This window comes from Haladaptatus halobius, from assembly GCF_020618475.1.
GTDB lineage: Archaea > Halobacteriota > Halobacteria > Halobacteriales > Haladaptataceae > Haladaptatus > Haladaptatus halobius.
Genome location: NZ_CP085335.1, coordinates 1 through 113,606 on the forward strand (window position 1 = coordinate 1; position 113,606 = coordinate 113,606).

The 113,606-nt window shown below is 59.4% G+C and carries 108 protein-coding genes, 1 other RNA gene and 2 pseudogenes (1 of these 111 running past the window's edge); 61 read left to right on the forward strand and 50 right to left on the reverse strand.

Going from position 1 to position 113,606, the window contains the following annotated elements; all coding sequences use genetic code 11:
- Positions 1–460: 460 nt before the first annotated feature.
- Together LIW51_RS00005 and LIW51_RS00010 are read right to left on the reverse strand one after the other, a co-directional pair.
- The gene (locus LIW51_RS00005; protein WP_227375216.1) at positions 461–2,794 is read right to left on the reverse strand and encodes an ATP-dependent DNA helicase; all 2,334 of its coding nucleotides are present in this window, start codon (positions 2,792–2,794) and stop codon (positions 461–463) included.
- A 175-nt stretch (positions 2,795–2,969) separates the two neighbouring features.
- Complete coding sequence (locus LIW51_RS00010; protein WP_227375217.1) at positions 2,970–3,131, reverse strand: hypothetical protein; 162 nt, start codon at positions 3,129–3,131, stop codon at positions 2,970–2,972.
- Positions 3,132–3,548: 417 nt separating this feature from the next.
- Here LIW51_RS00010 and LIW51_RS00015 point away from each other — a divergent pair, with 417 nt between their 5' ends.
- From LIW51_RS00015 to LIW51_RS00025, 3 genes are all read left to right on the forward strand, one after another.
- The gene (locus tag LIW51_RS00015; protein WP_227375218.1) at positions 3,549–4,130 is read left to right on the forward strand and encodes a DUF1684 domain-containing protein; all 582 of its coding nucleotides are present in this window, start codon (positions 3,549–3,551) and stop codon (positions 4,128–4,130) included.
- Between the two features lie 238 nt (positions 4,131–4,368).
- Positions 4,369–4,518 (forward strand): DUF7563 family protein, encoded by a 150-nt coding sequence (locus tag LIW51_RS00020; protein ID WP_438267374.1) that lies wholly within the window; start codon positions 4,369–4,371, stop codon positions 4,516–4,518.
- A gap of 62 nt (positions 4,519–4,580) precedes the next feature.
- Positions 4,581–4,859 (forward strand): GIY-YIG nuclease family protein, encoded by a 279-nt coding sequence (locus tag LIW51_RS00025; protein WP_227375219.1) that lies wholly within the window; start codon positions 4,581–4,583, stop codon positions 4,857–4,859.
- A 10-nt stretch (positions 4,860–4,869) separates the two neighbouring features.
- On the opposite strand, the gene LIW51_RS00030 is transcribed toward LIW51_RS00025, so the two are convergent.
- Entirely contained in the window at positions 4,870–5,451 is a 582-nt protein-coding gene (locus LIW51_RS00030; protein ID WP_227375220.1) for an NADPH-dependent FMN reductase, read from the reverse strand.
- 129 nt (positions 5,452–5,580) lie between these two features.
- On the opposite strand from LIW51_RS00030, the gene LIW51_RS00035 reads away from it, so the two are divergent.
- On the forward strand, positions 5,581–6,963 hold the full coding sequence (locus LIW51_RS00035) for a phosphoglucomutase/phosphomannomutase family protein (protein WP_227375221.1): 1,383 nt from the start codon (positions 5,581–5,583) through the stop codon (positions 6,961–6,963).
- A gap of 160 nt (positions 6,964–7,123) precedes the next feature.
- A complete protein-coding gene (locus LIW51_RS00040) occupies positions 7,124–8,326 on the forward strand; it encodes an MFS transporter (protein WP_227375222.1) in 1,203 nt (400 codons plus the stop codon).
- A gap of 24 nt (positions 8,327–8,350) precedes the next feature.
- Here LIW51_RS00040 and LIW51_RS00045 read toward each other — a convergent pair whose 3' ends face one another.
- From LIW51_RS00045 to LIW51_RS00060, 4 genes are all read right to left on the reverse strand, one after another.
- Entirely contained in the window at positions 8,351–8,542 is a 192-nt protein-coding gene (locus LIW51_RS00045; protein WP_227375223.1) for a hypothetical protein, read from the reverse strand.
- A gap of 26 nt (positions 8,543–8,568) precedes the next feature.
- Positions 8,569–8,952, reverse strand: coding sequence for a GNAT family N-acetyltransferase (locus tag LIW51_RS00050; protein ID WP_227375224.1), 384 nt, complete (start codon positions 8,950–8,952; stop codon positions 8,569–8,571).
- A complete protein-coding gene (samp2, locus tag LIW51_RS00055; protein WP_227375225.1) occupies positions 8,949–9,146 on the reverse strand; it encodes a ubiquitin-like small modifier protein SAMP2 in 198 nt (65 codons plus the stop codon). Before samp2 ends, LIW51_RS00050 begins: the two co-directional genes overlap by 4 nt.
- A gap of 63 nt (positions 9,147–9,209) precedes the next feature.
- Positions 9,210–10,292 (reverse strand): DUF8173 domain-containing protein, encoded by a 1,083-nt coding sequence (locus tag LIW51_RS00060; protein WP_227375226.1) that lies wholly within the window; start codon positions 10,290–10,292, stop codon positions 9,210–9,212.
- Between the two features lie 164 nt (positions 10,293–10,456).
- On the opposite strand from LIW51_RS00060, the gene LIW51_RS00065 reads away from it, so the two are divergent.
- The 3 genes from LIW51_RS00065 (at position 10,457) to LIW51_RS00075 (ending at position 12,163) form a co-directional block, all read left to right on the forward strand.
- Positions 10,457–11,437: a replication factor C small subunit gene (locus LIW51_RS00065; RefSeq protein ID WP_227375227.1), complete on the forward strand. Its 981-nt coding sequence runs from the start codon at positions 10,457–10,459 to the stop codon at positions 11,435–11,437.
- A gap of 115 nt (positions 11,438–11,552) precedes the next feature.
- Positions 11,553–11,861: a hypothetical protein gene (locus tag LIW51_RS00070; protein ID WP_227375228.1), complete on the forward strand. Its 309-nt coding sequence runs from the start codon at positions 11,553–11,555 to the stop codon at positions 11,859–11,861.
- Complete coding sequence (locus tag LIW51_RS00075) at positions 11,852–12,163, forward strand: GNAT family N-acetyltransferase (protein ID WP_227375229.1); 312 nt, start codon at positions 11,852–11,854, stop codon at positions 12,161–12,163. Before LIW51_RS00070 ends, LIW51_RS00075 begins: the two co-directional genes overlap by 10 nt.
- Before the next feature lie 15 nt (positions 12,164–12,178).
- On the opposite strand, the gene LIW51_RS38350 is transcribed toward LIW51_RS00075, so the two are convergent.
- Positions 12,179–12,313 carry a hypothetical protein gene (locus tag LIW51_RS38350; protein WP_255766826.1) on the reverse strand — a complete coding sequence of 45 codons (135 nt, stop codon included), beginning with the start codon at positions 12,311–12,313 and terminating at the stop codon, positions 12,179–12,181.
- Positions 12,314–12,410: 97 nt separating this feature from the next.
- Here LIW51_RS38350 and LIW51_RS00080 point away from each other — a divergent pair, with 97 nt between their 5' ends.
- From LIW51_RS00080 to LIW51_RS00110, 7 genes are all read left to right on the forward strand, one after another.
- Positions 12,411–13,154 carry an ABC transporter ATP-binding protein gene (locus tag LIW51_RS00080; protein WP_227375230.1) on the forward strand — a complete coding sequence of 248 codons (744 nt, stop codon included), beginning with the start codon at positions 12,411–12,413 and terminating at the stop codon, positions 13,152–13,154.
- Entirely contained in the window at positions 13,151–14,827 is a 1,677-nt protein-coding gene (locus tag LIW51_RS00085; RefSeq protein ID WP_227375231.1) for a hypothetical protein, read from the forward strand. Before LIW51_RS00080 ends, LIW51_RS00085 begins: the two co-directional genes overlap by 4 nt.
- 50 nt (positions 14,828–14,877) lie before the next feature.
- Positions 14,878–17,649 carry an alanine--tRNA ligase gene (gene alaS, locus LIW51_RS00090; RefSeq protein ID WP_227375232.1) on the forward strand — a complete coding sequence of 924 codons (2,772 nt, stop codon included), beginning with the start codon at positions 14,878–14,880 and terminating at the stop codon, positions 17,647–17,649.
- Between the two features lie 655 nt (positions 17,650–18,304).
- Entirely contained in the window at positions 18,305–19,315 is a 1,011-nt protein-coding gene (locus LIW51_RS00095; RefSeq protein WP_227375233.1) for a S66 family peptidase, read from the forward strand.
- 460 nt (positions 19,316–19,775) lie between these two features.
- A complete protein-coding gene (gene lipP1, locus LIW51_RS00100) occupies positions 19,776–20,759 on the forward strand; it encodes a LipP1 family hormone-sensitive lipase (protein WP_227375234.1) in 984 nt (327 codons plus the stop codon).
- A 5-nt stretch (positions 20,760–20,764) separates the two neighbouring features.
- Positions 20,765–21,226, forward strand: coding sequence for an alpha/beta hydrolase family protein (locus LIW51_RS00105; protein WP_227375235.1), 462 nt, complete (start codon positions 20,765–20,767; stop codon positions 21,224–21,226).
- Positions 21,223–22,026 (forward strand): HpcH/HpaI aldolase family protein, encoded by an 804-nt coding sequence (locus tag LIW51_RS00110; RefSeq protein WP_227375236.1) that lies wholly within the window; start codon positions 21,223–21,225, stop codon positions 22,024–22,026. The genes LIW51_RS00105 and LIW51_RS00110 overlap by 4 nt, the downstream gene beginning before the upstream one ends.
- Before the next feature lie 77 nt (positions 22,027–22,103).
- On the opposite strand, the gene LIW51_RS00115 is transcribed toward LIW51_RS00110, so the two are convergent.
- The gene (locus LIW51_RS00115; RefSeq protein ID WP_227375237.1) at positions 22,104–22,364 is read right to left on the reverse strand and encodes a DsrE family protein; all 261 of its coding nucleotides are present in this window, start codon (positions 22,362–22,364) and stop codon (positions 22,104–22,106) included.
- A gap of 325 nt (positions 22,365–22,689) precedes the next feature.
- Between LIW51_RS00115 and LIW51_RS00120 the strand changes: the two genes are divergently transcribed.
- A complete protein-coding gene (locus tag LIW51_RS00120) occupies positions 22,690–23,889 on the forward strand; it encodes an ABC transporter substrate-binding protein (RefSeq protein ID WP_227375238.1) in 1,200 nt (399 codons plus the stop codon).
- Between the two features lie 91 nt (positions 23,890–23,980).
- Here LIW51_RS00120 and LIW51_RS00125 read toward each other — a convergent pair whose 3' ends face one another.
- A complete protein-coding gene (locus LIW51_RS00125) occupies positions 23,981–24,148 on the reverse strand; it encodes a DUF8028 family protein (protein ID WP_227375239.1) in 168 nt (55 codons plus the stop codon).
- Between the two features lie 305 nt (positions 24,149–24,453).
- Here LIW51_RS00125 and LIW51_RS00130 point away from each other — a divergent pair, with 305 nt between their 5' ends.
- From LIW51_RS00130 to LIW51_RS00140, 3 genes are read left to right on the forward strand one after another with little or no spacing between them, the layout of a single operon-like run.
- Positions 24,454–25,860, forward strand: a complete 1,407-nt coding sequence (locus LIW51_RS00130) for an extracellular solute-binding protein (protein ID WP_227375240.1) — start codon at positions 24,454–24,456, stop codon at positions 25,858–25,860.
- Between the two features lie 4 nt (positions 25,861–25,864).
- Positions 25,865–26,821 carry a carbohydrate ABC transporter permease gene (locus LIW51_RS00135; protein ID WP_227375241.1) on the forward strand — a complete coding sequence of 319 codons (957 nt, stop codon included), beginning with the start codon at positions 25,865–25,867 and terminating at the stop codon, positions 26,819–26,821.
- 4 nt (positions 26,822–26,825) lie between these two features.
- A complete protein-coding gene (locus tag LIW51_RS00140; protein ID WP_227375242.1) occupies positions 26,826–27,737 on the forward strand; it encodes a carbohydrate ABC transporter permease in 912 nt (303 codons plus the stop codon).
- Here LIW51_RS00140 and LIW51_RS00145 read toward each other — a convergent pair.
- Entirely contained in the window at positions 27,727–28,899 is a 1,173-nt protein-coding gene (locus tag LIW51_RS00145) for an HD domain-containing protein (protein WP_227375243.1), read from the reverse strand. The two genes, LIW51_RS00140 and LIW51_RS00145, sit on opposite strands and share 11 nt — an antisense overlap.
- Before the next feature lie 135 nt (positions 28,900–29,034).
- Between LIW51_RS00145 and LIW51_RS00150 the strand changes: the two genes are divergently transcribed.
- On the forward strand, positions 29,035–30,168 hold the full coding sequence (locus tag LIW51_RS00150) for an SPFH domain-containing protein (RefSeq protein WP_227375244.1): 1,134 nt from the start codon (positions 29,035–29,037) through the stop codon (positions 30,166–30,168).
- 5 nt (positions 30,169–30,173) lie between these two features.
- On the opposite strand, the gene uvrB is transcribed toward LIW51_RS00150, so the two are convergent.
- Positions 30,174–32,240, reverse strand: coding sequence for an excinuclease ABC subunit UvrB (gene uvrB / locus LIW51_RS00155; protein ID WP_227375245.1), 2,067 nt, complete (start codon positions 32,238–32,240; stop codon positions 30,174–30,176).
- A gap of 201 nt (positions 32,241–32,441) precedes the next feature.
- Positions 32,442–32,885, reverse strand: coding sequence for an ester cyclase (locus tag LIW51_RS00160; protein ID WP_227375246.1), 444 nt, complete (start codon positions 32,883–32,885; stop codon positions 32,442–32,444).
- A 140-nt stretch (positions 32,886–33,025) separates the two neighbouring features.
- Here LIW51_RS00160 and LIW51_RS00165 point away from each other — a divergent pair, with 140 nt between their 5' ends.
- Positions 33,026–33,661, forward strand: a complete 636-nt coding sequence (locus LIW51_RS00165) for a helix-turn-helix domain-containing protein (RefSeq protein ID WP_227375247.1) — start codon at positions 33,026–33,028, stop codon at positions 33,659–33,661.
- A gap of 135 nt (positions 33,662–33,796) precedes the next feature.
- On the opposite strand, the gene LIW51_RS00170 is transcribed toward LIW51_RS00165, so the two are convergent.
- The 7 genes and pseudogenes from LIW51_RS00170 to LIW51_RS00200 form a co-directional block, all read right to left on the reverse strand.
- Complete coding sequence (locus LIW51_RS00170; protein ID WP_227375248.1) at positions 33,797–34,927, reverse strand: ORC1-type DNA replication protein; 1,131 nt, start codon at positions 34,925–34,927, stop codon at positions 33,797–33,799.
- A 75-nt stretch (positions 34,928–35,002) separates the two neighbouring features.
- Positions 35,003–35,161, reverse strand: a complete 159-nt coding sequence (locus LIW51_RS00175) for a DUF1059 domain-containing protein (RefSeq protein WP_227375249.1) — start codon at positions 35,159–35,161, stop codon at positions 35,003–35,005.
- Between the two features lie 89 nt (positions 35,162–35,250).
- Entirely contained in the window at positions 35,251–35,421 is a 171-nt protein-coding gene (locus LIW51_RS00180) for a glycosyltransferase family protein (RefSeq protein WP_227375250.1), read from the reverse strand.
- A gap of 678 nt (positions 35,422–36,099) precedes the next feature.
- Complete coding sequence (locus LIW51_RS00185; RefSeq protein WP_227375251.1) at positions 36,100–36,240, reverse strand: hypothetical protein; 141 nt, start codon at positions 36,238–36,240, stop codon at positions 36,100–36,102.
- Between the two features lie 54 nt (positions 36,241–36,294).
- Entirely contained in the window at positions 36,295–36,438 is a 144-nt protein-coding gene (locus tag LIW51_RS00190) for a hypothetical protein (RefSeq protein WP_227376833.1), read from the reverse strand.
- A gap of 31 nt (positions 36,439–36,469) precedes the next feature.
- Positions 36,470–36,709 (reverse strand): annotated as a pseudogene (locus LIW51_RS00195) (MBL fold metallo-hydrolase); the annotation flags it as partial.
- A gap of 1,365 nt (positions 36,710–38,074) precedes the next feature.
- Positions 38,075–38,305, reverse strand: coding sequence for a hypothetical protein (locus LIW51_RS00200; RefSeq protein WP_227375252.1), 231 nt, complete (start codon positions 38,303–38,305; stop codon positions 38,075–38,077).
- A 338-nt stretch (positions 38,306–38,643) separates the two neighbouring features.
- Between LIW51_RS00200 and LIW51_RS00205 the strand changes: the two genes are divergently transcribed.
- A complete protein-coding gene (locus LIW51_RS00205) occupies positions 38,644–39,315 on the forward strand; it encodes a hypothetical protein (protein WP_227375253.1) in 672 nt (223 codons plus the stop codon).
- Positions 39,316–40,366: 1,051 nt separating this feature from the next.
- On the opposite strand, the gene LIW51_RS00210 is transcribed toward LIW51_RS00205, so the two are convergent.
- Together LIW51_RS00210 and LIW51_RS00215 are read right to left on the reverse strand one after the other, a co-directional pair.
- Entirely contained in the window at positions 40,367–40,660 is a 294-nt protein-coding gene (locus LIW51_RS00210; protein ID WP_227375254.1) for a hypothetical protein, read from the reverse strand.
- 6 nt (positions 40,661–40,666) lie between these two features.
- On the reverse strand, positions 40,667–40,822 hold the full coding sequence (locus tag LIW51_RS00215; protein ID WP_227375255.1) for a hypothetical protein: 156 nt from the start codon (positions 40,820–40,822) through the stop codon (positions 40,667–40,669).
- Between the two features lie 190 nt (positions 40,823–41,012).
- Between LIW51_RS00215 and LIW51_RS00220 the strand changes: the two genes are divergently transcribed.
- Positions 41,013–41,915 (forward strand): transcription initiation factor IIB family protein, encoded by a 903-nt coding sequence (locus LIW51_RS00220; protein WP_227375256.1) that lies wholly within the window; start codon positions 41,013–41,015, stop codon positions 41,913–41,915.
- Between the two features lie 146 nt (positions 41,916–42,061).
- On the opposite strand, the gene LIW51_RS00225 is transcribed toward LIW51_RS00220, so the two are convergent.
- Complete coding sequence (locus LIW51_RS00225; protein WP_227375257.1) at positions 42,062–45,901, reverse strand: ATP-binding protein; 3,840 nt, start codon at positions 45,899–45,901, stop codon at positions 42,062–42,064.
- Between the two features lie 322 nt (positions 45,902–46,223).
- On the opposite strand from LIW51_RS00225, the gene LIW51_RS00230 reads away from it, so the two are divergent.
- Together LIW51_RS00230 and LIW51_RS00235 are read left to right on the forward strand one after the other, a co-directional pair.
- On the forward strand, positions 46,224–46,538 hold the full coding sequence (locus tag LIW51_RS00230) for a hypothetical protein (protein WP_227375258.1): 315 nt from the start codon (positions 46,224–46,226) through the stop codon (positions 46,536–46,538).
- Between the two features lie 429 nt (positions 46,539–46,967).
- Positions 46,968–48,437: a sugar transferase gene (locus LIW51_RS00235; RefSeq protein WP_227375259.1), complete on the forward strand. Its 1,470-nt coding sequence runs from the start codon at positions 46,968–46,970 to the stop codon at positions 48,435–48,437.
- Positions 48,438–48,915: 478 nt separating this feature from the next.
- Here LIW51_RS00235 and LIW51_RS00240 read toward each other — a convergent pair whose 3' ends face one another.
- From LIW51_RS00240 to LIW51_RS00250, 3 genes are all read right to left on the reverse strand, one after another.
- Positions 48,916–50,103: a glycosyltransferase gene (locus LIW51_RS00240; RefSeq protein ID WP_227375260.1), complete on the reverse strand. Its 1,188-nt coding sequence runs from the start codon at positions 50,101–50,103 to the stop codon at positions 48,916–48,918.
- A 32-nt stretch (positions 50,104–50,135) separates the two neighbouring features.
- Entirely contained in the window at positions 50,136–51,314 is a 1,179-nt protein-coding gene (locus LIW51_RS00245; RefSeq protein ID WP_227375261.1) for a glycosyltransferase family 4 protein, read from the reverse strand.
- Positions 51,315–51,405: 91 nt separating this feature from the next.
- Positions 51,406–52,542, reverse strand: a complete 1,137-nt coding sequence (locus LIW51_RS00250; protein WP_227375262.1) for a glycosyltransferase family 4 protein — start codon at positions 52,540–52,542, stop codon at positions 51,406–51,408.
- 255 nt (positions 52,543–52,797) lie between these two features.
- Here LIW51_RS00250 and LIW51_RS00255 point away from each other — a divergent pair, with 255 nt between their 5' ends.
- On the forward strand, positions 52,798–54,336 hold the full coding sequence (locus tag LIW51_RS00255; RefSeq protein WP_227375263.1) for a flippase: 1,539 nt from the start codon (positions 52,798–52,800) through the stop codon (positions 54,334–54,336).
- Positions 54,337–54,830: 494 nt separating this feature from the next.
- On the opposite strand, the gene LIW51_RS00260 is transcribed toward LIW51_RS00255, so the two are convergent.
- Both LIW51_RS00260 and LIW51_RS00265 read right to left on the reverse strand, forming a co-directional pair.
- Entirely contained in the window at positions 54,831–55,982 is a 1,152-nt protein-coding gene (locus LIW51_RS00260) for a glycosyltransferase (RefSeq protein WP_227375264.1), read from the reverse strand.
- A gap of 5 nt (positions 55,983–55,987) precedes the next feature.
- Positions 55,988–57,076, reverse strand: coding sequence for a glycosyltransferase family 4 protein (locus LIW51_RS00265; protein ID WP_227375265.1), 1,089 nt, complete (start codon positions 57,074–57,076; stop codon positions 55,988–55,990).
- Positions 57,077–57,446: 370 nt separating this feature from the next.
- Between LIW51_RS00265 and LIW51_RS00270 the strand changes: the two genes are divergently transcribed.
- Positions 57,447–58,754 (forward strand): sulfatase-like hydrolase/transferase, encoded by a 1,308-nt coding sequence (locus tag LIW51_RS00270; RefSeq protein ID WP_227375266.1) that lies wholly within the window; start codon positions 57,447–57,449, stop codon positions 58,752–58,754.
- 22 nt (positions 58,755–58,776) lie between these two features.
- Here LIW51_RS00270 and LIW51_RS00275 read toward each other — a convergent pair whose 3' ends face one another.
- On the reverse strand, positions 58,777–59,724 hold the full coding sequence (locus LIW51_RS00275; RefSeq protein ID WP_227375267.1) for a hypothetical protein: 948 nt from the start codon (positions 59,722–59,724) through the stop codon (positions 58,777–58,779).
- A 242-nt stretch (positions 59,725–59,966) separates the two neighbouring features.
- Here LIW51_RS00275 and LIW51_RS00280 point away from each other — a divergent pair, with 242 nt between their 5' ends.
- Together LIW51_RS00280 and LIW51_RS00285 are read left to right on the forward strand one after the other, a co-directional pair.
- Positions 59,967–61,499, forward strand: a complete 1,533-nt coding sequence (locus LIW51_RS00280) for a flippase (protein ID WP_227375268.1) — start codon at positions 59,967–59,969, stop codon at positions 61,497–61,499.
- A gap of 932 nt (positions 61,500–62,431) precedes the next feature.
- Positions 62,432–63,685: an oligosaccharide repeat unit polymerase gene (locus LIW51_RS00285; protein ID WP_227375269.1), complete on the forward strand. Its 1,254-nt coding sequence runs from the start codon at positions 62,432–62,434 to the stop codon at positions 63,683–63,685.
- A 339-nt stretch (positions 63,686–64,024) separates the two neighbouring features.
- Here LIW51_RS00285 and LIW51_RS00290 read toward each other — a convergent pair whose 3' ends face one another.
- Together LIW51_RS00290 and LIW51_RS00295 are read right to left on the reverse strand one after the other, a co-directional pair.
- Complete coding sequence (locus tag LIW51_RS00290; protein ID WP_227375270.1) at positions 64,025–65,152, reverse strand: glycosyltransferase family 4 protein; 1,128 nt, start codon at positions 65,150–65,152, stop codon at positions 64,025–64,027.
- Positions 65,153–65,424: 272 nt separating this feature from the next.
- A complete protein-coding gene (locus LIW51_RS00295; protein ID WP_227375271.1) occupies positions 65,425–65,799 on the reverse strand; it encodes a hypothetical protein in 375 nt (124 codons plus the stop codon).
- An 80-nt stretch (positions 65,800–65,879) separates the two neighbouring features.
- On the opposite strand from LIW51_RS00295, the gene LIW51_RS00300 reads away from it, so the two are divergent.
- The 3 genes and pseudogenes from LIW51_RS00300 to LIW51_RS00310 all read left to right on the forward strand — a co-directional run bounded on the left by LIW51_RS00300 (position 65,880) and on the right by LIW51_RS00310 (position 67,158).
- Positions 65,880–66,131, forward strand: coding sequence for a hypothetical protein (locus LIW51_RS00300; protein WP_227375272.1), 252 nt, complete (start codon positions 65,880–65,882; stop codon positions 66,129–66,131).
- Positions 66,132–66,727: 596 nt separating this feature from the next.
- A pseudogene (locus LIW51_RS00305) lies at positions 66,728–66,941 on the forward strand (IS5/IS1182 family transposase); the annotation flags it as partial.
- Positions 66,942–66,969: 28 nt separating this feature from the next.
- A complete protein-coding gene (locus LIW51_RS00310; protein ID WP_227375273.1) occupies positions 66,970–67,158 on the forward strand; it encodes a hypothetical protein in 189 nt (62 codons plus the stop codon).
- 23 nt (positions 67,159–67,181) lie between these two features.
- On the opposite strand, the gene LIW51_RS00315 is transcribed toward LIW51_RS00310, so the two are convergent.
- Both LIW51_RS00315 and LIW51_RS00320 read right to left on the reverse strand, forming a co-directional pair.
- Entirely contained in the window at positions 67,182–68,501 is a 1,320-nt protein-coding gene (locus LIW51_RS00315; protein WP_227375274.1) for an O-antigen ligase family protein, read from the reverse strand.
- Positions 68,502–68,549: 48 nt separating this feature from the next.
- Positions 68,550–68,879, reverse strand: a complete 330-nt coding sequence (locus LIW51_RS00320) for a hypothetical protein (protein WP_227375275.1) — start codon at positions 68,877–68,879, stop codon at positions 68,550–68,552.
- A gap of 132 nt (positions 68,880–69,011) precedes the next feature.
- Between LIW51_RS00320 and LIW51_RS00325 the strand changes: the two genes are divergently transcribed.
- The gene (locus LIW51_RS00325; RefSeq protein WP_227375276.1) at positions 69,012–69,164 is read left to right on the forward strand and encodes a hypothetical protein; all 153 of its coding nucleotides are present in this window, start codon (positions 69,012–69,014) and stop codon (positions 69,162–69,164) included.
- Between the two features lie 812 nt (positions 69,165–69,976).
- A complete protein-coding gene (locus LIW51_RS00330; protein ID WP_227375277.1) occupies positions 69,977–71,383 on the forward strand; it encodes a sulfatase-like hydrolase/transferase in 1,407 nt (468 codons plus the stop codon).
- A gap of 315 nt (positions 71,384–71,698) precedes the next feature.
- On the opposite strand, the gene LIW51_RS00335 is transcribed toward LIW51_RS00330, so the two are convergent.
- A complete protein-coding gene (locus tag LIW51_RS00335) occupies positions 71,699–73,141 on the reverse strand; it encodes an O-antigen ligase family protein (protein ID WP_227375278.1) in 1,443 nt (480 codons plus the stop codon).
- A 490-nt stretch (positions 73,142–73,631) separates the two neighbouring features.
- Between LIW51_RS00335 and LIW51_RS00340 the strand changes: the two genes are divergently transcribed.
- The gene (locus LIW51_RS00340; protein WP_227375279.1) at positions 73,632–75,104 is read left to right on the forward strand and encodes an aldehyde dehydrogenase family protein; all 1,473 of its coding nucleotides are present in this window, start codon (positions 73,632–73,634) and stop codon (positions 75,102–75,104) included.
- Between the two features lie 68 nt (positions 75,105–75,172).
- Positions 75,173–75,583 carry an RDD family protein gene (locus tag LIW51_RS00345; protein ID WP_227375280.1) on the forward strand — a complete coding sequence of 137 codons (411 nt, stop codon included), beginning with the start codon at positions 75,173–75,175 and terminating at the stop codon, positions 75,581–75,583.
- A 26-nt stretch (positions 75,584–75,609) separates the two neighbouring features.
- On the opposite strand, the gene LIW51_RS00350 is transcribed toward LIW51_RS00345, so the two are convergent.
- Positions 75,610–76,947, reverse strand: coding sequence for a metallophosphoesterase (locus LIW51_RS00350; protein ID WP_227375281.1), 1,338 nt, complete (start codon positions 76,945–76,947; stop codon positions 75,610–75,612).
- 104 nt (positions 76,948–77,051) lie between these two features.
- On the opposite strand from LIW51_RS00350, the gene LIW51_RS00355 reads away from it, so the two are divergent.
- The 4 genes from LIW51_RS00355 to LIW51_RS00370 all read left to right on the forward strand — a co-directional run bounded on the left by LIW51_RS00355 (position 77,052) and on the right by LIW51_RS00370 (position 78,689).
- Positions 77,052–77,459 (forward strand): 30S ribosomal protein S6e, encoded by a 408-nt coding sequence (locus LIW51_RS00355; RefSeq protein WP_227375282.1) that lies wholly within the window; start codon positions 77,052–77,054, stop codon positions 77,457–77,459.
- A 39-nt stretch (positions 77,460–77,498) separates the two neighbouring features.
- Entirely contained in the window at positions 77,499–77,936 is a 438-nt protein-coding gene (locus tag LIW51_RS00360; protein WP_227375283.1) for a DUF7112 family protein, read from the forward strand.
- On the forward strand, positions 77,933–78,346 hold the full coding sequence (locus tag LIW51_RS00365) for a DUF5807 family protein (RefSeq protein WP_227375284.1): 414 nt from the start codon (positions 77,933–77,935) through the stop codon (positions 78,344–78,346). The genes LIW51_RS00360 and LIW51_RS00365 overlap by 4 nt, the downstream gene beginning before the upstream one ends.
- Positions 78,347–78,425: 79 nt before the next feature.
- Positions 78,426–78,689 (forward strand): ELL-associated factor, encoded by a 264-nt coding sequence (locus tag LIW51_RS00370; RefSeq protein WP_227375285.1) that lies wholly within the window; start codon positions 78,426–78,428, stop codon positions 78,687–78,689.
- 187 nt (positions 78,690–78,876) lie between these two features.
- Here the strand turns inward: LIW51_RS00370 and LIW51_RS00375 are convergent, their stop codons facing one another.
- From LIW51_RS00375 to LIW51_RS00390, 4 genes are read right to left on the reverse strand one after another with little or no spacing between them, the layout of a single operon-like run.
- On the reverse strand, positions 78,877–79,668 hold the full coding sequence (locus LIW51_RS00375) for a BtpA/SgcQ family protein (protein ID WP_227375286.1): 792 nt from the start codon (positions 79,666–79,668) through the stop codon (positions 78,877–78,879).
- Complete coding sequence (locus LIW51_RS00380) at positions 79,665–80,762, reverse strand: DHH family phosphoesterase (protein ID WP_227375287.1); 1,098 nt, start codon at positions 80,760–80,762, stop codon at positions 79,665–79,667. The genes LIW51_RS00375 and LIW51_RS00380 overlap by 4 nt, the downstream gene beginning before the upstream one ends.
- A gap of 36 nt (positions 80,763–80,798) precedes the next feature.
- Positions 80,799–81,764 carry an ATP-binding cassette domain-containing protein gene (locus tag LIW51_RS00385; protein WP_227375288.1) on the reverse strand — a complete coding sequence of 322 codons (966 nt, stop codon included), beginning with the start codon at positions 81,762–81,764 and terminating at the stop codon, positions 80,799–80,801.
- Between the two features lie 35 nt (positions 81,765–81,799).
- Positions 81,800–82,234, reverse strand: coding sequence for a universal stress protein (locus LIW51_RS00390; protein WP_227375289.1), 435 nt, complete (start codon positions 82,232–82,234; stop codon positions 81,800–81,802).
- 275 nt (positions 82,235–82,509) lie between these two features.
- On the opposite strand from LIW51_RS00390, the gene LIW51_RS00395 reads away from it, so the two are divergent.
- On the forward strand, positions 82,510–82,965 hold the full coding sequence (locus tag LIW51_RS00395; protein ID WP_227375290.1) for a universal stress protein: 456 nt from the start codon (positions 82,510–82,512) through the stop codon (positions 82,963–82,965).
- Positions 82,966–83,029: 64 nt separating this feature from the next.
- On the opposite strand, the gene LIW51_RS40370 is transcribed toward LIW51_RS00395, so the two are convergent.
- Positions 83,030–83,191, reverse strand: a complete 162-nt coding sequence (locus LIW51_RS40370) for a DUF8102 family protein (protein WP_497007382.1) — start codon at positions 83,189–83,191, stop codon at positions 83,030–83,032.
- Between LIW51_RS40370 and LIW51_RS00400 the strand changes: the two genes are divergently transcribed.
- Complete coding sequence (locus LIW51_RS00400) at positions 83,153–83,854, forward strand: beta clamp domain-containing protein (RefSeq protein WP_227375291.1); 702 nt, start codon at positions 83,153–83,155, stop codon at positions 83,852–83,854. The two genes, LIW51_RS40370 and LIW51_RS00400, sit on opposite strands and share 39 nt — an antisense overlap.
- Before the next feature lie 95 nt (positions 83,855–83,949).
- Positions 83,950–84,480, forward strand: coding sequence for a DUF7529 family protein (locus LIW51_RS00405; protein WP_227375292.1), 531 nt, complete (start codon positions 83,950–83,952; stop codon positions 84,478–84,480).
- On the opposite strand, the gene LIW51_RS00410 is transcribed toward LIW51_RS00405, so the two are convergent.
- Positions 84,481–85,290, reverse strand: coding sequence for a DUF5806 family protein (locus LIW51_RS00410; protein WP_227375293.1), 810 nt, complete (start codon positions 85,288–85,290; stop codon positions 84,481–84,483). It abuts the gene before it with no gap.
- A 76-nt stretch (positions 85,291–85,366) separates the two neighbouring features.
- Here LIW51_RS00410 and LIW51_RS00415 point away from each other — a divergent pair, with 76 nt between their 5' ends.
- The 9 genes from LIW51_RS00415 (at position 85,367) to LIW51_RS00455 (ending at position 93,873) form a co-directional block, all read left to right on the forward strand.
- Positions 85,367–85,735 (forward strand): universal stress protein, encoded by a 369-nt coding sequence (locus LIW51_RS00415; protein WP_227375294.1) that lies wholly within the window; start codon positions 85,367–85,369, stop codon positions 85,733–85,735.
- The gene (locus LIW51_RS00420; RefSeq protein WP_227375295.1) at positions 85,732–86,253 is read left to right on the forward strand and encodes a GNAT family N-acetyltransferase; all 522 of its coding nucleotides are present in this window, start codon (positions 85,732–85,734) and stop codon (positions 86,251–86,253) included. The genes LIW51_RS00415 and LIW51_RS00420 overlap by 4 nt, the downstream gene beginning before the upstream one ends.
- Positions 86,254–86,333: 80 nt before the next feature.
- Positions 86,334–88,961: an ABC transporter ATP-binding protein gene (locus tag LIW51_RS00425; protein WP_227375296.1), complete on the forward strand. Its 2,628-nt coding sequence runs from the start codon at positions 86,334–86,336 to the stop codon at positions 88,959–88,961.
- 414 nt (positions 88,962–89,375) lie between these two features.
- A complete protein-coding gene (locus tag LIW51_RS00430; RefSeq protein ID WP_227375297.1) occupies positions 89,376–91,043 on the forward strand; it encodes an ABC transporter substrate-binding protein in 1,668 nt (555 codons plus the stop codon).
- Between the two features lie 57 nt (positions 91,044–91,100).
- The gene (locus tag LIW51_RS00435) at positions 91,101–92,114 is read left to right on the forward strand and encodes an ABC transporter permease (RefSeq protein ID WP_227375298.1); all 1,014 of its coding nucleotides are present in this window, start codon (positions 91,101–91,103) and stop codon (positions 92,112–92,114) included.
- Positions 92,111–93,040, forward strand: a complete 930-nt coding sequence (locus LIW51_RS00440) for an ABC transporter permease (protein WP_227375299.1) — start codon at positions 92,111–92,113, stop codon at positions 93,038–93,040. The genes LIW51_RS00435 and LIW51_RS00440 overlap by 4 nt, the downstream gene beginning before the upstream one ends.
- Positions 93,040–93,396, forward strand: coding sequence for a DUF7268 family protein (locus LIW51_RS00445; RefSeq protein ID WP_227375300.1), 357 nt, complete (start codon positions 93,040–93,042; stop codon positions 93,394–93,396). The genes LIW51_RS00440 and LIW51_RS00445 overlap by 1 nt, the downstream gene beginning before the upstream one ends.
- A gap of 40 nt (positions 93,397–93,436) precedes the next feature.
- Positions 93,437–93,655, forward strand: a complete 219-nt coding sequence (locus LIW51_RS00450) for a DUF6199 family natural product biosynthesis protein (protein WP_227375301.1) — start codon at positions 93,437–93,439, stop codon at positions 93,653–93,655.
- Between the two features lie 41 nt (positions 93,656–93,696).
- Positions 93,697–93,873 carry a hypothetical protein gene (locus LIW51_RS00455; protein WP_227375302.1) on the forward strand — a complete coding sequence of 59 codons (177 nt, stop codon included), beginning with the start codon at positions 93,697–93,699 and terminating at the stop codon, positions 93,871–93,873.
- Here LIW51_RS00455 and LIW51_RS00460 read toward each other — a convergent pair.
- From LIW51_RS00460 to LIW51_RS00475, 4 genes are all read right to left on the reverse strand, one after another.
- The gene (locus tag LIW51_RS00460; protein WP_227375303.1) at positions 93,862–94,497 is read right to left on the reverse strand and encodes a dienelactone hydrolase family protein; all 636 of its coding nucleotides are present in this window, start codon (positions 94,495–94,497) and stop codon (positions 93,862–93,864) included. The genes LIW51_RS00455 and LIW51_RS00460 overlap by 12 nt on opposite strands.
- A 60-nt stretch (positions 94,498–94,557) precedes the next feature.
- Complete coding sequence (locus tag LIW51_RS00465; protein ID WP_227375304.1) at positions 94,558–95,268, reverse strand: sugar phosphate nucleotidyltransferase; 711 nt, start codon at positions 95,266–95,268, stop codon at positions 94,558–94,560.
- Between the two features lie 184 nt (positions 95,269–95,452).
- Positions 95,453–96,724 carry a dihydroorotase gene (locus LIW51_RS00470; RefSeq protein WP_227375305.1) on the reverse strand — a complete coding sequence of 424 codons (1,272 nt, stop codon included), beginning with the start codon at positions 96,722–96,724 and terminating at the stop codon, positions 95,453–95,455.
- Positions 96,725–96,749: 25 nt separating this feature from the next.
- A complete protein-coding gene (locus LIW51_RS00475) occupies positions 96,750–97,493 on the reverse strand; it encodes a lipoate--protein ligase family protein (protein WP_227375306.1) in 744 nt (247 codons plus the stop codon).
- A 53-nt stretch (positions 97,494–97,546) separates the two neighbouring features.
- Between LIW51_RS00475 and LIW51_RS00480 the strand changes: the two genes are divergently transcribed.
- Entirely contained in the window at positions 97,547–98,509 is a 963-nt protein-coding gene (locus LIW51_RS00480; protein ID WP_227375307.1) for a DUF8155 domain-containing protein, read from the forward strand.
- Between the two features lie 117 nt (positions 98,510–98,626).
- Here the strand turns inward: LIW51_RS00480 and LIW51_RS00485 are convergent, their stop codons facing one another.
- Positions 98,627–99,199 carry a cysteine hydrolase family protein gene (locus tag LIW51_RS00485; protein ID WP_227375308.1) on the reverse strand — a complete coding sequence of 191 codons (573 nt, stop codon included), beginning with the start codon at positions 99,197–99,199 and terminating at the stop codon, positions 98,627–98,629.
- A gap of 126 nt (positions 99,200–99,325) precedes the next feature.
- Between LIW51_RS00485 and LIW51_RS00490 the strand changes: the two genes are divergently transcribed.
- Together LIW51_RS00490 and LIW51_RS00495 are read left to right on the forward strand one after the other, a co-directional pair.
- On the forward strand, positions 99,326–100,831 hold the full coding sequence (locus tag LIW51_RS00490) for an Hvo_1808 family surface protein (RefSeq protein WP_227375309.1): 1,506 nt from the start codon (positions 99,326–99,328) through the stop codon (positions 100,829–100,831).
- 99 nt (positions 100,832–100,930) lie between these two features.
- Positions 100,931–102,076: a nicotinate phosphoribosyltransferase gene (locus tag LIW51_RS00495; protein WP_227375310.1), complete on the forward strand. Its 1,146-nt coding sequence runs from the start codon at positions 100,931–100,933 to the stop codon at positions 102,074–102,076.
- Here LIW51_RS00495 and LIW51_RS00500 read toward each other — a convergent pair.
- Positions 102,073–102,675, reverse strand: a complete 603-nt coding sequence (locus LIW51_RS00500; protein WP_227375311.1) for a TIGR00296 family protein — start codon at positions 102,673–102,675, stop codon at positions 102,073–102,075. The two genes, LIW51_RS00495 and LIW51_RS00500, sit on opposite strands and share 4 nt — an antisense overlap.
- Before the next feature lie 118 nt (positions 102,676–102,793).
- On the opposite strand from LIW51_RS00500, the gene rnpB reads away from it, so the two are divergent.
- From rnpB to LIW51_RS00525, 5 genes are all read left to right on the forward strand, one after another.
- An RNA gene (gene rnpB / locus LIW51_RS00505) (RNase P RNA component) lies at positions 102,794–103,146 on the forward strand.
- A 360-nt stretch (positions 103,147–103,506) separates the two neighbouring features.
- Positions 103,507–105,987, forward strand: a complete 2,481-nt coding sequence (locus LIW51_RS00510) for a heavy metal translocating P-type ATPase (RefSeq protein ID WP_227375312.1) — start codon at positions 103,507–103,509, stop codon at positions 105,985–105,987.
- A 93-nt stretch (positions 105,988–106,080) separates the two neighbouring features.
- A complete protein-coding gene (locus tag LIW51_RS00515) occupies positions 106,081–106,650 on the forward strand; it encodes a hypothetical protein (RefSeq protein WP_227375313.1) in 570 nt (189 codons plus the stop codon).
- A gap of 118 nt (positions 106,651–106,768) precedes the next feature.
- Positions 106,769–107,686, forward strand: a complete 918-nt coding sequence (locus LIW51_RS00520; protein ID WP_227375314.1) for a cation diffusion facilitator family transporter — start codon at positions 106,769–106,771, stop codon at positions 107,684–107,686.
- Positions 107,687–107,711: 25 nt separating this feature from the next.
- Positions 107,712–108,746, forward strand: a complete 1,035-nt coding sequence (locus LIW51_RS00525; RefSeq protein WP_227375315.1) for a matrixin family metalloprotease — start codon at positions 107,712–107,714, stop codon at positions 108,744–108,746.
- 57 nt (positions 108,747–108,803) lie between these two features.
- Here LIW51_RS00525 and LIW51_RS00530 read toward each other — a convergent pair whose 3' ends face one another.
- From LIW51_RS00530 to LIW51_RS00540, 3 genes are all read right to left on the reverse strand, one after another.
- Entirely contained in the window at positions 108,804–109,886 is a 1,083-nt protein-coding gene (locus LIW51_RS00530) for an aminopeptidase (protein WP_227375316.1), read from the reverse strand.
- A 38-nt stretch (positions 109,887–109,924) separates the two neighbouring features.
- Positions 109,925–110,341 carry a CBS domain-containing protein gene (locus LIW51_RS00535; protein WP_227375317.1) on the reverse strand — a complete coding sequence of 139 codons (417 nt, stop codon included), beginning with the start codon at positions 110,339–110,341 and terminating at the stop codon, positions 109,925–109,927.
- Positions 110,342–110,423: 82 nt separating this feature from the next.
- Complete coding sequence (locus LIW51_RS00540) at positions 110,424–113,042, reverse strand: valine--tRNA ligase (protein ID WP_227375318.1); 2,619 nt, start codon at positions 113,040–113,042, stop codon at positions 110,424–110,426.
- A gap of 99 nt (positions 113,043–113,141) precedes the next feature.
- On the opposite strand from LIW51_RS00540, the gene LIW51_RS00545 reads away from it, so the two are divergent.
- Positions 113,142–113,606, forward strand: partial view of a CAP domain-containing protein gene (locus LIW51_RS00545; RefSeq protein ID WP_227375319.1) — the 5' portion only. It continues 219 nt past the right edge of the window; only the first 465 of its 684 coding nucleotides appear in the window; it begins with the start codon at positions 113,142–113,144; its stop codon lies off the right edge, out of view.

The window sequence follows — 113,606 nt, forward strand, 5'->3', positions numbered from 1 at the left end:
ATCCACCAGAATCGATTTTCTGCCAGTCGTGGGTGAAGTTGTTCACCGAATCCTCGAGAAGAATATCACCCATTTTTGACGCAAGCGTTGCCGTACCCAAAACATAGGAGAGGGAGCTAGCCTCGACAGCACTCAACGATAGTGCGGTCGTTGCAGCTCCGAAGGTTCCTTCCAGGAGATTATCCGGAACCGATACATCCCACGAACACGTTCGTCGCTCGAGTCGAACACGGCAGTGTAGTTGGGATTATTCTCCCTGACGAACACACCTTGCTTCCACATCACGGCATTTGCAAGTCCTCCTTCGTCTTTTTCTATGTAACCGTCTTCGACGACGTGGATATTGTTATCTTCTGACTATATATTAACACCGGGGAGAATCTATTAGAAGCAGCGCATTCGAAAAGAGGTTAGCGCACGATACGTGTGTAAACCCGAATACTACGTCGAAGAGGATGACTCAATCAACATTTCCCCAAAATCGTTCCAACCCGAGCGAGAGCATGTCCGGGCTGACCGGTTGGAACTCCTCACGCTCCGTCTCGGGGAAAAACTCCCTGACGCTGTCCCACGAATCGCGGGCGTAGCGGCTATCGACGAGCACGCGGACGCCCCGCTCGTCGGAACCGCGGATGACGCGTCCGAGCGCCTGCCGTGCCTTTCTGACCGCCGGGACTGTGAGCGCATACGTGAAACCGTCGCCGAACTTTCGTTCGTAGGCGGTTCGCACCGCACGGGTTCGGGGGCTCGCGGTGTTGATGATGGGGACTCCGCAGACGACGGCGGCGCGGAGTCGGTCGCCTCGGTAATCGACGCCCTCGGTGAGCGTTCCCCGGAGGCTCGTGACCAGCACCTTCGCCTCGCCGTCGAAGAACTCGTCTTTCAGTTCCTCCGTGGTGTCGTCCGCGCTGCTCTCGTCCAGCAGCACTCGCTTGTCTACCACCTCGCGGAGGTGTTCCGCGGTCCACTTCGCTTCCGCGTAGTTCGGCATCCCGACGAGGACGTTGCCGGGCGATCGGGCCACGTCGCGGATAGCGTCGGCGTACACCTGTCGTTCGGGCGTCTCCTCGCCCGGCGCACCCCTGTTGTCGTAGGTGAACTTCGGAGCGTCCACCGCGAAGCTCTCGCGGTTCGGCTCGGGGAAATTCAGGCCGTACGTACGTTCGACGACGGGCCTCCCGTCGTTTTCGATGTGAATCAGACCCGACACTTTTTCGAAAATTTCGAGGGGTTCGAGCGTCGCACTCATCAGGATGCCGCCGCCGAACTCCCCGAGTTGTTCGCCGATGGCGTCGCTCGGGACGCAGTTCTGCATGGCGAGTTTCGCGTTGTAGGCCCGTCGCCACGAATCGTCGGGTTCGCGGTCGTTCCATGTCCGTTCGAGAACGATCTCGCGGAAGTACGTCTCGTGATCGTTGCGATACCACTCGCCGATGACGTGGCCCGCCGGGAGGGAAGCGCGCTCCCTATCTTTTTCGTCGGCTTCGTTGAGGATGCGAGCGACGACCGCTCCGACCGCCTCCGCGCGCGCCCACGTGCCGCCGTCGTACCCCGCGTTCTCGGCCCATTTCGATATCTCGTCGGGTTGTGGGACGGTCGGGTCTCGGAGTGGAATCTCGGCGTCCGGGAGGTCAGTGAGGTTCGCCTTCCAGCCCCGATGTTCGCGTTCGAGGTGCGCGGTGACTCGTCGGTCGAGTTCCTCGCGGAGGTCGCGGACGAAGTCGCGGGTCTCCTCCAGTTCGCGGAGGGTGACGTTCGCGTCTTCGAGTTCGGCGCGGATGAGAGCGGCGTCGGCGGTGGTGTGTTTCGAATCCCGGTCGTCGAACTTCACCGGTTGGATGACGCGCGTGAGTTCGGATTCGGCGTCCCGGAGCGTCGCGTCGCCGACCGACTGGCTTACGAGATCGCGGACGCGCGGTTCGAGCATGTGCGCCTCGTCACAGACGAGGAAGGTGGAGTCGTCCACGAGTGCGCCCGTGAACCCCGCGGTCGTCACCGGGTCAAAGGCGTGGTAGTAGTTTCCGACGACCACTTCGACGTGGCCGAGTAGCGCGCCCATCATCGAGTGCGGGCAGGTGCCCCACTGCACCGAATGGGCAACGAGGTCGTCGGGTTCGATGAGACCCATGCCCTCGAAATTGAACGGAACGGCCTCGACGGGGTCACCGTCCTCCGGCAGGTCGTCCAAGAACTGGGCGTAGAACGGGCAGTACTCCACGTCGCTGTACTCCGGCATCTCCGGCGAGTACGGGGTTGGTTCGCCCGCGGTTTCGAGATACGTCGCGGCGCTCCTCTGACTGCCCGAGTCGGCCAGTCCGGTCTGCTGGCTTCTGGCCTGGGAGGCGAGGTTCTGGGCGGTCGTGGAGCCACCTTCGCCGGTCAGGTCGCGGGTACGCTCGCGCAGGCCCTCGCAGCGCTCGTAGACGTTGCCGTCGTCGATTCCCCCCGCGTTCTCGCGGTTGTAGGGACAGACGTCGGCCTTCCCGACGAGCGTGAGCGCGGAGACGGGGTTCCAGTCGTCGGGGAGGTTCGCGTTGATCGTTCGCAGGTCGGTCTCGAACTGGCGGAGCTGTTGTTTGACGCTCGTGAGGACGAACACTCGCTCGTACCGGCTGTCGGGGTCGCGCACGAGGTGGAGACCGGCCGTCAGCGCCAGCATCGTCTTGCCAGTCCCGCAGGCCCCCTCGATGACCGAGAAGCCATCGTCGCGGGCGGTCTCGATGGCCGTCTCGATGCCATCTATCTGCTCGTCGTAGGGTTCGTCGTGTCCGAATATCGTCCGCCAATCCGCCATCATCATTGCTCAGTCAGCCTCGTGCTTAGGGCTGTTGAACTGGATTGGTTCCGTCTTGGTATTTAAACCTCAGCACAGAGTGAACATGGTGGGGGTGCGGAGATATTTCAAAAATTTCGGTAAGTGCGTGAGAGGCCTCTTTTCAGGTGCTATCCGATGCCCAATTCTGTGAGGATCATCCCCGGAGGAGAGCGACAAAACTAATTCCGTGACTGAGAAGAACCGCCCAGTATTCGAGGGAATCGTCCGGATAGCGCCCCTGGGTCGAAGCGACCATAACGAAGCCTCCAGCCAGGATTACAGCGATTCCAAAGAGTTGAACGTTCGTTTCGTCCATGCAAACACGATCGAGATGGCAGAAAAAAGCGTTCAATAGTATCCCCGAAAGTCCACCCGGAGCGGCAAGGACGGGTTAGCACGCTTCCAGTGATTGAGAGGTGTATACGCTCGGCGGCTGGCCGACCAACCGCCACCGCCAGATCCCGTGCGGGGACGACTAAACGAACGGAGTGAGCGAAGGAGTCGGTTGGGGAGGCGTGTGGGCGGTTGCGGTGCTGTCTGGAATGGACTGAAAGGGGCCGAACGCTTCGCTCCCGCCCGGAGGCTTTCGAGGACTGCGTCACCACGGGAATTCGGTCAGCTCAACCGAAGAGTTCGAGAACTTTCGCAGACGACTCCGCCGCAATACCGCGTCTCTCGAAGCGAACGTCTCGACGACGCAGTGTTTACCCGCCGCGAACTTCTACATCCCGTCATGACCGATGCGGACGAGCCTACGAATCCGACCGAACTCTCGGACGACGATTGGCGCGACGAACTGCTGTCCTTGCGCGACGAGAAAGACGAGTTCCTCGGCGACCATCCGCAGTCGCCGATTCCGCCCGACAGGCGCGACGAGTTCGACGGCATCTCGTACTTCGAGCCGGATTCGGAGTATCGCGTGACCGCCACGGTCGAGACGCACGACGAGCCGGAACCGCTCGAACTCGAAACGACCGCCGGGCCGCCGCAGCGGTATCTCCGGACGACGACGTTCCACTTCGAGGTCGGTGGCGAGAACTGCTCGCTCTCGGCGTACCAGCAGGAGGGCCAAGAATCCCTGTTCGTTCCCTTCCGCGATAAGACAACGGGTCAGCAGAGCTACGAGGACGGGCGGTATCTCGACCTCCATCCCGACGGAGCACTGAACGATGGCGACGAGGTCACGCTGGATTTCAATCTCGCCTATTCGCCGTTCTGCGCCTACAGCGAGACGTTCTCGTGCCCTCTTCCGCCCGAGGAGAACTGGCTGAACGTGGCGATTCGGGCCGGCGAGCGGGCGTGGGACGGCCACTGAGACCGTCCGACGCGGTGGCGATGTCCATCTCCACCGGAAAAGCAGGGGTTGCGACCGAGTTTTCGGAATCGAAACCCGAGTTTTCGATTCGCCACCGAACGGTTCCTTCCGAACAGTTGTTTCGGGGTTACGAAAACAATTCTTTGATATTCGGGAATTTGGGTGAGACTTTGGAAAGGATTTTTAGGTGCTCGCCACCAAGAACTGGATGCCGACGACGCCGTTGTCGGCTGAAAGCATGCCAAACTGCGACCACTGTAGCGCGCACGTCTCCGAACGATTCGCGCGCGTCTTCGCTGACGAACACGGTCACATCCGCGCTTGCCCCGCTTGCTCGGCGAACGCCGGAATCGCCGAGGTAGCGCGACAGCGCGCGCAAAAAGCATAGCCCGACGAGGCGAAAGGGCGGAATCGACAGGAACAAGACGAACCACGCGAAGCCTGTTAGGTGTGACCACCCACTGGGTCTACGTCGTCGAATGCAGTGACGGCACTTTTTACACCGGATACACGACCGACGTAGCTCGCCGCGTCGCGGAACACGTCGCCGGCGACGGTGCGAAATACATCCGTGGGAGGACGCCTATCGAACTCGTCCACACCGAACGATTCGAGTCGAAGTCCGCGGCCATGTCCCGCGAGTACGAGATAAAACAACTCGGCCGCGCCGAAAAGGAGCGACTGGTGGAAGAATGTCCGGTGGAAAATATCCCACAGAAGAATCGGTGAGCGACGGCTATCAGTCGTCCGCCGCCGCCTCGTCCGCCGCCTCGGTCGAGGTCACGTCGGGCGTGATGAAGGCGTATTCTACCGCCTGTCGTCCGAGTTTTCGGGTGCGCTCTTCCAGGTCCTCGTCGACGAACTCGCCGTCTTCGAACTGGTCGTACGCCCGCCGGATGCCGACCTGATGCGGGAGCACCCAGCCGTGGACGCCGCGAACGGTGATTCGCATGTGGTCGAGCGTGCTGGCGTAGGAACCGCCGCCGGCGACCACGAGTAGGCCGACCGTGGTATCTTCGAACTCGTCGAAGCCACAGTAGTCGTGGACGTTCCGGAACGCCGAACTGTACGATCCGTGGTAGACGGGACTACCGAGAATGACCGAATCGGCCCCCCGAATCTTCCGTTTTATCTCCACCGCGTCCTCCGGTTCGTCTTCGTCCGGGTCGAACACCGGAAGGTCGTAGTCGCGCACGTCGAGCAACTCCGTCTCGGCTCCTGCTTTCTCCGCGGCGTCCAGTACATGCGTCAAAGCGGTTCGCGTGTGGCTCCCGTCGCGCATGCTTCCGCACAGCGCGACGACCCTCGGTACTGCTGTCATTGTTCGTCTCTCAGTGCCGAGAACGTTTAATCCACTCGGCTCGAAATCACCCCAGTATCTCGGTTTTGTCACGACCGTGTTCTCCATACACACGGTGGTTTTTTCGACCACGACGACGACGGACGAAGTATGGACACGCCGATTTCGTTCGGAACCGACGGCTGGCGGGCAACGCTGGACGAATTCACGTCGCCGCGCGTGCGGATCGTCGGACAAGCTATCGCCGACTACCTCCGCGAGGTCGAAGACCGAGCGGGCGAGACGGTCGCGGTGAGCTACGACGCCCGCGAAACGTCGCGCGGGTTCGCGGAAGACCTCTGTCGCGTCCTCGCGGCGAACGGTTTCGACGTGCTCATCCCCGAGCGGGACACGCCGACGCCCGTCCTCGCGTGGACCATCGCCGACCGCGACCTCGCGGGCGGCCTGATGATAACTGCCTCGCACAACCCGCCGGAGTACAACGGCGTGAAGTTCATCCCGACGGACGGAGCGCCCGCCCTCCCCGAGGTGACCGACGAGATCGAATCCCGACTCGCCGACCCCGACCCCCGCCCGGAGGACGAACACGGCGTCGTCCGCGAACAGGATTTCGTCGCGCCCTACGCCGACCACGTATTCGACCTCGTGGAGAGCGACTTCACCGACCTCTCGGTCGTCTACGACGCCATGCACGGAAGCGGGCGCGGTGTCACCGACCGCCTGCTCGAAGAGACGGGCGCGAGCGTCGAGCGACTCCACTGCGAGCGAGATCCCGAGTTCGGCGGCACGCCGCCGGAACCCGACGCCGACCACCTTCAGGAGTTGGTCACGGCGGTTCGAGAGAACGACGCGGATATCGGCATCGCCAACGACGGCGACGCCGACCGAATCGCCATCGTGACGCCCGACCGTGGCTTTCTGGACGAGAACCTCTTTTTCGCCGCGTTGTACGACTACCTGCTCGAAGCCGACTCCGGCCCCGCGGTTCGAACCGTCTCGACCACCTTCCTCATCGACCGAATCGCCGAGGCGCACGGCGAGGAGGTTCACGAGACCCCCGTCGGGTTCAAATGGGTCGCGCAGGCGATGGCCGAGTACGACGCCCTCGTCGGCGGCGAGGAGAGCGGCGGGTTCGCCATACGCGGTCACGTCCGCGAGAAAGACGGGGTTCTGATGGCCTTGCTCGCCGCCGCGGTCGCCGCGGAACGCCCCTTCGACGAGCGGGTGGACGACCTGCTGGACGAGTTCGGCGAGATCCATCAGAACAAGATAAGCCTCGCGTGCCCCGACGACGAGAAAGAGCGCGTCCTCGCCGACCTCGAAGCCGAACTTCCCGAGGAAGTCGCGGGCAGGGACGTGGAGGACGTGGTGACGAAAGACGGTTTCAAAATCCTGCTCGAGGACGGGTCGTGGCTGCTCGTCCGACCGAGCGGAACCGAACCCAAGATGCGCGTCTACGCCGAAGCCGAGAGCGACGAGCGCGTCAACGACCTGCTCGTCGCGGGCGAGGAGCTGGTCGAACCGCTGATTTAGTTCCCGAACCGACGTCATCAGCGCCGATTTTCGCTCGCCCCGTCAAACGGTCGTCTGTCTTCTCGCGCCGATGCGCCAGGTACCCGAATCTTATGTGAAATCAATCATATAATAAATCGATTCAGCGAACTTTCTTCCCGAAACTCGACAATCGCTCGATGTGCGACTCCCCGACTCTCCACCCCCGCTCGTTCTGAAATACTATCTCTATCAAGCGACGGTGACGTTCGGTTTCTTCTGGCCCGTATTCACCGTCTTTCTCCTCCACCGCGGCCTCTCCTACACGCAGATCGGTCTTTTAGGAACTATCTCCGCGGCGTTCGTCGTCCTCGGCGAACTCCCGACAGGGTACGTCGGCGACCGTATCGGGCGTCGAAACGGCCTCCTCGTCGGTTTCGTGCTTCTCTCCCTCTCGCTCCTTGGATTCGTCGTCGCCCGCGGATTCGCCGGTTTCGTCGTTCTATACGTCCTCTGGGCGCTCGGGCTGGTGTTCCACTCCGGAAGCGACGACGCGTGGCTCTACGACGCGCTCGAATCCCGTCTCCGCGAGGACGAGTACACCCGTATCCGCGGACGCGGCGGTTCGGTCAACCAGTGGGTGAGCGCGGGAACGATGCTCGCCGCCGGTGGACTGTACGGCGTTCGTCCGTGGCTCCCGTTTCTCGCCGGGGGGCTCCTCGTCGCCTGTTCCATCCCCGTCCTCATCTCGATGCCTCGTTCGAAGCACACCGACGAAGAGGACGGACTGACCGTCGTCGAAACGTTCCCCTTGATCCGTCAGCGGTTGACCGAGCCACCGCTTCGCCTGTTCGTCCTGTACGTGGCGCTGTTCTACGGCATCGTCAACGCCGCCGACACGTTCATCCAGCCGATCGCCACTTGGACGCTCGGTCTTCCGATGGCGGGCTTGGGGCCGCTCTACACCGGATTCACCGTCGTCGCCGCGGTCGCCAGTTACCACGCGGGAACGATAGAGGAACTGCTGTCCACCCGGTGGGCCGTGCTACTCATCCCCGGGCTGGTGGCCACGTTCTTCGTCGTACCGCTGCTCGCGCCGCTCGCAGCGCTCCCGCTCTTCTTCACGATGAAGAGCGCCCGAGTGGTGATGGCCCCGATTACGAGCGGGTATCTCAACGACTGCGTCGAGTCGGTCGGCCGCGCCACGCTCCTGAGCGCGGCGTCGATGGTGTACGCGCTCGTCCGCCTCCCCCTCAAACCGCTGGCCGGGGTCGTGGCGGACGCGACCGCTCCGCTCGTCGCGGTGGCTGCCCTCGGCGGCTTCTTCGTTCTGGCCTCCGTCGTCGTCTGCGCGGTCGAGACGCCAGTTGCCGATGCCAAGACGGAACGGCAGACCGCTGACTGAACACGCCCGCCATCGAAAAAATTCTCATTCGAACGACAGCACGTCGCCCGGATTTAGATAGTAGAGCGCCGCGAGTCCCACGCCGAGCGCCACGGTGACCAGTCCGAGCAGGTCGTTCGCCGACGCGTCGACCCCGTCCCGAAGCACGTAGAACGCCATCACCCCTGCGAACGCGACCCAGATGATCGCGAGACGGCGGCGTTTCGTCTCGTCCATGCGCCGTCGTTGGCAAACGCGGAGTATCAGTCTTCGCTTTCGAGCAATCCCCACAATCTCCGCTCCTCCGTCGATTCGATGTCGAACTCCAGCGACTCGTAGAAGGCCCGAACGCTCGGGTCGAACTCCGCGGTCAGCGTTCCGTGTCGTTCGCGGGCCGCTTCGACCAACGCCGTTCCGATTCCTTGCCCGCGCCGCGCTCGCCGAACCGCGATGGAGTCGATGTAACCGCCTGAATCGCGGGACTCCATCACTGCAGCGCCGAGGATCCGCCCGCCGTCTTCTGCGACCAGTACGTCACCCGCGTCGATTCGCCCCCGAACCTCGCTTGCGTCGGTTTCGAGCATCGCGGCGTCCAGAATCCGCATGACGGTGAGGTGGTCGTCGGGCAGAGCGGGGCGGACGGTCATCCGCCTTTTATCAGCCGCAGCACCTTCACGTGCTCCGCTTCGACCGGTTGGTCTTCCGGCACGGGTCGACCGTCGACCATCACCGACACCTCGTGCGGACTCAAGCCTACCTCCGACAGCAGGTCGGCGTAGGTCGCGCCCTCCACGTCGAACTCGTGGATGTCCTCGCCGACCACCTCGACGGTCACGTTCATGGCCTCTCTTACCGGTCTCGTGCCTTCAGCGTGTCGGGGTCGGTGTCGCGGAGGAGGTCGCGCTCAGGCGGGCGACTCCTCGTCGGTTCCCCGTCCAGCACGCTCCGCGTACGTCGGCGTTGTGCGCCGCCCGCGGTAGCGCGCCCGGAGCGCCATCGCCAGCGCCCCGAGTCCGAGCAGGAGGACGATGAACTGGACGAGACCACCGAAGATCGGTATCTGACTGAGGAGCGTGACGACGAGCAGCCCCACCGCCAGCGCCAGCCAGCGATTCGTCTCGTCGACCAACGACAACAGCCAGATGCCGACCGCGAATGACCCGTACACCGCCGCGGTCCAGAGCAGGATGACGAACAACAGCGCCCCCAACAGCGAGATGGGTATCCCGATGATGGTCACGGCGAAGACGACCAGCAGAATCGGCACGAGAACGAGCAGGAGGAGGCCGACGCCGGCGGAGAGCACGGGGTCGTCGCGCGTTCGTTCGGCGACGTGTCCGGAGAACGTCGGGAAGACCGCCAGCAGCACCGCGCCCAACAGGAGGTTCACGAGGAAGCCGTACAGCGCGCCGACCCAGTTGGGCACTCGCAACGCGGGTGCCGGCCCGACGTTGGCGAGCGTCTCGTCCTGCCGAACCGTCCCGCCGATGCTCGCCCCTGGCGCGCGCTCGAACGTTTCGGCGTCGTAGACGAGGTCGCCGCCGATGCGGGTCGTCTCAGCGACTCGCAGCGTCTCGCTCGTGACTTCGGCGTCTCCCCTTACGGTTCCCGCCAACAGGGTATATCCCGCGGCTCCTTCGAGCGACCCGCCGACCGTGCCGGTTCGGGCGACGACGAGATTACCGCCGCCCGCTTCGACGTCTCCCGTAACGTCGCCTCCTATCCGGACGTTTCCGGCGAACGCCGACACGTCTCCTCTGACGGTACCGGTCTGCGCGACGAGGACGTTCCCGGCGAACGCGCTCAGGTCGCCGTTCACCGTCCCGTGGACGACGACGGTTCCGGCGGTGGCCGTGAGGCTGCCGTCCACCGTCTCTCCCTCCTGAACGACGACCGTGCCGCCCGTTCGCGTCTGTTGTGCCGTCGCCGTCGCCGTCGCCCCGGCGAGGAGCAGGACGAGTACCAGAAAGACCGCGCGCGTTCGCATGCCCCGACGGTCGGCATCCGGGCGAATAGTAATTGAGTCGTTGTCCGCGAGAATCGTGGATTGTGCACGAGGAAGCGGCGGACTAATTGGGCGTGAAAAATCGGCAGACCGACCGGGAGCGGCGTCTCGGGGCCTTTAAGAACGGCAGGTGCCTTTGCTGGGACATGAGCGAGGCCGAATCGGAAACCGTCCCCGGGCGCGGAACCATCTGGGTCGAGAAGTACCGACCCCAGACCTTGGACGAGGTGGCGGGTCACGAGGACATCACGGCGCGACTGAAGAGCTACATCGAGAAGAATGACCTGCCGAACCTGCTCTTTTCCGGTCCGGCGGGCATCGGAAAGACGACCAGCGCGGTCGCCATCGCCAAGGAGCTGTACGGCGATAGCTGGCAGTCGCACTTCCTCGAACTGAACGCCTCCGACGAGCGCGGCATCGACGTGGTGCGCGATCAGATAAAGAACTTCGCCCGCCACGACCCCGGCGCGGTGGATTTCCAGATAATCTTCCTCGACGAGGCGGACTCCCTGACGAGCGACGCGCAGGCCGCCCTCCGCCGGACGATGGAACAGTTCTCCGACAAGACGCGCTTCATCATGTCGTGTAACTACTCCTCGAAGATCATCGACCCCATCCAGTCGCGGTGCGCGGTGTTCCGGTTCGCCCCGATTCCCGACGAGGCCGTCGTGGAGCGAATCCGTTACATCGCCGACGAGGAAGGCATCGAGACGACCGAGGGCGGCGTCGACGCCCTCGTCTACGCCGCGGATGGCGACATGCGAAAGGCCATCAACGCCCTGCAAGCGGCCGCAGTCATGGGCGAGCAGGTGGATGAGGAGGGCGTCTTCGTAATCACCAGCACGGCCCGCCCGGAGGATATCAAGGAAATGGTGCAGGACGCGCTGATAGGGGACTTCACCCGCGCGCGCTCCAAACTGGACGAACTGCTTACCGAGCGCGGCATGGCGGGCGGCGACATCATCGACCAACTCCACCGCTCCGTCTGGGAGTTCGACCTGGACGACGAGGAGGCCGTGCGCATCCTCGAACGAGTCGGGGAAGCTGACTACCGCATCACGGAAGGCGCGAACGAGCGCGTGCAACTCGAAGCGATGCTAGCTTCGCTGGCGCTCGACCGAGAATAACCGCCGAAAGAGACAGAGTCTCGGTCGGAATGACGATTTAAAACTCCTTTTATCTTGCGGTATACATGTCTTCTATCAAAACGGTTTGTAGGGTACTCGCCCTCTCGGAGGACGCATGGCCGAACCCCTCTTCCCCGAGCGAATCAAGACCGACCGCCTCGTCCTTGGACGAATCTCCTCGAAGACCATCGATATCTTCGAACTGTACGTCCTCTGTTCGACCGAATCGTGGCAGACCGACGTGACCGAGCACATGCCGTGGTTTCGCTTTCGGACGCTCTCCGACGTGGCCGAGTTCGTCGAGCACACCGAATCGGAGTGGCGCGACCGCGAGACGGCCAGATACACCGTCCGCCCGAAACCCGGCGAGGACGGCACGGACGAACTCGCCGGACTCACCGCATTCGGCCCGGAGTGGGACTAACGACGGGCCGGGTCGGGCATCGTCCTCGCAAAGCGATTCTGGGGTCGGGCTACGGTACGGAGCGAGCGAACGCGATGGTCGAACTGACGTTCGAGCGATTCGATCTGGACGCCTACTACACCACGGTGGCGGACGGAAACGAGCGTTCACGTCGGATGATAGAGTCGTACGTCGAGGCGTTCGGCGGCCGCCACGAGGGGCTACTCCGGCAGTACAAACCGCGACCGAACGGCGACGTGACCGACCAGCATCGGTACTCCATCACGCGAGAGGAGTACGAATCTGCGACCGACTCGAAGTAACCTGTCGGGATGATGTCACGAGATGTCGTACGTACGGTCGGAACGGTCGGGGAACGCCGTCGCCTGTGAGTGTCGCCATCGCGCACCGATTACGGTCGAATGACGCTCTCCCGTAGCACGGTCGAGAACCGACGAACAGTTCAGTCGCATTTTTCACACCTCGAGACAGTCACTGAAGCATGGTTCTAACCGTTCCCGACGCTGCTGCAATTCGCCGTATCGCCCTCCTCGGTTCGGAGGTACTCCGATGACGCCCGCAATCGAAACCGACGGACTGACGAAACGATTCGACGACACCGCGGTCGTTTCGGATTTGAACCTCACGGTCCCCGCCGAGTCCGTTTACGGTTTCCTCGGCCCGAACGGTGCGGGTAAGACGACGACGATGCGAATGCTGACGACGCTGACCCGTCCGACGAGCGGCACCGCGCGAATCGCCGGGCAGTCCATCGACGACCGGGACGCCGTCGTCTCGCGCATCGGCTTCCTGCCGGAAGAACCGCCGTTGTACGACGAACTCACCGGCCGCGAGCAATTGCAGTACGTCGCTGGACTGCGCGACTTGGACGCCGACGACCGCATCGACGCCCTACTCGACCGCCTCGACCTCGCCGACGACGCCGACGAGCGCGTGAGCACCTACTCGAAAGGGATGAAACAGAAGGTGGCGACGATTCAGGCCATCCTCCACGAACCGGAAGTCGTCTTTCTGGACGAACCCACTTCAGGACTCGATCCCCGCGCCGCCCGCACCGTGCGTGACCTCATCTCGGAACTCACCGACGACGGCATGACCGTCTTTCTCTCGACACACATCCTCCCCGTGGTCGAAGAACTCGCGGACACGGTCGGCGTGCTGTCCGACGGGTCGCTTGTCGCGGAGGACTCGCCCACCCGACTCACCCACCGCGCGGAGAAAGAGCAGACGCTCGAAGAGGTGTTCCTCGACGTGACGAGCAGCGACGAGACGGCGCGGCCGGTGGAGCAATGAACTGGCCAACGCCCCGGAAGAGCGTTCGAATCGCCCGCGTGGAGTTCGTTCGAAGCTTCCGCGCCGTCACGAAGAACCCGGTTCAATTGCTGGGGATGGGCGTCTTCGTCCTGCTGTTCGTCGGCGGCGCGACTGTCGGCGGGAGCTACGCGATCTACCGTTTCGGTGACAAGATTGCCGAACTACCGTTCCTACTCGATGCGGCCCGCGGCGCGACGGCGGTCGCGTGGATCGCCGTCGCCGTGATGGTCGCCGCACGGGCTGTCGGGAAGACCGCCCGCATCGACCACGAACACGGGATTTTGACGACGGTTCCCGCCCGCGATGTGGTTGGCGGCCTGCTACTCGCGGAGTTCGCCCGCGTGTTGTCGGTCGTCGCGGTTCCGCTGCTCGTCCTAAGCGCGATGTGGGCGGTCGTTCTCGGCTCGCCCGTCCCCTTCGTCGCTATCGTCTCCACGGTCACCGCGCTACTCGTCATCGCGCTGCTCGTCGGCCACCTGTTCGGCGTCCTGTTCAAGATCGCGTTCGCGCGCTCGAAACTGCTCGCACGCTACAAGACGCTCGTCTTCGCCGCCATCTTCGTCGCGTACTTCGCTGCTATCATGACGAACGCGCTCGGTTCGGTGATGGTCGCGCTAGGACGCCACCTGCAGGACGCTCCGACGGCGTGGTTCGGCGACGTGCTCGTCGTCGGCTTTCCGGCCGCCAACTCCTCGCCTTTGCGGATGCTCGGCGCGCTCGCTCTCTTCTTGGTCGCCGTCCCCGTCCTGCTCTCGCTCGACGTGCGGGCGGCGACTCGACTCTGGTACGGCGACGCGGTGAAGCCCGGAAGCGGAAAGCGACCGAAGGGGGGGACGTCGAAGGAACGCTCAGACGCGGGGTTCCTCTCGGAGGACGGGCCCATCGCGGGCGTCGTCTCACGACCGACCCGCGCTGTGACGGCGAACGTCTGGCGGCGGACGAAGCGCGCCCCGATTCGGCTCATCTACGCCGTCTACCCCGTGTTCTTCTTCACCGGCTTCCTCCAGCAGGTCGTCTCGTCGGGCGAGATTCCGTCGGAGTTTCCCGTCATCGTCGCGCTCTACGGTGCCTGGGTCGTCGGCGCGACGGTGCTCAACCCGCTCGGCGACGAGGGTTCGATGCTTCCGGTGACGCTCACCTCGACGCTCCGCGGCGAGCAATTCGTTCGGGGGCACGTCCTCGCGGCCACGCTCGTCACTCTCCCCGTGGTGGTCGGTGCGACCGCCCTCACGGGCGCGCTGAGTCCCCTCGCTCCGGACGTTTGGCTGTCGCTCACCGCCGCGAGCGCCCTGCTCGGGGTGGCCGGTGCGGTCGTCGCCGTCGGCGTCGGCACCGTATTTCCCCGGTTCGGCGAGGTGCGAGTCACGCGAAGTCGACACGTCGTCGTCCCGAGTAAGACCGCGTTTGCTGTCTACTCGGTCGCGCTGCTCGCCGGATTCGTCGGCGCGGCCGTCGCGGCGGTGCCGGAGGGCGCGTCGCTGGTCTCGAACGCGATAGCGGTCTGGTCGGCCTTGCTCTGGCGACAGGTCGAAATTCCGGCCGTGGCGCTCCGCGTCGTCGGCGGTGCGGTGGCGGTTCTGCTCGGTGCGGTCGCGCCGCCAGTCGCGTACCGGTACGCCGCTCGTCGGTTCGACTCGTACGTCCTCGGCTGAGCGGCCTTGCGGAACTGTTTTACGCACCGATGGGCGTAGAACTACCAAGAATGAGCGAACTCGAGGAGGAGTACCGCCTCGATTATTTCGAGGAAAACGATTTCGTGCGAAAGGAATGCTCCGAGTGCGGAGCCCACTTCTGGACGCGCGACCACGACCGAACGACGTGCGGGGAACCCCCGTGCGAGGAGTACGGGTTTATCGACAACCCGAGCCTCGACGAAGAGTACTCGCTCTCGGAGATGCGAGAGGCGTTCCTCTCGTTCTTCGAGGAACACGGCCACGAGCGAATCGACCCCTATCCCGTGGCGGCGAATCGCTGGCGCGACGACGTGCTGTTGACCCAAGCGTCGATCTACGACTTCCAGCCGCTGATTACGTCGGGTCAGACCCCGCCTCCGGCGAACCCGCTGACCATCAGCCAGCCCTGCATCCGGATGCAGGATATCGACAACGTGGGGAAGACGGGTCGACACACGATGGCGTTCGAGATGATGGCCCACCACGCCTTCAACGTCCGCGAGGACGCCGAGGAGGAGTACGCCTACGAGGGCGAGGTGTACTGGAAAGACCAGACCGTCGCGTACTGCGACGAGTTCTTCGAGTCGATGGGCGCGGATCCCGAGGAGATAATCTACATCGAAGACCCGTGGGTCGGCGGCGGCAACGCGGGCCCCGCGATCGAAGTCATATATCGGGGCGTCGAACTCGCCACGCTCGTCTTCATGTCGATGGAGCAAGACCCCGAGGGCGAGTACGAGATGAAAGACGGGAACCGGTACTCGAAGATGGATACGTACGTCGTGGACACCGGGTACGGACTCGAACGCTGGACGTGGGTGTCCCAAGGGACACCGACCGTCTACGAAGCGGTCTATCCGGACATGATCGATTTCCTCAAGGAGAACGCCGGAATCGAACACTCCGAGGAGGAAGACGAACTCGTACACCGCGCAGCGAAGCTCGCGGGACACTTGGATATCGACGAGGCCGAGGATATGGAGGCCGCTCGCGACAATATCGCCGACAAGCTCGACGTCTCCGCGACGCGCCTTGAAGAGCTGATGGTACCGCTGGAGACCATCTACGCCATCGCCGACCACAGCAGAACGATGGCCTACATGTTCGGCGATGGTATCGTCCCGAGCAACGTCTCCACCGGCTACCTCGCCCGGATGGTGCTCCGACGCACCAAGCGCCTCTGCGACACCGTCGGCGTCGATGCACCGCTGGACGAACTCGTGGACATGCAGGCCGAGCGTCTCGGCTACGAGAACCGCGACACCATCCGCGACATCGTTCGAACCGAGGTCGAGAAGTACCGCGAGACGCTGGAGCAGGGCGGTCGCCGGGTGCGCCGCATCGCCCGCGACCACGCCGAGCAGGGCAAACCGATTCCGACCGATACGCTGGTCGAACTGTACGATTCCCACGGTCTCCAGCCCGACATGGTCGAGGAGATCGCCGACGAGTTCGGCGTCTCGGTGAACGTTCCGGACGACTTCTACAGCCTCGTCGCGGAACGCCACGACAGCGGGCAGGCCTTCGAGGAAGAGGAGGCCGAAGACGACCGCCTCGGAGACCTCCCGAAGACCGAGCGACTCTACTACGAAGACCAGCACCGAACCGACTTCGAGGCCGTCGTCCTCGACGTGTTCGATCGCGAGGGTGGCTACGACGTGGTACTCGACCAGACGATGTTCTACCCGGAAGGTGGCGGACAACCGGGCGACCACGGAACGCTCTCGACCGACGAGCGGACGGTGCATGTCACCGACACCCAGATTCAGAACGGCGCCATCCTCCACCGCACCAACGAATCGGTGGACAAAGGCGGCATCGTCCGCGGGAAGATAGACGCCCAGCGCCGCCGCAGGTTGATGCGCCACCACACGGCGACGCACATCGTCGTCCACGCGGCCCGCCAGATTCTCGGCGACCACATCCGACAGGCCGGCGCGCAGAAGGGCACCGACAGTTCGCGCATCGACGTTCGTCACTACGAGCGCATCGACCGCGAGACGGCCAAGCGGATCGAGCTGCTGGCGAACGAGATCGTGATGGAGAACACGACGGTACAACAGGAGTGGCCCAACCGCCACGAGGCCGAAGAGGAGTTCGGCTTTGACCTCTACCAGGGAGGGATTCCCGCTGGGACGAACATCCGCCTCATCCACGTCGCGGAAGACGTGCAGGCCTGCGGCGGCACGCACGTTCGCCGAACCGGCGACGTCGGCTGCATCAAACTCCTGAACACCGAGCGCGTGCAGGACGGCGTCGAACGACTCACGTTCGCCGCGGGCAACGCCGCCATCGAAGCCACCCAACAGACCGACGACTCCCTCCGGGCCGCCGCGGACATCCTCGATGTCGCCCCCTCGGAGGTGCCGGACACCGCCGAGCGCTTCTTCGAGGAATGGAAAGAGCGCGGCAAGCAGATCGAGGCCCTGAATGAACAGCTCGCCGAAGCCCGCGCCAGCGGCGGAGGCGGCGGCGAGGAGATAGAAATCGGCGATACGACAGCGGTTATCCAGCGAATCGACGCCGACATGGACGAACTCCGCGCGACCGCGAACGCCCTCGGGGACGAGGGGAAGATCGCAGTTCTCGGCAGTGGCGCTGAGGGCGCGCAGTTCGTCGTCGCAGTCCCTGACGGCGTCTCGCTGAACGCCGGCGAAGTCGTCGGCGAACTCGCCTCCCGCGTCGGCGGCGGCGGTGGCGGTCCGCCGGACTTCGCGCAGGGCGGCGGCCCCGACGCCGATAAATTGGACGAGGCGCTCGAAGACGCGCCGGACGTGCTGAAGCAAATTCAGAACGCCTGATTCCGTTACTCGTCCCTTCTTCGTTCTCCCGCTATTTGAGTACCTACTGCTTCGGGTCTCGGAGCGGTTATCGCCGATTTCGGAACGTGATCAGTGCTCTCCGGACTCGAATCGGAGTTTGCGAGCAACGAGCAGTCCAAGGGCGACACCGAAACCGAAGACGGCGAATCGAGGCGGGCCTTGCTGCCCGGGACGGCCGTGATTCGCGTTCGGTTCCGTTCGATCGCAGTCCGTACCACGGAATCTGGATTCAATCGGGCATGACTTTGATGTCATCGACTACACAGAAGGGCCATCATTCCCTCAAAATTCGCTCGAACATGTTCTGCTCGCCGCGATGGGCGTCACTCACCTCTATCGTTCCATTCCTCTATCGTTCCATTCTCTGCGACCTGATTGAACCGCCCATCGTGAGTGGCAATGCTGGCGGAGAAGTCGAATTCCAGCCCGCTTTCCGACGAACCGTAGACGGTCGCCAATGAGGTGGCCCATTTCGGCTCTATTCGCCACTAATCGATCCGAGTCTGAACAGTAGAGGCCAAATTACGCCGTCCCCCGAGACTCGAGTAACCGCTCTAACCCCGATTTAATATAGCGATATCAGATTCATCGCGGGCCGTAATACGTAACTCGTCGCCCGGTTTTCGTTCACGCGATGCCCGACTGTGAGTACCCGCCGCCGGTCACCGCGGGCGATACGGTCGCCGTCGTCGCCCCCTCGCACGCCCCGCCGGACGGTTTCGAACAGGGACTGCGCCGCCTCCGATCGTTCGGCGTCCGACCGAAGGTGTTCGAGACGGCGACGCGGAGCACCGACTGGCTCCGCGACAACCCGGCAGCGCGGGCGGCGGACGTGATGGACGCGTTTCGGGACGAGGAGGTGGACGCCATCGTCGCCGCGATGGGTGGTAACCGCGAACTCCAGATTCTCGACCAGTTGGACGAAGCGGTCGTCCGCCGGAACCCGAAGCGGTTCTTCGGGTCGAGCGATAACACCCACCTCCACCTGTTTTTGAATCGCGCCGGACTCGTCTCGTTCTACGGCGGACAGCTCTTTCCCGATCTCACGGCCGACCCCGCGATACACCCGTACACGCGCGCCAACGTCTCGCGCGCTCTCTCGGCGACCCCGTTCGGCGCCGCTCGTCCGGCGTCTCACTGGACGGACGAATACTACGATTTCGACGAACCAACGATGCGAACGTGGTTTCCGGCCGACGACTGGCACTGGCACGGTGCTGACGAACGAGTCGTCGCCCCAGTCGCCGGTGGCTGTCTCTCGATGCTCCGGACGCAGTTACTGGCGGGGCCGTCCCGTTTCGGCGTCGATGCACTTTCGGACTCCGTGCTGGCGGTCGAAACCTCCGGAGAAACGCCTGGAGCGAGCGAGGTCGAACGCTTCTTCATGGCGCTCGGAGAGCGCGGCGTCCTCGCCGACCTCGAAGGCGTCCTCGTCGGAAAACCCGAGACGCCCGGCGGAACACGCACCGATCGGGAGCAGTACCGCCGCGAACAGCGAGACGCGATAGTGGGTACCGTCGACGAGTACGCCGACGTACCGTGCGTCTTCGACCTCGATTTCGGCCACCCGGCCCCCGTGTTACCGCTCCCTATCGGTGCCGAGGTCGAGATCGACGGCTCGAACCGAACGATTCGATTCCGCTGAGCGACGGTCGCACGTATAAACGTGGGCTTCGATGAATCCTATACCGCGATACGAAATCTCTCATTTCTACGCCAGTGAATCGGTGGGTCGCCACACATCGTAGCAGACGAGCTGTGAACGCGAGCAAAAAATGGAATGCGGTACTCCTTCGGGATGCCTTTGGGATGAACCCGTCTGTTCTCGACTTCTACTCGCTCTCCATTTCCGACGGTAGTCGACTCGCACCAGCCGATAGGTGCGAACTTCGGACAATATCTCGGGAGTATCGACCGGACGGCTAGTTCTAGGACGCGCAATATCTTGCGCAGACCCTACTGAGTGCGGTCGTTTAATCGGAAACTCTCCGTAACGGTGCTTTCACGCGAATTAGCATCCGGGGGTCGTATTTCAACGAGTCAGCCCTCCGCAATTATAACACTATACACACATGTTTATGCCGTGTACTGGCATATCACGGGTGATGAGTACTCCGACAGACGAGCGACGCGCTCCGGAACCCGATTCGGACGCACAGGCACTTCTGGAAAAGCTGGTCGAAGAAGCGCCTGACCTCAGCCACCTCTCGCCCGAGCAGGCCCGCGCACTGCTCGGCGGTCTGTTCACTCCGGACGTCGAACCCGAACCAGTCGCCGAGGTGGACGAGCGCAAGATTCCGGCGTACGCGCGGGATATCCGCGTACGAGTCTACGATCCAGATCCGAGCGAGACGCTCCCCGCGGTCGTCTACTTCCACGGTGGAGGTTGGGTCGTCGGCAACCTCGATACCCACGACGGGGTGGCGCGGTCGCTGGCGAACGAGGGCAACTGCGTCGTCGTCTCCGTCGACTACCGGAAGGGGCCCGAACATCCCTTCCCAGCCGCCGTGGAGGACGCCTACCTTGCAACGAAGTGGGTCACCGACAACGCCGACGAAATCGGGGTTGGTGAAGGATTGGCAGTCGCCGGCGAGAGTGCGGGGGGTAATCTCGCCACCGTCGTAACACAGATGGCCGTCAAAAAGGAGGTCGACGCGCCGGAGATCGACCATCAGGTACTACTCTACCCGGTGACCGACCACTCGTTCGACACTCCCTCCTACGAAGAGAACGCGGACGGCTACTTCCTTACCACCCGAGGGATGGTGTGGTTCTGGAACCACTACCTTCGTGACGATATCGACGGGGTGAATCTGCGAGCCTCGCCGCTTCGCGCTCCCGAACGAATCCTCGCCGAACTACCGCCGGCGACCCTGTTCACCTGCGGATACGATCCGCTCCGCGACGAACAGTTCGCGTACGCCGAGGCGCTCGACGACGCTGGCGTCCCCGTCGAGCACACTCACTACGACGGCATGATCCACGACTTCGCCAACATGCGTCGGCTTTCGGAACCGTTTCCGAATGTAGACGCGGCCGAGGACGTGCGTAGACGCGCCGGCAAGGCACTTGAGGAAGTTTTCGGGTGAGTGCCATGGCTCAAAAAGAAGCGGTTCGACGCGAGTCCATGGACTTCGAGAGCGAGGGGACACGATGTGCGGCCTGGCTCTACCGCCCCGACGAGTCAGCGAGCGCCGCCACCGGAGATCCGCCGGTCGTGGTGATGGCTCACGGATTCGGGTTGCCGCGTTGGTTCGAACTCCCCGCCTTCGCCGAGCGCGGGCTGGCCGTGCTGATGTTCGACTACCAGTCGCTCGGTGATAGCGGTGACGAGCCCCGCAACGTCGGCTGTCCGGCGTTAGTCGTGGAAGGAGCCGGCGATCAGATCGCCCCGAAAGGCACCATCGACGGGACAGTTTCGAAGCTCCCCGACGTGAACTGGGTATCCTACGACACCGACTATTTCGGGGCGTTCTTCGGCGATCTGTTCGAGGAGGTCGTCGACAGAGAAGGCGCGTTCTTCGAACGCCATCTGCTCGATGGAGACGAACCATGACACGGTCATCACGAGCGACCGGTTTGCGGGAACGGCTCGAGAACGGCGACACTGCGCTCGGCGTTGCCGACGACACGTACTCTCCCGCACTCGTCGAACTGTACGGCGAACTCGGGCTCGATTTCGTCTGGATCGATTTCGTCTGGATCGATTTCGAACACGCGGGGCCGAGTCCGTGGGACGCGAATACGATGGAAGGGTTACTCCGTGCGAGTGAACTGACGGACACGGAGCTGCTGGTTCGGCTTCCGGTCACGGAGCCGGCGCTCGTTCGCAAAACGCTCGATGCCGGCGTCAGAAACGTGTTCCTCTCGCACGTCGATACGGTGGACGAAGTGCGCCGTATCGTTCGAGCGGCTCACTTCCGCTACGACGGCGAGGCTGGCGACCGTGGCCTTGCGATTCCGAGGGCGAGCCGATGGGGACTCGAGGACGACTACGTAACAAGCGAAGACGACGAGATCGTTATCGGGGTGACGATCGAGTCTCCACGGGCGGTCGAGAACATCGAGTCGATCCTCGATGTTTCGAACCTCGGCTTCGTCTTCATCGGGCCGTTCGACCTTCCGGTTGCGCTCGGCCACCCGGGTGAACTCGACCATCCCGAGGTGCAGGAGACTATCGAAACGATTCGTTCAGCCAGCGTCGATCGCGGTGTTCCCGTGGGAGGGCTCGGCTTCGATATGGACGACGTGAACGAGAAAGCCCGGAACGGGTATCAACTTCTGAACATCGGAACCACGACGGTAGCGATTCAAACCATCATCCGAGAGTGTCTGGACGAGTACGACGATGGATGAGCACGTCGAGATAGTTTCCCCTCGGAACCGGGCATCCCGCGCCAAACGAACGACGCAAACCCCGTTTCGAGGACGACCTACGGCGTTTTGAAGTACCCGTATCCGCCGTCCTGCAGTCGAGCCAGTGCCCCCGAGCCGGCCGGGACACCCTCGACGCCCGGAAGCAGGTCGTCGTCGGTCGCCTCGACGAACACCCGGACGCCAGCGCCGTTTGCGACCACCGCAACGTCGTCACCGAGTGAGGAGCCGCTCCCGTCGGTGAGTAGGTTCAGGGTGTTCACCATCGCGTGCTGGTGGTCGTGCAGATTCGGACTCGACACGTGAATCACGGTTTTCATGGAGAGAACGACGGCATCCAACGGCGTAGCCGTAGACCCTAAACGTCGCGATAAACTGCGCCTTTTTTGCTGACCGAAGGCGTACTCGTTCGGCGGAGAGACGACCGTGAGCGATTCGGTTTCGCTGAGGGCTGTCGTATATATGAGTGACAGATAACAAACTAGACGCTGCGATAGAAACCGTCGTTCGTTCTTCCGTCATCCTCCGAGGTTGCCAGACGAACAGCGAGCCGAATCGGGTCGCGGACGACTCGATAGATGTCGGATGGCTGCTTTTAGGCGAATCAAAACCTCTAAGTCGGTGTTTAGGCAAGCCTAAAAACATATGTCTGGAACACCTGCGGAGATTCCGACCCGCCGCGAGTACGTCAAGGGCAGCGGTGCCCTCGTCGGCGGTGGTCTACTGGCGGGCTGTACAAGCGACGGTTCGAACGCGAGCGCCGGAGAGTTCAAAAACGGAACGACTGCGGACGCCGACTCTTATTCGGTGACGATGGCGCCAATGGGGACGGTCGAGTTCGAGGACGTCCCGAAGAGCGTTTTCACGATATTCCCGCAGTACGCGGACATGGCGGTCGCACTCGGTCACGGTGATGCGGTGAACTCCGTTTACGTCCCCGAAATGTCCGGCAAGACGATGAACACCTACTACGATCGTCTGGAGGGCGTCTCCTTCGAGTGGAAGGGTCTTCCCGACCCGCTGAAGAATGGGCTGAACAGGGAACTGTTTTACAAACTCGATAGCGACGTTCACCTCGTCGACCCCGCGTACATTAGCACCCAAAACGGCTGGTCACAGTCCGACATCGAGGATATCCAAAACAACATCGGCCCGTGGTTCGGCAACTTCTACAGCGGTACTCACGATAAACCGCCGGAAGGCTACCGTGACGGATATCGGTACTACGGTCTATGGGAGATGTTCGAGAAGATCGCGGAGATCTTTCAGGAACAGGAACGCGCTCGGGCACTTACGGAGATTCACGCGAACGTTCTCTCGACGATAGAAGAGAATCTTCCGCCGAAAAACGAGCGACCGACGGCCGTGCGCGTCACATACAACGATGGCTCGTTTTACACGTACCACCTCAACAAACCCGGCTACTGGCTGGCGGATACTCGTCCGTTGGACGCGACCGATGCGTTTGCGGAGCAAGACTGGGCGAACCTCTGGGGAACGGTCGATTTCGAGACGATGCTCGACGCAGACCCGGACGTCATCCTCCACCTCTGGGGAATCTCGCCGGGATACCATCTCGATGAGATTCGAAAGAAAATCGAGAGTCAGCCCGCTGGACGACAGCTCTCCGCTATTCAGAACAACCGGTTTTACGCGGCGGGGATGCGATATCAGGGTCCTATCATGAATCTGTTCCAGTTGGAGATGACGGCCAAGCAGCTGTATCCCGAGCAGTTCGGCGAGTGGCCGGGCTACGTGACCGGCGAATCGTATCCGGAAATCCCCGCCGATGAACGACTGTTCGACCGACGGAAACTCGCGGACGTTATCGGCGGAACGTTCTGACGGGACTTTCGTACCGCTGGACGTTGGTCGACGCCTTCACTACCGGATTACATCCTTCGTCTCACAGTTTTCGATCCTGCTACGTTCGTTTCTACGCACGTTCGACTTTCGTTGACGGCGGCTTTTCTTCCCGTCCGTACCCGTGACCCACTACCGACGAAACGAGGTGAACCATCAGCAATACGACGAAGATGCTCGCGTCGGGCCTGAGTTCGGTGAACAGAAGCGGAATGTAGAGCAAGAGGAGAGACACGGACACCTAGAAGCTGACGAACTGTAACGGGACGACGATGACCTGTGCGACGAGCGCGGTGACGAGTTCCACCGCGGACATATTTGAATCCACGACGAGTTTAGTGAATAATATTCGTCACATAATCCATCTTACCAACCGTATAAGTGAGACGCATCGCGAATGATCTCGGACGAGGAATCGGTTCCCTCGGCGTCTCGAAATCGATTCAACCAACGTCTGGTAATCGTACGATTATGACACGAACTGTGTCTACTGATGAGTAATGCCTTTGAGGTCACCCATGGTATCCGGGCGGTGGTGGGGAACACATGACACAATCGACGCGACGACGGTTCGTGCGAACGGTAGGCGCAGCCGGGGCGCTCTCCGGGCTAACCGGACTCGCCGCATCGACGAGACAGGGACAGACGACGGTTCAATGGGCGGGTAATCAAGTCGATAAGCAGAACGCGGGGAACATCAACCAGGCGCTCCAACGGGCGGGTCTTTCGAACGACATTCAAGTCGAAGTCATCGCCACTTCAGAAGTGTCGGAAGACGTACAGCAACAGTACCGCCAGTGGCTTTCCGCGGGTCGGAGTCAGCCGGACATCCTCCGGATGGACAGCGGGTGGACGATACCGTTCATCGCTCGGAATCAAATACTCAACCTAAACCAAGCTATGTCACAGGATGCGGTAAACCGCATCAAACAGGATAACTTCACGGCCAGCGTCAACACCGCGTCGGCACCAAACGGCGATCTCTACGCGGTGCCGTACTTCACCGACCTTCCGACGATCCAGTATCGTAAGGACTGGGTGACCGACGCCGGTTTCGATCCCGAGGGCGAGAACTGGGCGACGGAACCGATGTCGTGGCAGAAGTTCTCGAGAGTGATCGCGCAGACGAAGCAACAGGCGAACACGCAGTACGGCTACGCGTGGCAAGGTGCGAACTACGAGGGGCTCTCGTGCTGTACGTTCAACGAACTCATGACGACGTGGGGCGGCGCATATTTCGGCGGCCGGGACAACCTCTTCGGCCCTGTCGGCGATCGTCCCGTCACGGTCGACGAACAACCCGTCATTCAAGCGATTCGGATGGGGAGGACATTTATCCACGGTCAGGGCGATCAGTCCTCACTACAAGGCTACCAGCAAATCTCACCGCAGGCAACGCTCCAGTGGACGGAAGGACCGACGCAGTCGGCGTTCATGAACGGCAATGCCGTGGCGATGCGCTGGTGGCCTTCCGGCCTCTACGGAGCGGCTCAGAAGTACGGCAATCGACTCGGCGTCATGCCGATCCCGTACGGCGTCCAGCCGAACGAAGCGCAATATGAGGGAACCGGCGGGACAGCGGCGGCGCTCGGCGGTTGGCATCTCGCGGTCAATCCGAATTCGCAGAACCAACAGGCGGCCGTACAAGTGGTCGAAGCGGTCTCTCAACCGGAGTTCCGTAACTTCGAGTTTAACACCCTCGGCTATCTGCCGTCGGACGCTTCGTACTTACGAACCAACCGAGCCCAGCAAGTGGACATCTGGGGCAACTACATCGACACGCTTCGTATCGCCGGTGATTCGGCGATTCCGCGCCCTGTTACCGTCGTCTGGCCCGACGAATCGGCGGCCATCGCCGAGAGCGTGAATGGGGCGCTCGCACAACAGCAAGCGCCCGACCAGGCGATGTCGTCGCTCAAGAGCACGCTGCAGGACATCGAGGAGAGCATCTAACCCGATGAGTACGGTGCGGCGATCCGTGCGGACGTTGGTCAAACGGCCCGCCAGCTGGACTGAGCGCCTGGACGAAGAACAGTTCGCGTACCTCCTCATTCTCCCGGCGTTTCTGTTGGTGGGTGCGATGGCGTTCTGGCCTCTCGTTAGGACGTTTCAACTGTCACTCCACGAGGACAACCTCTTCGGCGGCGGATACGTGGGCGAGTTCGTCGGCTTCGAAAACTACGCCGCGCTCCTGTCAGGCGAACTCGACAGCATCCTCGGCAGCCCGTTCATCAACTTCGGTCAACCGTTCGAGAGCGCCGTCATCGTGACCCTGATTTTCACGTTCGTTTCGGTGCTCATCGAAACGCTCGTCGGGTTCGGGCAGGCGCTCGTGCTCGACCAGGACTTCCGCGGTCGGCGCTGGGTTCGGGTCGCCATCATCATCCCGTGGGCGGTTCCCATCGCCATCCAGGGAATGATCTTCTATCTCATCTTCCAGCCCGGAATCGGCTTCGGGGCCAGTTTGATGCAAGACCTCGGCATCTTCACGCCGACGCCGCTCATCAACAACGTCGATTCCCTCATCATCATCATCGTCGCCGACGTGTGGAAGACTTCGGCGTTCATGGCGCTGCTCATCCTCGCAGGGCTCCAGAGCATCGACCGGTCGCTGTACAAGGTCGGCCGAGTCTCGGGCGCGTCGCGGTGGCAACAGTTCAAGTACATCACGCTCCCGCTCGTCCTACCGACGCTGCTCGTCGCCATGCTGTTCCGGACGATCCAAGCGATGCGCGTGTTCGGCATCGTGGAGACCGTCTCGGACTGTTCCACGATTCCGACGCTGTCGTGTCTCGTCGTTACCACGTTCACTGCGGGACGGTACGGCACGTCGGCGGCGGTGGCGTTCATCACGGCGGGAATCGTGGGGGCGGTGGCGCTCGTGTACATCGTTCGCTACGCGGACATCGGATGAAACCATGGCTCAGGAAACTAACGACGGTCCGTACACGCGCTGGGTGCAAGGGGCGATTCGAAACCCGAGACGGGCGTACCGCGCGATGTTCTACGTCGCGGCCATCTTCTTCATCGTCACGACGCTGTTTCCGTTCTACTGGTTGCTCGTGCTCGCGCTGACGCCGCTCGACCAAATCGTCAATATGGGCCTCGTGCCGAAGGGGTTCAACCCCGGCGCGTTCGTCGAGATGTTCCAGTTCATCCCGTTCCACCGGTACATGTTCAACAGCATCGCCATCGCGCTCGTGACGACGTTCATCGTCCTGCTCGTCGGCAGTTTTGCAGGGTACGCCTTCGGCCGCTTGGACTTCCGGGGGAAAGGTATCCTGCTGGTCACCCTGCTCGCCATCTCCTACTTTCCGCCGGCGGCGTTCATCCTTCCCCTCTTCAACTTCTTCACCGGCAACGTCTCGGTGTTGGGCGTGTCGAGTCCGAACTGGTTCAACACGCCGGGGGCGCTCGTGACGCCTTTCTCCGGGCTCTTTCTCCCCCTGACCATCTTCATTCTGACAACGTTTTATGGGCAGATACCGGACGGTTTAGAGGACGCAGCACGCATCGAAGGTGCGACCCGCATCGGCGCGCTCTTTCGCGTCATAATCCCGCTGTCCGCGCCCGGCGTGGCGACCGCGGGCGTCCTCACGTTCATCGCCGTCTACAACGAGTTCTTCTTCTCGTTCCTGATGACCGACGGACAGCCCCAACACTGGGCCCCCATCGTCTGGGGTATCCTCAACTATCAGGGCCAGTTTCAGGCGTTCTACAACCTGATGGCGGCGGCGAGTATCGTCGGCGTTCTCCCCGTGGCTATCCTCGTCGTCGTGGCGCAGGAGCGAATCGTGAGCGGCCTAACGGCGGGCGCGCTCAAGGAGTGAGGTCGCGGAGGCCCAACACCGTTCTCGCCGCGTTCGCCACCTCGTCGGTCTGCTCGTCGGGGGCGTACACGCCAAACCGCCACTGGGTTCGCTGGGAGGCTTGGAGTCCTTGGACGAGCGGCGATTTGTCGCCCAACCGCCGGACTTCGCCGTTGACGACGACGCGCGTCGAGGATTCCGGCATGCTCGGTTCGCCGGGATTGTCAAGCAGGACGGCTTCCGGCGGCACTCCCGCCGTGGTTGCGATTTCGCGCTCGAACTCGCGCGCTTCCTCGTGGTTCGCCGCGACGATTTCCGCGGGTACCGCCTCCCACTCGGCCCAGACCGCGCGCTTGAACAGATCTCGCCTGGCGATTCGGTCGGCCATCTCGGTCGTCGCGTCGCAGTTCCGCAGCGTTGCGAGCAGTTCCGCGTCGGTGAACCGCCGGAACTCCTCGGGGCTGCAGTCGGTCGAGTCGAGCAGTCGCTCGCTCGTCCGCTCCAGCATCGCCCCTGCGATTCGGGAGACGTGGTGGCGATAGACGGTCGCGTTCATCAGCGCGCGGGCGACGAGCAGGCTCTCGGCGGTCTGGACGTTGCCCTCCGCGAGCACGAGTTCCCCGTCAACGAATCGGAGCGCCCCGAGCAGGCGGCCGTAATCGACCGTCCCGTAAGGCACGCCGGTGTGGTGGGCGTCGCGGACGAGGTAGTCCATCCTGTCCACGTCGAGTTCGCCCGCGACGAGTTGGCCGAGTTCGCCGTCGCCCGCGACGAGCGCGGCGACCTCGTCGGGGTTCAGGTCGTGGCGTTCGAGCACGTCCGCGAGGTCGCCGTCCGCGAGCAGATCGCCGACTTCGTCGTGGTGTTGCCCCAATCGGCGCTCGATGATACCCTCGGTCTGGTGGCCGTAGGGACCGTGGCCCACGTCGTGGAGGAGCGCGGCGGCCTGCACCGCCTTCGCCTGCTGGCTTTCGATATCGAGTCGGTCGAGCGCCCGCCCGGCGAGGTGGGCGACCCCGACGCTGTGCTCGAATCGCGTGTGGTTCGCGGAGGGGTAGACGAGCCGGACGGTGCTCAACTGCTTGATGTGTCGGAGTCGCTGGACGGGGCCGGTGTCCAGCAACGCCTCGGCGACCGGCGGGAGTTCCACGTAGTCGTGGACGCTGTCCTTGATGGCCTGCATAGGGTGGTGGCGTCGTTGGGAAGCGGGGTAAAGCGTCCGATTTACCGACACCGAGGTGAAACATCTTCTCCAACTGTATTCCTGACACTCACCGCAACAGAACTGTTAAACGATTGGTGCGTATAGTTTCGATGTATGGTACACCCCTTCTACTACCTCGGTAAACTCTCACGAGGGGTAAACGCAGGGAAGGCCCTCCTCGCCGCCGCTATCGTCCTGTTCGTTCTCTTCGCCCTCCCGTCGCTGAACCCGGTGACGGTCGCGGGACTCCTTCTGCTCGTCCTCGCGGCGGTCACGGTGAACAGCGCGGTGGAGATCGTCGGCCCGTACGAGAAGCGCGCGCTGACGGTGTTCGGTGAGTACCGCGGACTGCTCGGCCCCGGCCTCCACTTCGTCCCGCCGTTCGTGAGCGCCACCCACCGCTTCGACGTGCGGACGCGAGTGCTCGATGTGCCGCGACAGGAGGCCATCACCGAGGATAACTCGCCCGTCACCGCCGACGCCGTGCTCTACGTTCGCGTGATGGACGCGGAGCGCGCGTACCTCGAAGTCGACGACTACGAGAAGGCCGTCAGGTATCTCGGCCAGACGACGCTTCGAGCGGTCATCGGCGATATGCAACTCGACGACACGCTCAGTCGTCGGGACGAGATCAACGCCCGCCTCCAACAGGAGATCGACGCGCCGACCGACGAGTGGGGGATCCGCGTCGAGAGCGTCGAGGTGAAGGAAGTGCTCCCCAGCCCGCCCGTGGTGCAGGCGATGGAGCGCCAGACCAGCGCCGAGCGTCACCGCCGTGCGATGATCCTCGAAGCGCAGGGTGAACGCCGGAGCGCCATCGAGACGGCGGAAGGTGACAAGCAGTCCAACATCATCCGCGCGCAGGGTGAGAAACAGAGCCAGATCCTGGAAGCGCAGGGTGACGCGGTCTCGACCGTCCTCCGCGCGAAGTCCGCCGAATCGATGGGCGAGCGCGCCATCGTGGAGCGAGGGTTGGAGTCACTGCAACGTATCGGCGCGAGCGACTCGACGACGTTCGTCCTGCCGCAGGAACTTACCTCGCTCTTCGGGCGTTTCGGGAAACATCTCACAGGGAGCGATGTTCGCGGCGACGGAGCGACTCTCGAACCGAACGAGTTCGACCCCGAGACGAAGGCACTGCTCGGACTCGACAACATCGAGGAGACGCTCGCGGAGATGGATGACGCGGTCGACGTGACCGAAATCGACGACGAGCGCGAACGCGAGTCGGTTGAGAAATCGCGGTGAGTCGGTCAGAACTCGTCCAGTTCGGGTTCGACGCCTCCCTCCGGTTCGACGCCCATGTCAACCTCGAACTCCGCGCGAACGTCTTGGATTCTGTCGCGGATGTCGGCAGCGAGTTCAAATTCGAGGTTGCCCGCGGCTTCCTGCATCCTATCTTCGAGTTCGGCGATGTACCGGGCGGCCTCCTCATCCGTCTCGGGGTCGGTTCCGGTCACGCCGCTGGTGTCGGTCTTGCTCCCCGGTAGATTGGCTTTTGAGACCTCCTTGTCGATGGTCCGAGGTTCGAAGCCGTGCTCCTCGTTGAACTCCCGCTGAATCTGCCGCCTGCGCTGGGTCTCGTCGATGGCGGCGTCCATCGCGTCGGTCACCTCGTCGGCGTAGAGGACGACCTCGCCGTTGACGTTCCGGGCCGCGCGACCCATCGTCTGCACGAGCGAGGTCTCCGAGCGCAGGAACCCCTGCTGGTCGGCGTCGAGGATGGCGACCAGCGACACCTCGGGGATGTCGAGTCCCTCGCGGAGCAGGTTGATGCCGACCAGCACGTCGAACTCGCCCAATCGAAGCCCCCGGACGAGTTCGTGGCGTTCGAGCGTGTCCGTCTCGTCGTGCATGTACTCCACGGCGACGCCCGCCTCTTCGAGGTATTCGGTGAGGTCTTCGGCCATGCGCTTGGTCAGGGTCGTCACCAGCACGCGCTCGTCGTTCTCAACTCGCGCGTCGATGCGGGCCATCAGGTCGTCTATCTGTCCGGAGGCGTCGCTGACTTTGACCTTGGGGTCGACGAGGTGGGTCGGGCGAACGATCTGTTCGACAACCTGCTCGCTCGCTTCCTGTTCGTAGTCGGCGGGCGTCGCGGAGACGTAGAGCGTCTTCGCGGTCTTCTCTTCGAACTCCTCGAAGGTGAGCGGGCGGTTGTCGTAGGCCGTGGGCAGGCGGAAGCCGTTCTCCACGAGCGAATCCTTGCGCGACTTATCGCCCGCGAACTGGCCTTTGATCTGCGGAACCGTCTGGTGAGATTCGTCGATGACGCAGAGGAAGTCGTCGGGGAAGTAATCCAGCAGGGTGTAGGGGGCGTCCCCCACGTCGCGGTTCGAGAGGTAGACCGAGTAGTTCTCGATGCCCGAGCAGTAGCCCGCCTCCTTCATCATCTCCAAGTCGAAGGTGGTGCGCTCCTCGATTCGCTGGGCGGCCACGAGGTCACCGTTGCGCTCGAAGTAGCGAATTCGGTTCTCCAAGTCCTCCTCGATCTCCGCGATGGCCTCTTCCATCGTCTGCTCCGGAATCGAGTAGTGCTCTGCCGGGTGGACGAGCACGGCGGGTTCCTGTGATTTCACTTCCCCTTCGAGAGGGTCGATCTTCACCATCCGATCGATCTCGTCGCCCCACAGTTCGACGCGCACCGCGTACCGGCCGTACATCGGGAATATCTCGACGGTGTCGCCCCGGACGCGGAAGGTGCCCTGCGTGAAGTCCATGTCGTTTCGCTCGTAGTTCAAATCTACGAGGCGGGCGAGCAGTTCGTCGCGCTTGATCTCCTGCCCGACTTCGAGGCGGAGGCTCATCTCCTCGTAGTTACGCGGGTCACCCAAGCCGTAGATCGCGGAGACGGAGGCGACCACGATGACGTCGTTTCGCGTCAGCAGCGAGCGCGTCGCGGAGTGGCGCAGGCGGTCGATCTCGTCGTTGATGGAGGCGTCTTTGTCGATGTATGTGTCGGTCTGCTCGACGTAAGCTTCGGGCTGGTAGTAGTCGTAGTACGAGACGAAGTACTCCACCGCGTTGTTCGGAAAGAGGTTGCGGAACTCCTCGTACAACTGCGCCGCCAGCGTCTTGTTGTGCGCGATGACCAGCGTGGGTTTCTGTATCTCCTCGACCACCCACGAGACGGTGTTGGTCTTTCCCGACCCCGTGACGCCGAGGAGAGTCTGTTTGTCCATTCTCTCGTCGTACCCCGCCGCCAACTGCTCGATGGCTTCCGGTTGGTCCCCCGCCGGGTCGAAGGGGGCGTCCACCCGGAAGTCGGTCTCCGCGTTCGGGTCATCCGGCCTGAGTGGCCCCGACTGCGTGTCGCTCATGGTATCTTCCGTAAGGATTCGAGCTACTTGAGGCGGTCGTTTCCCGGCCCGGTGCACTCCTATCGACCGGCGACGTATCGGGCGTCTTCCGCGTACGGCCGTCATCGCCGGCACGGACTTCAACTCGACTGGAATCACCCGATGTCGTCCCGTATCTCCAGCGAACTCGTTCGTAGTGCGTTCTCAGCGCCTAAAACGGCGTTATTCGACGGGGAGTTCGACGACACCGATCTGTTGGAGTAGTCCGAGATTATCCGGGAGGAGCCAGCGTTCGGTGATTCTCCCGTCCTCGATGCGGACGAAGGCCGTTTGCTGCACCTCGATCTTCTTCCTGGTTGCTTCGATTCCCACGAACTCACCTTCGTGCGTCCCTCGGCTCGTGATTCGCATGGCGACCGTGTCGTTTTCGGCGACGACGTCCTCGACGGTCTGCGAGATGTCGGGAAACGCGGCGAGAAAGCCTTCGAAGGACTCTCGGATCGCCGCTCGACCCCGTTGGTCTCCGAAGGGAGTGTGCTCGACGGCATCCTCGGCGTACAGTTCGTCGAGCAGGTCGAGGTCGCCCTCCGCGAAGACGCCCTCTGGGATACGTCGGGCGAGTTTCTCGTTCCGTTCCTGTTGGGGAGTCGTTGATGCGTCCGTCATGGATATAGTTTCTCTTCGGTACGAATGTCGGTCTGCGGATTCATTGCAACCACGGGAGGTAGTAGGCGGACGACCGCCGTGAGTTCGAGCGGGAACAAGTTCCCGTCTTTAAGCTATTCCGTAGCCGACTCTAGGACGATATGCCTCGAATCCAGTTGAAACTCGACGGGACGGCGGTGGACGGTTGGATGGCCGATATCTCCACCGAGTTCCCCGACGCCGAATTCAGGCTGCTGGCGAGCCAACTACGGGACGAGGGCGCGCTCGTGATTCTCGAAGTAAAGACGCCAAAGGGGGATGCGCTCGTTCGCCGATTCGAGAGCACGCCCGAAGTGCGCTCGCTCGAGGTTATCCACTCCGATGAACGGACGGTGTTGATTCAGTTCACGACCTCGGCAACGAACTCTTACGATCCGCTCTTCAGGTCGAAGAACATCTCCATCTATCCCACCATCCTTCGGGACGGATGGTTTTCCGTGACGCTGGCGGCCTCGCACGAACGGCTGTCGAAGTACACGGACGAATTAGCAGCGACCGGCATTCCGTATCGTGTTCTGTCGCTGACCCAATCGTACGATTCGAGCGAGCTTCTCACGGATCGCCAATGGCAAGTCATCACCCAGGCAGTCGAGCGCGGCTACTACGATACTCCCCGAGGCTGTACCGTCGCCGAGTTGGCCGAGTCGCTCGACGTCCACAAATCGGCGGCGAGCAGGTTGCTCCATCGGGCCGAGAGTCGAATCGTCAAGGAGTTCGTCGCGGAGGCGGCGTCGTAGTCGAGACGGAGATTCGGAGCGACGATACGACTCCCCGACGGTCGGAACCTCGGTGGAGGAACACCGGTCGATGGTTCGTATTTTGTCCTCGACTTTGCGGCGACCGTCACCTACGAGAACAGTGGGCGACTCGCCTCAGTCGTTCAGCCTCGCCAACACCGAGTCCGGGTCGTACCGCAGCGACAACGACCGCGACCGCCCGCGCCCCTCGACGTTGGTGTAGGTCGCGTCGATGATGCCGAGTTGATCGAGCTTGTTGATGATCTCCGAGTAGCGCGTGTAGCCCAAATCGGTCTCGTCGTGGAAGGCTTCGTACACGTCGCCCGCCTGCTCGCCGTCGTTTTCGGCGATGACGCGGACGAGCGCGACTTCGTTGTCGCTCAGCGCGTGGAGGCTGTGGCTGAGGTGAACGAACTTCGATTTCTCGTAGGCGTCCTCCACGTCTTGGAGGCTGACGGTTCTGCTGGCGCGCATCTCGGCGTTCAGTCCGGCCCGGCGGAGCAGGTCGATGCCGACCCGGAGGTCGCCGCTCTCGGCGGTGAGTTCGGCCACGCGGTCGAGCACGTTCGGCCCGATGACGCCCTCGTGAAAGCCGCGCTTGACACGCTCGCCGAGGATATCCACTATCTCGTTGCGGTCGTACACCGGGAAGTAGGCGTCTTCGGGGCGGAAGACACTCTGGACGCGCGTGTCGAGTTCCTCGATAACGTCGAGATTGAGGTCGGAGGAGACGACGATGACGCCGATCTTCGCCCCGCTGTGGGCTTCGTGGGCGCGGAGGAGCGAGTAGAGCGTGTCCGAGGCCTCGCCCTCGTAGAACAGGTAGTTCACGTCGTCCAGCGCGACCACGAGCACCTCGTCATCCTCGACCAGTTTATCCGTAATCTGGCGGAACAGCTTCTTGAACGAGATACCGCTGGACGGCGGTTCGTACTCGAAGATGCCCTCGAAGATGCGGGAGAAGATAGCGTAGCGCGTCGAATCGACCTGGCAATTGACGCGCACGGTTCGAACGTCGGTCTGGGCCGAGAGTTCGTCGAACAACTTCTGCACGGCGGTGGTCTTGCCAGTTCCGGGCGGACCGCGTGCCATGACGTTGAGGGGACGCGACCCGCGAACTGCCGGGCGGAGCGCGTACTGCAAGCTCTGCATCTGGGACGCGCGGTGTTCGAAGGTCTCCGGCACGTAGTCGATTTCGAAGACGTGCTCCTCGCGGAACACCGACTCGTCCCACGACAACATCCCCTCGTCGGGGTCGTCTGCCATCACTTTCACCACGCTTCCCGAGGTACTTAATCCTTCGCCAGAGACAATAGCGTCGGCAAAAAGGCGACTGGTAGGTTATCGCTGCTGTATCGCGCCTTGGATATCGTTTCTATCCATCGACATGCCGTGTTTCTCCCGCGCGTGCTCCTGTACCATGTCGATGACTTCGTTCTCGTCGTTCGCCCGTACCATGAAGTCACAGTCCTGCTGCGTGCATTCGAACTGGTGTGCCATGTTATCTCTCCTCCCCTCGCCGGGGTGGAAACGGTGACGAGACGCGCGTAAGTAATGTTTCCGGCTCCGCGAGCGATACTGCTCCCGCTCTATTCGAGCACGTCGTTCACCCGTCCGAGCAGTTCGGGTCGAATCTCCTCCCACGTGTACCGCTCCTCTATGCGCGCCCGCGCCCGCCGATCGATTCGTTCGCGTTTCGCCCCGTCGTCCAGCAGCTCGACCACTTCCCGCGCGAGTTCGTCCGGTGTCTCCCGATGCAAAGGTGGTCGTCGTCCTCGGCGTCGATGCCCTGCTGGCCGAGTTACTCGTCGTCTGCGGTGGTTGGGCGCTCATTTCCATTGGGTTCGATGTTGATGTCATTGGAGATTGTATTCGGGGGTGTGGTTACTCTATGATCTGTATGAATCAGATCAGTTGCTTGCCAGCGTTCGTGAGGTACAGCCGATTGCTGACGACACATGGAGTCTGCCAGTAATCGGTCTGTAGATGCGATTCCCGCCAGCGTTCGATACCGTCATCGAGAGCGAATGTGCCAACTAGCCCGTCGACTGTCCTGTTAACGGGTTCGAGCCAGCTGTGTAGCAGTCGCCGCTCTTAAACTGGTTATCGAAGCGGACACTGTCTCCTGCGCTATCGCGTGTGTACGTGATGCCAGCATCGTACTCGTCGAGTCGAACCGCCCACCGTTGACGCCTGGTGCAGGTATTGACCCCAGAGTCTCGGATTTGGCCATCCGGAACGACGAGCGTTCCGTCCGATACTGCTACGCTATGAACGATCTGGGATTCGACCGAGGTCTACTACTGTACTTTGCTCACCGTCGCATCAAGCGCATAGACTGTACTTTCTGCAATGAAGTTCCACGTTTCGTTCTCGAACGTCAGAGCGTGTCCGATTGGCTTGTCTGCGACGAATCGCCAGCACAGACAGACTGCCGTCTAGTCGACCGCGTAGATGGAGCAATAATTCGTGACGTAGGCGATGTCGTCCGTGACTGTGGGTACCTTCGCTTCAGGGAGAACCGCTCGTCGCGGTTCGCCCGTGGGATTGATCGAGTACTGCCATACCACGTCGCCCATCGATGGGTCAAGCGCGTTGAAGTATCCAGCACTACAATCCCAATCGAGAGGCTGTTATGCCGTCACTAAGAGGATATCGTCGTACAGCGTCAGCAGTGGGGTCCCAAGTACGTTTTCGAAGTTGATTTTCCATCGGTGTATATCTATCGTCGCGTCAAGTGCAGTTACGACGTTCGTCCCGGCAATATACACGCGCATACCGTCCGTTACGGGAGCCTGGTCGAAGTATTGATATCCGTATCTGTGAATCACTGCATGAACCCAGAAATGCGAACAGTCCATCGCGGGCGGCGTGCACCGAGAAATCGTAGAATTCGGCCTGTGCACTGACTGGCATTACTCGACCGTCGATCTCCGCGTGACTATTGTCCAGCAGTTCGTGTCCGGATGTCCCGTTGACCTGATTTCCTGTCATCGAGATCTTGTTCATCGGGTTCGTCCAGATCTCTGGAATATAGGTCATGGCTGGGTCGGCTACTTTGTCTAATTGTCCAGACTGACTCTGTTTAGACGACGTTTCTCGCCACACCGAGTTTTACGCTATGAGAGACGTTTTCTGGTGTTCTTGAATACACGAATCGCTCCGCTTATTTCCACACTCGGCGTTTTCGACCGCAATAGTACGTAATACAGTGGTTTGACTCTATTCGTGGAGTGGTGTACGATGATGGTACTCCCAAAAGATGGCTTGATGAAATGGCGATAGCCATCATCTCAGAGCGTGTTCCGGCAGTTTACTGCGATGGTTAGAAGCCGAGTACCAGCTCACCTGCGTCTCATCTCACCGGTGCTCTCTCTTCACACATCGGCGCAACCATGCGGTTTCCCTTTGTCACGGCATCCAATGGCTTGTCATGGGGACTACGCTAAGAGATAATGTGCTTTGATTCACTAACAGAGCCTCGATACACGCCCTCTCCACGCCGTTTCCACACTGGCTTACTGGCGATACCTCCATCCACTGGTCGGTTCACACATGCACTCAAATCACCTGTTTAACCCTCTCTTGCGGTGTGAAACTCCAAGTGTGAGGATTCGATGACCCACGTTGCACCCATTAATGGGGCGCTCGCCACACGAGACGAACCGATACCGTGTGAAGTTCTCATATCTTCGGACGAAGTTTCCAAGTTCTTCTGAGACTCTCACTGCGGTGTCCTTTTATGAACTCATAGCGGTGTGGTTTAGAACATCCTCTAATAGAAACAGATGCAGATGAATTTATAGCCAGTACAGAGCGTGAAGCTTCACCCTTGAGGCCGGGGCATTCACATAGCAAACAGGTGAGCGTCTCGAAAATCGTTCAAACGACCTCCAGTCATTCATGATGACGAGATGAGACACTGGAGATGTCTCGAACGACTTGGCGTGGGTTTCGAGCGCAAGCCTCGCTGTTCACGGCACGGAGGTCAACCAAAGGCAGGTCACGATTCGTGGCTCTTATTCCGGGAAGTTTGCCATGGAGTGACATAGCTACCAGAAAAGATCCAAATAGAGAACTCCTGTATCGGCTTCAGCACTTCGTTCACGTATCGAAAGTCAGATATTTTTGATCACAGATAATATTCCTGTCCGAAACACTGGTATTATCGCACACTATGAACGAGATAATGGCTACTGCCCCCGACGAGACGATCTTCGCGCGTGCGCTTTCTGAATCACCGACGTGGGTTGGGACGAACCCAGACGATGCCTCGCCAGTCACCCTCACTGACGATGACCTCCTACAGACCTGTTATATCGAGGGCACCATTCCTGACCAACAGACAGCACTCTGTCACCGTCTCTGTGTCCAGTGGGCACACGCAGACCGGGGCTTTTGTTACATCAGTCCTCATTGTGGCCCACCGCTCGATTTGCTGTATGCACTCCCGACCGCCTTGAGGATGTCGTCTGGATCGATATTTCGCGTCCCGACCTCTGTGCACGCCTCGACGTGCCGGAAGCCGAGCACGTCTGCGTTAACCCCTTCGACGGGTCCGAGGACGCCATCGATCACACGGCGCTTACACGAGATCCGATCACCGGTCGTATCGCAGACTTGCTGGACGTGTTCAGCGAACACGAGACGTTCGACTGGAACGTCGCTACTGTCTGGAGTTTGCTCTTGCCCGGCGTTCTCAGCGACGAGCGATCGGTGTATGGAGAAAATGGCATTCTCTCGTGTTTTGAGGCTGCGGATCTTGAGAAAGATATCGACCCACTACTTGAGCTCATCCCTGGCGTAGATCGCCCGACCGTCCGCACACACCTTCAGCGAGCGTTCGAACACGACCCACGCGTGTTTCAGACGGCACGGACGTTATTGGGGTTCCAACTGATGGGCTCCAATACTACAATCCTCTCACTCATGACACGACGTACTCGTTCGCTGAGGGTGTCACAGAGAACGCGATCATCCTCGTGTCGGGTGACGCTCCCGATGCGGACAACGGCCTTGGTACGGATATCGCTCGGAGTGCAACCCACCTCCTCACCATGACCATCGTGCGTCGACTCTGGGAAACGCTTCAAACGATGTCCGATTCCAGTGCAGATTCAGACGAAAATCAAACTCACAAACCAGGAAACGAGGATTCGTACTACTATCCACTTGTTCTTGATGGTATCTCTCATCTGCTGCCAGGTGCCGGCACGCTTTTTCGAGAGGTACTTTCAAACTGTTCGCGGACACCGCTCGCTTTTGTAGTGAGTGGGCCGTCCCCGTCGCAGTTTTCCGATACGGTGGCGATTGCCATCCGCGACCATGCTCGGACGATGATCACGTTCGAGGAGGACGCAACTGATGCCATCACGCGCTCGCTTCTGTCACCCGGCACTGCTCCGATCGAACGGTCGCTTTCGACCGAACAGGAGAGTGCGATTGGCGAGGCGCCCGTCTGTTGGGTAGAGACGAATAGGAGTGGGACACTCGTAGGCTACCCACCGCAGTCGTCGAAGGAGCCAGCACTTCCATTTGGGCCAGTAGCACGCCATCGGCGTGATTCCGAGATCGAAGCCGCACTCACGCGAGGTCTCGAACGGTATGGCGTGGATCTTTCGTGGCCAGATGAGAGTGCGGATGGCGATAGTTGAGCGTGAGATGGCGTCGGTGACTACGGTTTCGAAAGCTCCAGTCGCTCGCGGTCGCTCAGGCGACATATCGGTGCACTTCATTCGTGAGACATGCACGCTGATAGTGCTGCGTCAGCCACAAACGCGTTATCACCCGGCCTTTTCGGTTCCACATCGCGGAGTGTGAGTTGCTATACCAGGTGTTTGCCTGCTGGTCGACACACGCCGTGGAGATAATCCCGCAACCCTCCTTTTTGCCGTCACCGAGTGCATCGCCACCGAAGAATTAGGGACATCGGTTGGTATCGAAGATAGTTTTGGGACGCTGCCGATGCTACGTGACTTCCATCTACATCGCTGATACCGGCCCGTTTATCGCGATGAGCCCCGTTCCAATTTTCAGTAGTAAACCGTAGCCTTCTATACGAAATAACTTCATATGAATTCCAAATATTTTGATTTGCGAGCGACCGATTCACTTTCGAAGACTGCTGTTTACTGCCGTTTTTGTAGTAGTTTCACAATCCTCGAATCGTCGGTATCTATTCGTTCGAACGGATACCTGAACCGAATCACGATCACTGCCGATCGTCTCATATAGCTCAACCGAGGTGCTACACCTCGTCACCGAAGAGGTAGATCCTTTGAGAGTTGTCGGATAGAGACGTTGATGTCGGGATTATCGCTTAAGAAATTGAGGATATGCGTCGTCGCACCATGCCTGAAGAATTCCGGATCTCGACCGGATACTGCAAGTTCGATAGACACCCCTCTTAGGTCGGAGTCATCGGTTAGTTCTTCTTCCGAACTACTATTCCGCATACGGCATATTAGCACACTATCATATTTTTACTTTAGATAGTCTCCCTCAGATCGGTCGAACCACACGTTTGTGCTCTACCCTACTCGCCAGCCAGTTTCCAGTCGACTCTCAAATCGCGTTCCGTGAGCAGTGCGTCAGCCCACCGGCCGACAGCAGGGGCGATTGCACTAGCGAAGGCCATCGAGGTCATCCTTACTTGGTGGTTACTTAATTATCAATAAATAGTCGCTAAACACCTTGTACGATCCATTACGGAGTATGATTTGGGATGTCGAGACGCTCGAAAGCCCCTGGCATCTCGACTCCCGGGACTCGCTGTGCTCCGCACTCCGTTGCGGTGCTTGCGTCGTCCGGGTTCCCCGAGACGCCGGCCCCTTTCAGTCCCACCCCGTGGACAAGTTGGTCTGCCTCGTGCCATGTACGTGCGATGTGTGCTCCGAACGCCCGCTCGCCGTCCTGTTCGGTCGGGCCATCGTTCGCACCCTCCCGGAACGCCAGCGGGTTAGTCGGTCGGTTCCTGCGCGCCGTGGGTGCTCGGAACACGCCAGACTAACTCCGCTGGCCACTCGCCCCGACCGGGACGGCGCGCGTGCTCGTTTGATTAACTTCCGATAGCGCGCGCTCGCTTCGCGCCCAGGGGGCGCTCGCTCGCGCCTTCGCGAGCGCGCGCAGGAGATGGACGGTCGTATTAGAGATGGATCTCACGTGAGGGTGAGAGCTGCAGAAGACGCGGTGAGGCGCGCCTTCGGAACTGAGATGAGTTCCAATGAGTACTAGCAACAGCTTCGGTAAAGAAGGTTCGTACCGACAATCGAATGACCAGACAAGCAGGTGCCCAGAGTGTGGCCAGCGGCTGATCACGGCCGGGATCGAGACGTTTTGTGAGGTGTGTGGCTTGGTCGTCAGCACGGATGCAGTGAAACAGACGGTGTCGCCGAGCGTGCATGGGCCAGTGCGGCGAAGTGGCCCCCAGGAGTGGGCGATCGAGCCGACGACCGCCTTCAGAGTCAACCACGGCCTCGGGTCGCGATTCGAACTCGGGCGCGATGAACGTGGACGACCACTCTCGGCCGAACAAAAGCGGCGATTTGGGCGGCTACGGCGGTTGGACAAGCGCATGGACGCCCGTGACCGACGGCTGAACGAGAGTCTGCGCGATGTGCAGAGCATCGGTGAGAACGTCGGGCTTCCCAGGTATGTCTGCGAGGACGTGTGCCTGCTCATGCGGCAGGCGGCTGAACGACGATTGCCGGGTGGCCGGATGGCCTGGGAGTCACTGGCGGCCGGGGGAGTACTGTTGGCGGCGAGGCGAGCGGGCGTGCCACGAGAGACGGACACAATTACGATATATGCAAAGTCGACGCACGAACGAGCATGTGCAGCAGCGCGGAAGATCCGGATCGAGTGTGACCTGGTTGAGGCGTTTCCCCCAGTGCAGACGAGAGCGGTGGATGCGGTGTTGGTAGAATTGGACGACAAGCTGGATGCGCGGACTGTGTTAGAGTTCGTACGGCTGGGGAGGCATCTCCTGGAGGTAGCCGACATGGCACCAGTAGGTTCAGGGACGTCACGAATCGCCGTTGCGGGCGCGGCCGTCTACGCGGCAGACCGGTTGACGGACGGGAAGAACATGACCCAGGCGCAGATGGCCGAGGCAGTAAGCCACGTGTGTCCAACGTCGAAAAGCGTGATCGCGCGCTACTCCCGAGAGTTGTACGACGCCTACGAAGAGAGGCACGGACAGGCCGAGCCGAAGCTCGTGTCCGATACGGAGCGTGAGGTGGTCAGCGTCAGATAGCGAAACGGGCGGTTCATTCTTTTTTCGATACCAGCCACCCACCGCTGCCGGCCTTCGGCCAGCAGCCACAACCTCGTCACGGTGGGTTGGTGGCAGAAGATGACCGTCTCAAACGTATCCTCCAGGTTCGATTTCCAGTAAGTGCTCTATAAGGAGCGTATTGGGATTGTATCGTCCAACTCCCGCTGAATATACGTTATCGGATAGATGGCAGTCACCCCAGGTGCATTGAGTCGGAACTGCTGTGGTGGCGTGTTCCGACTATACGTTTTCTCCACTCGAGGTGTACCACGTCGCGGCTCATACAACGTCTCGAGGACATCGTGTGCATCCTGTCGAGTCAACACGAACCAGATCGCTTCCTGTGGGTCACACGACGCCATCTTATCGAAGTCATCGAGAATCGCCTCGGAGCGGTCGTTGTTGATGCGTTCGGCTTCGACCGTCACAACGACGTTTCCCTCACTATCCAATCCTGCACAGTCGAGGCGGTGGCCATTATCCAACTCGTAGTAGGGATGAACCTCAATTACGTCCGATTCAGGGTTTTCCTCATACTCCTGTATCAGATAGCGTCGTGCAGCCTCGTTCAGACACACGTGCTGTGCAGATTCTTCTAAGTCCCCTACGCCATGCCCGTAGTCAACGCCCTCCCGGTAGGCTTCACCGATCACAGGCCGACCCTCGGGTGTCACCGAGTACAATCGATGGGGGTGGTCACCGTCACGTCGCAAGACATCTGCGTCGATGAGCCCTTGAATCTCCTCGGGTTCGATACCGACATACTCCTGCAGACACAGCATGCTATCCTCGATGATGTCGTACTCTAATGGATCGTAGCGCAACTGCTGGGCGTTATACACTGCCTGCACGAACAACAACTGTGAAATCGACCAGTCGGACTCAGCGATTTCCGTTGGTGAGAGCTTAAGATTGAACTCACAGATGGGAATGTTGTCGCGGTTCACGTCGTCCATCGAATGACAGCATTCGATGGCACGGCACATTCCCTTGATCGATGGGTCGTAGCGATTCTGACATCGTCCACACCGAAGGGCGTGACTCTGTTCGTCGTACCTGATGAACTTGGGGAGTCGCTTCGTGTGCGCCAAGAGCGTATCTACTCGGGCACTCGGTCGTTCAATCGTTTCACCGGACGTTTCATCGCCGTCTGTATCTTCTGCGCTTGCCTCTGTTTCCGTCTCCGTCTCTCCACTCTTTGTCCCGGTTTGTTGGACGCGGGCGATCCCGGCATCTAGGTACGTCCGTGATTTCGCTTTCTCAAATGCTGCCTGGAACAGCATCTCATCTGTCCCTGCGAGTGGATCGTCGCTTGCAGGATGTCCGCGTGGTGCTGGCAGTGATTCTGCGAGGAAGGGCTGTGGTGTTGGCTCGTCGAATCCTGAACCGGGTCTCACTAACCATTTGCCACTCCGGAGCGCACTCAACCGACGTGCCACTTCTTGGGGAGGCATCTCTCCGGTGGCCAGTGCTTCGGTGAGGTCGTCTCTGACCGAGACGTTCCCAACGACGAATGTGGCTGTTTCGTTGAGTGCTTCGAGGTACGTCTCGTCACTGGGATCGGGTGAGTCGAGTTGGCGAGCAAACTGTACGCCGAGCGTCAGCGACACGTCGAACGACCGTCCCTGTGAAAGCAGCGTATCGACGAGTGTTGTGTCTGCAACGCCCGCAGCCTCTTCGAGGTAGACGTTCACCAGTGGTGCTGACTCTGGGGTATTGGAATCTTCTTTCCGCGCTTTGAGTGCACTCCAGAGATTCGACAATAACACGAGCGTGAGCGTTCGCTTGACGTGGTCTTCCATCCCACCAAAGTCGAAGATAATCACGGTATCCTCGTTTATCTCGTCCGCAAAATCGAATCGTGGCGAACGACCGTTTTCTTGGTCGTCTGTCGCTACGAATTCGAAGAGCGGTGCAAGTCGGCCATTCGTGGCGATTTCATCAACCCGGCCGATCGCACCGCTGAGCACTTTCTTGAAGACATCGCGGTCGCGCGTAACTAGATTTTCGAAGTACTCCGTATAGCGGTTATCGGACACGGGTGGTGTCGTCTGTTGTTCCTGTGTCCGTCGCAACGCCTCGTAGAGATCTGTATGCGAGAATGCATTCTGGCCGTGAATCGGATCGAATAATGCCTTAATGTGATTCCGGATGGCTTTCGGTGAATCCACTGCGCGACCGAAGCGTTCGGCTCCCATTACACCCTTCAAAATCTCCTCGTAATGGCCGGCTTTCCGCGAGCGCGCTTCCTCGCGGGGGATGCCCGCTGCCAGCAGTGACTCGATGTCGAAGAAGGTGAGTGCTGGCAAGATTTCCGTGAAATCGAAGTACATGACGTCATCGAGGTTTCCGAAGGTGGCGTAGTACGCTCGAAGGAATTCTTCTGCGGTGCCACCACCTTTCGTATCGAAGATGATTTCTGGGCCGTTCGTCGCGATGACGTTCGTGAGAATTGCGCCACACAGAAGCACCGTCTTACCTGCGCCAGTGTCGCCGACGAGGAGGAGGTGACGACTTTGGTGGACGGGTTTGATCGCGAGCGGCTGGCCGTAGGGTTGGCGGTCGTGGGTGAGCGGCATACAAAGGGTCATCCCGGGCGGTTGGTACCGAAGTAGCTGCTGTGGTGGTGGGAGCGGGATGCCGGTACGTTCGACAGGGCGTGTTGCCAGCGCACGCTGCCCATTCGGCGTAAGTCCCCCACCGCCAAGCAAACAGAATCCCGGTAGTTCCTCCGGTGCGACGATGACCCCCGTGCTTTCGTGTGGAATCCATGGCAAGTAGTTCCGTTGGGTTTCGTACGTGACCGCCCCAACCGTGCGTTCACAGAGGTCGTCGAAAATCTGGCTGCCCGGCGGTTTCTTCGACCCCGGATGGAGTTCATCATCAGTTCGAACCTCACCCCGTATCTCGTGGTTTTCGCCACTCACATGCGCGAATGCACTCGTCAGACGGCGGGCGACCCTATCAGCATCTTCAGGTGTTTCTCGCGTAAGTGCGACTGCGCGTGCAGAAACACAGAACGTGCGGCGCAGTGTCCGCTCTTGTATGCCGTCGATTCGAGTCTTGTCTGTGCCCGTTGGCTTGTATGTGCGCCGACTCTCTTCGGGCTCGGGATAGATCATCTCCCAAAATCTCGCACTCAGTGATCCTTGTCCGCGTTCGAGGTGATACAGATAGTCGTCAGCCGCAGGTGTCCAGTCACCGCCCGGGGCACAGACTGCTTGATAGATGACTGGAACGGTGGCATCCCGGATCGTTTCGATAAGCGAGGCTAGCGGGATTCGTCTAGACTCATTGTTTGTGGACTGGTATGAGGTGTCCTTGCTTTTGGTCGTCTTGCTCGCTGTGAATTCGCCGAATGGTGTGAGCGGGGTCTGCCAATCGAAGCGTCGCTCGGCACGGCCTTTGTATTCGACACCTGCAATGTAAGGACTCGATGGCGAGATTGCTGGATGATGTTGCCCGGTTTGTTCAGAGGGGTCTGTTGGTTGCGTCCCAATGATTTTCAGCGGCAGATGTTCTTCGACGTGTTGTGGATGCCATTCGACGTGGGTGAGTTCATACGTATTCGGCACGCAAGTTCGCAATATATTCTCAAGTTCAGAGAGGAGGTCGGGCTGTGACGTGCCGACGAGATAACGAATCGTCGTGTCTTCCCGACCATCGGAGATGAGGCACCATTCGACGAGAGGGGCCTGTGTCGACCGGGTGAGGAAGTGACGAAGTCCGGTCTTCGTCTCCCGATCGAGCATCGAATAGAGAAGATCCATCGCACGCACGACTGTCCGTGCGTCGAGGGGTGTTTCGGAGGGTCGAATCTCGATATATGGACGAGGTTTGACAGAGTCCGGAATCGGTGGGCGGTCTGCGTGTGTGCCCTCGACCGTGAATTCGGGGCGGACGATGTCTGGACGTGACGGCTGATCGGCTGTCTCGGTGTCGCTGTTGTTATTCGGCGTCGACATCTGGGCTAGCAATCCTCCTCGAACAGCGGAAGATGTCCTAACAATCCATTCAATGATAATTAATTCCTTTTCTTTAAAATTGAAGACTCAAAGCCTGTGAACAGTCATTTCCAGAGTGTTGTTTCTTTCACTGTCTATTACCGTGGCACGCAGATAGGGATTCGACGTGATGTTTTTTCCATCGGGGGAGCCCATGGAGTTGGAGCGCATTCGGTGGAACATCTGTAACTGTTGCCGTTTTATTTCTGACGGTAACATTCTGAGTACCAACGTACACAAGCGTCACATTGAGCGTGATTGTTCGCTGGGCGTGTGGTTCAAATTGAACCGCGAGAAACGTGAGTTCGGCGCGGTCGCCCTCGAAGGCCGAGGCGGGCCGCCAGCGCGGGAGCTCTCGGAGGATATCCTCGAGTTCGCAGCGGTAGTAACCCGCCGCGGCAACGGCGGTTCCAGCGTGCAAGAACAGCGAGAATCGCAGTGCAACCTCCGGCGCGGTTCCGACGGCAGTGAAAAAGAGGGTGATGTTCCCTTCACTGGTAATGGGAAGTTACTCGAAAATACCTTGGATGATTCCGGCGAAGAGCGCGATGAGGAGCGAGCGGTCGGCCATGGCAAAATGTGGCGCGAAAGAAAATGATTCAGTTTTGATGTCATACTGTTAAACAACCGTCATATGGGTGTGATCCTGAGTAACTCTGCCATGATCATAATTAGATGGCTACCAATGAGAAGGGTCGCGTTCGTGTCGTCACTTTCGAGGAAACGCACACCCCTGAACGCTGCTTCGCGGAATCCTTACTCTTCCAAGTGGGGTTGATATCAGATTTTTGTATATTTCAATACATCGTTTTAATCTGTTGAAACGAGACGTCTGATGGTTTGTGTCGAAATTCGTTCTGCGGAATTGGCATTCATCGTGTTCTCAACCTCAATGTGATGAATAATCAGGCTGAAACAGGGTGTTTTAGTACTATAGAACATTAGACATTTAGGAAGTAGTTTCATCTTAATTATTAAAATCAACGGTGTACAGCATTTATGAAGTCCCCCTGCGCTTATTTACCTAATGGTCTCTGGTCTCCGATATCGACTGGCGAGTATCGGTGGCGCTATCTCACTCACAACGCTCGCCGTCGTGCTCGCAAACCTCCCTGCGACCCAGCAGCCGGTTACGACTCTCGTTCCAGTGGTTAATCAGCTCGTGCCACAGGTACTCACTGAGGAGAAACTCACGATAACGATACTGACCACCGCGACGGTGGTAACTGTCAGTCTCGTTCCCATGTTCAAGCCTCGTCCGCGCCGCATCTTGGACATTTTCTTCATCACCGAAAAGCGGGTGTTGATCGCATGTTGCGAACTCGCAACCATCGGGTACTTCGATTACAGCTATCGGTTGCCACGCTCGACACTTATCATCGTCACGGCATTACTGGGTCTTTTCTTACCGCTCTGGTTCATCATGATTCGCCGTCCTCCTGTAGGCGAGAATGCGCGCGCTATCATCGTCGGCGACGACATTGAGCACATCAAATCCGTCTTCGAAACTACCAGCATGTCCGTATGTGGATACGTCTCACCACCCAATTGGATCAAGGACGAGGATACAACGGGGAGACGTATCGTGGCCGATGGTTGGGGTGAACAACCGCTATCGGGAATCAACCGACTCGGGGGTCTTTCGCGGCTGGAAGAGGTGCTGATCGAAAACGACATCAACACCGCAATACTTGCGTTTTCGACCTCCGACCGGGCTGAGTTCTTCGGTACGCTCGACACTTGTTATAAACATGGCGTGACCGCGAAGGCCCACCGCGAACATATGGATAGCGTGCTTACGAGAACGGAATCCACCGGCAGCGACGAACTCGTCGACATCGCGCTCGAACCGTGGGACTGGCTGGATTACCTGTTCAAGCGCATCTTCGACGTGACGTTCGCGGCCGTGAGCCTCGCGGTGTTTGGGCCCGTTCTCATCGTCATCGCACTCGCCGTCAAACTCGACAGTCCGGGGCCGGTCTTCTACAGTCAGGAACGAACGGCAGAACTCGGTGATACCTTCCCGGTATACAAATTCCGGACGATGTTGCCCGACAGTGAATCGGCTGAACCTGAAGAGGACGACGGCAACGACCGGATCACCAGAGTTGGTCGAATTCTTCGGAAGACTCACCTTGACGAGCTTCCCCAGCTCTGGACGATTCTCACGGGGAAGATGAGCGTCGTCGGCCCGCGCGCCGTCTGGACGGACGAAGAACCGCTTTTGGAGGCGGAGACGAAGACGTGGCGAAAGCGGTGGTTCGTCAAACCCGGACTCACTGGACTAGCTCAGATCCACGATGCTAAGAGCACAACCCCGACGGCGAAGCTTCGATACGATTTGGAGTACATTCGACGACAGTCGTTCTGGTTTGACCTGAAAATCGTTGCGCGCCAGATTTGGCAGGTCGTAGAGGATGTGGTTTTGATTATGAGAAGCGACGAATCGGATACACAGGAGCCTACCGAAGAATCCAACAACGAGTCACATCCGTAATGTCCAATCAAGTTGAAGAGAGCGTCTGAGGCTTTCAAAGATATTAAAAGTCTTGTAGGCGCCCTGAGAAAGGATAGAGTCACTGGTTGATGACTGCATTAAAAACCTCTTCTATGAAATACGCTTCATTCAAACCCATTGGAATCGCAGAATATACCCCATTCCTCCCCCGTATTTCTCGAATCTTGTCCGAAGCTCTGGTTCTATTGCCTCTACAATTCGTCCGAGTACTTGAACGAAGTACCAGTCGAGATACAGTCTATCAGCGGAACCGCCACAACGAGCCATCCGAGCAATTCCATCATAATTCTGACAGCAATAAACCGTTTTCGGACACTATCGGAGGATAGCGTCTCTCCTCATTTTCACGTCTCTTCATATCGTTTTATCTCCTCTATTTGAAGGATCGGTGTTTGACTGTGCATACACGACACAGTAACCAGTGAAACTGTCCCCAGACGACGGGATTCACAAGGGTCTATTTAAGTACGTCATTCACCAACCTTAGTAGTTCGAGTCGAATCTCCTCCCACGTGTACCGTTCTTCGATGCGTGCCCGTGCCTGCCGACCGATTCGCTCGCGCCGCGTCTCGTCGTTCAGCAACTTGACAACCTCTCGTGCAAATTCGTCCGACGTCTCCCCGATGCAGAGGTGGTTATCGTCTTCAGCGTCTATACCCTGTTGGCCGAGGGGCGTCGTGACGACAGGTTTCCCAAGTCCCATGGCTTCGAGGATTTTGTTCTGGAGGCCCCCCCCGTGTCGCATCGGAGCGACGACGATGTGGGCATCCTCGAGGTAACCAGTAGAGTCTTCAACGAATCCCGTCACGGTGATTCCGGGGAGAGCGTCGAGTTTCCTCACCGTTTCGGTCGGACTCGCACCAACAACTAGGAACTCCGTGCCCGGGTAGTTTTCTCGGACTCGGGGGAAAATCGACTTGGCGAAGAAGGTCGCAGCGTCCTCGTTTGGGGAGTAATCCATCTTCCCGAGGAAGACAAGTCGTGGATCGTCGTCGGTGGGTTCCGTGGAATTCCGTCCTCGTTCGAGTATCTCGTTGTTGACGCCGTTGGGAAGTACGGTCAGTGATTCATATTGGTTCAATCCCTCGATGTACCGTTTGTCCTCCTCGGTGGTGATAAACGAATGGTCGAACTCGTTAACAATCATCCGTTCGTAGCGAAGCAAGCGACGCGCTTCTATCGGGTATATCGCTTTCCAGAGGCCATTCGCATGTTCACCCGAGGCTTCGTAGTTCCGTGAAATCGCATCAACGAAATCGACAACTTTCGGCAGGTCATATTCACAGATATACTCTGTCGTTCGAACATGATTGCAGAACGCCAGGTCGTACTTCCTGACGTTGCTATCCAACCACTGCTCGACTGCGGAAAACGAATAATAGAACGTCTGGAGGGGCCGCCGTGAGACAAGTCCGGGAACCGTGTTCAGGTGGAAGCGATATTCCGGATAGGAGAACACTGTAACGTCGTTGAATACGTCTTCGAGTGCTGTGACGGCCGACTCGTCAACTGGCGATTCATCGACAATAAGGAGGTCGACGGTGTGGTCGTCCGTGAGCAATCGTGCCGTGTTGAACAGGCGGACTTTCGCACCGCCGACGAGTGGGTGGGGGATGCGCGAACAGAGGACGAGTATGCGTGCCATGTGTAGTTGGATAGGTGTCGAGTTGGTTCGAATTATATCGTAACGGAGGTGTGTCGGTTGTGGTCGCTAGACCCGACTGACTCGAGAACCGCCGCGATCTCCAAGGCCGTCCGCGACCACGAAAATCGGCACGCTTGCTGTCGCCCGCGTCGCCGATACCGTTCGTAAACGTCCGGATCGAACCAGAGGTGTCGGATCGCGTCCGCGAGAGTACTCGGGTTTTGCGGGTTCGCGGTGAGCGCGGCGTCACCGACAATCTCGGGGAGCGACGACCGGTCGGAGGTGACAACCGGCGTCCCGGACTGGAGTGCCTCTAGGACGGGTAAGCCAAATCCCTCGTACAGCGACGGGTAGACGAATACAGAGGCTAGGTCGTACAACAGCGGGAGATCCTCTTCGGCCACGTAGCCGGTGAAGGTTATACGGTCGGTGAACGGACACCGCTGGTACTCCGCCGCGAACTCCTCGTCCGTGAGGTGTTCTTGCCCGACGACGACGAGTGGGGGTCGTTCGTCGTCCTCGAATGTCCACAGCGCCCGCAGCAGCGCGACGAGGTTCTTTCTGGGTTCAAGGTTGCCGACGTAGAGGAGAAACTCCGACGGCAGGTCATACTTCTTCTGCAACCGGTTTATGGTCTCTCCTGACAGCTCTCGCGGTCGGTACGTCTCGTTCGCCGCACCATAGGCGACAGTCAGCTGCGACTCCGGAACGTCGTGATACGATTTAACATCCCGTTTGGTGTTTTCGGACACCGTGATGACGTGGTTTGCGCGCCACAACGACCCGGTGAGGAACGTCCTGAGATACCAGTGGTAGACCATCGGATGCGTCTCGGGATACCGGCGGTGAACCATGTCGTGGACGACGACGACGCTGGGGCCGCCGAACGTGAACGGCTGGACGAAGTTCGGGCCGAAGAAGCAATCTACGTCGTCGGCTCGGAGCGCGTTGGCGAGACTGACGTTCACCCACCAGACGGGTGCGGCCGAGCCGAGAACGTCAGTGATTCTGGTTGGCAGACAGAGGGCACGCCATTTCAGCGTCGTCTCGTCCGGCACCTCGATATCGATGGGTGATTCGCCTTCGGAGCCGTCGTAGTAGGCGGAGACGGTGTGTCCGTCGAAGGCACCCGCCTCGATGACGTTCTTCAGGTAGTTACCCACGCCGGAGATGTTGCCAGTCACCGTCCGCGCGTCGAGTCCGACATACATCGTCTTAGTGTGTCAGCGTAGATGCTACATAATCTATTTCATAGTCATCCTTAATGGTGGAATAGATTGAAAAAATCATTTCCATGTTAATTTACTCGGAACCGTCTATCGAATCACGTACGATATCCCTGATCTGCGTCCGGAATCGGTCGCGTCCGAATCGGTCGCTCGCGCCGGTGAGGTTGGATCGAATCTCGGTTTCGAGCGAGGAATTCGAGAGTACTGCGTCGATCTTCTCGACGGCTTCTTCGACGGAGTCGTAGCAGAGTTCGGCGCGCTCGTCCACGATCTCGCGCTGGCCACCACTGTTCGGGACGAACGGAATCGTCTCTCCGGCGAGCATCTCCGCGACGACCATCCCGAAGTGTTCGTTCTCCTTCCCGTGCAGACCGTACTGGTGGGTATCCACCATCCGCGTCAACTCGTCTCGGGGCAGTTCCTCCTCGATGTAGACGAAATCGTATCGGGCCGCCCGCTCCCGCACTGTCTCCTCGTAGTCAGATAGATGTGATGGTCCGACGAGGTGGAGGTGGACGTCGTGGCCGCGCTCCTGAACCCGGGCAATGATTTCGATGTTCCGAAGGGTGTTCTTATCGGGTGCTAACCGCCCGATGGAGATAAACCCGTGTTCCTGTTCGTCCAGAGGAAGAGGGGCGAACTCCGTCGTATCAATTGGGGGGTAGAGGTGTCGTGCGTCGGCATCATACACTTGGTCGACCAGTGCGGCCATCCAGCGTGAGTTAGCAAGCACAGTGCTCTCTCGGAGGTGGTCGTCGGTCACGCCTGCAATGGCGGCACAGAATCGCTCGTACACTCGACGCACGCTTGTTTGCTCGCGCGCATCGAGCGACTCCGTCGGTTGGCGATATACAGGATGGTGGACGTATAGCACACAGGAGCTATCGACCGTGAGTTCGTTGTATGTTCCGACGACGAGGTCGAAGGCGTCCGTTTTTGACCTAATTGCGCGATTGCAGAGCGCGTATTTCAGCAGACCGAATCGCGCCCCCATGAGTTGTCGCGCCACGACGTTGATCCCCGGTACGACCACCGATACGTCACCGACGTCGGTGTTGTAGTAGGCGTTCAGCGCGCCGAAATTCGGGTTCACCGTAGTAAAGAGAGTCACGTCATGGTCGATTTGGAGAGCTTCGAGAACGTTCATGGAGACGGCTTCTGCACCGCCCCTGACCGAGAAGTCGGGGTGGACGACGGCGATCGTAGCCATATCGAGTGCAAATATTTTTGTAAGTATAAGTAACTCCCCGGTTCGTCCGCACTAAGTATTATGATTCTACCCCATTTACTCACAATAGAACTCAACTCTTCACCAATATTGTAGAAAATATGACTAATAAAAATGGACAATAGTTCTAGATAACTGATAGACAAAACCAACAACTTCACCGGACGAGAACTGTTGGAGAGGGACTACATATAGTTCAACGAAAGCGAGAGACGGTTGTCCATCTTGGTTCTACAAATGACAAATAAGAATAATGAATTCTCGAAGATAATTGCATCGTCGGGTGTAATCCTGTTCGGCGGGATGATACTCCAGCTCGGAATCAACTTCGGTTCGAAACTCCTCATCGCTCGAACACTTGGTAAGGTCGATTACGGAGGTGTCTCACTTGGCATCACGATGATGACGATGCTGTCAGTACTCACACTCGTCGGTACCGACACGGGCATCGGTCGATATCTCCCCCGATTCGAAAATCAAGAGCAGCGACGTGGTATCCTCCTGTCCGCGTTTCAAATTGTCATTCCCTTCGCCCTTGCCGTCGGCGTCGGTATCGCCTTCTTCGCTGGCACCATCGCCTCGGTGGTATTCGGGGATCCGTCGCTTTCGACTATTATCCGTATCTTCGGCATCGCGGTGCCGTTCATGTCGATTGTCAAGCTCACGATAGGCAGTATACGAGGGATGGAAGATTCGTTTCCGAAGGTGTATCTCCAGAATGTCGCCGTTCCTGTTTCCCGGTTCACGCTGATCGGCGGGGCTCTCGTGCTTGGTTTCGGGACAACTGGTGTCGCGTGGGCTTACGCTGGCTCCTACGGTATCGCCACTCTTCTCGGGATTTATTATCTCGCACGCCACACGCCCCTTCTAGAGCACGTCAAACCGGAACGAATGCACGGCGAATTGCTAGTCTTCTCTGCACCCATCATGATAACCGCGACGATGAATATGATATTGGCGAATATCGACATCTTCATGCTCGGTGTCTTCTCCGACGGAACTGGCGGAATCGGCATCTACAACTCGGTGTATCCGATCGCAGCAATGTTGACGGTCGTGCTCACGTCCTTCGGCTTCACCTTCATGCCCGTCATCTCAAAGCTCCACTCGAACGATGAGTTTAGCGAGATGCGTCGGATGTACCAACTCGTCTCCAAATGGGTGTTCTTGACGACGGTTCCCATCTTCCTCGTCGTCGTACTTTACCCTGGTATCGTGATTCGAAATACATTTGGCGCAGAGTACTCTGCGGGGGCGTTTACCCTCTCGCTTCTCGCGATCGGATTCCTCGCACATGTGGTCGCCGGACCAGCCGGAAACACGCTGACTTCGGTCGGCAAGACAAAGCTCATCATGTACGACAACGTCACCGTCGCAACGGTGAATGTCGTGATAAACCTCGTTTTGATTCCTCGCTACTCGTATCTTGGGGCCGCTGTCGCAACCACTGTCGGCTATCTGCTGATGAACACCCTGTATCTCGCACAACTCTATTGCATCGTTGGAATTCATCCGTTCAGAGGGTCGTTACTTCGAACGGCGGTCGCTGCCGTTGTCGCTGCTGGAGTTGTTTATGGTGGCGCGTCGTTCCTGCTCGACATTTCTCTCGTTTCGCTCGTCGGCGCATTCGCGCTATTCTGTGTTGTCTACGTTGTAATGATTCTCGTATTCGGCGGTATCGAAGAGGAAGAACTTGCCCTAGTAGAGAGCTTCGAAACTCGATTCGATATCGATCTCGAAGGGGCGAAACGAATCGCACGTCGCGTTGCGCGGTAACGATCCAACTCTTGACCGTCGTTACTGCCGATATCCGTTGATGAGATAACCGAAGACCAGTGCGTAGATGATCAAGGTAATGGCAATGCTGAACATCGAGTACGTTCGAATAGTCCTCCCGAATCCTGAAGCAACGCTCGTCAAATCCACATTTTCAGGAGGTCGAACACTTTGCAAAGCGTGAGTAGGTTCGGCAGATGATTCTCGGTCAGAGTGATCTGTAGTGATGCCAAGCATTTCGAGAAGCAGATCGAATATTCTTCAGGTAGAACTTCTTGAAATGACTGTAAAGACGAAGTAGTGATACTAGCGCCCAATTAGCGAATCCGCTGCAATCCGCGCGGTATGTTTTATCAGAATTTACTCATTATAAAATAACAAACCGCTTATATTCGAGTATAGTAGAATTTCATTGGTAGCTATATCCAGTATTCAGTTTCAACTCCTTGATTTTCGACTCATTCGGACGCAGCCGAGTGAATCACATAATGAGACTAACTACTTAAAACTTCACGATAAACTTCGTTAGTTCGAGACAGCATCGTAGCTTCAGTGAACTCGTTCTCAACGCGTTTGCGCGCCTTTTCGCCGTATGTGTTCAGTAGATCATCATCAGAAATCAGATCATTGATCGCGCGTGCAAGCGCTTGGGCGTTACGCGGCGGAACAGTTTGTCCGGTCACGCTGTCTCTACTCACCCACGGAACGCCGGTTCGAAGATCTGTGTTCACGACTGGGGTCTCGTACGCCATCGCCTCAAGTTGGACGATACCGAATGCTTCACTCGGTTCAACCGACGGTAACACGAAGAGGTCAGCAGCCTCGTAACAGTGATGGAGATGCTTATTCGGAACGTAGCCGAGGAAGTGAACCTTGTCAGCTACGCTACGTTCTTTAGCACGCGTCTGTAGCTTTTCTCGAAGTTCCCCATCACCAGCGATGAGCAGCGTCGCGTCCACGTCGCACATCGCGTCGACGAGGTACTCGACACCTTTGTAGTAAATCAATCGGCCAACGAAGAGGATCGTGGGACGATCTGGATCGACTGGTAACTCGGGGGGCACCCCCTGTGGTCGTTCATACTCGTCGAGATCGATGGAGAGCGGAACAACTCTGCATTTTCCTCTGTAAGGCGAAAGGTGTTCTGAGGACTCAAGTAAATTCGGTGATGTTACGATAATGCGATCGGCTTGGTCGAGAAATCGATGCAGGAATGGTCGATATGCTTTGAGCGCGGTTGCCTGTCGAACGATATCGCTATGGTATGTAACGACGGTTTTCGCCTCAGTGGTGGGTGAGAGGAAATACGATGCTACGCTAAGGGGATTCGGTAAGTGATAATGGACGATATCCGCTCCACGTTGCATACGTGTGAGGTGGATCGGAAACGTCGGCGCCGCAGGCATCGATAACGGCGTTCCTAGGCTACTCGTTCGAACGATGGGAACTCCGTTGACTGAGTCGCGTTCTCCGCGTCCTTTCGGTGTCGCGGCAAGAATCCGAATGTTATGCCTATCCGACATTCCCTCAGCGAGTTGTTGGACAACGCGTTCGACGCCACCAACGTCGGGGTAATAGAACTTACTCACCTGCAATACGTTCCTGCGCTTGGAGAGGGGGAACCCCTCCTTAGTGGATCGAGTCATGACGTTTAAATGACCTCACGATATACTGCAACCGTTTCACGTGCCGTTCGTTCCCATGTAAACTCGTCAACGCGTTTGTGCCCTTTGGAGCGAAGTCGCTTTCTGAGTGTATCGTCGGTGACGACCTGTTCAATACCGTCGGCAATCTCTACCGGATCTGTCGGATTAACTAGGTAAGAAGCGTCATCCGCGACTTCGGCCATTGCACCACGATTGGAGGTAACGATCGGTGTTCCAGCATGCATTGCTTCGACAATCGGCAGGCCAAATCCTTCGTACAGCGAGGGATAAACCAGTGCTGCCGCGTTGCGATAGAGCCAACCGAGTTCGTCGTCGTCAACGAACCCAAGCGTACGCACACCGTCAACTGGAGGCACGTCGGCAGCTGCGAACACCTCGCGATCCGGGCCGGCGAGCACGAGTTCGACTGGATCGTCTACACGTTGCCGATAGCTCCGGTAGGCGCACACTAATCCATCGAGGTTTTTTCGAGGATTGGTCGCACCAACGGAGAGGAGATACGCCCCCTTCGACAGACCAGCAACCGGTTCGTTTCCGGCTGCTGGTTCCGTGACACCATTATATGCGGCGACGGTTTTTCCTGCAGCGTGGGGATAGTGGTCAAGAATTTCATCACGAGCGAATTGCGAGACCGTCAGTATCCGGTCTGATGTTCGAACCGCCAATGGGGTTAGGAGACGATAGAACGTGCTATATTTCCAGGAGAACCACTCAGGATGTGTAATCGGCGATATATCGTGAATCGTCGTGATGAGTGGTGTTCGTGCCACCATCGGTGGCTGCCCGGCAGGTGTATGGAATGCATCGAGATCGTATTGGCGAATTACACGCGGGAGCGTAGTCTGTTCCCAGCGATGGGCCTGTACCCCGCTGTGTGTTGGACTTGGGACAGCGGCATTTTTGATGCTTGCATACTCATCGAACGGTTCGGGGAGTGAGTCGACCCCAAATAGAAGATACTCGATGTCATTGTCTTGTCTGGCGAGCGCTTCGAGTAGTTTTCGTGTATATCGGCTGACGCCAGTCGGATCTGGTTTAGTCAGCGTACGGGCATTGATACCGATTTTGATCATTGTCAGGACCGTATCACAGTTATGATTTTTGCGGATAGTTTCTTTGAACTGTTCGCGACCGAACCGATCGACAGTTGTCAAGAAATTTTCCGAGGTCAGCCGCAAGCGCCGGATCTGGAAGTACTGTATCGACGCTTTCCATGCACATATTCTCAGTGCTGCTTTTCATTCCTAGACCAGCACGGATAATAGTTACATTGAACATATGAGAAAATCATCTCAGTTTGTTGCCAAATGTCTTATTTACTTGGGTTACTCATCGTAGTACAGTATGGAAGTACAATCGTCACAAAATAAGACTTTGGGCCAATACCCTATACCCGCTGTCGATTTGCTTCAGAAGTAATTAAAAACACCCAATCAATAAATAATGACTAATATCGCAGTAGTCGTCCTCGACACCCTTCGAAAAGATACCTTTGATGAACATTTCGGATGGCTTCCGGGACGTCGATTCGAACGAGCATACTCCACGGCGAATTGGACTGTTCCAGCTCACGCTTCCCTATTCACTGGTCGGTACGCAAGTGAGGTAGGCGTCCATGCTAAGAATAATTATCTTGATTGCAGCGAACCAACGCTTGCTGAACGCCTACGTGATAGTGGCTACAAAACACGAGCGTTTAGCGCAAATACAAACGTCACCGGCCATTTCGACTTCGACCGGGGGTTCACGGACTTCCGTGTCCCAGAGAAATTCGAATACATGAATGACAAGACTGTTTTCGACTGGCGAGAGTTCAGTCGGAATACCTCAACATCCGGTGTTGAAAAGTATCTTCGTGGAGTGTATGAATGTTTTATTAGTGACTGTGCAACTCTACCTTCATTGAAAGCCGGACTCCAGTTGAAGCGTGACCGGAATGACGCGGTTGAGTATGGCGGAGCACTCGAAGCGCAAACTGAAATCGAAGAAATAGATTTCGGCGGCCGCGAATTCCTTTTTCTCAATTTAATGGAAGCCCATGAACCATATCGGGCACCAGCTAAATACATGACTGTAGAAGAACCGTCAATGACAAACGCAGTCGGTGATAGGCAATTCGGTGATGGTGTTGACGCAGAGCAAACAACACAAGCATACAAAGATTGCATTCGATATTTATCCGATATTTATCAAGAAATTTTCCATTTACTGGATGAGCACTTCGATTACATTATCACGCTTTCGGATCATGGTGAAATGCTGGGCGAGCATGGAGCGTGGGGACACGAACATGGGGTCTTTAACGAGTTAACCAATGTCCCACTTTGTATCTCCGGAAGTGAACTGTCCGGAACGTGTACCGAGACGGTAAATCTTCACGATGTCCATCAGACGGTGTTGGATCTTGCAGGAGTCGATGGCAGTTCCCGCGGGGAATCGCTGCTTGAGAATGTCGAGGGTCGTGAAATTCTGACTGAATATATGGGGCTTACCTCGTGGAGCGAACGACGGTTTGACGCTGACCGCGAATTCGAAAAATACGACCGAACGTTGCATGGTTACGCAGCGACAGTGGACTATTATGGATGCGAAACTCTTGACGGATTCCAGGAATACGGTTCCGAACGCGTAAACAACCCCCAAAAACGAATAGAACAATTACTCTCAGAACTTGATGTTCGAGATGTTAACTCCGACAATGAGATCCCGGACGAGGTAAAACAGCAACTCGAAGACCTGGGATATGCGTAATATTAAATAAATTATGTTAAAATCAAGCGTACCCTAAATGTTTGAGACGATCCTCAACTGTTTCGTCTGAGACCGAGGCCGCTTCTTCTGGCGGATCGCTGCATACTTCTCGCCGTTCATTGAATGGCGGCTCGTGCCACGGCACTTCAATCAGTTCCGGGAAGCGAAGGCCTGGTGGATGACCGTATTTCTGCAGTGGGATTGGCCACAGTCGTCTCCCAAAGAGGTTACCATGATCTGAGGTGACGACCGTTTTGCCATCAAGTTCCTTGATAAGCGCCTCTACATGTTCTTCGACAAGTTTGAAGTTCTCGACGTAGGCATCCCAGACGGTTTGACGGTCAACGGAACAGGTGCCTGAATCAAGCTGTGACCAGATAGATGAGCTATTCTCGTCTGTATTCCCTACCGCTCGCGTCGTATGTCCGGTCACTCCACCGCTCTCGATTTGTTGTCCGAGCGAACCGATAAACGGGTAGTGTGGTTGCATGAAGTGACTGATAAGTCGTTTATTCGGATACTTTTTATGCGCCTTTGTGGTCGCACTGACGACCGATTCTGGACGAACTGTGAGAATCTCCTCATCCCATGAGTCGTCGAATAGATCGATAATAGCGTGAAAAACTCCACTTTCAATCTTTGTTGTAAATGGATTCGATGTAATGTAAACTGTGTCGTGGTATTCATCGGCGAAGTTGTATTCCATAAATTCTCGGCTTTGACTGCCAGCTGACCTTACCTTTTGTAATGATCCTGGGAGAGTACTATGATCTCTGAACAGGTCGTATCGGCAAGCATCGAGGATGATAAGATTATCCCACTCTTCATCCATCACCGCGACGGGGTCACCTGATGCGTAATATGAACCAAACTGCCGGTGGAATTTGACGCCTACTTGAAGCAGTTCACCACGGATCGAGTTCGGGTTCGACAGCACGCGTCTTACGCTCTTCTCGTAAGGAATTGCCATATGAGTGATCACACCTTCTGTAAGTGGTTTTTGAAACATCCTAAGCCCAATAGTAGAACTGTTTCGGTATGCATCGCCGTCATCGAACGTGTTTGTTAGAACGCCGTCAGTATGTGAGTGATAACGCCTATTACCGATGGATTCATTGTCACAGCTAGTAGTATGACGGCTCCCTGCTTGTACGATTATCGCTGGAGAGCGGTACGACTAACGTCGCGAGCGAAACTTTGTATCCCCCAACTATGAGTTCAAATTCCAGTTCGGTATTTAAAACGATAGCGACTTCTGGCGGAATCCTCTTTATCGGACTCGTTTGCCGCCTCGGCTTAGGCTTCCTTGGACGTCTGGTTATCGCTCGAGAACTTGGAAAAGTCGATTATGGATCTGTCACGATTGGTGCGACGTTATTAATGACTGCTTCAATTATCGTAGTGGTCGGCACCGATACCGGCGTTGGTCGATACCTCCCTCGGTTCGACGACCAAGAGCGGCAACGGGGTGTATTGGTATCGGCGTATCAACTTGTATTGCCTTTCGCTATCGCCGTTGCCGTTATTATCGCATTGTTTGCCAACTTCCTCGCGACATCCATATTTCACGACGCGGATCTAGCACCAGTACTTAGAATTTTCGCGCTAACCATTCCGCTTGCCGCGTTTGTTCGGTTGACAGTAGGAAGCATTCGCGGAATGCAAGACGCATTTCCCCGTGTCTACATTCAGAACCTCGCCGTACCTGTCACGCGCTTCATGCTCATCGGCGCTGTGATATTAGTCGGTTTGGATTCAATAGGTATCGCGTGGGCCTACACAGGATCGTACATTATCGCATCGCTTCTCTCGATCTACTACCTTGTGCGCAAAACCTCGTTATTTAGTTCAACCAATTGGATACCGATGCGCAAGGAATTGTTATTTTTCTCCGCGCCTCTTATGATCACTGCTACAATGAATATGATATTCTCTAATTTAGATATTTTTATGATTGGAGCATTTTCATCAACGGGTGATGTGGGAGTTTATAATGCTACATATCCCCTAGCAATGCTGCTTAGCATTGCTTTAAGTGCCTGCGCTTTCATTTTCATGCCGGTAATTTCTGAACTTCACTCAAACAATGAATGGAATGAAATGGCGAGGACATACGAGGTCGTCTCGAAGTGGATTTTCCTCGGTACGCTCCCCCTCTTTCTTGTCCTCGTCTCGTACCCACAGCTAGTCATTCGAAATACATTCGGTGCCGAATATGTTACAGGTAGCCTGACGTTATCAATTCTCTCGATTGGCTTCTTCGGGCATGCTGTTGCTGGACCAAGCGGCGATATGTTAACCGCAATTGGACGCCAGAAGTTAGTAATGTATGACAATGTGCTGGTCGCTGCGCTAAACATTGTCCTGAACTTGCTGTTGATTCCCCAGTACTCATATCTCGGAGCTGCGGTTGCCACGACTGCGAGTTACTTACTGATGAATACGATTTATCTCGGATTTCTCTACCGTGAAGTGGGGATTCATCCGTTTCGGGGATCGTTGCTCAAACCTGCACTTGCTGCTGGAGTGCTCTGGGTTATGTTCTACTGGGGAATTGAGATGCTCATCACACTCACCCTTCCGTCATTTGTACTCGTTCAAGCGCTTTACTTACTAATCTATCTCGTTATTATTCTCCGCTTTGGTGGCGTCGAAAGAGAAGAGATTTCGCTCCTCAATGCGTTCGAAAAGCGCATGAAACTAAATCTCGATCCGTTGCGTGCGCTTGCTCGGTACTTTACGTAATAAGGCGGTAAAGGAGATTTCATCGTTATTTTGAATATGGCGATGATATATTGTGATTTCACGCGCTGCAAGGAGAAATGGTTGGAGCAGGCGATAAAAGATTTTCATGATGAAATAATTGTATAATTTTAGGAAAGTAACCGCTTCTTCTTTATAATACAGGTAACATCCACCAAGGAGAATACCCTCAAGTATATTATCGGAACTGATAAATGAATTGTTAAAAGGCCACTATGGATGGCTCCTCTGAGCAGCGAACGTAATGATACCAAAATTGAGGTAGAACTTTCCACTATTGTTGATGAGGGCGTAATCATTTATCGACCATTTCTGCATTAAAATTGATATCAAACCAATCGAGATGAAGCTGATTATCGCAGTCTCGAAGACGCGTCTAAAAATAAAGTCTGTGGTATCGAATTTATCTTCGGCAACGAACGTGTATTGTCCCTTGTCAATGAATTTGATTCATTCCAGTCAAATGCACTGACTGATTGAGAACGCGGTGATCTCCAGGAAAGAAGATGAAACGGATGTTTTTACTGAATTCTACTATGTAGCGTAAATACTATCCCTGGAGTTGTGGCAGTTATTACTGATAGTTATATCCAAAATTTAAAACAATTAGCGTCGATCATAGGTATTCCCTCTTGCGGGTCACTGCACGAACTCGTTTCACGCCTGGGTGAGAAAACTTATTTACTCAAAGTCCCTCGAAGACACTATGATATCACAGAAGGAGTACCGGCCCGTCATTACCGAAGAAAGCTTCCGCCGGTTGGACATTTATCGTGCACAGAATAGGTTTCGAAATACTGAGGAAGCGACTGCCGACTTACTCATTAACGTAGGAGACGAGTAAGTAAATGAGTCTCACCGCTCTCCTCACTTTGTTTGCTACCCTCACACTCCTGTGCCTCTTTCTCGGAGTTATGGCAGTCACCACCAGAAAATTTCTCTTCGAGAGCCTCATTCACCCTGTTGTTCTCATGAACGGCATTGTCGGATATTTTGTGGTGTTTCCAGCAATTTATATTGTGGCAACAGGACGATTCCGCTTTGAGTATGAGAGTCCTTTTGTCGCATTGGCCATCTCACTTGCCATTTTATTCGGTGTATATCTCGTCGCCCTCTTCGCATTCCATCAAAGTGATTTCACCCGTTACCTGTCTGCTGGTCCTCGGTTCGACCGACGAGTCGCTAATCCGTATTTACTCTTTTGGGTTGGCCTTGGTGGCTTTGTTGTGGGTTTACTCTTCTATCTGTATTATGTGAATCTAAATGGGGGATTTGGCCGCCTATTAACCGTGACACCCCGTACGGCATTTCAGCAGATTCCGAACACAGGGCGCTATCGGCTCTTCGGTCTCCTTGGCGTGTTTGGTGGATTCATCACGATCCTCTCTGCATTATATCCCGCCATCGCCAGTCCCAGTCGTGAGAAATCACCTCTTTTGTGGGCAGTTGTTGGCGGCGCGAGTGTCATCACCATCGCCATTGCGGTTTCCTTCCGCGCACGCATGTTGATCCTCATCCCAGCAGCATATCTGTTGGTCTACCTGTATACGACTGATGTAATCACCGATCGACACTTCGTCGTGCTCGGGAGTATCACGGTGTTCTTTGGCATCGCGTTCACCTTCATAGAGCATCTGCTAATTAGTTCGGCAGGCATTTGGATGCTCTTTGAGGCAGCAATTCACACCGCCCGCCTCCAAGTGTTTATGGTCTTGGTTGACCGCGTCCCTAGTCAGTACCCCTATCAATGGGGTGAAACCTTCTTGCGGGCAATCTTGATTGGCGTTGACGGTGGTCCACTCCGGTATGGTGAGCATCTAGATATCATCGCCACAGGAAAGAATCGACCAGGAGTCACCCTGTCTGCGATGTTGACCGGCGAGTTCTATCTCAACTTTGGTGTGATTGGGGCGCTTATGAGCGGAGTGCTCTATGGTCTTTGTCTGAAGTTCGCTTATCAATTACGAACGCTTGAGATGGGGTATCTAGTTAATGCACTTTATCCCGTGCTGTTGGTTGGTGCTGTGCTCCTGTTCCCAACGAATATCACCTTTGGTGTGAAAGCGATTGGCTTGCGCTTACTCCCACCACTCTTCTTGAGTGTATTGGTCGTGTTTCTCTATCAGCACCACTTCAAACAGTGGATACAAACGGAGGCCAAGAACTGATTTAATATCCAAGATGATATATTCGGCACCGTCTAGTTAAGCCGATTCAGTCGAATTGATCAGTGGGAGCAACTAGAAAGAGAGTGACATCAGCAGTGGCCTCGCTTTGCTCATCTTCGCACTTTGGGGTGACTCCCAATTCATTCTAGAACGTGTAGACGTTCCATCGGAGTGAGAGACGCTCAGCGTCCTAGTTTTTCGCTTCGACGGTTATCTAGTCAGTGCTGTATATTCGTTATCATGTATTTTTTGAAACTCATAAAATAATTTACTGTTGTAGTATCATACGACAATTAGATTTGGCTTTTTAAACTTTTTGCGTTACTTCAGGTTTAGTCATTAGGATGAAATTCTATCGGTTATTATATCACGGATTTCATTTTTAAAACGATCACGATTGAATCGCTGCGAGGTCGATGATAACTCATCCCGAAGCTTCATTATTCGCACTGAATCTCCAAGAACTGCGTCGATTTTATTGATCGCATCTGCAGGAGAAGCGTACAGAAGATCCGCATTTTCATTCAGAATCTCACGTTGACCACCACTGTCTGGGGCGAATGGAATCATCCCCCCTGCGGCCATCTCAGCTACTACGATTCCAAAGTGTTCGTATGGACGGCCATGGAGGCCATATCGATGCTTCGTTATCAAATCAGTGAGTATTTCATACTCGACTGCTCCCTCGAAGTGAATGAAGTCAAGTTTGGTGGAGCGGCGTTTCACACGTTCGCAGTACTCTCCATCTGTAGTTGGTCCGATAATGTGGAGATGAACATTGTGCCCTCTCTCTCGAAGCTGTGTAATTATATCGATATTCTTGAGAATTCGTTTACTTGGTCCAATTCGTCCGATTGTTAGAAACCCTGGTTCACGTTCCTCCCATGGTAATGGTGTAAATCTGGCAGTGTGAACTGGAGGATATACTGTATTGGGTCGAATTCCGTAAGCCTCGTAGAACGCGTTCGCCGTCCAGTCTGAATTGGCGAGAAGCATGTTCGACATAAGTTTAGTCTGGTTTACATTTGCGAGACGTCGACATAGAGTATCGTATGCCCGTCTCCGTAGTGATCCATCGGTAAGTCCAGGGTCATCGACAGCATATTGCGGATGGTGAATATACTCGACTGAATCTGTGTCGAGTGCGAGTTCGTTTTTTGTGCTTATCATAAGATCGAAATCGTTCCTGTTTCGTTTCGCAAACTGGGCGAGGAGGCCTGCCTGGAACTTCACTGCTCGATTTCCAACCCATTGACTAAATTCAATGATTGGATATGGTGGAAGAGACACAGAAAGATCTCGTACGTTCGTATCAAAGTAGTGATTCAATTCAGCAATGTTCGGCGGTATAAGTGTGAAAAGTGTCACGTTGTGAGATACTTGAAGGGCCTCGATGACTTGCATACAGACATCCTCTGCCCCTCCCTTCATTTGTAAATCTGGATGAACGACTGCGATCCTACTCATGTTGACAACCTATTTCGATTGCAACGCCAAATGTATTATTATCTCCCAACTTCCAGATATTTAATCCTCCACTAAACATCAGTAAATAAATACCCTGATCTGAAAAAGAAAACCCGGAAAATACTCTACTTTCAATTAAATATCAAGAAATCAAAATACCACTTGTAGCTCTCGATACGCTGTGAAAGGATTCGTTTAATGAGCCATTCGGCTAACTGAATGCTTTGTAAACGTGCTCGACTTAGCAACTCTTTCCTACGCTCGCTGAGCAGTCAGCGAGAAGTAGGTAGTGACATCGAACAGCGGCTCCCGATGTAGCCCTGAGTCCGGGTACTGTGCTCGGTCTTACTCGTCTTCCGCCGTGGATTGCGTAAGTGTTTGCGAGGTTCGAACCAGTCTTCTCCGACAGCCGCAACGTCGATTCCTTTACCACGCTCGTGAGCGCAGTGATTCTGGCCGAAGCGCAGTGGACGATCAGCGAACTCACCCGCGGGATTTCGCGTCCGCGTCGGGACGCGAAATCCGACAGAACCTATCGCTACTTTCTCGGTGGGGCTGACTGGTCGGCCACCGGTCTCGCTCAGCACCAGGCCGCGTTCGTCTTCGAACAACTCGATGTCGGTGGCGGTGACGACGTACTCCTCCACATCGACGATACGTTTGTCGGGAAAACTGGCGACCTACCGATGGCGTCGCAAAGTTGTACAACCCGGCAATGGGCGACCTGGTGCAGGGAAATAAGTTCGTCACCTCGTACATCCAAGTCGGCGACGTGTACGTTTCCTACCTCGTACGGATGTTCATCTCGGAGCATCTCACGCCGAATTTCGAGCAGCCGTTCAAGAAGAAAACCGAGATCGCTGGCGAAGAAATCATCACGCCGCTCCAGCTGGCGGCTGGAGCGACTCTCACCGTTGTCTTCGATTCAGCGTACTACGGGGGGCAAGAGAGTCGCGACAATCCAAAAGCAGGGCTATGACGACGTCTGTCGCTACAAATTGAGCCATCACGTTTCACCACTGGTATCGTGTGATCCCAACGCATCGATGCCTTCGCATCGACGCTCGAGTACGAATCCACCACAATCACCGTTCGTGGACGAGAAAAGACCTACTGCGTTGTAAGTGAGATCATCGAAATCGAGGGCGTTGGCATAGTCAAGATCATGGTGAGCAAGACCGACGACGGCACCACTCGCTACTACTCAGCACGGATCTCGGCCGGTTAGTGGCCAAAATCCTCGAACTCGTCGACCATCGATAGAACATCGAGACGATTCATCAAGAATCGGATGAGAAGTTCGGGTTCAAGCAGTACGAGGTCGAGCCCAAGCAGGTTATCGAACGATACATCCAGCCTATCTTCAAAACATATGCTCTATTGGGTGAACGGTGTGGTTTCTATATCGCCTTGGTTCGAGAGCTATCCCGATAAAATGAACACACCCTCTCTAGCCGGATTAGCTCCAGTTCGCTGCTCAACCGATCTTGCCAAGTCGAGTTGTCCGGATTATCATCCCTGATGTATGACCTCTCGAAGTCTGACCTTCTTTAATTCGTTGAACGCGCCGTCGAGTTGGCTCGACAGGCGGTAGCACGATACTCCTCGAAATATTCGAAGACGCGGTACATCCTCCGCCAGCACGTCATTCTGCTCTATCTAAAGGTGAGGATGACCACTACGTACCGGGACTTAGCAGACAAAACTTATCGAAACGCCGTACATCCGCGACGCCCTCGATCTTGATTCAATATCTACTCCACCGACACTTTGCAAAGCGTTCGACCGCTCATCAAGCACCGATAGTTTACTATCTATTGATAGAATTAGAGGGTGAAGGGATCACCGCCGATGGAGCGGCGTATCTGCCGCTCACGACGACGAAATACGTCGAAGCGCAGGGCAAGACCGGATCGAACTTGGCTTCGAGGATGCCGACGACGCACATCGGGCGCTTCAAACGGCGCCACGCGCGGCGAGTGAAGGTGGATGCGAGACTGGGCTGAAGCGGCTCTGACTACTGCCGACTTCACCGCCCACTCGAAGCCGGAACTTTGTAGACGGTCGCCGCGGTGAGTCCAAACAGCGCGTACAGCACGAGCGACGAGTACAACACATTGGACGGTGCGAGTGCGGCGAGCGAGAACGCGACCATGCTCCCGAACAACCCGAGCGATAACGGGTCGGCGGTCGTGACGAATTGTGCGCCGACGTCGTAAATCAACCGCCCATAGGCAAGGACGAACAACCCAGTACCAACGACGCCGAACGAACCGACCAAGGCGATCACCCAGCTGTGAGGCGCATAGCTGCCGGCTGTCTCGATCGAACTCGACCGCACGGCGACGGCGAAGTTCCGGACGCCAGTGCCGAGCCCGTTCGACTGGACAAGTGCTTCGGCGGCGACCTGGGCGAGTTGCCACCGCCCCCCGAGACCGCTACCTGGTGGGAACAAGGCTGGAACGAGCGCCGGCAGCGCCACCGTCGTGAGCGTACCGAGCGCGATGACGACGGTGACGACCCACGCATCGACTCGAGAGGGCGTCCGAGCGGCGAGCCGCGGCCGAACTGCTCGCAGCGCGATGATCGCCACTGCACCGACTAACAACGCTCCAACGCCAGCCCGTGCGCGATCGTTTAGCACGAATAAAAACGCGGTGAGCCAACCGAGCGCTGCCAGCGCGCGCAGCGAGCGGCGAGTATCTCGCGCTGCGATCACAGCGACGAGTGGCGTCGCGCCGATCACGAGAAAGAACGCATACCCGTTTATATTGTAAAACCACGCGCTCGAAGAGCGCGAGCCGAACAGTGAGGGGTGATTCGCCCAGAACACCTGCGAATGCGGTTGCAACAATCGTACATCGCTTAGGTGCGACCCAGTGACGATCTCCCAAACCGAGACGACCTCCGCACAGGCTACCAGGCCGACGAGTACGGCGAGATAGAGGAGCACGGTTTGCTTTCGCTTCGTCGTCCAGTAGATTGCCCCGGCGATGAGCAGCCCCGGGAGTATCCGAGCGAGGCCCGAGATTGCCATCCCCGTATCCGTAGCCCACGCCGCCGAAACCGTCACATACCCCCCGAAGCCGAGCAATGCAGCGACGGGCCATGGGATCGGCGTAAGGGCGTCTCGGTGCGTGAAGAGATACGCGGCCAAAAGAAGCGCATAGAGCGGGAAATAGAGCCTGAAATACGTGAGTTGCACACCGTGAAAGCCGAACCCGGTGCGGGAATTCCCGTAGATCGCGGCGACGAGTAACACTGCGGTCGCGGCGATCGTAGCTCGATGGAGGGGGTCATCGCCAGTGAAAGCGCTCACTTCGAGGCGACGCGATAGTGAGGTGACCATACTGCTCGGTTATGGGGATTAGTATTAAAAGTCATCCTTCATCGGTACTTAACCTACTCCCTGTTCCTGATGACGCGGCCGCTCGCGGGCCGCCGAGGGATCCATCGCCCCCCTGATTTGATCGGCCAACCGCGCACCTGAGTAGGCCGTTCGTCCCCGAACGCGCGCTGAACCCTTCTCGCCGAACCCAGTAGCCGCCGGTAGCGGCAGTGCTCCCCAAATCATGATGCTCCCCGACTGCTCGATCCCGACGATTGGCGACTTGCTTACGAGGAGACCTTCGAGAACGGTCGCCTTCTCGCGAGTCTCAGCCCGGGGTATTGCTGGGGCCGCGACTCGAACAACCACGACAGCGTGGTGAAGGACTCGAACATTCACGTCAGCGACGGCAAACTTGTCGTGCGTTTGTAAAATCGGTTCAACCGCTTCAAAACTACCTCGAGGATGTAGTCGAGATTTTCCTCCAACTGCTCCTGCCGACACTTTTCCTTCAAATCGAACCTACTGTGCTTGTCCCGACTCACTGAATACGGATCTGGGCCGGTCAGCGGCCGAGATCTCGAACTCGTCGAGCAGAGATGGAACCTCAAGACGGTTCACGAGGAATCGAACGTGAAGTTCGGGTTCAAGCAGTACGAATTAGAGCAAAAACAGGCGATTTAGCGCTATATCCAGCTAGTGTTTCTCGCGTGGACGCTGGTCACGTTCGCCTGTTCAGCGAACGTGGCCTTTTGGGAAGACCGAGGGTGACTCAGCGTCCGCCTCGATCACGCCAAAGAAACGTATCTTTTCAAGCCGCTCCTCGAAATCACCGAGGTGATCGATCCGTCGCTCCCGCAAGCGGAGCAACGGGAGATCCTGCGTGAACGCGTGAGCTTCTTCTGGTGAATCCTATCGCGGATTTATTTGTTACTGTCTTCAAAATATATGATCTATTAGGTGAATGATGTGGTTTCTATATCGCCTTGGTTCGAGAGAGCTATCCCGATAAAATGAACACAGTATCTCTGGTCAGATTAGCTCCAGTTCGCTGCTCAAACGATCTTGCCAAGTCGAGAAACATGTCTGATGATTCGTAATAGTGACTTCGGAGACCTAGCAGACTCCGCAAGTACCTTCTGTATGGTAAAAGAGATCTTTCGAATGAAAATGTATGCAAACGAGTTTCAGAAGCTGGGGATCCATCCAACGGAGGGGAACGCTCCTACGAGAGTTAAGAGCATACCGAGTGTCGATAATATCTCTTTCGCCTACTAAAATTGGATTTGAAGTCAAATTCATAAGGCATGAGCCATATTGTATGGAGGATCGGTTGCGTCAAGATATCTGTATCAATTTCCGCAATTTTAGATGCCTTATAACAAAGGATAGGGGATGGATAGCTTTTTATCGATGGGAAAACAGGCCACCCATACTGACGAGGATAGCTCTCAACAGGGCTGCCTATTACCACCAAACAACTCTCAAGAGACTCTATGAGCGATTCAAAATATAAACCAAACATCGTTGTACTCTCCGTCGATTCACTCCAGTACGGCTATTTTTCCGAGGCACTCTCGGAAATTGCCTCAACCATTGGTGCCGTTGAGTTCACGAATGCAATGGCGACAGCGAATCAGACCAGCTCAGCGATGCCAGGATTAGCTGCTGGGGTCTTCGACGATCGACTCTCAACGCAAGGTCTACCGACATCAGGTGAACCGGCACCACTTGCGGAAGTGCTAGCCGAGAACGGATACGGATGTGGTCTTTGGTCGGACAATTTCCTCTTTGGCTCAGAATATAATTACGACCGTGGATTTGCTGCTGGCAACCAGGGTGAACCAACGAGAAAAAAGCGCCTCGCTACTCGCATTAAAAAAAGCCCACTTCAGCCTGCATTCGGAATGTTTGAGTGGCTCTACTTTAACGTCGCACAGCGAGTAGAAGATTTTGTCTCTGGAGATAGCTCATTTTACCTGTCGGCTGACCAATTGCACAAAAGTGCTCTCGATTGGTTTGAGAAGTCCCAAGGGCCCAATTTTTGTTGGATCCATTATATGGATACCCATCATCCCTATGAACCACCTCGCGAGTACTTAGCGGATGTCTCACTAACTACCGAGAAGACTCCGTCCGAACTAGGAAAACTTTCTCGAGATGTCATCAAGTCGAATGGTGAAGGATACTCATCTGATGATATCCGTGATGTTGAGGCAACATACCGAGCATGCTGTGCCTATATTCGTGATGCTATATCTGAGTTTATCGAAGATCTCATTTCGATGAATCATTTTGACCCTGACCACGACGTTCTCGTCTTGACTGCTGACCACGGAGAACGACTCAATCCCACTGACTATCCCAGTCTTGGTCACTTTCCGACCTCATTTTGGGAAGAATGTATTCACGTACCATTAGCAATCTGTCACCCTCGCTGGAATGCTCAGACAATACACAAACAGGTCAGCCTCATCGATGTAATGCCGACTATTCTCGATGCAGCGAATCTATCCACCCTCAGCGACACTGATGGAACAGCAGCTAGTACACCGGAAAAATTAGCATCCGAATACGCGATCTCGATTTCTCAGCCACCAAATACGGGACGTACCTATCGGTCAATTCGTCACGAATCTGGATGGAAATTGTTTGGATTAGAATTGGAGTCCACCAATAAAATCGTCCTTACTCAGTTCGATCCTGCCGACGCACTCACTGAAGAAGTCGTACAAGAATCGGACGTTGCTGGTGATTCAGTTGGAGGTGAACACGCCGATCTTTGGAACGAACTGTGGAATGAATTAGAATTACGGGGCCAGGGATTACCGGTTGAGGATAGCCAGAATGTTGACACACAGGTTCCTGAAGAACATCTTAAAAACCTAGGTTACATCGAATAGATTTGTATCTTGGCTATTAATAACTAATTCATAAAACAAAAAATATATTCGCATTTATATAATATAGAAAAAATTCCGAATATCTTGCTAGACGAATCAAAGAAGGAACTTATAACTCGCCGAAACACACTGTAAAAACCCTCGAAAAACGATCTTACACCACCAACAGAAGTCGAGATTAGCGGCTACTCCAAACGTACTAGTAACAAAAGAAAGTCACATGAGCACACGAGAACCCGATCCGGTGCCGATATCGAAGGGGCGAAACGAATCGTGCGTCGCGTTGCGCGGTGACGATCCAATTCTCGACCGTCGTTACTGCCGATATCCGTTGATGAGATAACCGAAGACCAGCGCGGAGATGATCGTTGCAATAGCGATATTGAACATCGTATATTTTTCGAACATATGGTGAACCGAGAAGCCAAACGCGAACGCAAGCATCGGAACGTCGACGGTTTCGTATCTAAACAACCCTTCGGTAATGCTTCCAAGCGTCAATACTAGGTACGCGAGCCCACCGACAATTCCGACGTTGATGAATATCTCCACGTAGGAGTTATGGGGCGAATACCCACGGAATTGTGGATCTGGCACGAACGGCGCGATGACCTTGTCTTCAGAGACAACGCCGTAACCGAGTGACCCCGGTGCGTTTAGTATAGCTCGAAGACCGCCCTCCCAGAGCGCGAACCGACCGTGTGAGTCGATCGGGACGATCGAGAGGGACATTCCTACGAAAAAGAATCCCGTCAGTACGCCCAGTGCGACGGTAGTGTAGGCGGCGGCTCGTCGACCCAAAACGACATAGGTAACGTACACCGCTGCCGCGAGTGCTAAAGCGAGCCAACTCGCCCGAGAATAACTCGCGTACACGCCAATACTGTTCAGCACGAACATCGCGCCTGCGACCGGAACGAGCAGGAACGACCGCCGCCGTAGGGCTTCGCCCGTGAGTACAAGTGCCGCAAACGCACCTGCGAATGCGAGTCCACCAAGGGTGTTCGGGTTCCCGAAGATAGATTGCAAAAAGTGGAGTTTGGTGCCGAGCAGAGGGGGACTGAACTCGGCCCCGAACAGTTGTATTTGGAACCACAATATCTGATACTCCCCGAGTACGTAGGCCAGGAGTCCAAGTCCGACCGCGAATGATGAAGCGAGACTCACTGCCCACAGGAAGACGTCGCGGGAGACGTGTCGCGGAATGAAAAACAGATTCATCCCGAAGAGCAGCCCGACGAAGACGACGAAACTTGCTCTTCCCGATCCGGCAGCCATCCCGTTGACGTGGAAGAAGTACACGCCGAGTACCGTCGCGTACGCCGCAATGTAGACTGCTCGTTCCCAAAGGAAATCAATGAGGTCGTATCCGAGCAGTGGGTAAGCTAGATAATAGAGGTAGAGAATGGCGACGTGGATGGTGCGACCTTCGTCGGCAGGTGGAATGTACGTGTACTTCTGTCGCAACAGGGCGAACGTCAGCAGTATCAGTATCGCGAGTTGTGCGACATGAAGCCAGAGATTTCGATCCCTTCGGTAATAGGCGTGGACGAATAGAAGGATTGGAGCGAAGAAAACATAGAGGAGATTAAGGTGAAATGAGGATAACCATTCAGGACTGTTCGTCGCTCGAAGTAATACCTCAGCGAAGAGGAGGGGGAGCAAGAAGAGCTGTACGAGCACGAGGGGAAGGAGTTCGCGTTGAAATGGGTTTACTGGGAGTGTCGTCGTAGATGTCCGTTGGTTTTTCAGTTTCATTTTATCTTGACCCTCATACGAGAGTGTATTAGACTAGGCCATTATAGAACATTTCAACAAAAATTTGAAGATTACATATATATTACCGAAATTTACAGACTCTAATTTGTTCTGCTGATCGTCCCTCTGCTTGAGCAGTACTCACGTATCATGGGCTTCTTTCCCATTACTAGGAAACGGTCACGGTGAGAAGCGACCCTGTTCGTCTCGCCTTCGCAAACGAGCAGCCTCATACATGTCCGATAAACCACATTGGTTGCACATATAAAAACTGATATGAGTAGAAAAGACAAAACCAAAATTATGTCTTTAAAATTATTATTTTAACGATAGAATTGACGCGAGCGGTAGACAGTTTTTCACCATCGATGGAGAGAGGAGTTCTTCTCATCGTTGAGGCATCAAATCCCTTTCCGAAGGAATACTTTGTAAGACACGGAAACTACTGCGCCCTGCTCTTTATCCGCACGAAGACAATACTTGGAAGTGAATGTCAAACAATGCCTTCACCACCGACGGAGAGTGGAACGCCCTCTACATCGACGGCGAATGGGTCGATGGGGGCGACCGCGACGAAATCGAGGTGACGAACCCGGCGACGCGTGACCAGATCACGTCGGTGCCCGCCGCGACTGAGGACGACGTGAACCGCGCCTACGAGGCGGCCGCAGCGGCGCAGTCGGAGTGGGCCGACCGACCGCCGCACAAACGGGTGTCGGTTATCGAATCGGCGCTTGACCTGCTGGACGAGCACCGCGACGCCATCCTCCGCTCGCTCGCCATCGAGGCGGGAGGCGCGAACGCAAAATCGTTCGCGGAGTTCCAGACCGCCCGCGGAATCACTCAACAGGCGGCGGACTTCCCCTTCCGCGTCGGCGGCGACATAAAGGACTCGACGATTCCGGGCAAGGAGAATCAGGTGAAACGCGTCCCGATGGGCGTCGTCGGCGTCATCTCGCCGTGGAACTTCCCGTTTCACCTCTCGATGCGGGCCGTCGCTCCGGCGTTGGCGCTCGGGAACGCGGTCGTGTTAAAGCCCGCCTCGCCGACGCCGGTCGTCGGCGGACTCCTCCTCGCCCGCATCTTCGAGGAAGCCGGTCTACCCGAAGGGGTGCTCAACGTCGTTCCCGGCCACGGGTCGGACATCGGCGACCGGATGGCGTCCCACCCCGAGGCCGACGTTATCGCGTTCACCGGTTCGACGCAGGTCGGCCAGCGAGTCGCGGGGCAGGCCGCCGAGAACCTCGCGCTCCCAGCGATGGAACTCGGCGGGAACAACCCCCACGTCGTCACCGAGGACGCCGACGTCGAGGCTGCCGTCGACAGCGCGGTCTTCGGGTCGTTCCTCCACCAGGGACAGGTATGTATCTCCATCAACCGCCACATCGTCCATGAGAGCCTCTACGACGAGTACGTCTCCCGCCTGACCGAGCGTGCCGAGGAACTCCCCGTCGGCGACCCGACCGATTCCGAGACGGTCATCGGTCCCATCATCAACGAAGACCAGCGCGACCAGATGCTGGAGTACGTCCGGGAGTCGGTCGATGCCGGGGCGACGCTCGAAACCGGCGGACACGACGAAGGACTGTTCGTCAAGCCGACCGTGCTCTCCGGCGCGACGAACGACATGGCCGCCGCCTGCAACGAGCACTTCGGCCCCATCGCGCCCGTCATCCCCGCCGAAAGCGACGAAGAGGCCGTCGAACTCGCCAACGACACCGAATACGGGCTGGCCGCGTCGGTGCACGCGGGCGATCTCGGGCGCGCACAGGACATCGCCGACGCCATCGACGCCGGGATGGTTCACATCGGCGACCAGCCCATCAACGACGAACCGCACGTCCCCTTCGGCGGGGTGAAGGCGTCGGGCATGGGAAGGTACAACGGCGACGCGATTCTCGGCGAACTCACGCAGGAGAAGTGGATTTCCGTGCAGCGCGAGCGCCGCCAGTATCCGTTCTAACTCGACGCCTCGGTCGACTTTTCCCGGCGAACAGAAGACTTATTCTCACGATGGGTAACCGAGGTTCCATGGCAGAACCAGTTATGGACACGGAGCAGGACGTGATCCTCAGTCGCGTCGGCGCGTTCGTCATCGACCACATCATCTCGTTCATCGCTGCGCTCGTCGTCGGCTTCGCGCTCGCGTTGGCGCTCGGCAGAGCGGGCATCTGGCTCGGCGTCTTCTCGGGTATGTTCGGCTACTTCATCGTCCTCGAAGGGTTGTTCGGCCAGACGCTCGGCAAGCGTCTGCTCGGCATCGTCGTCGTCAAACGCTCGGGCGACCCGTGTACGATGGGTGCCTCGCTCGTCCGCAATCTGCTTCGGTTCGTCGACGGAATCCTGAGTTACGCCGTCGCGCTCGTCGTCATGCTCGTCAACGACGACCGCCAGCGAATCGGCGACATGGCCGCGAACACCGTGGTCGTCCGGGCGCGGTAGCTCGCGCGCCTCGGAAATCCCGCTCGCTACTCTCCCCCGTCCGTTTGCGTCGGCGACTCGACCGTCTCTTTCTGCGGCGATTCGATGACGGTTCGTTCCGGTATTCCCGGGTCGGGTTTCGGACGTCTACTCACCAGTCGTTCGAGTAGCGAGAGTTCCCTCGGTGCGTCCTTCTCGATGGTCTCGTACTCGACGACGACGTTCCCCGCCTCCTCGCTGATTCGGAAGTAGTTCAGCCGAAAGGAGGGGTAGTACACCGGCGGGAGGACGCCGATCCACGTCGGCGTCCGGTGGAGTCGCTTGAGCCACGTCCCGGTGTTGATGATGACGCGCTTCCCGACCCTCGATAGCGACACTCGATGGGTGTGTCCGTAGATGAACGCCGCGACATCCGGGTTAGCTTCGAACACGCCGAGTGCGGCTTCGACGTAGGGTGCGTCGGGGTCTTCGGTGTCCGTTTTCGGCCGAACGAGGTCGAACCGTTCGAGCGTCTTCCGCACGTCGCGGGCGAAGAAGTACAGCGGAATCGAGATGACGAACAGGAGGGAGACGATGACGAAGTTGACGACGAAGACGAATTCGATGAGGCTACCGACCAGTCCCAACTGTCGAAGCAGCGCGCCGGTGAGCCTCGTCGCGGCTCTCGCTCCGAACAGGCCGCTATCCCCGACGAGCAGGACGGCCAGATAGACGATACTCACCTGAAAAAGCAGGAGGAACGGAAGCGCGGCGTACCGGAGAAACGGACTCATCTCGCGGTAGAAGTAGTTCGACGCGATCCACTGCGGTATTTCTTCGAGCGGCGTCACCGACTGGATGTCCTTGAGCCAGTTGTACTTCCCGTGTCCGGACAGTTGTCCGGCCTTTCCCGTGATGTGGCGGTTCACGAAGTAGCCGAGGGGGTTCGCGTACGGGTTCCCGAACTCGGGCATCCGGTTGTTCGCGTCCCGTTGCATCCCGTGTTCGATCCAAATTGTCTGCCCGGCGACCGGTCTGGCCAGCGAGAGCGTGGGGTCGAGTTCGACGTTGTACTCCCGAAGGCGTTCAACGTACGCTGAGTAGCCCGCGAGTTCGGCGTCGTGGTTGCCTGGAATGAGCGTGATGGTGACGTTCTCGCCGGTCGCGCGAAGTTGGTCGAACAGTTTTGGATGGTGTTCGACGAGTTCCTTGAACTTCGCCATCCCGTCCGTCTCGGTGAACTCCCAGAGGCCGAACGCGTCGCCGAGGATTATCAGTTCCGCGTCCTCGTCGGCTCCGTCGAGTTTCCGGAGGAACTCGACGAACTCATCTTCGAACTCGCACTCCTGTAGCTGTTCGTCACCCCCGACGTGAAGGTCGCTGACGAAGTAGTAGACATCGGACATTCCCCTTCCCCGAAGCAATAGACGACCGCGCGGGCGAAAGGGGTTTCGTCCGGAAGACGGTCGGTTTCGATGTCCTTTTAGGGAGCGCCCGATATTTCTCCCGTATGGCAAACTTTCAGGTCGTCGTCGCGGATCCCGACTCCGGGGCGGCGTATCAGCGCGACATCGACGGACAGGACGCGAACCGATTCCTCGGCAAATCCATCGGCGAAGACGTAGACGGTGGCGCCGTCGGCCTCGACGGCTACACGGTCGAGATAACGGGTGGCTCCGACAACGCCGGTCGCCCGATGCGCGGCGACGTCGCCGGGCCGAACCTCAAGGACGTGCTCCTCAAAGGCGGTACGGGCTACAACCCCGAGCGGGACGGCGAGCGCCGCCGAATCTCGGTTCGCGGCAAGGAGGTCAGCGAGGAAGTGGCCCAACTGAACGTCAAGATCGCCGAGCGCGGCGACCAGTCGGTCGACGAACTGTACGGCGAAGGCGGCGACGAAGACGAAAGCGACGAGTAACGCGGCGAAACAGACACCACTCTCCACGAGCTTTTCACCATGACCCAGCGGGTTTCCAGCGATACCACAGACACGATCCGTGCGACGCTCGCGCAGGCGGGCGCGACGAACCGTCCGCGCATCGAGATTTCGGCGGACGACGCGGACGCTTTTCCGGCGGACGAACTCGTCCGACTCGTCATCGACGACACGGAGTACCGCGCTCGAATCGAACGTCCGCTGACCGGCGACGGTCGGCTCATCCGCGGCGCGTACGACACGCCGCGACTCGCCCGCAATCCGAGCGACGGTGACAACCGCCTCGTCGAGTGGTTCGCCGGGAGCGACCGCGAACTCGGCCAGTCCGTGCTCGTCGACGTGGTCGAGGAAGGATTCCAATACGGACTTCGGAACCCCGGCGAACGGGCGGTGTACGCGGCGACGGAGAAACCGAACGACAGCCTCGCCGACATCGCGCGACAGGTGGAAGACCGATGAGTAGACGAGACGAGTTCCTCGCCGGCGAGCGCACGGACGATATCGCCCTCTTCCTCGCCGATTCGTTCGTCTCGGGCGACTCGTTGGCCGAGTACGGCGAGTCGGTTCCCGGCGGGACGCTCCTCGTCGTCTCCGGCGAGACGGGTCGAAGCGTCTTCGAGAAGGCGACCGGGATGGACGCGATGGACTTCGCCAAACGAGCGATGGGAACCGACGGCGAAATCGCACCGAACCTCGCGGGCGGCGACTGCCCGGAGGACGACCACGACGTGGAGTTCGTCTTCGCGTTCGCGGAAGCGCAGAACGAGGAGGTTGGCGGCCTCTACGCCGAGGGTGACGTTATCCACGCGTACGCCTACTGCGAGTGCGGAACCGCCTATTCGCAGAAGTGGATCGCCGGCGAACGCTAACCGATTCGACCGCGCCGATCGGCGGTCTGCAACCGTTTCGACCGTCACCGCTTTGCTCGCTCCCGGCGATGGATTCCGTATGGTAGAACGTGTACCGCTCTCCGATTGGGACGCGGTCGAGTCGCATCTCCGCCGGTTCGCCGGGGAGGTCGACGCGTCCGACGCGAAACTCGTCTCCCGGATGGGAGTGGCCCGATTCGCCGTCACGCGCGACGGCCGGGTGACCGCCGGGATGCCCCTGCACGATTTCGACGGACGCGCCGACTCGCTCGTCTTCGACCACGACAGAGGGGCGATTCGCATCGAACGGGCAGGCTCGACCTACGTTTTCCGTAGGCCGTAGCTCTCATCGACGGATGATCGGAGAGCGGTGACGGCCGAGGCCGCCGGATGACGAAATGGGTGCCTTCTCCGACTGATAGCCCCTTCGGTCACCGCCGCACCCGCTGGTGCATCAACAGAAAATCAATAATAAATGATATAATTTTCTAAATATTGCGTAAAGAACACGGCGAACTCGATACTCGGATTCACCGGCGGCGTGAGACCAGTTCCGTCACCCGCGCTTCGTCCACCGGATTCGTCGTCTCATTGCCCGCTTTCAGTGCGGTTCCGACTATCGCGCCGTCCGCCACGTCGAGCAGCCCGGAGACGTTCTCGGGGGTCGTACCGCTCCCGACCAGTACGGGCGTCTCGACGCCCAGTTCGTCCCGGCGGGCGACGACCGATTCCAGCGAATTGGCGTCCACCGGCCGGCCGGTTCCCGGCCCGCTGACGACGAGACCGTCCGCCCGCCCGCGTTCGACCGCCTCGGCGACCAGTTCGGCGGTAGGCCGCTCCGCGAGCGGGGCGGAGTGTTTCACGTCCACGTCGGCGAAGAGCGCCACGTCGGAATCGAGTTCGTCGCGGAGGCGGAGCGTCTCGTGCGCTCGCCCTTCGGCGATGCCCTGATCCGTCAGCCGCGTGCCAGTGTGGACGTTCACGCGGACGAACTCAGCTTCGGCGGCGGTCGCAACCGAGAGGGCCGCTTCGGCGTCGTTCCGGAGAACGTTCACGCCGAGCGGGAGGTCGACCGCCCGCCGGAGTTCCGTCGCGACGCGGGTCATCGACGCCACGATGTGTTTCGGCACGTCGTCGGGGTAGAACGGAGTATCCCCGAAATTTTCGACCATTATCGCGTCCACCCCGCCCGCTTCGAGTGCGCGGGCGTCGGCGAGCGCGCGGGTGCGGACGGCGTCGAAGTTTCCGTCGTATCCGGGCGCGCCGGGCAGGGCTGACAGGTGAACCATGCCGACGATGGTGTCGTCCGGTAGCACGCTCATTCTTCGTTCGCTTCCTCGGAGTCGTCGTTCTCGGGTTCTAGATTTCGGAACCCGTCCAGAATCACCTGCTTCGCCACCGCGCCCTGCGTCGTCCAGTGGTGGGCGTAGTCGAGCATGTCGTCGTAGATGTCGGGTTTGCATCCCGCGGCTTTCGGGTGGCCGCCGCCGTTGACCTGCCGGGCGACCTCGTGGCACCGCTGGAACTCGTCGGTGCCGCGGATGCTCGCACTCCCGGCGGGTTTGACGACGACCGAGGCGTCCGCACCCCGTTCGCGCATCGCTTCGGCAACCTCGTTCTGCGAACAGCGACCGTAGGTGACGCCGACTGTCCAGTCGCCGATCTCCTTCACGTCGGCGCGCTCCACCGCTCGTTCGACGAGCGCGTCCTTCTCGACACGCTGTTCGGCGAGGAACTGCCGTACTTCCTCGGGGAGGTCCGCGCCGTGTTCCTGGATGACCGCCATGTACTCCTCGGGTTCCGACCAGTAGGAGTAGTCCGCGAGGTCGTCGCTGCGCGGGTCTTCGCGAAGCCAGAGGTCGTGGTCGCGCGTGACGGCGGCAAGTTCGACGAGGTAGTCCGGGAAGTCGTAATCGAGTGACCGAGCCACCACGTCGGCGGTACACTCCTCGTCCGACTCGCCGACAACGAGTTCGACGCCGGCGTCGCGCACCGCGTCGGCCACGGTGTCGTCCCACTGGTGGTGATCGAACCAGTACACCTCGTTCGCTTCGGCGACGAGCACCGTCAACTCCTCCGCGATGGGTTCGTAGGCGTCCGGGCAGAGGTCGCAGACGAACACCGTCGCGTCGGGTTCGCTGTAGGCGACCACGCGCTCCAGCGCGTCGTCCAAGTCGTGCGGTCCGGCGTCGATGAGCGCACCTTCGCCGTAGGCTTCGCGGACGAGCGCCGTCGCGGCCAGTCCGTCGGCGTCCGGGTCGGCGACGACCGCCACGTCCGCACCGGACAGCGCCTCCTGCGCTTCTTGTTCTTCCTTCTGTTCCTCGAGCGAGTCGGGCACGAAAAAGCCCTCGCCCGGCAATAGCGATTTTCGTTCGAGCGAGAGGTTCTCGTCGTCGATAACCCAGTCTTCCATACGCCCTCTCCGACGCCCGGCGCAAAGAGTTCCCGGTTACAGGTCGACCGTGCGGAACCGTCGGTAGCCGAGCGCCACCGGCACCACGGCCCAGCAGACGAGGACGACGAGGGCGAACCACCTGGTGTAGTAGAAGGCGTCTCCCGGCGGCATCCACATCCCGCCCGTCTTCATCAAGGCGTCAGTGGCGGTCTGGTACGCCTCCACGGGATTGAGCCTATCGAGGAAGACGGCCCACTCGGGTTGCGGCCCTCGCGGCGTCGAGAAACCGTTCAGGACGTATCGGAGTACGTTCGAGATGGCCGTCCAGCCTATCAGCGTTAGGAGGAAGAAGACGACGCTCCCGACCAGCGCGCGATTCTTCGTCTTCACCGCGGCCGAGATGCTGACCCCCGTCCCCGTGTAGGTCGCCCCGAGGTGGAGACCGAGCGCGAGGAAGACGGCGAGGTCGTCCGGCGGAATCGACCCGCCGAAGGCGAGGAAGACGACCGCGTACGCGAGGACGCCGGTCAGCATCGCCAGCGCCCCGTTCGGATCGAGACCGGTCGTCGGCTCGTCCAGCACGAGCAGGTCGGGGTCGCCGACGAGCGCCATCCCGAGGACGAATCGCTGGCGCATCCCCTTCGAAAATCCCTCGACTCGGCGATCTGCGGCGTCGAGGATGCCGACGCGGTGGAGGAGTTCGTCGGGGTCGTCGTCCGCGCCGCGGGACTCGACGACGAACGCGACGTGCTGGCGGGCGGTCAGGTGATCGTAGGCGTGGTAGGCGTCGGGGAGGACGCCGACTCGTTCGTGGACCGCGCGAGTCTCGCGCTGGGCGTCGCGTCCGAAGACGCGGGCGGTGCCGGTCGTCGGACGAACGTAGTCGAGCAGGATATCGATGGTCGTCGATTTCCCGGCGCCGTTTGGGCCGAGGAAACCGAACACCTCGCCTTCTTCGACGCGGAGGGCGACGACGTTCCCGAAACGCTTGGTCACGCCGTCCAATTCGATGGCGGGCATGCCGGAAAATAGTAGCGCGCTGACATATGCTTTCTTCACGCCTCGCCAGAGCCGAGTTGTCGAACCGTCAGCACGGGCGTCGGGCAGGTACGGACGACGCGCTCCGCGACGCTGCCGATGAGGAATCGGTTCTCGCCGTGGCGACCTCGGGTTCCGGTGGCGACGACGTCGGCGTCGTGTTCGCGGGCGTACTCCCGGATTTCGACGGCGGGGTCGCCCTCGCGGACGGTGGTGACCACGTCGCGGTCGGCGTGGTCGCGTACCGATTCCAGCGCCTCCTCTCCCTCCGATTCGAGGGCGGCGTGGAGTTCCCCGCGGAGCTTCTCGGGCGAGGATTCGACTTCGCCGGCGTCCACAACGTAGAGGGCGTGTACTTCGGCGTCGAACCGGCGCGTAAGGTCGAGCGCGATTCTGACCGCGCGAACGACGCTCTCGGAGCCATCGGTGGCGATGACGACGGTGTCTAGCATCGTTCGTCTTTCTCGTCCCATCGCTCTTAAACTCTCAGGAGCGGACGTCTCCCTCTGGTCGCCGGAGCGACTCCCGTTCGTTGCGAGCGGTGCTTCGTGATCTAATCTTTCGGCTCAGGGGCTAAATTGCGTCTATCCAAATGGCTAAGTTCTTGTGTCGTGTGCTATCAAGACGCCCGACGGGGCAAGGTTGCACCCAGACCGCAATCTCTCCGATTGCGGTTTGTCGGAGCGGCAGGAGAAGGTTTTTGGCTCATCTGCGCACACTCACAGGTATGACCGAGCCGCCAGTCGAAGTGAACACGGTGCTCGTTCCGGTGGACGGGAGCGACGAGTCGGTGCGAGCGATCGAGTACGCGGTCGGCATCGCCGAACAGTACGAGGCCGACGTCCACGCGCTGTACGTCCTCGGCGAGGAGATGTCCCGGGCGATAGAGACGGGCACCGTCGAGGAGGACGACGTTATCGACGAAACCGAGTCGTTCATCGAGAGCGCCCGCGCCGTCGCGGACGACGCGGGCGTCGCCCTGGGTAACTCCATCGCCTACGGCTTCTCGACCCAGCGAAAGCTCCAGCACCCCGGCAGCGCCGTTCTCGACTGCGCGGAGGAGATCGACGCCGACTTCCTCGTCATCCCGCGGGAACCGCTATCCGGCGAACCCGGAGAGGTGCTGGAAAAGGCGGCGGAGTACGTGCTGCTGTACGCGAGTCAACCCGTCCTTTCGGTCTGAGATCGTCTAGTTCCGTCGAGACGAGCTCAGAAATTGGTCACCTTCGATTGAATCCGTCCGTCGTCTATCTCCGAGGCTGCCCCTCGACGTCCCTGAAATACTGCGCTAGCTCGTCCGCCCGCACCTCGTCGCTTTCGTGGAGATACGCTATCTCGGTTAGCGACAGCGATTCGCCCGATTCCAACTTGTGGCGCAACTGCTTCGCGGTGAGCGACTGGAAGGTCACGTCCAGTCGAATGGTCGCGGCCCGGTCGCCCTACGCCTTGGCCATGTTGATCCCCTCGTGCAGCACCGTTTCGAACTCCAAGTCGGTGTATTCGACCGCTCGATACAGGAAGGAAACGGCGGACACGAGGGCGTCGAACGCCTCGGTGATATCGTGGGGATGGCTGACCGCGACCAACTCGTCTACTTCACGCTCGATGCGGAGACGCGCAAACTCGAGATTCGCATCTGCGAACTCACGTACACCCTCGCATTTCTAGATCCGGAGACGGTTCGCTCGCCGCCCGATCAGACGAACTTCAAGTTCGAGTTCGCGGGGGGAATCGTCACCGACGCTGAAGATATCGGTCGCGCGGTAAAAGCGGCGGATATGGTTTCGGATCACGTCACGTTCGGCATCGACGAAGAGCGAGCAGCCTTCTACGTCGAAGCGGCGGGTGACACGGACGACGTGTCGCTCGCGTTACCGGCCGACGAACTCGTCGAGTTCACGCCCGGGGACGCACGCTCGCTGTTCTCCATCGATTATCTGAAAGCGATCGAGCGGGCGATGCCCCGCGATCTCGAACTCGACCTCCAGCTCGGAACGAACGTACCCTCTCGGTTCGCTACGCGTTCGCCGAGGGTGCGAGCTCCGTCGAGTATCTGGTCTCTCCCCGGATAGCCGCGAACTGAGAACTTCGATGGGATGCGCGTCTCGCGTCCGCAGCGGCCCGTGATGACACAACCCTTTTACCCGCAAAGGCCGCCCATCGCTGTATGGACGGGACGACGCCGAATTTCACGGCACATCAGCGGGCGATGCCGTTTTGGGAGAACGTTCTCTCCGACATGGATGCGACGGCGGCGGAGTACGAGGAATCGGGCTGGGAGACCCTGCAACTCCATCCGGGCGACGTGACGCCCCTCTGGACGGAACGGGACGACGAGTTCGGGCTGGACGTGCTCGTGCCGGACAACGAGTTCGAAACGTTGGAGACGCTGTTGGACGGTGTCGAGTTCGACGCGTTCGAAGCCTTCCGGGCGCTCGGAGACGGCCTCGTCTTCCTCGTCGTCGTCATGGAAGACTACGACGCCGAGACGGCGGTCTGCTATCCGGCGTACTACGACGTGCAGGGCGACGAGAAGATGCTGGTGGACGCGATGGCTGCGGGGGAGATGCACACCTTCGTCCGGACGCTGAGCGACGACCGCATCCGGTTCACCCACGACGACCCGGACGTGTTCCGACCGCCGGAGTCGGAAGACGTGGACGAAACGGACGCGTCCGACGAGACGACCGAAGAGTAGCTACTTATCGCCGATGTCACGCCCGCAGTGCGGACACTCCATCTCGTCGTGGCGCAACTGCTCGCTCGACGCGCGCACCTCGCGCATGACGCTCGAAATCCGGTCTTCTGCGGCGAGTTCCTCGTCCACCGAGAGGTCGACGCCCTCGACTTCGAGCAGGAATTTCGCCACCTCGGTCACCTCGTACATCACGTCGTCTAGGTCCTCGGCGGTGAAGAATCCGGACATCGCGCCGTAGAGGAAGGTCGCGCCCGCTTTCCGAACTTTCTCCTCGAACGCCGACCGCGCCTGATTGACCGCCTGCGGGGTGTACGTGTCGGTCATGAACGGGACGAGGTGCGGGAGATTGTTCCCGATCTTCGTCATCTCGACGCCCGTCTCGGTTCGGAAGTCGGCACAGAGTCGGGCGATGGCCCACTCGCGGGCCGTGATGTAGGTTCGGTCGCGCAGGAACTCGTTGACGCGCTCGTACTGCGCGCCGTCCATCTTCTTGAACCGCGCGTACTTCTGCACGTCCGGCGGGAGTTCGGGCGCGGCGTCAGGCCCGCCCGGCGCAGGGTCGGACGCGTCTGAAGCGGTGTCCGAATCGCCCGGCGTTGTGTCAGGGCCGTCCCGCGTCGGGTCGGCGTCGTTGGACGCGGTGGTCGGTGAGTCAGACTCCGGCGGTGTCTCGTCGGACGCCGGAGGTGCGTCGTCGGATTCTCGTGACGTCTCGTCGGATTTTCGCGGCGCGTCGTCGAGCGTCTCTCTCGGTGCATCATCTCGGTCGTCCTCCGTCTCGGGTTCCGGTGGGGAGGGGTCGTTCGACATACGCCGTCGTTACCGAGCGGAACGCAAAAGCGTATCGCACCCAACTGTTTTGACACCCGACGGGAATGGGAGATGTATGAAGGTGCTACTGGGAATCGGCGGAAGTGACGACTCCTTCACCGCGCTTGAACAGACGGTCTCGCGCGCGATGGCGGCGGGCGACGATCTGACCGTCGCCGTCCTCGACAACCCGGAGAGCGACCGGGCGAAAGACGAGATCGGCGAGAAGGTCGAGGCGGTGCTGGCTGACGCCGACTTCGACGCCGCCATTCGGGACGTGTCGGGCGACCCCGGGAGCCGACTGCTCGACATCGCGGAGAGCGAGGGCTACGACCAGATCGTCCTCGGCGGGGGCCAGCGGAGTCCGATGGGGAAGATTCGACTCGGCCACATCGCCGAGTTCGTCCTGTTGAACTCGCACGTCACGGTGAAGCTGGTACGATGAGCGAACCTCGTCGCTTTCCGGACGAACCCGCGGGTCCGTTTTCGGAGCCGCCGCTCTCGTTCAACGACCGCGAGGGGCGCGAGATAGAGATTCGGCCCTACGAGGAGAACGACGAGGAAGCCCTCGTCTCGATGTACGTCGATTTCGACCCCGCCGACCGCGCGCAGGGGATTCCGCCGGCCACGGAACCGCGAGTGCGCGATTGGGTGAATACCTTGGCCGAGGGGTTGAACGTCGTCGCGTGGCACAGCGACCGCATCGCGGGCCACGCGACGCTCGTCCCCGGCGGCAACGACGCGTACGAACTCGCCATCTTCGTCCATCAGGAGTACCAGCGCGCCGGTATCGGGTCGCACCTCATCCGCACCTTGCTGGGCTACGGACGAGAGCAGGGTATCGAGAAGGTGTGGCTCACAGTGGAGCGGTGGAACCGCGCCGCGGTGAACCTCTACCGGAACGTTGGCTTCGAGACCGCCGACGCGGAGAGCTTCGAACTGGAGATGGTGCTGCGACTGTAGCGACTCCGGAGTATTTCCGTGTCGCGTGCTACACTTAATCGAACGATTTTTGCTGACGCGAAGACCATAGCCGGATAATCGTGTCCGATTTACTGTCCATCTCGAATCTCAAAACCCAGTTCCACACCGAACGAGGGACTGTCAAAGCGGTGGACGACTTCGAGTTGACCATCCGCGAGGGTGAAACCGTCGGCCTCGTCGGTGAATCCGGTTCTGGCAAGAGCGTCACCGCGCTCTCGGCGATGCAACTCATCGACGACCCGGGCGAGGTCGCCAGCGGTGATCTACGGTTCCACGACGCCGAAACCGTCGCCCGGTTCGCGCGCAAGTACCCGTCGGGCGTCACCACCGACGCAAAGAGTGGCTTCATTGTCGTCGAGAGCGCGACCGTCGACCGGGGGCGCGCTCCAGACGGCGAACTCCTCGACGATTCGGAGCTGTCGGAGGCCGAACGCGCCGCCCGGCTAGCCCGCGAATATCCCGACGGAATCGCGGTCGAGGGGGAGGAGAACGACGAGGCGTACTTCACCATCGAGAAGGGGTACGTCGACCTGATGGCCGCGCCGGAATCGGCCATGCGGGACATCCGCGGCGGCGAGATGGGAATGATATTTCAAGACCCGATGACCTCGCTCAACCCCGCACTCACCGTGGGCGAGCAGGTCTCGGAGAGCTTGCGCCTCCACCAGTACGGCGGGAAGAAGAATGATAACTGGTGGAACGCGGTGCGGGAGATTGCCCCGAAGGTCGGCGGGGGCGACATCGACGAGCAACTCCTCCAAGATACCATCGATATCCTGGAGGAGGTCGGCATCTCGGAACCCGAGTCTCGCGTGGACGAGTATCCCCACGAGTTCTCCGGCGGGATGCGCCAGCGCGTGCTCATCGCCATCGCGCTCGCCTGCCGCCCGAAACTGCTCATCGCGGACGAGCCGACGACCGCGCTCGACGTGACGATTCAGGCCCAGATTCTAGACCTTATCAACGACCTCCAAGAGGAGATGGGCATGTCCGTCTTCATGATCACGCACGACCTCGGCGTCGTCGCCGAAACCTGTGACCGGGTCGCCGTGATGTACGCGGGCGACCTTGTGGAGGTCGGGCCGGTGGACGAAATATTCCACAACCCGAGTCACCCGTACACCTATACCCTACTTGAATCCATCCCACGCGAGGACAAAGAGCGGTTGACGCCCATCGAGGGGAACGTGCCCGACCTCATCGACATGCCCGAAGGATGTCACTTCGCACCGCGATGTCCGTGGGCGCAACCGGAGTGTACGCAGGGCGAGATTCCGCACCTCCAGCACGGCCCCGAAGACGTAGACCACCGGGCAAAATGTATCCTCGAGGATTTTGACGAAAGCGAGTACATCAAGGAGTACGAGAGCATCACGACCGAAAGCCACGCCACGGACGAGACGCTGATGACCGTGGATAGTCTGAAAAAGTACTACTCGCGCGCGGACGACTTCCTCGACAAGTGGCTCTCGGACGGCAATCAGAGCGTGAAAGCCGTCGACGGCGTGAGCTTCGACATCTACGAAGGCGAGACGCTCGGCCTCGTCGGCGAATCCGGCTGCGGAAAATCGACCGCGGGTCGTTCGCTGCTCCGCCTCGAAGCGTTGACCGACGGGCGGGTGGTCTTCGCCGGAACCGACCTCGGCGGACTGGACGACGATGAACTCCGGGAGAAGCGTAAGGACATGCAAATGATCTTCCAAGACCCGCTCTCTAGCCTCGACCCCCGGATGACCGTCGAGCAGACTATCGTCGAGCCGCTGAAGATTCACGGACTGTCGAAGGGGAACCGAGACAACCGGGTCACGGAACTCATGGAGGCGGTCGGTCTCGAACCCGGCCAGCGCGACCGCTACCCCCACGAGATTTCGGGCGGACAGCGCCAGCGCGTGGGCATCGCCCGGGCGCTGGCGGTCGACCCCGACTTCATCGTCGCCGACGAACCGGTCTCGGCGCTGGACGTGTCGGTGCAGGCCCAGATACTCAACCTGCTCGAAGACCTCCAGGAGGAGTTCGGCCTGACGTTCCTGTTCATCGCCCACGACCTCTCCGTCGTGCGCCACATCTGCGACCGCGTCGCGGTGATGTATCTCGGCCAAATCGTGGAGGTCGCGGACACGGACGAACTGTTCGCCGACCCAAAACATCCCTACACGCAGGCGCTCCTCTCGGCGATTCCTGAACCCGACCCGCGGGCCGACACCGACGACCGCATCATCCTCGAAGGCGACGTTCCCTCGCCCATCGACCCACCGAGCGGTTGTCACTTCCGAACCCGCTGTCCGAAGATAATCCCGCCGGAGGGGATGGACATTGACCAGCGAGCATACCGCGAGGTGATGGACTACCGCGAACGGGTCGAAGACCGGGCCATCAACCTTGAATCGGTGCGCGAAGAAGTCACGGCGGACGACGTGCCGGTACCGGAGGCGACCGCTACCGACGGCGGAACGCCACCCGACGGCGCGTTCCACGCCGCGCTCTGGAACCACCTATTCGAGACGGAACCTATCGGTGAGCCTCGCGCCGTCGTGGAACGGTCGTTCGACCGCCTCGAAGAGGATGATTGGGAGGGTGCGGAGTCGCTCCTGCGCGACCATTTCACCAGCGTCTGCGAACGCCAAAGCCCGATCCTACAAGACACCGCTCACCCCTCTGCGTGCCATCTATACGACCAACCCGAGTAATCTACGATCGACTTGAGTGACTTGTCTGCTTCTGCTTTCTCTCGTCTGTTACCCGCTATTTCCTATTAATTTCCGCTTTCTTACCCATCCGACAAACTGTTTCTGGTAGAAGTAATTCGGTTCCAATGCAGGGTCTCATGGATCCGACCAGCGGATTCTGCCTCGTTCGAGCCGAGCGTCCGCTTCGAGCAAGCGATTCGAATTCTCGGCCACGACGTGTCGTCGAACGAATTCCGAATCGATTCTGCATTTAGTTTCCTTGCACCGAAGACAAATCTATTCCATTTTATCAATTTTCAATGTGTGGATAGATGACGAATCACTGCTTTTGACTGATTTTATGCGGTGTTTCGTACGTAGACTATCTATTATTGGTTCGGTATGTTTATATGGAACATGTGAGCACAGTGCCGTATGGCGTCACGCGAAAACGTAACGAATAGACGTAGTTTCCTGAAAGCGGCTGGTGGTGCTACTGCTACGGCGGCACTCGCCGGTTGTCTCGGTGGAGACGGTAATACCGGTGGCGACGGTAGCGGTGGCGGCGGTACGCTCACCTACGCCCGCGGTGATAAATCCGGTTCGCTGGACTTCCAGAACACGACGAGCGGCGAGGCCGCGAAAGTTACGAACCAGATGTATGATACGCTCATCGCATTCAAACCTGGTAAGACCTCCCTGACGGAAGGACTTGCAAAGAAGTGGAACGTCAACGGAAAGACGGTAACCCTCGACCTCCGCAAAGATGTAAAATTCCATAACGGTGATAATTTTACCGCATCGGACTTCGTCGCCACGTTCCGCCGGTTCGTAGACGAAAAGTATGAGCACTATCCCGGCAAGACGTATGCCTCTTCGTACGGTCCGTACACCTTCGGTGTCGTCGATGACGTGAAAGCCGTCAGCAAACACAAACTAAAAATCACGCTGAGTAAGAAGTATGCGCCCATCCTGCCGAACCTCGCGATGTTTGTCTCCGCGGTACACTCGGAAAAGGCGATCAAGGAGAAGGGCACGAAACTCAAGTCGGAACCGGTCGGTACCGGACCGTTCAAACTGAAGAACTGGGACAAGAGCAACAATCGCGTTCGCCTCGAAAAGAACGGCGACTACTGGGGCGACGGCCCGCACGTTGACGAAGTCGTCTTCACAGTCGTCGGCCAGAACACGTCGCGTGCGCAGACGCTCATCGCCGGCGATGCAAACATCATCGACGGACTCGGCGCGCAGTCCTCCCAGCAAGTTGACAATTCCGACGCCGCCAAACTCGTCTCGGACGCCGGTATCAACGTCGGTTACATGGCATTCAACATGTCCAAGGTCGAAGCCTTCCGAAACAAGAAGGTTCGACAGGCAATCAGCCATGCGATCGACACGAAAGGTATCGTCAATACGATCTTCAATGGGATTGCAAAACAGGCCAGTCAACCCATCCCAAGTAGTGTGATGGGCTACAACGACAGCCTCAGTCCGTACAAACACGATCCCGAAAAGGCAAAACAGCTCCTGAAGGAGGCAGGCTACGGTGACGGCTTCTCGTTCGAACTGGCGACGTTCAAGAACCCACGTACCTACAACCCGAGCCCGATTCAGGCGGCGAACACCGTCAAGTCGAATTTGAAAAACGTCGGCATCGACGTGAGTATCAAGCAACAGGCGTTCGACCCGTTCCTGAGCTACACCGACTCGTACAAACACGACGCGTGTTTCCTCGGCTGGATGACGGACAACGCCGACCCAGATAATTTCTACTACGCACTGCTCCACCCCGGCGTGTCCATCGACAAGGTGCCGGACGGACAGGACTGGGTCGACCCGAGCAAACACGACAACATCAACACACTCGACGTCGCGGCGTGGGCGAACACAGAGTACATGAAACTCGTCGAAGACGCACAGGCGACTTACGACGAAGCGACCCGTAAGGAGAAGTACAGGAAAGCAGGAAAACTCGCCCACGATGAGGCTCCGTGGGTGTTCATGGATCACGCGAAAGACCTGCGCGGTGTTCACAAGAGCGTCAGCGGCTTCAAACTCGCCCCCATCGGCGGCCCGTTCTTGCGTCTGGTGAAACTCAACTAACGGATTGCGATCGGCTAACGGGGCTTTTTTGCCCCCCGGCCGTTTCACCTTCGGGTGATGATCTCCAAGCGGTTCGTTGTCAAACGACTGTTGCTACTTATTCCCGTGCTGTTCGGGGTAGCGACCTTCGTATTTGCCATTCTCCAGCTAGCACCGGGTGACCCTGCACGCGTGGTCGCGGGCCAACGCGCGTCGGAGGAGTTCGTTCGGCAGGTTCGCCACCAGCTCGGACTAGATCGGCCTGTCTGGGTGCAGTACGGAGAGTTCCTGTGGGAAGCGGTACAACTCGATCTCGGCCAGTCCTATCAGATTCGAAAGGGCGTTCCGGTCACCGAGATCCTCCGAAACCGACTTCCGGTGACGGTAGAGATGGCGATTTACGGCCAATTATTCGGCATCCTCTTCGGCATCCCTCTCGGGATACTTTCGGCGATCAAGCAGGACTCGGCGACCGACCACCTCACCCGCGTCGGTGCGCTCGCGGGAATCAGTGTACCGATCTACTGGAGCGGTCCACTGCTCATCCTGCTGTTCGCCCAGTATCTCAGCATTCTGCCTCCTAGCGGCCGTATCGATTCGGCGTACAGTATCAACCAGGTAACCGGCCTCATCACGGTTGACACGCTGTTGTACTGGAACCTTCCCGCGTTCCAGTCGGCGGCCCTGCACCTGCTCTTACCGTCCGCGGTCATTGGTATCTACTCGATGGCACTCATCTCACGGATGATGCGTTCGTCGATGCTGGAAGTCATCCGGCAGGATTACATCCGAACCGCCCGCGCAAAAGGGCAGGGTGTGAAAATCACCGTGATGAAACATGGATTTCGTAACGCGATGATTCCCGTCGTCACCGTCATCGGCATTCAGTTCGGTACCCTGCTCGGTGGGGCCGTGCTAACGGAGACCGTCTTCGGTATTCCAGGCATCGGAACCATGCTCGTGGACGCCATCGAAGTCGGTGACTTCCCGGTGATACAGGGAACTGTGTTGACCTTTGCATTTCTGTTCACGGCCGTCAACCTGTTCGTGGACGTGACGTACTCCTATCTCGATCCGAGGATAGAACAATGAGCACACAAACAGAATCCAACGAAACGGCCTCGTCCCGCGGCTTCGTGGAGCGACTGCGGGCGTCGCCGTTTCTCTCCGAACTCCTGTCGAATCGTCTCGCAGTAACCGGGTTGACGATCATCGTGTTTATTATAGTGGTCGCCATCTACGCCCGACTGACTATCGACCTCGCGGCCATCAAGGAAACTCGCATCGGAACCCAGCCAAGTCTGGCCCCGCCGAGTGGGAAGTACCTCTTCGGGACAACCTTGCAGGCCCAAGACCTCTTCCCACGCGTCCTCTACGGCGCGTGGTTCGCGATGCTGTTCGGGACGGTCACGGTCAGCGCCTCGACTCTCCTCGGCGTCGGACTCGGCATCATCGCGGCTTACTACAGCGACCTTACGGACAACGTCATCATGCGGACGATGGACGTTCTGCTCGCGTTCCCGGCGCTCTTGCTGTCGCTGGCACTCGTTGCCATCTTCCCCGACAAATGGGGTCTCTGGCGCGCGGTCGTCGCATTGACGTTAGTCTACACGCCGCGCTTCGCGCGTGTCGTCCGCGGTACGGCGCTGAAAGTGCTCGAAGACGAGTACATCGACGCGACGGTGGCACTCGGTGCGAAGAACCCGCGCGTGCTCGTTCGGCATGTCCTGCCGAACTGTCTCGCGCCAATCACGGTACAGAGTACGCTCAACTTCGGTCTCGCCATCATCGACCTCGCGGCGCTGTCATTCCTCGGATTCGGCGCGGAGCCCGGAACCCCGTCGTGGGGTCTGATGCTCTCGAACGGCGTCAAAAACGGCCTGTTCAGCGTCCCGAGCGCGTGGTGGTGGTCGTTCTTCCCCGGCCTGTTCCTCGCCGTGACGGTGTTGGGTTTCAACCTGCTCGGCGATGGGATGCGCGACGCGCTCGACCCGCGGATGCGCGAAGCCGTGGACTGATGAGCCTGTTCGGCTATCTACGCCCCCGCGTTCGTCTCGTCTGGCGGTTCGGACTCTACGGAATCATCCTCGGCGTTGCGGGCGTCCTGCTCGCCGTCGTGGCGGGCGAGTCGGTCTCCTTCGCCAGTCGGAAGGTATTCGCCGTCGGTGCGCTCGCGTTCGGATTCGCCCTGATCGGCTGGTCGGGGTCGGTGCTCGCGGGTCGAGCCGTCGAGAACATGCAAGAGCATCTCGACACGAACTCAAACTGGACGGAGGCCAATTCCCGGCACGCGATGACTGTCATCGGTAGTCTCGGCGCTGGCGGTATGGTCGGCGCGAGTGCGATGACGCTCGTCTTGCGTGCGGCATATTGAGCCGTAAGATTTTTGGCCACATATCATAGTTAGGAGTGGTATGGTTGTTCTCGAACCGACGCTCGTGGGTCTTCTCCTCGCCGGAATCGGCATCACTGCGGTGACAAGACCCCGTGAAATATTCACCATCAGACAGTCGGTTTCGGTCGTTCCGCCCCACGAACCCGACGGGTTCGGTGTCGCGCGCTATCAGGTCTACGGGCTGTTATGCGTGCTCGTTGGACTGGTGCTGGTGCTCGCGTCGCTCTTCCTCCCGTGAGCCACGGAACGGATACCAACCTGCGAGTCCTCCGTTTCGGTATGAACGTGTGTTCCTATTGCGGGCGCGATATCGACGACCATCGACCCGTGTTCGTCGACGAGCGTCTCGACGGAACGAGACGGCGAACCGGGCAGTTCTGTAACTACGCTTGTCTGTCGGCGCACATCGAAGACGAGGAGTTGACGACGGGTGCCTGCTGTCGGCTAGAGATGTGACGCGAACCAATCGCCCGTCAGGTCGGCGACCGCCGCCAGCGTCCCCGGTTCCTCGAAGAGATGTCCCGCACCCCCCACGATTTCGAGTTCCTTTTCGCAGGTCAACTCGGCCGCCACTTCGCGGTTCAGTCGAAGCACCTGCGTATCGCGCTCGCCGACGACGAACAGCGTCGGCGCGTCTATCGCATCGAGGACTTCCGCGGCGAGATCGACGCGCCCGCCCCGCGAGACGACCGCACCCACCTCGGAGCGGCGCGCCGCGGCGCGGAGCGCGGCGGCGGCCCCCGTACTCGACCCGAAGTAGCCCACGCGATAGTCCCCCGTTTCCTCCCGGTTTTCGACCCACTCCGTCGTTGCGACGAGGCGGTCGGTCAGCAGGTCGATGTCGAATCGGTTCTCGTAGATCGCGTCCTCTTTCTCGGTGAGCAGGTCGAACAGCAAAGTGCCGAGACCGAACTCGTGCAATCGCTCGGCGACGAAGTTGTTTCGTGGACTTTTCCGACTGCTGCCGCTTCCGTGTGCGAACACGACCAAACCTGCTGCGTCTTGTGGAATCTGCAGGTCGCCTTCGAGTCGGACGCCATCGACCGGTATCTCGACTGTGGTGTTTCCATCCCCCACCATATCATTCGAGTTTCGACGCGTAGGTCGGTAACCGTAGCGGCCCGGGCGACTCGGGCCGCATCACCGACGAAGCCACCGTTCCGCCGCCGCCCGTTCCTCGGGCGTGTTGACGTTCGCCGTCCACCCGTCCGTCGTCATCGCCAGCATCGTGTGGTCGTCCGCGAACCGCCGAAGCGACTCCGCGAGTTCGTACTCGCCTCGAACCGATAGCTCGGTGTCCGCACACGCGTCGAAGATTTCGGGACTGTAGACGGCGAACCCCGCCGCGACGAGACTCGGCTCCGGCGGGTCGTCGGGTTCTTTCTCGATATCGAGTAGTTCGTCGTCCTCGGTCACGTCGCAGATAGCTTTCACGCGCGCCGCCTCGGGCGAGACCTCTTCGGCGTGTTGCACCGCGTCCACCCCGTCCTCGCGCTGGCGTTCGACCAGTGGTCGGAGGTCGGCCCGAATCACGCAGTCCCCGTCCAGACACATGAAATCATCCCGGACGTGCGGTTCGGCTCGCAGGAGTGCGTGCGCCATCCCCAACTGTTCGTCCTGCCGCGCGTACGTTATCGGCACTCCGGCGAACGACTCCTCGTAACGTTCCCGAATCTTCGCACCTTCGTAGCCGACGACAACGATCAACTCCTCGGCGTCGAGTTCGACCAGTGTCTCGAAACAGTGCGTGAGGATCGGTTTACCGGCCACTTCGACCAACGCTTTCGGCTTGTCTTCGGTCAATGGTCGGAGGCGCGTTCCTTCTCCGGCGGCGAGGACGACTGCTTGCATGGGTGTCCATCGCGTCCGAAACCGCTTCGAACTTGTGAATGACCGACTCGAACCCCGTTTCGGCCGACGCAGTTACGATGAAACCGTCGTACGAATCGACCGACCCTCGACAGGCCCGCAGAGTTGGAAGGCGGGCGAGACGAAACCGAAGCGGGACTCCCCGACCTGTCGTAGCGTCGCCGACTCAGTCCCGAACGTTCTCGCCGACTGGGTCGCCGAATTCGCCGTCCTCGAAGACGACGTTCCCGCGCACCATCGTCAACTCGGGGAAGACTCCAGTCCAGCCCTCGAACGGAGTCCAACCGCATTTCGAGTGGAGGTCGTCGCCCCGAATCTCGCGGGTTTCGTCGGGGTCGACCAGTACGAGATCGGCCATTCTGCCTTCCTCGATGCGACCCTTTCGCGGCAGGCCGAATACTTTCGAGGGGGTGCGCGCGGTGAGATCCGCCACGCGGTCGTAGCTCAGATTGCCCTTACGGGCCTGCTCCAGCAGGAGCGGGAGCATCGTCTCGACGCCGGGGACGCCGCTCGGAGCGTTCCAGATGCTCGCGTCTTTCTCTTCGCGGGTGTGCGGCGCGTGGTCGGTCGCGATCATATCGACCGTTCCGTTCGCCACGCGCGCGAAGACTTCTTCCCGTCGCTTCTCGCTTCGAAGCGGCGGGTTCATCCGACCGAACGTTCCGAGTTCTTCGAGGTGGTCGCGCGAGAGGAACATGTGGTGGGGCGTCACCTCGCACGTCGCACCGACATCGCGGGCCGCGTCGATCCCCTTGGGCGTGCTGGTGTGGGCGATGTGGAGTCGTGCACCGAATTCCGCGCCGATTTCGCAGGCGCGCTCGACGGCGTCGACCTCGGCTTCCGCCGTGCGGTAGGCGCTCCACGCGTTCGGGTCGTCGCGTGATTTCGCGTCTCGATCGAAGAGCTCGGCGTTCTCGGCGTGTACGGTCACGACGGCGTAGTCGTCAGCGGCGCGCCCGACCGCCGAGCGGAACAGGTCTTCCTCGATGCCCATCTTCCCCGTCGAATCGGCGAGAAATACCTCGCCGAGCGCGAGAATGGGTCGGTCGAACAGCTCATCGGGCTTCCAGTCGGGCGTGACGCCGCCGTTGATACCGTAATCGACGTAGGAGTCGGCGGCCAGCACCACTTTCGCATCAAACGATTCGCCGTCCACGGTCGGCGGGTTCGTGTTCGGTTGATCGACGACCGTAGTCACGCCGCCCGCGGCGGCGCTCCTGCTACCCGTCTCCCACGTTTCCTTGTGCGGAAATCCGGGCTGACGAAAGTGAACGTGGGCGTCGATAGCCCCCGGCAGGAGGAGTTTCCCCGCGGCGTCGACGACCTCGCCGGATTCCGTGAGCGAGGATCCGACCGCGGCGATCCTCCCCGCGTCCGTTTCGATGCGAACATCGCGTTTGCTTCCGTCGGCGAGCGTCGCGTTCCGGATGGTGAGCATATCGGCCAGTGTCTTCGGGAGCGTCCTAAGTGTCCCGGTCGCCGACGTATTCGGCTCGCTCGTCGGCGTCGATCCGTTCGACTTGCGTGCTCGCCTCGACCTGCTCGACCGTCGGTTCCGCGTCGCCGACCAACAGCTCTTCGATGGTTTCGACCACGAGACCGGGGTCGGCGTCACCTCCCACTTTGGCGATACTGCCGACCGAATCTAGGTCGAACGGTACGTCGAGGGCGGCGTATATCGGGTCGAGCACGTCCGCTATCTCACCGTGGTCGTCCACCACAACGACGCCGGAAACGAGCGCCGCGCCGGTACGAACGCGCTGGGCGACGCCCGCGAGTTTCCCCTTCCACTGGAGCGAGTAGTTGCCGGGGCAGAACGACCGCGGTGGTTCGCCGCGCTGGGCCGGAACGCCGAGCCGCCAGAAGGCGCGTTGAACCGCCTCGGTCATCTCGGCGTACCGCGCTTCCATCCCGGTTCGCATGTCTTCGAGCGGTATCGTGCGAGCGAAGGCGACCGTCGTCCCGGTGTAGGCGACCGCACGCCCGCCGACGCTCCGTTCGACCGGTTCGAATCCGCATGCCCGAGCGACGGACTTCGCCACCTCGAAGTCCTCGGCCCGTGCGTCTCGCCGTCCGAAGGCGACCTGTCGGTGCGGCGTCCAGACGCGAACCGCCGGCTCGCCGGTTTCAGCTGTCTCCGAGAGCATCGCGGCTGTGACTTCTCCGTCAACCTCTCGTGTCTCGGCCCGACCACGCAGCACGCGCATAGCACTCCATTGTAACCCGACGTATGTAAACGCTCGCGGTCTGGAATAGATTCATGGTTGGACTTTCGCCGGACGTGCTCTCGCGCTATCCGCGCTTTTCGCTATACAACTCGCCGTACGTCGCCCACGACGAGGGGTGTGCTATCGATCTCTATCCGGGGAGCGCGGGACGACCACCAGGGAGTCGAGCGGGGAGCGAAGCGACTCGGGAGACGAGCGCGCCGAGTCCCGTCGCCGGCGAGGTGGTCGCGGTGCGGTCGGTGACGGCACCGCCGAAGCCCTACGCCGTGGCCCGCGACCACCTCATCGTGGTCGATACCGGCGAGTACCTCGTCCGGATGCTCCACGTCGAGCCGAACGTCGAACCCGGCGACCGGATCGAAGTCGGCGACTCGCTGGGCGAGTTGGTTCGCTCGGGCTTCTTCGCGCCGTGGGTTTCGAACCACATCCACCTCGGCTTTCGAGAGCGCGACGCAAACCCCATGCGCGCCTCTGGGTCGCTCCCCATCGAAGTCCCGGTCGATATTGAACCGCTCGCGTGGGACGGCTCTGGACGCGTGGTCGCAACCGCCGAGACCTTCGTCGTGCTGGATTCGCCCATCCACCCGGCGCCCGGCGAGCGATTTGCCGGAATCGCCGGCGTCATGGGCGACGAACTCGTCGTGCTGGATTCGCCCATCCACCCGGCGCCCGGCGAGCGATTTGCCGGAATCGCCGGCGTCATGGGCGACGAACTCGTCGTGCTGGATGGCGGGCTACCGCACTACGAAGGCGGCGGCGCGCTGTCCGCGGGTAGCAGTCGCTCGCCGGACGGCGATTGCGTCTCGCTCGTGGATTCGTCCATCGGCGTGGTCGACGGACGAACCGTGACGTGGGACGACGTGACCGTTCGCGCGAACGAGAGGCCGATTACCGGCCTCTCGCTGTTCGTCTCGCGCGAACAGTTCGGCGCGAAACTCGTCTGTCCGGGCCACGAGTTTCGAGTCGGCAACTCGATTTCCGTGAGCATCCGCTGAGTCGGGGTTTGGCTGACTACTGCGTACGATTTTGACGTTTCGCGGTTCTCACATCGTGACGACTCTGGCCTCGTTTTCGTTTATAATATTTCGCTGATTCGGAACTCGTCTTTCCGTTCACTTGAACTCCACGTCGTCCAACTCCACGCCCTCGCCGAACAACCACGCCGAGTGTTCGACGGCGTACTCCTTGTGGCCTTCTTCGATGTAGCCCACGGCGTCCTCCACGATGACAGGTTTGAAATCGCGTAGTCCGGCGCTTCCGGCGGTGTGGAGGACGCAGACGTTCGCCAGCGTCCCGCAGAAGAGCAGATTCTTGATACGGTGAGCGTCGAGGTAGCCTTCGAGGTCGGTCTGGTAGAAGGCGTCGTAGGTGTGTTTCGTTACGACGTGATCGTCCTCGCGCACGTCGAGTTCGTCTACTATCTCCGTCTCCCACGTCCCTTCCACGACGTGCTCACCCCAGCGCTCGAACTCGTCGTAGTAGTGGTTGTCCTCGAACTGCTCCGGCGGGTGAACGTCGCGGGTGAACACTACCGACGCGCCGGCCTCGCGTGCGCGCGAGAGAAGCTCTTGTATGTGTTCGATAACGTCCTCGCTTCCCGGTGCGTAGAGGCTCCCGTCCGGGTGGCAGAAGCCATTCTGCATGTCGACGACGACGATAGCGGTCGAATCAGGGTCGAAGTTCATACCCAAGGCTTCGGTCGGTTCGTAGGAAACCGTTACGCAGGCCACTAACGTATTGCTCGCGCCGTATCGTTCCTCTCTCCTTTCACGAGCTTTTTTACACAGTAGTCCTTGGTGTCGCCCACAGGAATGCGCACAATCACCGTCGTCGCGGTCGCTCTGATGCTCGTGCTGGCCGGGTGTTCGCAGGCTCCCGGCTTGGACGATACGACGAGCAACCCCGGCACAACAGGAACGTCGCAGACGCCCGGAACCATGCCATCCGGCCCGACCGAGGTGGTTCACCCGCCCGACCCGAGTTCGGACGTGCTCGGCTGGGAGAACGGCTACTGGTACAACGAGACAGTCAACGTCACTCGGGGCGACGGTCTGAACGACTCCGAGATGGACGCCGTGGTCAATCGCTCGATGGCCCGCGTCGAGAGGATACGGAAACTGGAGTTCGACAAGTCGGTTCCGGTGAAGGTCATCTCGCGCGCGCAGTTCCGCAAGAATCAGGGGAACCAGACGACGCCACCGAAGCGAAAGCTGTTCGACAACGTGAAGTTCGAGGCGCTGATGATGATCGGCGAATCGACCGACTCCATCGCCGTGCAGACGAAGAACTCCGGGTCGTCGGTCGGCGGCTACTACAGTCCGAAAGAGCAGTCCATCGTCATCATCTCGAACAACGAGAGCGCGCCGAAGATGAACGAGATCACGCTCTCACAGGAATTATATCACGCCCTCCAAGACCAGAAGTTCGGCTTCAACTCGTTCAACCAGAACACCCGCGAGCGACACAACGCCATCGACGGCGTCATCGAAGGCGACGGTAACTACGTTGATTACCTCTACGAGAAGCGGTGCAAGGACCAGTGGAAGGGCACCTGTCTCATGCCCAACAACGAGGACAGCGTCGGCGGCGGCCAGCTCGCCAATATTGGCCCATACCTGCTCAAGTATCAGCCGTACAGCGACGGACCGCCATTCATGAAGCAGATACACCAAAAACAGGGTTGGAAGGGCGTCAACGACCTCTACGAGAACCCGCCCGCCAGCACCGAGCAGGTCATCCACCCCGAGAAGTATCCGGGTGACAAACCCGCCCGGGTTACGGTGCGAGACAAGACGAGCAACGGGTGGACACGCCTGAAGCCGAAAGGTCGTCCGAACTTCGGGGAGGTCGGCGAAGCGGGCATCTTTGCGATGTTCATGTACCCCTACTACGAGAGCCAGGGGAACTCGCAGATAATCCCGGCTCAGCAGTTCTTCAACACGAAGGCGGACGGGCAGAGTCTCAAGGAGTTCGACCCGCTGAACTACCGAAGCAAACCCACCGAAGGCTGGGATGGCGACAAGATAGTCGTCTACACGAACGACAACGCCAAGCAGAACGAGACGGGCTACGTCTTCAAGACGAAGTGGGACTCGAAGAAAGACGCCAGGGAGTTCGTCGCGGCCTACGAGAAACTGCTGAAATACCGCAAGGCCAAGCGAGTTGACGGCCGGCGGAACACGTGGACGGTGCCGGCGAAGACCGGCTTCGGCGACGCCTTCTACGTCCAACAGCGGGGCAACACCGTCGTCATCGTGAACGCGCCCACCGTCTCCGACCTCTCAGACGTGCGAAACGGCGCAGCGCCGAAGGCCTGACCTGACGGTCGGAGTTCCGACCGCTTTCGCGCTCGACGAATCCGGTGCTTTTTCGCTCTCCTACGAGAACTCTCCACACATGCACAACTGGTGGTTCGCGTGAGCGACCGATTCGACGTGGTTTCGGAGGCGGCCATCCGCGACGGAACTGCGACGGACGCCTACTTCCTCCGCACTGAGACGACGCTCGAAGCCACGGGGAAGAACCCGAACGTCGTCGCCGAGGTGACCGCCGACCAGTTCCCGACCGGCGAGTTCGAACTGCTTGCCGGCGTGAAAGACGCGGCTCACCTCCTCGAAGGGCTTCCCGTCGACGTGGACGCAATGGAAGAGGGCCGACTGTTCGACGGCGGTCCGGTGTTCACCATCGAGGGGCGCTACCTCGACTTCGCGCGATACGAAACGTCCTTACTCGGCTTCCTCTCGCACGCGTCGGGGATGGCGACCAATGCGCTCGAAACGCGGCTCGCCGCCCCGGACTCGACCGTGTTGAGTTTTGGCGCGCGCCACGTCCACCCCTCCATCGCCGCGGTCGTGGAACGGTCGGCGCTCGTCGCCGGGCTGGACGGTATCTCCCACGTCGCGGCGGGCGAGATGCTCGGCGTGGACGCAAGCGGGACGATGCCCCACGCGCTACTCATCTGTTTCGGCAACGGAAATCAGGAGGGGGCGTGGCGGGCGTTCGACGATGCAGTCGGCGACGACGTGCCGCGGGTCGCGCTCTGCGACACGTTCTCCGACGAGAAAGACGAAGTGCTTCGCGCGGCGGAGGCGCTCGGAGATTCCCTCGACAGCGTTCGCATCGACACGACCAGCTCGCGTCGAGGGAACTTCCGGCACATCCTGCGCGAACTGCGCTGGGAACTCGATTCGCGCGGCTTCGAGGACGTGGGTATCTTCGCCAGCGGCGGCCTCGGCCCGGACGAACTGCGCGAACTCCGCGACGCGGCAGACGGCTTCGGCGTCGGCAGTCACATCAGCAACGCGGATCCCGTCGATTTCGCGCTCGACATCGTGGAAGTCGACGGCGAACCGGTGGCGAAGCGTGGGAAACTCTCGGGCAAGAAACAGGCATATCGCACGGCGGACGGCGGCCATCACGTCGGTCTCGCGCGCCACGACGCGGAGGGCGAACCGCTGCTACAACCGCTCCTCCGCGACGGCGAACTCGTGCGCGAGTTCGCCGTCGCCGATGCGGCTCGGCGTGCCGGCGACGACGCTGCGGCAGTCGGGTTCGAGGATTAGAGGCGTTCGATACTCCCTTCCGGTTCGCGCTCGCGGAACACCGGCCCTTCGACGAGGGTGACGAACACATCGTCGTCCTCCCACGCGCCGTGGGGAAGACTGGCCTTGCGGGAGGTTCGGTCGAGATATTCGAACACGCTCCAGTTGTGTTCCACGGGCAGGGTGGGGTACATCCACGCCTGCTGGCCACGTCCTTCGACGGCGACGCCGTGGCGTCCCAGTTTGATATCGTTCGCAGGGTCGTCGGTCAACACCGTGTTCTCGACGATGAACACGGAGATAGTGAGATTCGATAGCTCGGCCGGTTCGACTTCCGACCCGCAGGAGTCCTCGCTGGCCGCTGCGATGGCCGAATCGACTATCGCGTGCCCTAACTGTTCGCTCGTCTCGTAGGCACCGGCACACCCGCGCAGGCTTCCGCGCCCACGGGTGGATTCCAGTCGAACGAAGACGCCGGTTCGAGCGTAAAACGCTTCCCGCATGCTGCCGGGTTGTTCACGCTGCCCATTGATCACGTATGAAGTAACCGCCTCTCGTGCGAGTTCGACCGCGCGCGTGCCATCCTCGTAGGTGAGGGTAACTGCCTGTGCCTCAGACATACAGACTACTCTTATGCACAGAAGCATCTTCAACGCTTCCCTTCGATCTGGCCGCCTTTAAGCCCCCGTGACTGTGCGGACCGAACGGCTTAAACGCGTCTATGGGCTAGCTTACTACGGCAGAGGGAGCCCGGTTCCCGCGGTTCACGGTGCCGATCATCCGGCACCCACGTGAGGAAAGTCCCCCCACCGTCCGGGCAGGCAACCGGACGCAAGTCCGGAGTGGGAGACCGCTGGCTCTGGAACAGAAACGAGACCACTCCACACGACCGATGCGGTGCGCGAACCGACCCGTAAGGGAAGGGAGTTAACCCACCAAGGAATGAGTGTGGAGAACGGGTGGAACGGCGAATCCTTGCCGGTGCAAGTCCGCACCACTTGGTAGCCCGGACGCGGCCGGAGTATCCGGCGATGGTGCGGACGCTCAGCCGAATGCCGGGCCGAACAGAAGGGGGCTTACTCCCCTCAGCCGCTTTTCAGATGCCGAACGCGAGAGCCAGTAACGCGACCACGGCGAGTAGTTCCATCAGAACCACCGCCAAACCCGCGCCTGCTTTGATGTGCCTCATACTGCCCAGTTCGTGCATCGATACCGACCCCGATAAGTGAGAACGATGGTTCGCCATCGTTTCCGTTTTCAACGGAACAATAACCGATTGAACGGTTTGAAGTGACATCTGTACGATACGAAACGTTCGCGTCGGCGTTGGTCGGATCGTCGACGACCCGACCAACCTAGTAAATAACGACCAATTATTTACTAGAAGTTCCTAGACGAACCCCGATTTCTGACAGAGCAATTAATAACTCTCTAGCGATTAGAGTCGCTCAATGAGCGATACTCGGACGGAGACGCTTCGTCTATCGGTTCCCGAGATGGAGTGCCCGTCCTGCGCCGGGAAGGTCACCGCGAGCGTCGAGTCCGTCGACGGAGTCACCGAGACGGACGCGCAGGTCGCCGCCGGGCGACTTGTTGTCGCGTTCGACTCTGAGACGGCCGACGCCGAAGACGTTCGTGCCGCCGTCGAGAGCGCGGGCTACGAGGTGGACGACGCGCGGACGGAGACCCTTTCGGTTCCCGGGATGGACTGCCCGTCCTGCGCCGGAAAGGTCGAGAACGCGCTGGCCGACGTGCCCGGCGTCTCGGAGTTCGACGCCCAACCCGCGTCGGGTCGAGTCGTCGTCACCGCCACCGACACTTCCCGCGACGACCTCGTGAAGGCAGTGGAGGGCGCGGGCTACGACGTGGCCGACGTATCGACCGACGACGAACCGGCGGTCGAGTCGCCGCGCGCGGTGTGGACGAGCACTCGCGCGCTAAAGACGTGGGTCGGGGCAGCCTTCCTTATCGGCGCGCTGTTATTGGAGTTCGTAGTACCCACCGCGAACGCCGACCTCTTCGCCGCCCTCGGTCGGACGTTCACCGTCGCGGACGTGGGCTATCTCGCCGCCACCGCCGTCGGCGGGCAGGCGGTCATTCGAAACGGCTACTACTCCGCGAAGAACGCCAGCCTCGACATCGACCTGCTGATGGCCGCCGGAATCATCGGCGCGCTCGCGGTCGACCTGTACTTCGAGGCCGCGACGCTGGCGGTGCTGTTCAGCGTCGCCGAACTACTGGAACGCTTCTCGATGGATCGCGCCCGCAACTCCCTGCGCGAACTCGTCGACCTCTCGCCCGACACGGCGACCGTGCGCCGGGACGGTGACGAGGAAATGGTTCCCGTCGAGGAAGTTCGCGTCGGGGACACCGTCGTTGTCCGCCCCGGCGAGAAGGTACCGGTGGACGGCAACGTGCGCGACGGGACGAGTTCGGTCAATCAAGCACCCATCACGGGCGAGAGCGTTCCGGTCGAGAAGAGCGAGGACGATGAGGTATACGCCGGGACGGTGAACGAGGAGGGGTACCTCGAAATCGAAACCACCGCGAAGGCGAGCGATTCGACGCTCTCGCACATCGTGGAACTGGTGGAGGACGCGGAGAGCAATCAGACAGAACACGAGCAATTCGTCGACCGATTTGCGAGCTACTACACGCCCGTCGTCGTCACGGCAGCGATCCTCACCGCCGCGGTTCCGCCGCTCCTGTTCGGCGGGGTCTTCGAGGAGTGGTTCGTCCGCGGTCTCACCCTACTCGTCGTGGCTTGCCCCTGCGCGTTCGTCATCAGCACGCCCGTCAGCGTCGTCTCGGGCATCACCAGCGCGGCGCGAAACGGCGTCCTCGTCAAGGGCGGCGACCACCTCGAAGCGATGGGCGAACTCGACGCCGTGGCGCTCGACAAGACCGGGACGCTGACGAAAGGCGAACTGACCGTCACCGACGTCGTTCCGCTCAACGGAAACGGCGAGGACGACGTGCTCCGTTGCGCCCACAGCCTCGAACACCGAAGCGAACACCCCATCGCGGAGTCCATCGTCGGCTACGCCCACGAGCAGGGCGTCGAGGAGCACGACGTATCCGACTTCGAGAGCCTGACGGGGAAGGGCGTCCGCGCCGACTTAGACGGCGTGACCCACTACGTCGGGAAACCGGCTCTTTTCGCCGAGTTGGGCTTCGATCTCGAACACACCCACCTGACGACGGACGGGGGCGTGGTCGCCGGCGAGGAGATGGACGAGGAATCCCTCGAAACCGAGAGCATCTGCGACGACCGGGACGACTGCCTCGACCTGCTCTCGGAGGTCGTCCCGCGCTTCCAGCGGGAAGGCAAGACGATCGTCCTCGTCGGCACGGAGGACGAACTGGAGGGAATCGTCGCCGTCGCGGACGAAGTGCGCGACGGCGCGAGCGAGGCGGTCGCGCGCCTCCACGACTTCGGCGTCTCCCGCGTCGTCATGCTCACGGGCGACAACGAGGGAACCGCCCGCGCCATCGCGGCGCAGGTCGGCGTGGACGAGTACCACGCCGAACTCCTGCCGGAAGACAAGGTCGCCGCCGTCGAGGAACTCGCCGACGGCGGCGTTGCGATGGTCGGCGACGGCATCAACGACGCTCCCGCGATGGCCGCTGCGACGGTCGGCATCGCCATGGGCGCGGCAGGCACCGACACCGCCATCGAAACCGCCGACGTGGCGCTGATGGGCGACGATCTCGGAAAACTTCCCTACTTGCGGAACCTCGCCCGGAAGGCCAACCGCGTCATCCGCCAGAACATCTGGACGAGCCTCGCGGTGAAGGCGGTGCTCGCGGTCGGCGCGCCGCTCGGATTCGTCACCGTCGTCCACGCCATCGTCATCGGCGACATGGGGATGAGCCTCGGCGTGACGAGCAACGCGATGCGACTGGCGGGCGTCAGTCCGGACGACGAGTGACGGTCGCGCCGTCGTTTTGCTCTCGTCGATAAAGTTCGAAGCACTCCTCGATTCTCTAGAAGACTTAACATGAAGCGAGAATTTTCACGACGTATGCACGATCTGAAACGCCGCTCCGTCCTCGTAGGTCTCGGAGGTGCGTTCGTCACCGCCGGGTGCGTGAGCGATCCCGCCGGAGTGAACGGCACCGACGACCCGAGCACTCATTCCCCGCAAGAGACGACGCAGACCACTCGCACCGACGATGCGACCACGACGGACGACTGGATATCCGCGGCGTCGAACGCGCCCGGCCCCGACCACGCGATTTCCCTCCGAAACGAGAGCGACGAAACCGGAACCGTCCGCGTCCGTGTCGTCCGGGAGAAGACCGGCGAGACGGTTTACGACGAGACGCACGAACTCTCGGCGGGAAGCGGCGTCGACGCCTCCAACTTGAAACGGGCCGACCCGGACGGCGTCGAGGCGTTCTCCGTCTGCGGTGAACTCGTCGGTTCGTCGACGACCGCGACCGAAACTCGAACGACGGACTCGCGCGGCGAATCGGATGAATCCGATTCGCCGCGTCGTAGCTGTGTGACCATTCGGACGAGCAAGTGTTACGGAAGTGCCGACGTGATGGTTCGGGACGACGAGATTCGGGTCAACTACACCATTTGCTGAGTTCGGCGATTCCGCCACCGACTATCGAATCTTCGCACCCGCCGTCCCGCCATCGACCGCTGATACTTTCCACCGACCCCCGCCACTACTGTTACCCTTCGTACCGTATCCTCCGCCGATGGCGCACGACCACGACGGGAGCCACGACCACGGCGACGCTAGCTTTCGCGCGCTGGCGCTCGCGCTGTCTATCAACACCGTCTTCTTCGTCGTCGAACTCCTTGGGGCCGTCTACAGCGGATCGCTCACTCTCCTCGCGGACGCGGTTCACATGTTCGCCGACAGCGCCAACCTCGGCCTCGCGCTCGTCGCGGCGTGGATTTCGGCTCGTCCCGCCGACGCCAAGCGAACCTACGGCTACCAGCGCGCGGAGGTGCTCGGTGCGCTCGGGAACGGACTCCTCCTGCTCGTCGCGGTCGGTTACGTCCTCTTCGACGCGCTCCGCCGGTTTCGGAACCCGCAACCGGTGGACGCCGAACTGGTCGTCGTCGTCGGCGCGCTCGGACTGGCGGCGAACTTGGTCGCGGCGTGGGTGCTGTCGGGCCACCGCGAGGTGTTGAACGTCGAAGGGGCGTTCCTCCACTTGCTCGCCGACGCCGCCGGGAGCGTGGCGGCCATCACGGTCGGCGTCGCGCTCATGTTCACCGACCTCTCCGTGCTCGACCCGCTGTTCGCCCTCGTCGTCGCCGCGCTGGTGGTGTACTCCGCGAAAGACCTCTTCGCGGAGAGCCTGAACATCCTCCTGCAGGGTACGCCGTCCGGAATCGCGGTGGACGAGGTGCGCGAATATCTCGCCGGACTGCCGGGCGTCGTGGAGGCCCACGACGTTCACGTCTGGTCGCTCAGTTCGACGAAACACGCCCTCTCGGCGCACGTCGTGGTTGAAGACGATGTCGACCCCGACGCGGTGCTCCGGAACTGCCAGTCGGAACTCGCCAGCCGGTTCGACATCGACCACGCGACGATCCAGGTCGAATCGGGGTCGTACAGCCACACCCTCGATTTCGACTGCTACTTTCGAAGCCGTAAGGTTTGATATCACGACGTCCGATGATACGTTAATGAAGCGGCGTACGCTCCTGCTCGTCCTCTGTCTCGTTCTTTCCGGATGCGCTGGAGTACAGTTCGACCGACCAACGACATCGCAGACGACCGACGGAACCGCGACGACGGGAACGACGGGAACGACCACCCCAAAGGGTTCGGTCGCAGATCGCTCTAATCCGTGGGGCGAGTCGGTGTTGACGGTCGCCATCAACGGAAGCGCGAACGACTCGAGCGCCCGTCGCGCCGAAGTCCGACGGGCGCTCGACTACTGGGAGCGACACAGCGAGCAGTACGCGGGGTACGCCGTCCAATACGAACTCGCTCCGAACGCCGAGAACCCGGATCTCGTCGTCAACTTCGTCGAGGAAGTCCGGAGCTGTCCCGGCATCAAACACGCCGCAGGTTGTGCACCGTACATCACGAAAGCCTCGCAGATATCCCGCCCGATGCGGGTGGACGTGGGCGACTCCTTCTCGACCGACTCGACCGTCCTCGTCCTGAAACACGAACTCGGCCACACGCTCGGGCTGAACCACAGTTCGGCCCCGCAGTCGATAATGTCCGCCCAGACAGCCCTCTCGATGCGACCGATGCCGAACGCGATGGAGCGACCGCTCCCGTGGGCGGACTCGAACTTCACGGTCTACCTCGGCCCGACCGACGACCGCGACGCCGTGAAGCGGCAGGTGCAACACGCCCTTGACTACTACGCTCGGGGCGCCGAGGGCACCGTCCCGGCGAACGTCTCGTTCTCGTTCACCCGCGACCGCTCCGCGGCGGACATCGTCATTCGATTCCCCGACGAACTGCCCTGCAAACCGGAATCGAGCGGTTCCTGCGGGGGCGTGCGGGGAACCGACCCCGACCGAGACGGCGCGCTGGAGGAGTACGACCGACTGCGGATCTCCATCGCGGGCGTCGATACGGACGCGGTCGGCTGGTACGTCGGCTACTGGTTGGGGTACGGGTTCGGTCTCGAAGATTCGGAACTCGCACCGCCGTTCCGAGACGCATCCGCCGAGGAGCGACGGAGTCGGTGGTGGACGTAGCGCGAATCGAACGCTTCGTTCGCGTCGAATCGTCTCGGTCGTCCCGTCGCCGCCGCGCTACTCCCAGCGGAACGTTCCGTCCTGCTGGACGACTTCCCCGTCCACCTCCATCCGCGAGTTCTCGCTCACGTCCGTTATCATGTCGACGTGGACGGCGCTGTCGTTGCCAGACTCGCCATCCGGGAGGCAGGCGTCGTAGGCGCGACCGACCGCGAGATGGACGGTGTCGCCCATCTTTTCGTCGAAGAGGATGCTGTCGGTGAACCGGTCGATACCGCGATTCATCCCGATGCCGAGTTCTCCGAGCCTGCGCGCCCCCTTGTCCGTGTCGAGGATGTCTGCCAGCACGCTTTCCCCGACCTCGGCGCTGAAATCGACCACTTCGCCGTCATCGAAGGTAAGGTGGACGTTCCGGATTCGTTTTCCGTGGTAGGTCATCGGCACGTCGAAGAACACCTTGCCTTCTGTGGCGTGAGGTGCGGTGAACACCTCGCCGCTGGGCAGGTTGTGCGAGTCGTAGGCAACCGACGCACAACTGTTGACCGCGGTTCGGCCCTCGACGGACATCGTGATGTCGGTATCCTCTTTGACGATTCGGACTTCGCTCCCCTCGTCCAGAATCGTTTTCATCTTCGCCATCTCCTCGGCGAGCGATTCCCAGTCCCGGAGGACGGCGCTGTACACGAAATCTCGATACTCCTCGTAGGCCATCCCGGCCTGCTGTGCGTGGGCGCGAGTGGGGTGGAGCGTGGAAACCCAGTCGGTGTCGAGGCGCGCGTTACGAATCCCCGTCCAGGCTTTCGAGTGCGCCTGTTGCACCTCGCCCGGTACGTCCGCCTTCGCCATCGTGTTCGTGCTCCCCGTGAGCCAAAGCGTCACGTCCGCGTTCTTGTACATCGCCAACTCGGGCGCGGGGTTCTCGTCGAAGTCGCCCTCGTGCGCCCGGAGGTACGCGCGCTTGACCTCGTCGGAGTCGTACACCGTCAGCAGGTTCGCACCGCGTTCGCCGACCTTCTCTCCGACCGCCACCGCGAGGTCGTGCGCCCCCTCGTCCACGACGGCGACGACGTCGTCGCCGTCTTCGACCCGTGCGCTCCAGTTCACCAACACTTCGGCGTGTTCGTGGATTCGTTCGTCCATACTCGACGCTCGGAGAGCGGACGAAAAGTTCCCGCGATTCAGAATCGCGGTGACTGCGCTTCGATGACTTCGACGGCGGTGTCGAACTCCTCGGCGAGCGCGACGAGCACGTCGTCAAGCGTCACGATACCTGCGATTCGGTCATCCTCCACGACCGGAAGCCGACGAACGCTCGCCTCGTCCATCCGTTGAATCGCTTCGAAGATGCCCGTCTCCGGTTCGACGGTCACTGGGTCTTCGGTCATCACGTCCCCGACCGTCCTGTCGGACGCGTCGGGGTGGTCGCCGAGCGAGAGCGCGATCTGTCGGTCGGTGACGATACCGACAAGTTCGTCCCCGTCGCCGACCAGCACGCACCCGACCTTCTCGTCGGCCATCCGTTCGACGACCTCGGCGAGCGTCTCCTCCCTGTCCGCCGTGACGATATCGGTCGCGGCGATCTCTCTGACTGTCATGGTTTTCCCCGCTTGCGGAGACGACGGGAACGGGAGTAAGTGCGAACCCGGAAGTTTCAGGGTCGTGAAAACAGGGCGACTCTCAGGGGAAGACGAGCACGGTCGTGTGCTCAGTTTCGAGCACTTCGACCTCTTCACCGCTTTCGGCCCGGTACTCCTCTTCTATCTCCACCCAGTCGCCGTCGAGGGTGACCTCCTCGCCCGCCGCGTCCAGCGTCAGTTCGCCGTGGGTGTCCAACTGCGCCTTGAGTTCGGCGAGGTCGGTCGACTCCAGCGCGCCGATGACCGCGCCCGCTCTGTCCCGGAACTTCGGCCCGATGGACGAGTGGTCGGGCGAGACGCCGACCGGGACGAGTTCGACGCTCGGTCGGCCTTCTTCGAGGTAGACCGGCCCGTTCACCGCCTCGCTCAGGTCGTAGGTGTCCGGCTTGCGCTCGCAGTCGGCGTACAGTTCGATGCGCCCGAGGTCCTGGTTGAGCGCCATACCCTCGTCGGATTTCCATGCCCGAACCTCTCCGGCGACCTCGGCGATTATCTCCCCGGCCAGTTCGGCTTCCTCGTCGTGCATCTCGACGTCGGGCCACGTCGCGCGGTGGACGCTTCCATCAGTTCCGGGGAGGTGGCTGTACACCTCCTCGGTGAGGAAGGGGGAGAACGGCGAGAGCATCCGGACGGCCGCGGAGACGCAGGTGTAGAGGGCGTGACGCGCCGCGTTTCGCTCGCCCGGTCGACCCTCGTAGAGGCGACCCTTGACGAGTTCGAGGTAGTCGTCCGCGAGGTCGTCCCAGACGAACTCGCGGAGTGTGCGGAGGGCGCTGTCGTAGCGGTAGACCTCCATGTCGTTGCCGACACTCTTGGCGGTCTCGGACAGCCGTGAGAGGATCCAGCGGTCGGCGTCGCGGTAGGCCGGGTCCGCGACCGCCGGGGTGTTCTCGTCGAAGTGGCTCGCGGAGAACTGGAAGATGTTCCAGACCTTCGTCAGGAATCGGGAGGCGGATTTGACCTCCTTCCAGTGGAACTGGACGTCGCTGCCGGGTTGGCCGCCCAGCGCGAGCGACTGGCGGAAGGCGTCCGCGCTGTGCTTCTCGACCGCTTCGGTCGGCGCGACGACGTTTCCTCGGGACTTGCTCATCTTGTGGCCGTCCGGGCCGAACACCATCCCGTTGACGAGGATGGAGTCCCACGGACGCTCGTCGGTGAGCTTCCCGACGCGCAGGAGGGTGTAGAACGCCCACGTCCGGATGATGTCGTGTCCCTGCGGGCGGAGCGCCACGGGTTCGAACTCGTCAAGCGCGAGGTCGTCCGGCCACCCGGTGATGTGGAGGGGCGTGATGGAGGAGTCCATCCACGTGTCCATCACGTCCGTCTCGCCGAGCCACGAGTCTCCTCCGCACTCGGGACAGTCGCCGACCGCCGGGTCGGCTTCGGTCGGGTCGACCGGTAGTTCCTCGATTTCGGCGATGTGCCAGTGGCCGCACTCGCCACACTCCCACGCCGGAATCGGGGTGGCGAAGACGCGCTGGCGGGAGATGACCCAGTCCCAGTCCATGCCCTCTGTCCACTCCTCGAGGCGCGAGTACATGTGGTCCGGAATCCACTCGACTTCCGCCGCCTTCTCCAGTATCTCCTCGGGGTGAACCTCGACGAACCACTGCTCTTTCGAGAGGATCTCGATGGGCGTATCGCAGCGCCAACAGGTGCCGACGGACTGCTCGGTCGGTTCCGAGTCGTTCAGATAGCCCTCTTCGTCCAGCGCCTCGGCGATCTCCTCTTTCGCCTCGTCTATCGGAAGCCCCGCGAACTCGTCCGCGAGGTCGTCGAGGCGACCGTCTTCGGTGACCACCGGGCGCAGTTCGAGGTCGTGTTCCGCCCACCAGTCCACGTCCTGCTTGTCGCCGAACGTACAGATCATCACCGCGCCGGTGCCGAACTCGCCGTCGACCGCGTCGTCGGCGATGAGTTCGATTTCCTGTCCGAAGAGCGGCACTTCGAAGGTCTCGCCGATGCGGTCGGCGTAGCGTTCGTCCTCGGGGTCGACGGCCATGCCGACGCAGGCCGGGAGGAGTTCGGGGCGCGTGGTCGCAATTTCGACGTCCTCGTTGTCCACTCCGTCGAAGGTGACGTAGTACAGCGTTCCCGTCCGGTCTTCGTTCTCGACTTCCGCGTCCGCGATGGCTGTCTGACAGCGCGGACACCAGTTGACGGGGTGTTCGTCGCGGTAGACGTACTCCTCCATCTCGACGAACGACCGCTGGGTCTTCCCCCAGTATTCGGAATCCATCGTCCGGAACTCCGCGTTCCAGTCGATGGAAAAACCTAGCTCGTTCATCGTCTCCTTCATCGAGTCGATCATGTTCACCGTGTGCTCGATGCAGAGGTCGCGGAACTCCTCGCGCGACACGTCGGTTCGGTGGATGTCGTGGATCTCCTCGACCTTGTTCTCCGTCGGCAGGCCGTGGCAGTCCCATCCCTGCGGAAAGAGCACCTGTTCGCCCTGGAGACGGTGATAGCGCGCCGCGAAGTCGATGTAACTCCACTGGAGACCGTGTCCGATGTGGAGATTGCCCGTGGGATACGGTGGCGGCGTGTCGATGACGTAGTCCGGATCGCCGTCCGGACTGTACACGTCGGAGTCTTGCCACTCGTCGCGCCACTTTCGCTCGATGCGCTCGGGGTCGTAGTCGGTTGGAACGTCAGTCATGGCTGCAGATTGCTGTCGCTAGATGGTGATTCGGCGAGAAACACGGTCGATTCATCCTCTGCGCTAGAGACGTACTACCGACACCATCGCGCTCATATCTTGACTCTGCGCGTCGTCGCTGATAAAGGTTCCCGTCCAACGTCGCTTCGAAATCAACCCCGAACCGTTCGATACGTCCGAATCAGAACGAACACCGCGACTGCGGAACCGACGACCACGAAAACCGCGACGACGACAGCGAAAACCACGAGCACGACGAAAACGACCACGATAACGGCCGAAACGACGATCACGACGACACCGAATTCGGACGGGTTGAACCGAAGCGAAGTCGAGCGACTCGTTCACCGGTTCGTCAACCGAGAACGCACGGAACGAGCCCTCGACCCCCTCGTGTTCGACACTGAACTGCGGAAGATAGTTCGTTCTCACAGCGAGGATATGGCGACGCGGGGCTACTTCTCGCACGCGTCTCCCGAAGGCGAGAACTTCGCCGACCGCTACGAGCGGTCCGGCTACACATGCCGCGCGCCGACGGGCGACGGGTCGTACCTCACGGGAGGC

What these genes read in the sequence shown, in the direction of transcription:
- LIW51_RS00020 (WP_438267374.1), top strand. Translation starts at nt 4,369, where the DNA reads ATGCCAAACTGCGACCACTGTAGCGCGCACGTCTCCGAACGATTCGCG.
- LIW51_RS00065 (WP_227375227.1), top strand. Translation starts at nt 10,457, where the DNA reads ATGAGCGAGGCCGAATCGGAAACCGTCCCCGGGCGCGGAACCATCTGG.
- LIW51_RS00280 (WP_227375268.1), top strand. Translation starts at nt 59,967, where the DNA reads ATGAGTTCAAATTCCAGTTCGGTATTTAAAACGATAGCGACTTCTGGC.
- LIW51_RS00430 (WP_227375297.1), top strand. Translation starts at nt 89,376, where the DNA reads ATGGCGTCACGCGAAAACGTAACGAATAGACGTAGTTTCCTGAAAGCG.
- LIW51_RS00285 (WP_227375269.1), top strand. Translation starts at nt 62,432, where the DNA reads ATGGCAGTCACCACCAGAAAATTTCTCTTCGAGAGCCTCATTCACCCT.
- LIW51_RS00355 (WP_227375282.1), top strand. Translation starts at nt 77,052, where the DNA reads ATGGCAAACTTTCAGGTCGTCGTCGCGGATCCCGACTCCGGGGCGGCG.
- LIW51_RS00315 (WP_227375274.1), bottom strand. Translation starts at nt 68,501, where the DNA reads ATGGTCACCTCACTATCGCGTCGCCTCGAAGTGAGCGCTTTCACTGGC.
- LIW51_RS00235 (WP_227375259.1), top strand. Translation starts at nt 46,968, where the DNA reads ATGGTCTCTGGTCTCCGATATCGACTGGCGAGTATCGGTGGCGCTATC.
- LIW51_RS38350 (WP_255766826.1), bottom strand. Translation starts at nt 12,313, where the DNA reads ATGCGACTGAACTGTTCGTCGGTTCTCGACCGTGCTACGGGAGAGCGT.
- LIW51_RS00170 (WP_227375248.1), bottom strand. Translation starts at nt 34,927, where the DNA reads ATGGCAGACGACCCCGACGAGGGGATGTTGTCGTGGGACGAGTCGGTG.
- LIW51_RS00460 (WP_227375303.1), bottom strand. Translation starts at nt 94,497, where the DNA reads ATGGTGGGGGATGGAAACACCACAGTCGAGATACCGGTCGATGGCGTC.
- LIW51_RS00440 (WP_227375299.1), top strand. Translation starts at nt 92,111, where the DNA reads ATGAGCACACAAACAGAATCCAACGAAACGGCCTCGTCCCGCGGCTTC.
- LIW51_RS00150 (WP_227375244.1), top strand. Translation starts at nt 29,035, where the DNA reads ATGGTACACCCCTTCTACTACCTCGGTAAACTCTCACGAGGGGTAAAC.
- LIW51_RS00415 (WP_227375294.1), top strand. Translation starts at nt 85,367, where the DNA reads ATGAAGGTGCTACTGGGAATCGGCGGAAGTGACGACTCCTTCACCGCG.
- LIW51_RS00105 (WP_227375235.1), top strand. Translation starts at nt 20,765, where the DNA reads ATGGCTCAAAAAGAAGCGGTTCGACGCGAGTCCATGGACTTCGAGAGC.
- LIW51_RS00490 (WP_227375309.1), top strand. Translation starts at nt 99,326, where the DNA reads ATGCGCACAATCACCGTCGTCGCGGTCGCTCTGATGCTCGTGCTGGCC.
- LIW51_RS00515 (WP_227375313.1), top strand. Translation starts at nt 106,081, where the DNA reads ATGCACGATCTGAAACGCCGCTCCGTCCTCGTAGGTCTCGGAGGTGCG.
- LIW51_RS00260 (WP_227375264.1), bottom strand. Translation starts at nt 55,982, where the DNA reads ATGACTCGATCCACTAAGGAGGGGTTCCCCCTCTCCAAGCGCAGGAAC.
- LIW51_RS00115 (WP_227375237.1), bottom strand. Translation starts at nt 22,364, where the DNA reads ATGAAAACCGTGATTCACGTGTCGAGTCCGAATCTGCACGACCACCAG.
- LIW51_RS00045 (WP_227375223.1), bottom strand. Translation starts at nt 8,542, where the DNA reads ATGGACGAGACGAAACGCCGCCGTCTCGCGATCATCTGGGTCGCGTTC.
- uvrB (WP_227375245.1), bottom strand. Translation starts at nt 32,240, where the DNA reads ATGAGCGACACGCAGTCGGGGCCACTCAGGCCGGATGACCCGAACGCG.
- LIW51_RS00480 (WP_227375307.1), top strand. Translation starts at nt 97,547, where the DNA reads ATGGTTGGACTTTCGCCGGACGTGCTCTCGCGCTATCCGCGCTTTTCG.
- LIW51_RS00035 (WP_227375221.1), top strand. Translation starts at nt 5,581, where the DNA reads ATGGACACGCCGATTTCGTTCGGAACCGACGGCTGGCGGGCAACGCTG.
- LIW51_RS00380 (WP_227375287.1), bottom strand. Translation starts at nt 80,762, where the DNA reads ATGGAAGACTGGGTTATCGACGACGAGAACCTCTCGCTCGAACGAAAA.
- LIW51_RS00175 (WP_227375249.1), bottom strand. Translation starts at nt 35,161, where the DNA reads ATGGCACACCAGTTCGAATGCACGCAGCAGGACTGTGACTTCATGGTA.
- LIW51_RS00465 (WP_227375304.1), bottom strand. Translation starts at nt 95,268, where the DNA reads ATGCAAGCAGTCGTCCTCGCCGCCGGAGAAGGAACGCGCCTCCGACCA.
- LIW51_RS00135 (WP_227375241.1), top strand. Translation starts at nt 25,865, where the DNA reads ATGAGTACGGTGCGGCGATCCGTGCGGACGTTGGTCAAACGGCCCGCC.
- LIW51_RS00225 (WP_227375257.1), bottom strand. Translation starts at nt 45,901, where the DNA reads ATGTCGACGCCGAATAACAACAGCGACACCGAGACAGCCGATCAGCCG.
- LIW51_RS00485 (WP_227375308.1), bottom strand. Translation starts at nt 99,199, where the DNA reads ATGAACTTCGACCCTGATTCGACCGCTATCGTCGTCGTCGACATGCAG.
- LIW51_RS00130 (WP_227375240.1), top strand. Translation starts at nt 24,454, where the DNA reads ATGACACAATCGACGCGACGACGGTTCGTGCGAACGGTAGGCGCAGCC.
- alaS (WP_227375232.1), top strand. Translation starts at nt 14,878, where the DNA reads ATGAGCGAACTCGAGGAGGAGTACCGCCTCGATTATTTCGAGGAAAAC.
- LIW51_RS00450 (WP_227375301.1), top strand. Translation starts at nt 93,437, where the DNA reads ATGGTTGTTCTCGAACCGACGCTCGTGGGTCTTCTCCTCGCCGGAATC.
- LIW51_RS00140 (WP_227375242.1), top strand. Translation starts at nt 26,826, where the DNA reads ATGGCTCAGGAAACTAACGACGGTCCGTACACGCGCTGGGTGCAAGGG.
- LIW51_RS00290 (WP_227375270.1), bottom strand. Translation starts at nt 65,152, where the DNA reads ATGAGTAGGATCGCAGTCGTTCATCCAGATTTACAAATGAAGGGAGGG.
- LIW51_RS00265 (WP_227375265.1), bottom strand. Translation starts at nt 57,076, where the DNA reads ATGATCAAAATCGGTATCAATGCCCGTACGCTGACTAAACCAGATCCG.
- LIW51_RS00350 (WP_227375281.1), bottom strand. Translation starts at nt 76,947, where the DNA reads ATGTCCGATGTCTACTACTTCGTCAGCGACCTTCACGTCGGGGGTGAC.
- LIW51_RS00080 (WP_227375230.1), top strand. Translation starts at nt 12,411, where the DNA reads ATGACGCCCGCAATCGAAACCGACGGACTGACGAAACGATTCGACGAC.
- LIW51_RS00275 (WP_227375267.1), bottom strand. Translation starts at nt 59,724, where the DNA reads ATGGCAATTCCTTACGAGAAGAGCGTAAGACGCGTGCTGTCGAACCCG.
- LIW51_RS00365 (WP_227375284.1), top strand. Translation starts at nt 77,933, where the DNA reads ATGAGTAGACGAGACGAGTTCCTCGCCGGCGAGCGCACGGACGATATC.
- LIW51_RS00060 (WP_227375226.1), bottom strand. Translation starts at nt 10,292, where the DNA reads ATGCGAACGCGCGCGGTCTTTCTGGTACTCGTCCTGCTCCTCGCCGGG.
- LIW51_RS00455 (WP_227375302.1), top strand. Translation starts at nt 93,697, where the DNA reads ATGAACGTGTGTTCCTATTGCGGGCGCGATATCGACGACCATCGACCC.
- LIW51_RS00110 (WP_227375236.1), top strand. Translation starts at nt 21,223, where the DNA reads ATGACACGGTCATCACGAGCGACCGGTTTGCGGGAACGGCTCGAGAAC.
- LIW51_RS00005 (WP_227375216.1), bottom strand. Translation starts at nt 2,794, where the DNA reads ATGGCGGATTGGCGGACGATATTCGGACACGACGAACCCTACGACGAG.
- LIW51_RS00250 (WP_227375262.1), bottom strand. Translation starts at nt 52,542, where the DNA reads ATGGCTACGATCGCCGTCGTCCACCCCGACTTCTCGGTCAGGGGCGGT.
- LIW51_RS00160 (WP_227375246.1), bottom strand. Translation starts at nt 32,885, where the DNA reads ATGACGGACGCATCAACGACTCCCCAACAGGAACGGAACGAGAAACTC.
- LIW51_RS00335 (WP_227375278.1), bottom strand. Translation starts at nt 73,141, where the DNA reads ATGAAACTGAAAAACCAACGGACATCTACGACGACACTCCCAGTAAAC.
- LIW51_RS00190 (WP_227376833.1), bottom strand. Translation starts at nt 36,438, where the DNA reads ATGCGCGTGTATATTGCCGGGACGAACGTCGTAACTGCACTTGACGCG.
- LIW51_RS00070 (WP_227375228.1), top strand. Translation starts at nt 11,553, where the DNA reads ATGGCCGAACCCCTCTTCCCCGAGCGAATCAAGACCGACCGCCTCGTC.
- LIW51_RS00530 (WP_227375316.1), bottom strand. Translation starts at nt 109,886, where the DNA reads ATGGACGAACGAATCCACGAACACGCCGAAGTGTTGGTGAACTGGAGC.
- LIW51_RS00120 (WP_227375238.1), top strand. Translation starts at nt 22,690, where the DNA reads ATGTCTGGAACACCTGCGGAGATTCCGACCCGCCGCGAGTACGTCAAG.
- LIW51_RS00240 (WP_227375260.1), bottom strand. Translation starts at nt 50,103, where the DNA reads ATGGCACGCATACTCGTCCTCTGTTCGCGCATCCCCCACCCACTCGTC.
- LIW51_RS00435 (WP_227375298.1), top strand. Translation starts at nt 91,101, where the DNA reads ATGATCTCCAAGCGGTTCGTTGTCAAACGACTGTTGCTACTTATTCCC.
- lipP1 (WP_227375234.1), top strand. Translation starts at nt 19,776, where the DNA reads ATGAGTACTCCGACAGACGAGCGACGCGCTCCGGAACCCGATTCGGAC.
- LIW51_RS00470 (WP_227375305.1), bottom strand. Translation starts at nt 96,724, where the DNA reads ATGCTCACCATCCGGAACGCGACGCTCGCCGACGGAAGCAAACGCGAT.
- samp2 (WP_227375225.1), bottom strand. Translation starts at nt 9,146, where the DNA reads ATGAACGTGACCGTCGAGGTGGTCGGCGAGGACATCCACGAGTTCGAC.
- LIW51_RS00510 (WP_227375312.1), top strand. Translation starts at nt 103,507, where the DNA reads ATGAGCGATACTCGGACGGAGACGCTTCGTCTATCGGTTCCCGAGATG.
- LIW51_RS00165 (WP_227375247.1), top strand. Translation starts at nt 33,026, where the DNA reads ATGCCTCGAATCCAGTTGAAACTCGACGGGACGGCGGTGGACGGTTGG.
- LIW51_RS00475 (WP_227375306.1), bottom strand. Translation starts at nt 97,493, where the DNA reads ATGCGCGTGCTGCGTGGTCGGGCCGAGACACGAGAGGTTGACGGAGAA.
- LIW51_RS00405 (WP_227375292.1), top strand. Translation starts at nt 83,950, where the DNA reads ATGGACGGGACGACGCCGAATTTCACGGCACATCAGCGGGCGATGCCG.
- LIW51_RS00050 (WP_227375224.1), bottom strand. Translation starts at nt 8,952, where the DNA reads ATGACCGTCCGCCCCGCTCTGCCCGACGACCACCTCACCGTCATGCGG.
- LIW51_RS00420 (WP_227375295.1), top strand. Translation starts at nt 85,732, where the DNA reads ATGAGCGAACCTCGTCGCTTTCCGGACGAACCCGCGGGTCCGTTTTCG.
- LIW51_RS00270 (WP_227375266.1), top strand. Translation starts at nt 57,447, where the DNA reads ATGACTAATATCGCAGTAGTCGTCCTCGACACCCTTCGAAAAGATACC.
- LIW51_RS00525 (WP_227375315.1), top strand. Translation starts at nt 107,712, where the DNA reads ATGAAGCGGCGTACGCTCCTGCTCGTCCTCTGTCTCGTTCTTTCCGGA.
- LIW51_RS00185 (WP_227375251.1), bottom strand. Translation starts at nt 36,240, where the DNA reads ATGGGCGACGTGGTATGGCAGTACTCGATCAATCCCACGGGCGAACCG.
- LIW51_RS00330 (WP_227375277.1), top strand. Translation starts at nt 69,977, where the DNA reads ATGAGCGATTCAAAATATAAACCAAACATCGTTGTACTCTCCGTCGAT.
- LIW51_RS00410 (WP_227375293.1), bottom strand. Translation starts at nt 85,290, where the DNA reads ATGTCGAACGACCCCTCCCCACCGGAACCCGAGACGGAGGACGACCGA.
- LIW51_RS00385 (WP_227375288.1), bottom strand. Translation starts at nt 81,764, where the DNA reads ATGCCCGCCATCGAATTGGACGGCGTGACCAAGCGTTTCGGGAACGTC.
- LIW51_RS00345 (WP_227375280.1), top strand. Translation starts at nt 75,173, where the DNA reads ATGGCAGAACCAGTTATGGACACGGAGCAGGACGTGATCCTCAGTCGC.
- LIW51_RS00340 (WP_227375279.1), top strand. Translation starts at nt 73,632, where the DNA reads ATGTCAAACAATGCCTTCACCACCGACGGAGAGTGGAACGCCCTCTAC.
- LIW51_RS00540 (WP_227375318.1), bottom strand. Translation starts at nt 113,042, where the DNA reads ATGACTGACGTTCCAACCGACTACGACCCCGAGCGCATCGAGCGAAAG.
- LIW51_RS00030 (WP_227375220.1), bottom strand. Translation starts at nt 5,451, where the DNA reads ATGACAGCAGTACCGAGGGTCGTCGCGCTGTGCGGAAGCATGCGCGAC.
- LIW51_RS00095 (WP_227375233.1), top strand. Translation starts at nt 18,305, where the DNA reads ATGCCCGACTGTGAGTACCCGCCGCCGGTCACCGCGGGCGATACGGTC.
- LIW51_RS00145 (WP_227375243.1), bottom strand. Translation starts at nt 28,899, where the DNA reads ATGCAGGCCATCAAGGACAGCGTCCACGACTACGTGGAACTCCCGCCG.
- LIW51_RS00395 (WP_227375290.1), top strand. Translation starts at nt 82,510, where the DNA reads ATGACCGAGCCGCCAGTCGAAGTGAACACGGTGCTCGTTCCGGTGGAC.
- LIW51_RS00245 (WP_227375261.1), bottom strand. Translation starts at nt 51,314, where the DNA reads ATGTATGTCGGACTCGACGCGCGGACGGTGACTGGCAACATCTCCGGC.
- LIW51_RS00360 (WP_227375283.1), top strand. Translation starts at nt 77,499, where the DNA reads ATGACCCAGCGGGTTTCCAGCGATACCACAGACACGATCCGTGCGACG.
- LIW51_RS00375 (WP_227375286.1), bottom strand. Translation starts at nt 79,668, where the DNA reads ATGAGCGTGCTACCGGACGACACCATCGTCGGCATGGTTCACCTGTCA.
- LIW51_RS00010 (WP_227375217.1), bottom strand. Translation starts at nt 3,131, where the DNA reads ATGGACGAAACGAACGTTCAACTCTTTGGAATCGCTGTAATCCTGGCT.
- LIW51_RS00445 (WP_227375300.1), top strand. Translation starts at nt 93,040, where the DNA reads ATGAGCCTGTTCGGCTATCTACGCCCCCGCGTTCGTCTCGTCTGGCGG.
- LIW51_RS00085 (WP_227375231.1), top strand. Translation starts at nt 13,151, where the DNA reads ATGAACTGGCCAACGCCCCGGAAGAGCGTTCGAATCGCCCGCGTGGAG.
- LIW51_RS00520 (WP_227375314.1), top strand. Translation starts at nt 106,769, where the DNA reads ATGGCGCACGACCACGACGGGAGCCACGACCACGGCGACGCTAGCTTT.
- LIW51_RS00390 (WP_227375289.1), bottom strand. Translation starts at nt 82,234, where the DNA reads ATGCTAGACACCGTCGTCATCGCCACCGATGGCTCCGAGAGCGTCGTT.
- LIW51_RS00015 (WP_227375218.1), top strand. Translation starts at nt 3,549, where the DNA reads ATGACCGATGCGGACGAGCCTACGAATCCGACCGAACTCTCGGACGAC.
- LIW51_RS00370 (WP_227375285.1), top strand. Translation starts at nt 78,426, where the DNA reads ATGGTAGAACGTGTACCGCTCTCCGATTGGGACGCGGTCGAGTCGCAT.
- LIW51_RS00535 (WP_227375317.1), bottom strand. Translation starts at nt 110,341, where the DNA reads ATGACAGTCAGAGAGATCGCCGCGACCGATATCGTCACGGCGGACAGG.
- LIW51_RS00500 (WP_227375311.1), bottom strand. Translation starts at nt 102,675, where the DNA reads ATGTCTGAGGCACAGGCAGTTACCCTCACCTACGAGGATGGCACGCGC.
- LIW51_RS00255 (WP_227375263.1), top strand. Translation starts at nt 52,798, where the DNA reads ATGACAAATAAGAATAATGAATTCTCGAAGATAATTGCATCGTCGGGT.